Genomic DNA, 113568 nt, shown 5'->3' with positions numbered 1-113568 from the left:
TTTGGCCCCCTATGTCGGCGCAGATCTAAACGTGATGGACCGGGACGCGGCCAAAATGCGCAAGGCCCGACCGTTTGTTTTCGCCAACATGCGAGCCGGAGATGGTATAGAAAAGATCGTGGAGTTCATCGTCGAAAAGGGCGGTCTTTAGGTGTGACACCGGCAGAAACTGTTCAGCTTTGCGCAAGAAATAATGCGCTTTGGTGCGATGCCGTCCTGAGAGCCGCCGGCGCAAAAACAGATTTTCACCATGGCTACTGGCGGGCCTCAAACGAACAAGTGCCCCTGTTTCCAAACATCGTCACATTAACCGCAGAGCACAGTTCGGAACTTTCTGCAGCGCTGTCCGCACTGCCATCCAAGGCGGCGGTCAAGGACAGTTTCAATTGCCTCGATCTGGGGGCGTCCGGTTTTGAGAAACTTTTCACCGGCACCTGGCTCTTCCGGTCACCCGAAACCACCAGAAAACCCGCGTCCCCACCAGATTGGCAAAAGGCCCAGACATCGGAAGCGCTCCAAAAATGGCTCAAAGCCTGGAGCAAGAAGGAAAGCCTTCACACCTTGTTTCCGGCAAAGCTTCTCAAATCGCCAGACATAGATTTTGTGTCGATCCTTCGGGACGACGCGATCCAAGGCGGGGCTGTTCTGAACTCCGGTCCAGCTCATGCTGGCAAGGACGTTGTCGGCATTTCCAACATCTTCCATCGCAAAAGCTGGCTCTACGGGGCTCTCCATGCGCTCATGGAGCCTTTCCCGCACCGGCCGGTTTGCACCTATGAGACCGACACAGAACTCTTGCCCGTCTATCGTCAGATCGGTTTTGAGGATGTTGGAACCCTAACGGTCTGGCAAAAGCTTTGATTCTGGCTTCAGATGCCTCGCATTTTTGACAGGTACTTTTCTAGCCAGTGCGCTTGATCTCTGGCCTGATTGATTTCATTGTCCATTCGAAAAGAGCGCATCGCAATGCGTTAGGGAGAGTCCAAACATGATGTTCGACGGGATCAATTTGCTGGCCGCCGGAGGTGCAGCAATTGCCTCATTTATCGTCGGCGCGATCTGGTACGGCGTTCTTGGAAAAGCCTGGATGAAAGCCGCTGGTTTAACCGAAGAACAGACACGGCCGAACCCGGTCACGATGGTTATTGCCTTTTTGTGCCAAGTGGTTATGGCCATCGTTTTTGCCGGGATCATTTATCACACAGGCGAAGTGACGGTCCGTGCAGGCATCATCTCGGCCATCATGGTCTGGATCGGGATCGTGATGACAACCCAAATCATCAACCACCGCTTTCAGAGCCAGCCGTGGGCCCTGACTGCAATTGACGGCGGTCACTGGCTCTTGGTTCTGCTGGTTCAGGCGGTGGTCATCGGGCTGCTATCGCCCTTTGTCATTGCCTGACGCAAGCGTAAATCCTTACGTATTTGAACGCACTAGACCAATGTCGCGCCTACGAAAGTACGAAAGTTAAGTTATGGACGCTGGGGAAGGCCATACGCATAATGGCCACCGGCAAATAAGACTGGCGGGAGGAGAGCAAATGCGACCGCCGGTTCAAATCGGGGTTTCTGGGAGGTCCTAAATGTCCGCATCTGTTTTTCCCGTTCCAGCGGAAGTAGCCGCACGGGCGCATGTCGATAACGCGAAATATCTGGAAATGTATCAGCAGTCGGTGAGCGACCCGGATGGCTTCTGGGGCGAGCACGGCAAGCGTGTCGATTGGATCAAGCCTTTCACGAAGGTGAAAAACACCTCTTACGACTACCACAATGTCTCGATCAAATGGTTTGAAGACGGCACATTGAACGTCTCTGCCAATTGCATCGACCGCCATCTGGCAACGCGCGGCGATCAACCGGCCATCATCTGGGAAGGTGACGATCCTTCCGAAAGCAAGGTGATCACCTACAAGGAGCTGCACCACGAGGTGAACAAGTTCGCCAACGTTCTGCATGCCCAGGGCGTGAAGAAAGGCGATCGTGTCACGATCTACCTGCCGATGATCCCCGAAGCCGCTTACGCGATGCTGGCCTGTTCTCGGATCGGCGCGATCCACTCCATCGTTTTCGGCGGGTTTTCTCCGGACAGCCTCGCCCAGCGCATCGAAAGCTGCAAGAGCAACTGCGTGATCACGGCCGATGAAGGCCTGCGCGGCGGCCGCAAGGTTCCGCTGAAGCTGAATGTCGACAAGGCTGCGGAAAAGGCACCGGTCGACAGCGTCATCGTCGTCAAACGCACCGGCGGCGACATTTCCATGCAGGACGGCCGGGACGTCTGGTACCACGACGAAGCAGACCGCGTGTCCGACCATTGCGATCCGGTTGAAATGAATGCGGAAGATCCGCTCTTCATCCTCTACACGTCCGGATCCACGGGCCAGCCCAAGGGTGTGGTCCACACAACCGGCGGATATCTCGTTTACGCCTCGATGACCCACCAGTATGTCTTCGACTATCAGGATGGCGACATCTATTGGTGTACGGCAGATGTGGGCTGGGTCACCGGACACAGCTACATCGTCTATGGACCGCTCGCCAACGGCGCGACCACGCTGATGTTCGAAGGCGTGCCGACCTATCCGGATGCCGGCCGATTCTGGCAGGTGTGCGAGAAGCACAAGGTCAACATTTTTTACACAGCCCCCACCGCAATCCGCGCCCTGATGGGAGCTGGCGATGATTTCGTCAACAAGTCGGATCTGTCGTCACTGCGCCTGCTCGGCTCGGTAGGTGAGCCGATCAACCCGGAAGCCTGGAACTGGTATTACAACGTCGTCGGCAAGCAGAACTGCCCGATTGTAGATACCTGGTGGCAGACGGAGACCGGCGGCATCCTGATCACACCGCTCCCAGGTGCGACCGACCTGAAGCCAGGCTCTGCAACCCGTCCGTTCTTCGGCGTGCAGCCGGCCGTCGTCGATGCAGAAGGCAACTTCCTGGAAGGCGCGACCGAAGGCAATCTGGTCATCACCGACAGCTGGCCGGGCCAGATGCGCACGGTTTACGGCGACCATGACCGTTTCGTGCAGACGTATTTTGCCACATACAAGGGCCTCTACTTCACTGGTGACGGCTGCCGCCGAGACGAAGACGGCTACTACTGGATCACCGGCCGTGTCGATGACGTGATCAACGTTTCCGGCCACCGCATGGGCACTGCAGAAGTGGAGAGCGCACTTGTTGCCCACGAAAAGGTCTCAGAGGCCGCCGTGGTCGGTTATCCGCACGACATCAAGGGGCAGGGCATTTACGCCTATGTCACGCTGATGGAAGGTGAAGAACCAACGGATGAGCTGAAAAAAGAACTCGTCAAACATGTCCGGGCAGAAATCGGCCCCATCGCCTCACCGGACCTCATTCAGTTCTCACCAGGCCTGCCGAAGACCCGCTCGGGCAAGATCATGCGCCGCATCCTGCGCAAGATCGCCGAGGACAGCTTCGACAATCTCGGCGACACCTCGACACTGGCAGATCCGGCCGTGGTCGACGACCTGATCGACAACCGCCAGAACCGGGCGTAAACCCGTTCAACCCGGTGCCCAGAAAACACAAAAGGCCCGTTTAACTACGGGCCTTTTTTATCCGGAAGTCGGATTTTTACTGAGATAGATAGATCTGCTGGATCCGTTTGGCGATGTTGGAAAACGCTTGGATCAGTTCTGAAGCAGATGTCGCCTGATAATAGGTGGTATCTTCATCTGTCGCACAAGCTTTCATGTTTCGGGCGCCCGTCGATGTGCTGCTGGTCCCAAAATACACGCCATAGATCGTAATACCCTCAGCCTTCATGTTTGTGCAGATTTGGCGCGCTCTTGTAGAGGAATCCCCACTATAGCCGCTATCGCTATCGACATCCCAATACCACCAGCATGAGCCGTTTCTACAGCGCCGTTTGCGATCATAGTGCCGATTGTTGTTGCCGTCAGTCATGATAATGGCAAACTTCAAAACTTCCGTATCAGTATAAACAGCAGGCGCGCTTTCTGACGGCCAGAGGTTCGTCCAATTCGGCGAAATTGTATACCAGCCCCACGCGGTGCCAGTCTGACCCGCAGTAATGCCACTGGCTTGCAGAGCACGAATAGCGGGAACCAGTGTGTCTCTATCGTTCGTCAACGGGATGAGTTGGGACGCAGAAGAACAACTTGTTGACCCGCCACCAAAAAACGAACTGGCGGCTGCGCTCGGATCCCAGTCGTAAGGATCATCCGTATATTTTTGAGTGCCCATTCTCTCGGTCACACAACGCGATGACTCTCCGTTGGAGACAGTCGTTGCGTAAGAAGATCCGACATTAACACCAGCGCTATACGGAACGAGAGAAATTTTAACTTTGGTGTCTTCGGCAGGCGTATCCTCTGGCAGAAGAATGTCAACAATACCCTCAGAGGCGGTCCGCAAGGTCGCCATATCACCGGACATAGAACCGGTGACATCAACTACCAACGCTAGCTCGACATCAAAGCGAGAGTAGTTTACCTGTGCGTTGGTCCCGAAATTGAATACTTCAGGACCAAAGCCGTCTTTGCCAAATCCGGGTATATTCAAAAAATAGTTGTTTAGGCCGGCTGAAGACGACACCGTCACAATTCCTGCGTCGCTATCCACCACGAAGTCCAGGTTCTCAATCGCCTCATCCAGAAATTCCGCATCGACCAGATTTGCGCGAAACGAATTTTCGATTTTTTCGGTGATTTGCGCATTGGTGAGAACCGACGTTGATAGATCCGCAGCAACGGAGAGCGCAGCAGCATCAATGGCATACGCCAGTTTTTCCCGCGCATTCACTGCCCGGGAAACATCAATCGCTGCGCCGCCAATGACGACGAGCAGAAGCACCATCAGCCCGAAAATTGGCAGGATGGAGCCATTGTCATTCCTATGAAATTTTGAAATCAGGGCCTTAGTCATCTAGCCGCGCTGTCCCGTTACCCAAAATGCCCTTGGGGCATGATACGGAACAGTTACTAAAGAAAAGTACCTAAACAATTAAAGTGAAACTCAAATTTTCATAGTTTTTACGGTTCGTTTACGAATCAGACGGTCTTAACAAGCGATCCTGACTGAAGTCCGGCAAACACAATACATCTGTCTGCATCAACTCTGTCCGGTTTGAGCGGGAACAGAAAGCCTCCCGCCCCCACATGAAAATGACAGCAGTCTTAGGAGTATTGTCCGACGGACTCCGGAGACCCTTACGGCTCCAGCTCGGTATCCCAGTAGAGGAAATCCATCCAGCTTTCGTGCAGATAGTTTGGCGGGAAGCCGCGGCCGTTGTTGTGCAGGTCCTGAATGGTCGGCCGGAACGGCATGTGCATGGGCCACATGTTGAGCTGTTCGCAGGACTTGTTGGATTTGCGGAGGTTGCAGGGGGAGCAGGCAGTGATCACGTTCTCCCAGGTTGTCAGGCCCCCTTTGGAGCGCGGGATCAGGTGATCGAAGGTGAGTTCCTCTTTGCTGCCGCAATATTGGCACTGGAACTTGTCGCGAAGGAATACGTTGAAGCGTGTGAAGGCGGGGTGCCGGCTGGGTTTGACGAAGGTTTTTAAGGAGACGACGCTGGGCAGTTTGAATTCGAAGCTCGGACTTCGGACCGCTGCGTCATATTCCGCAACGATGTTCACCCGGTCCAGAAACACAGCCTTGATGGTGTCTTGCCAACTCCACAAGGACAAGGGGTAGTAGCTCAAAGGCCGGTAATCCGCATTGAGCACCAACGCCGGATGAGCTCCCGGCGATACCGCTATCGTCACCTTCCACTCCTTACGCTTCATCAGAACGTCTGGTGTCCAGTCAAGCGGACAGCAGATCATGTCCCTTTGCGATGGGAGTATTGTAGTGCCGAGGTGACAGTCTTGTGAAGACCAATGATTTCATTTCTTCACCCTGCCGGGTGGTGTCGAAAACTCGGCAGATAAATACGACAACTTTCTGAATCACTTAGCGAAATGCCGACGAATTCACTGAGCCGTGACAGTTTTTTCTTGCAAATAAAAAGGGGCGCTTTGACGCGCCCCCTAACGTTTTCTTAAACGGACAAGGACGAATCAGTTGGCCGTCCAGTCTCGAATGTCGACGAAATGACCGGCAATCGCGGCCGCTGCAGCCATCGCCGGCGACACAAGGTGTGTGCGGCCCTTGTGACCTTGGCGGCCCTCGAAGTTCCGGTTGGATGTCGACGCACAACGCTCACCCGGTGCGAGCTTGTCCGCATTCATTGCAAGACACATGGAGCAGCCCGGCTCACGCCATTCAAAGCCGGCTTCCTTGAAGATCACATCCAGGCCTTCTTCTTCCGCCTGTTCTTTGACGAGGCCGGACCCTGGAACAACCATTGCGCTGACGTGCGACGCGACCTTGTGGTTGCCGATCACAGCTGCGGCTGCGCGCAGGTCTTCGATGCGGCCATTCGTGCAAGAACCGATAAAGGCCCGGTCGATCTTGATATCCGTGATCTTCGTGCCTGGTTCAAGGCCCATGTAATCGAGCGCCCGGAACTTTGATTGACGGCGGTTCTCGTCTTCGATTTCCTTTGGATCCGGAACAACCCCTTCAACGGACACGACGTCTTCCGGAGACGAGCCCCAGGACACGATCGGCGGCAAATTGGCCGCGTCCAGCTCGATAACCTTGTCAAAGTATGCGTCCGCATCGGAATGCAAGGTCTTCCAATAGGCAAGCGCCTTGTCCCAATCGTCACCTTTCGGCGCTTTCGGCCGGCCCTTGATGTACTCAAAGGTCTTTTCGTCAGGCGCGATCAGGCCTGCGCGTGCGCCGCCCTCGATCGACATGTTGCAGACCGTCATACGGCCTTCGATCGACAAGGACTCAATGGCTTCACCGGCATACTCGATCACGTAGCCTGTGCCACCGGCCGTTCCGATCTTGCCGATAATCGCCAGAACGATGTCCTTGGCCGTAACACCGGCCGGGATCTGGCCGTTGACCTTCACCAGCATGTTCTTGGCTTTTTTCTGGATCAGGGTCTGGGTGGCCAGTACGTGCTCAACCTCGGATGTGCCGATACCGTGGGCAAGCGAACCGAAAGCGCCGTGAGTGGAGGTGTGGCTGTCGCCGCACACGATGGTCATGCCAGGCAGTGTGAAGCCTTGCTCAGGGCCAACGATATGGACAACGCCCTGACGCATATCAAGTTCCGAGTAATACTCGACGCCGAACTCAGCTGCATTTTTGGCCAAGGTCTCCACCTGGAGGGCGGACTCCGGATCATCAATTCCATGACGGCGGTCGGTGGTCGGCACATTGTGGTCAACCACGGCAAGGGTCTTGCCCGGCTGGCGCACCTTGCGGCCGGTCATGCGCAGACCTTCAAACGCCTGCGGGCTGGTCACTTCATGCACCAGGTGCCGGTCAATATAGAGCAGACCGGTTCCGTCCGGCTGCATGTCGACCGCGTGGTCGTCCCAAATCTTGTCGTAAAGCGTCCGTGCCTTGGCCATGGGTCTCTCCTCAGTCAGGCTGACCTTTCGCGTTTTCAAGCCGCGCCGCCAGCCTTCGTTCTCTCACAGTTGTCTCCCGGAATGGGGCTACTGCCAAATTCTGTCCAGTGAATGGCGCAGCTCCGCGCCAAGGTCAAGCATTCCGAGTTGAGCTGAATTCAACTGAGTTTGATTGCAGATGCGCACAACCCCGCCTGATCGAGCAACCAGACGGCTAACCAACCCGCAAAACAGCCGGTCCATGTGTAGCTTTGCATTCGCCATCCCGCGAAACGCTAATCCCGCTTGGACGTCTCGTAGTGCGCTGAGGCTTCGTAATAGTCATTGAAGCCAATGCGATCGCGGAGTTCAGAAAAGTTCATCAGATCGGGCGAGCGGTCTTTATCCGATTTCAGCTTGGCCAAGGTCCCCACCATCGCCTGCATGGCACTGGCCATCAAAGTGAGGGGGTACGCGGCAATGGAAAATCCGATGTCTTCCAATTCCTTGTGGGAGAGCTCCGGCGTTTCGCCCCCTTCCACGATATTGGCCATTTTCGGGCCTGGGAGTTCGCGGCAGATGGTTTGCATCTCCTCCACCGTCTTCGGCGCCTCGACAAAAAGGATGTCGGCTCCGAGCTCCTTGAACTTTGCAGCCCTGTCGATCGCTTCGGTGAGCCCGTGATCATGCCGGGCGTCCGTCCGCGCAAGGATCAGGATGTCGACGCCCGCATCCTTGGCATCTTGCGCTGCGCGGATCCGATCAAAGGCTTCATCGCGGGATACCACGGCTTTTCCGGGCGTGTGACCACACCGTTTTGGCGCGAGCTGATCTTCGATCATGACCGCGGCAGCGCCGGCCTTGGCAAATCCGGTGACAGTACGGCGCACATTCATGGCATTGCCGTAGCCTGTATCCCCGTCGGCAATTAACGGGATCTCAATCGCATCGGTGATGTTGCGGGCCTGGTCGAGAACTTCGGCATAGGACATCAAGCCCAGATCCGGCTGGCCAATGCGGGACGCGGACGTGGCAAAACCCGACATGAAGGTCAGCCCGAAACCCGCTTGTTCAATTAGCTTTGCCGACAACGCATCGAAACAACACGGCATCACATTGAGTCTGTCTTGCGCCAGGAGGGCGCGGAGTTTGTCAGCCTGAGACGGCATGGAATGTCCTTAGAGTTTGAACGGGATGTAGAGGGCCAAATCAGTCCAGAGGTACAGTATGACGACGCTCAACAGCATCAGTGCCAGGAAGGGGAGAACCCCACGTGAGACATCCGCCAAACTGGATCGCGCAACCGACTGAATGACATAGAGATTGAGCCCGACAGGCGGCGTGATCAGCGCGCATTCCACCATGACCACCATATAGACCCCGAACCAGATCGGATCAAAACCAAGCGCCATCGCGGCCGGCAGTAGAACCGGGGTCATGATCAACACCATGGAGAGCGCTTCGAACACGAGGCCCATGATCAGAAGAACCACCGACACCACCAAAATGAAGGCCAGCGGCGTATCGATGTTCTGACCGATGAACATCGAGATTTCCTGAGGGATCCGGTAAAGCGTGATCGCTTTTCCGAAGACCTTGGCACCGGCAACGATCAGGAGGATCGCAACGGTTGTCACCATGCTTTCAAAGGCTGCTTCCTTGAAACCTTGCCAGGTCAGAGTCCGGAGGTAGAAGCCAGTGATCAGGAGAGCAACAGCAAAACCAATGGCCGCGGCCTCTGTCGGCGTTGCAATGCCGGTATAGATGACGCCGATCACGACGCCGGCCAGAACCATGGAGGGCAGGGCACGGATCGTGCTCGAAATCCGTTCCTTGGCACTTGCCGGTGGCTCCGGCGTGTAACCGCCAAACCAGCGGGCGTAAATCATGGCAAAGGCAATGAAGAGCGCAACGAGCAACAGGCCCGGGCCAATTCCTGCCAGAAAGAGCGCAATCACGGACTGCTCCGTGACGAAGCCGTATACGATCATCGGGATTGACGGCGGAATCAGGATTCCAAGCGTGCCACCAGCGGCGAGAAGCCCATAGACGAATTTTTTCTCATAGCCTCGGCTGATCATCTCCGGGATCGCGACCGTGCCGATGGTAGCCGCCGTCGCCACGGACGAACCGGAAATCGCTGCAAAGATGCCGCAGGAAACGATGGTGGCGACTGCCAGGCCGCCCGGCCAATGTCCGACCCAGGCATGAACGGCGGAGAAGAGATCCTTGCCGACACCGCCCTTTAGCAAAATGTTGGACATCAACAGGAACAACGGCACGGCGAGAAGAATGAACCCGTCGAGTGTCGATAGGATCGCTTGCGGCGCCATCAGGGGCGAGAAGCCGCCGAACAAAAGCAGGGCCAACCCAAGTCCACCAAGCGTAAAGGCGACGGGAACACGGATGAGCAGCAGCGTGAAAAGGGCTGCGAGAATAAGGATCGTTGTCAATGTCCGGCTCCACTTAGAGAAACCGGCCCCTTAGCCGTTTTGCCAAATTCAATCAGTGCCTGCAGGAACAAAAGTCCGAAGCCGACAGGAATTGCGAGTTCCGTAACCCATGTGGGCAAATCCAGCATGGACCCGGTTGTCCGGCCGCGCTCAAAGGAATCGTAGAAAATTCCAAAGCCCTTCCAGGCCACTATGGCGCTGAAGCCTGCCACAAAGATCATTGCAAGGCCCTGACAGACCCGCTGCGCCGTTGGCCCCAGCTGGTTGGTCACCGCATCAACGGCAATATGCCGCCCCGCGCCAAGGATCCAGGGCATGGCGATCATGGAGCCCCAAATGAGGCTCAGCTGGGACAGCTCTGCAGCCCAAATGGTCGGCGCGACAAAGAGATACCGGGCCGTCACCTCAAAGGTCAGCATGCCGCCAGCAAGGACAAACAAAAGCGCCGATACCCAAGCCAGAGCGAGGGTCAGCTTCGAGAAAACAGTCATTTTGTTACCGATGCGCTTCGCGCAATCCTGAAAGAATGAGAGCAGCGCCCATTGCGCCGAAGGCAGCAGCAAATGCAGCCTCAAATCCCCGTTGGAATTTTTGATAGGCCAGGGTCATCCGGCCCGTCGAAAAGAGCAGAGCGTAAGCGCCATAGACAAGGAAGGCTGAAACGGCCCCAAGCGGCCCGAAAGCAAGGACAGTTGGTGCTTCTAAACCTTGACCGAACAGAAAGGATGCGACAGCAATCCACATCAAGCCGGCCTTGGGATTGCTCAGCACAACGAACAACCCGAACCGCCAGTTTCTGAAATCAGACGCTTTCTGACCCGCAGCCCGGATCGTCCCACCAGACGATGGCCATAAAACCGAACGCACCGCCTTGGCAGCCACATAAAGAAGATAACAGCCCCCGAGGATCTTCATGGCTGTCAACACAGCCGGAAAAAGATCCAATAAGACTGCCAGCCCGAACGCAACAGCCGTAACCCAGACAAGAACGCCGGAAGCCACACCGAGGGTGACGTAAACAGCCGCACGGCGACCTTGCCCCAAGGCGGCAGCTGCAACGGCAACCAAGTTTGGACCTGGCGCAGCTTGCGCGGCGACCGTGAGGATCAGGGCCGCCGCATAGGCTTCAACGATATACACGTCGAAACGACCTAAAGCTTCTGCGCCGCGTCCATGACTTGCTTGCCAAGGTCGCCGGCTTTTTCGCCATAAGCGTCGTAAACTGGTTGGCTGACCGCTCTCCAAGCAGAGATTTCCTCAGCTGTCGGCTTGTAAACGGACATTCCGTTTTCTTCCGCAGCAGCATACGCCTCCGCCTCGATCTGGGACATACGGTCGCGAACATCATTTTCGGCTGTCAAAGCGGCAGCTTGAATGATTTCCTTGTGAGCATCAGGCAGGCCGTTCCAGAAATCCGTGTTCACAACAACGATAAACTCGATGTCCGCGTGGTTGGTCACGGTAATGGTGTCCATGACTTCCCAAAGCTTCCGGGACTTGACCCCGGAAACACCGGTCATACCGATATCGACCGTGCCGCGCTGATAGGCGAGGTACTGTTCGGATCCGGAAATAAGCGTAGGAGCCCCCCCGGCTGCGGTGACGAAATCGCCAAGGGTCTTGCCGAAGACACGGACCTTTTTGCCCTTCATATCTTCAGGGGTTTTGATCGGTCCGTCCTGAGACAGCATGATTGCGCCACCATAGGCCTGCCACCACAGGACAGTTGATCCAGTGTCCTTGATGGCCTCATCGAGCGGTCCGCGGACAGGAGATCCCGGAGCAACAGCTGCGCGGACCTTGTCCTCGGTATCAAAAAGAAATGGCTGATAGAAAATATCGACAGCCGGAATGTCACCGACATACCGGGTCAGGGACGCTACACCCATCTCGATCGCGCCGGACCCAACGGCAGCCGGCACTTCCTTGTCTTTATAAAGCTGCGCGGAGTCATAGATTTCTACCGCGATATCACCGTTGGAGTTCTTCTCCACTTCTTCCTTGAACAAGGTAAGATTTTGACCAAGGTGGCTTGTCAGCGGCAGCTGCAAAGAAATACGCAGAGTTGTATCAGCTGCAAAAGATGAGCCGGCAGTCACGCCAAGCGCCATCGCGGCTCCAAGAGCCCACGTGAATGGTTTCATGATTTCCTCCCAATTATGAGAGGCAGTCTGGCAAACGAAAAATTTTTGGTCAACAAATCCTTGACCACTTGGCCAAAAGTACAGGGTTCGCCTTGCGAAACAGAAAGAGTTAAACCATTGTTTTTGATATTTTATCCTTGAACCTCAACATCTGCCAAAAAATAGGCCTGAACGAAGAGAACCATCGCCGGCGTGACCTCTCCCGGCGATGGTCCCTGCTGGGCGGACCGTGCACCTTCCGCGGTTCGAAAGCACCGATCCACCCAAGCCGGTTACGGCTGAACAGCCGAGAATTCTGCCGGATCGAGCAGGTTGTCCTGGTTGGCATCGGCTGCCTTGAAGGCATCCTCTGTTACATCCGGCATGACGGCAGTGACTTCATCAAAGCTGACAAATCCGTCCCGGTCGCTGTCGACAACATCAAAAGACATGCCCTGAGCAAATACCGCTGAAGAAGCGGTAACGGCACCGAAAAGCACGGCGGCTGCGAGAGACTTGGACATGATATGACCTCCAGTTTTGGTCTTTGTGCTCCGTCGCTCAACCAGACCCCTGCGGCCGGTGAACCGGAGCGAGAGAACACTGATTTGAGATCGGGACGGCCAAAAGGCCGCTCAAAGGAACTGTTGGGGCATTGTTGTGACCGCTGAACTGGAGCAGTCACGCCTTGGCCAAAATATTGTCAAAAGTAGCAATTTCGGACCGCAATATGGCGGACCGAGACTTAGGTGTATTCCCGGGATCCAAAGATCGCGGACCCGACACGCACATGGGTTGCCCCAAACCCAACGGCGGTCTCATAGTCAGACGACATGCCCATCGAGATCTGAGACAAGCCGTTGCGCGCAGCGATTTTCTGAAGAAGCGCAAAATGCTCCCCCGGGGCCTCATCCACCGGCGGAATGCACATCAATCCAACGATGTTCAAGCCGACCGCCTCCTTGCATTCTTTTACGAACTGATCGACGTCTTTCGGTGGGATCCCGGCTTTCTGCGGTTCCTCTCCGGTATTCACCTGGATGAAGCACGGCAGATCCCGGCCCTGTTTCTCCATTTCAGCTTTGAGAGCTTTTGCGATTTTCTGGCGGTCCACCGTGTGAACGACATCGAATGTCGCAACGGCTTCTTTTGCTTTGTTGGACTGCAACGGGCCAATCAGATGCAATTCGACCCCGTCATAGGACCCACGCAGTTCCGGCCATTTTCCCATGGCTTCCTGGACACGGTTTTCACCAAAAACGCGATGACCGGTCTCTAATGCCGGACGGATGGCATCCGCCTCGAACGTCTTGGACACGGCAATCAAGGTCACAGAGCCTTCGGGCCGGCCATACTCTGCTTCTGCTTTGCGAATGTCTGAAAGAACGCTGGAAAGCTGATCTGAAACGGATGCCATGAAGACTGCTCTGATTTAGGGGATTGCTCGTTTTCAGTGACATATACTCAGGTCATACCCACAGCAAGGGCGGACACGAAAAACTCAGCCAGCCAGCGCTACGGCCAGACTGCTGCAACATGCAAAGAGTGTTCAGCTCTGTCTTAAACCTGGTTTCGGACTCACTCAGGTCAATAGAACAATGATGGATCAGTGTTTTACCTTTTCTTTGCAGTCCAGATATTAAGTAAGGTGTGAATATATGCTGAGGTTTTCGGATGTTTTGGAGAAGGTTTTCTTCTTATACATTGGCAACATTGTCTATTATTATGACGCTTCCAGCTTTCTCGGAAGAGTTTTCGTTTGCTGTCGGTGAGTGGCCTCCCTTCGTCTCCAGCAATGCTCCAGGTTATGGGCTTCATAGTAAACTGATCGCAGAAGTCTTTGAATCTCAAGGCCATACGATCAAGCTGGAATTCTATCCTTGGCGCCGGTCTCTAGAATTGACAAAGGTCGGAACACTGCCGGCGACCTATTCCTGGTCCTATCTTGAGGAGCGGGAAGACGACTTCATCTATCCAAAGCATCCACTCGATCAATTGAATGATGTCTATTTCTACCGCAAAGACCGCTTTCCGAACGGTTTGCCGCCGCTTACATTCGATGAGCTTAAAGCCCGCTCCCTCACTGTCGTGGGCGTGGAGGGGTACTGGTATGAGACAGTTCTGAACAAGGCCGGTGTTGTGTTTCAAACAGTTGCCACCGAGGAACAGGCCTGGAAAATGCTGCTCCACAACAGGGCCGATATCTTTATCGAAAATGATGTTTCCGGCGACATTCAAGGCCGGCAGTTTCTTGGAAACGACATGGATGACATCGACCGCAGCGCCCCCTTCCGGACAATACCGGTTTACATCATGTTCAGCCGCCATAACCCCAATGTACCCCGGATCATGGAAATCTGGGAGAGAGGCATCACAAAACTCTCGGTTTCCGGCCAAGATTCCCAAACACAATAGCTTTACGGCCCCCGCTCTGCGCATTAAACAGCAGGGTAGAAACAGTTCACTTAAGGCATGTTGACCGCGGCAGCGAATTCTGGTGACTGTCCCGCAGTCAGACATTCAAGAAATCCGCCGGGTCCGGCGGCAAGCAAACGGCATAATTGATGGCAACGGAACGGTACAATGCGCGCGAAGTAGAAGCGCGCTGGCAAAAGACTTGGAACGACAAAGACGTCTTCGTCACCCACAATGACGATCCACGCGACAAATACTACGTCCTTGAGATGTTCCCGTACCCGTCCGGCCGGATCCATATGGGCCACGTCCGCAACTATGCCATGGGGGATGTGGTTGCCCGCTACAAACGCGCCAAGGGGTTCAATGTCCTTCATCCGATGGGTTGGGACGCCTTTGGCATGCCGGCTGAAAACGCTGCGATGCAGAACAAGGTGCATCCGAAAGACTGGACCTACGAAAACATCGCCACCATGCGCGACCAACTCAAGATCATGGGCCTGTCTCTGGACTGGAGCCGCGAATTTGCGACCTGTGATGTTGCCTATTACAAACAGCAGCAAGCACTCTTCCTGAAGTTTCTTGAAGCCGGGCTGGTCTATCGGAAAAACGCAAAGGTCAACTGGGACCCGGTCGACATGACCGTTCTTGCCAACGAGCAGGTGATCGACGGCCGCGGTTGGCGCTCCGGCGCACTCGTCGAGCAGCGTGAATTGACCCAATGGTTCTTCAAGATTTCCGATTACTCAGAAGACCTGTTGGAAGCTATCGAAACGCTGGATCGCTGGCCGGACAAAGTGCGCCTGATGCAGAAGAACTGGATCGGACGCTCTGAGGGCCTGCGGGTCCGCTTTGAGTTTATCGAAGCCGCCCCGACCGGCGACACGTCACTGGAAATCTTCACCACCCGCCCGGACACCTTGTTTGGCGCATCCTTCATGGGCCTGTCTCCGGATCATCCGATTTCGGTGAAGTTGGCGGAGACCAATCCGGAGCTTAAAGGCTTCATCGACGAGTGCCGACGCGTCGGCACATCAGAAGAAGCCATTGAAAAGGCTGAGAAGAAGGGCATCGACACCGGTCTCAAGGTCAAGCACCCGTTGGACGCTTCCATCGAGTTGCCGGTTTACGTCGCCAATTTCATTCTGATGGACTACGGCACAGGCGCCATCTTCGCCTGTCCGGCGCACGATCAGCGCGACCTGGATTTCGCCCGCAAATATGGCCTTTCCGTCAAACCGGTTGTCCTGCCGAAAGACGCCGATCCGGCAACTTTCGAAATTGGCGACGAGGCCTACACCGACGACGGCACAATCTTCAATTCCGACTTCATGAACGGAATGACGATTGCCGATGCGAAAAACGCCGTTGCAGACAAGCTGGAAGCCATCAAGGTGGAGGACGGACCCCAAGCCGAGCGCCAGGTAAATTACCGTCTGCGCGACTGGGGCATTTCCCGCCAGCGCTACTGGGGCTGTCCGATCCCGGTCATCCATTGCGATGACTGCGGCGTTGTTCCGGAAAAAGACGAAAATCTTCCGGTTCAGCTGCCGGACGACATCAATTTCGACAAGCCCGGCAATCCGCTCGACCGTCATCCGACATGGCGTGACACCACATGCCCGAACTGCGGCAAGCCGGCCAAACGTGAAACCGACACGATGGACACGTTTGTTGACTCCTCCTGGTATTTCGCGCGTTTCACCGCACCAGACTGTGATCAGCCGACCGACCCGAAAGCTGCAACCGACTGGCTGCCGGTCGATCAGTATATCGGTGGTATTGAGCACGCGATCCTGCACCTTTTGTATTCGCGCTTTTTCACACGGGCGATGCAGAAGGTCGGTGCACTGGATCTGAAAGAGCCGTTCAAGGGCCTCTTTACGCAAGGGATGGTCACGCACGAGACCTACCGGCGCGCTGGTGACGGATCTACCGGCGAGTGGGTCTCGCCAGCCGAGATCAAGATCGAGGAAAAGGACGGTCGGCGCGTTGCGTCCATGCTGGACAACGGTGAAGCCGTTTCCATTGGCTCCATCGAGAAGATGTCGAAATCGAAGAAGAACACGGTTGATCCGACGGACATCATCGATACTTACGGCGCGGATACTGCGCGTTGGTTCATGCTGTCAGACAGCCCGCCCGAGCGCGATGTCATCTGGACCGAAGATGGTGTCCAGGGCGCGTGGCGCTTTGTACAACGCGTGTGGCGTTTGATCGGTGAAATCGCCGAAAAGACGGAGCCGCGCAATTCCTCTGTTCCAGCCATGTCTCAAAAAGCGGAAGATCTGCGCCGCGCGGCCCACAAAACCCTGGCTGCTGTCTCAAATGATCTGGAAGGCCTCGGTTTCAACCGGGCCGTTGCGCGCCTTTATGAGCTGGTCAATACGTTGAGCAAGGCGTTCAACGAGGGCCTGGAAGATCAGGGCAAGGAATACGCGGTTCGGGAAACAGTTGATTATCTCGTCCAGATGATGGCACCAATGATGCCGCACCTCGCCGAAGAATGCTGGTCTACGTTGGGTCATGACAGCCTGATCTCCGAAGCGGCCTGGCCGGAAGCAGATCCGTCGCTGTTGGCCGAGGATACAGTAACATATCCGATCCAGATCAACAGCAAACGACGCGGCGAGCTGAGCATTTCAAAAGAGGCTTCCAAAGAGGAGGTCGAAGCAGCTACCTTGGCGCTGGACTATGTTCAAAAGGCGCTGGACGGGAAGTCACCGAAGAAGCTGATCGTTGTGCCACAAAGGATTGTCAATGTCGTTGTTTGACCAGGTTTTGACATCGAGTCGGATTACCAAAACCCTTGCTCTGGCGAGCCTTTTGGCCTTTGGTGCATTGGCAGGCGGATGTCAGATCCGCCCGCTCTATGGCACCACAGCAACAGGCTTCGGCGGGACACAAACCGTGTCGTCCGATCTTGCAGCGATCGATATTGATTCCATCGGGACCGATGTCTCTGCCCGCACGCTTTACAACGAACTGACTTTCAGTTTCGAGCGCGGCACAAATGCACCCGCCAAGAAATACCGCCTGAAGGTATTGGAGGACACCAGCACAGCCTCGGTTGCAGTTGAACAGTTCTCCGATGTTCCCTCTGCCTACACCTTGACCATGAACGCGTCTTTCGTCCTGAGTGACCTTGAAACCAACAAGACACTGATGACCGGCCGTTCGTTCCAATCCGCTTCTTACGACTTCTCCAGCCAGCGTTTTGCGAACCTGAGGGCAGAGCGTGATGCAGAAGAGCGTGTGGCAAAGGCTGTCGCGGAAGACATCACAGCCCGGATTGCCGGATACTTCGCAACGCATCAGGGCTCATAGAGAAAAGGCAAAACACACGTGTCCACGCTCAAGGCCGCGGAGATTGACCGGTTCGTCGCCAATCCCCCGGATGGCGGCGGCGTGGTCCTCGTGTTCGGCCCGGATACCGGTCTGGTATCCGAGCGCGCCAGCCGGCTTGTAGCCAAGGCCTCCGAAGGCGACAGCGACCCCTTCAACCTGATCAAAATAGACGCCTCTGAACTCAGTTCGGACAACAATCGGCTGATCGACGAAGTACTGACCGTTCCTCTGTTTGGCGGCCGCCGCATCGTGTGGGTAAAGGATGCCAGTGGTAAAAACCTAGTGCCATCAGTCGATCCCGTCTTGAAGCTGGATGATTGGCAAACGTTGGTTGTTCTGGAAGCCGGCGACATCAAAAAAGGTGTCGGCCTGCGCAAGTTGATCGAGCCACATAAACGGGCCGTCGCGCTACCGTGTTATGCCGACAACGACCGTGGCATTGACCACTTGATTGATGAGGAAACACGCGAAGCCGGCCTCACCATCTCCCGCGAGGCCCGCGCCGCCCTTCACAGCCTCCTGGGTGGTGACCGAATGGCCAGCCGGGGCGAACTCAAGAAGCTTTGCCTCTACGCCATGCAGAAAGAGCGAATTGACAGCGAAGACGTGGAAGCCATCATCGGCGATGCATCGGCGTTTGAGACATCGGAGTTGATCGATGCAGCCGCAGGCGGCGATCTATCGACGCTTGATCATGGCCTGGAGCGCCTGACGGATGCGGGATCCAAAGCATCGGTTATTGCCAACCAGGCACTCAAACACTTCCAGTCTTTGCATCGGATGCGAATCGAAATCGACGCTGGGAAAAGTGCCCAGCAAGTCGTCGACGGTCAGCGCCCGCCCATTTTCTTCAGCCGCAAGCCAAAATTCAGCCAGCAGCTGCGAATTTGGACCATTAGGGATTTGGAACGGGCCATGGGCATCTTGAGCGAGGCAACACGGGTGTCCCGCCTGAATGATAATTTGGGCGTTCCGGTCCTCTCAGAGGCCCTTCTGACGGTCGGCCGCGCCGCACGCGCCCGCAGTCAACGCCGCTGACAGAAAAGGCCGGGAAATCCCGGCCTTGATCAAGTCTGTCTCACGCCAATTCTCAGCGGTTTTCCACGCCCAGAAGCCGGCAAATCTGATCGAGCTGTTCCAAAGACGTGTATTTAATCTTCAGATCGCCAGACTCTTTTCCGGGCTTGTGACCGACGGTGACCTTCAGTCCCAAGGTGTCAGCCAGCCGCTTTTCCAGAGCTTTCGTATCAGCATCTTTCTGTGGCTTCTCAGTCGGGACTTTATCACCCTTCAACTTCGCCAACGCGTCCGGGTCCTGTGCAAGCTTCTCGGCGTCGCGCACCGTAAGGCCTTTTTCGACGATCAGTTCGGCCAAGGCCGCAGGATCATCAACCGTAATCAGCGCACGCGCATGACCAGCCGTCAAAAGCCCCTCAGCCAGATAGTCTTTGACCGAATTCGGCAGTTTCAACAACCGCATGGTGTTGGCAACATGGCTCCGGCTTTTACCGATGACCTTCGCCAACTCACCCTGGCTGTAACTGAATTCGGCAGTCAGCTGCTCATAGCCCATCGCTTCTTCGATCGGATTGAGGTCTGCCCGCTGCACATTCTCGATGATTGCGAGCTCTAATGCTTCCTGATCCGTGACGTCTCGGATGATGATCGGCGCTTCATGAAGCCCTGCCCGCTGAGCGGCCCTCCAGCGCCGCTCACCAGCAATGATCTCAAACCGGTTTGTTTTTCCAGCTGCCGGGCGAACGAGGATCGGCTGCACGATCCCCTTGGCTTTCAGAGATTCAGAGAGATCTGCCAAGTCCTTCTCTGTGAAAGTCTTGCGCGGGTTGCGCGGATTGGGTTCCAAATGCTCGATTGGGACCTTCCGACTGTCGCGAACCACTTTTTCAGGTGCTGGCGACGCCTCCGGCGCTGAATCGCCAATGAGAGCTGCAAGACCGCGGCCCAGCCGCTTGTTTTTGACGTCCTTGTCCGCCATTCCGCACCTTTTTCTTTTTATTTCAATAAGTTAAGAAGGATCAGTCGATATGTGGCCTGACCAATCCTACTAACATGTCAATTCGGACCCGATTCGAGCGGTTCTTAGGCCGCAACGCTGCGCAGCTGCCGTTCCCGCTGAATGATTTCAGAAGCAAGGCGGAGATACGCCTGGCTTCCGGCACATTTCAGATCATAGAGCAGTGCCGGTTTGCCGTAGGACGGCGCTTCGGAGATCCTTACGTTGCGCGGAATGATCGTGTCATACACGGCATCGCCCATCGTTTCGCGCACATCCGCAACGACCTGACTGGAGAGATTGTTCCGGCTGTCATACATGGTCAGAACGATGCCGTGAATGCTGAGCTCCGGGTTCAAAGCTGATTTCACCTGCTCGACCGTGCTCAGCAACTGGCTCAGACCTTCGAGCGCAAAGAACTCACACTGCAGCGGAACCAGGATCGAATGGCTTGCAGACAGTGCATTGATCGTCAGCAGGTTCAAGGACGGCGGGCAATCTACGAGGACATAGGTAAAGCCGATTTCCTTAAAGAGCCGGGAATGCGTCAGGTTTTCGATCGCATTGCGCAGACGGAAAGCACGGTCGCTGGTCGACGCAATTTCGAGCTCGAGGCCAAGAAGGTCCATGGTGGACGGGGCCACCCACAAGCGTTGAACCGCCGTTTCACGGATCGCTTCGTCCATCGAGCAGTCGCCGCTCAGGATTTCATAGGTCGACAGACCACGGTCCCGGTGCTCGATCCCAAGACCCGTCGAAGCGTTGCCCTGCGGATCAAGATCGATAACGAGGACTTTCTCCCCGATTGCGGCAAGCGCGGTACCAAGATTGATGGCCGTGGTGGTTTTCCCAACCCCGCCCTTCTGGTTTGCGAGCGCAAGCACACGCGGCATTTCGGGAAGCATGTTCATTACCACCACACCTTCCTGGTTACTCTGACCGGGCTGAAATGTTTGAAAAAAGGAGCATCCGGCTCAAAGGATCAACAACACTTTTCTTTTCTACCAGATCGAACTGCCAAGAGTCAGACACTTCATCAAGTTCGCGCCGAAAATCCTGACCTTTGTGGAAAACAGCCTTTGCACCTTGCGCGGTAAACGGCTCCGCAAGATCAAAAAGCAGGTTCAAAGAGGCTAAGGCACGCGCCGAAACGGCATCCACCGGGCCATGGGTCCATCCTTCCGCAACCGATTCGATCCGGCCCGCATGGACAGTCCCTTTCGATCCGGTCTCCCTCAAAGCCGTCCGAAGGAACGCGGCCTTGCGCTGATTGCTCTCGATCATGTGGACATGAGCATCCGGCACATCTGCCAGAAGGATCGCCGTCACAACGCCTAGGAACCCACCCCCACTTCCAATATCGACCCAGACCTTCGCCTCTGGATAACTCCACTGGGTCTGCAAGCTATCTGCTACATGGCGGGTCCAAATGTCCGGAATTGTAGAAGGCGCGATAAGGTTTTGTGCGGGTTGCCACTTCAAAACCAGGTCCACGTAAATCTGGAGACGATCCAACGTTTCACGTGAAACATCCCCAAACTTATGCACAACCTCTCCAGATCTGTTCAACACTACGGGGCGCCCCATCAGGCAGCCCCTCGCTGAGACTGGCGTTTCAAATGAGAAAGGATCAACGTCAGCGCAGCCGGGGTCATTCCGTCCATGCGCGACGCCTGCCCCAAGGTGGCGGGACGAATGTCCGCGAGCTTTTGTTTGACTTCATTGGACAACCCGACAATCGCTTCGTAATCGAAACTATCTGGGATTCCCAAAGCTTCATCGCGCTTCAGAGCTTCGATGTCAGCCGTCTGCCGTTCCAGGTAAACGGCATAAAGAGCATCTGTTGTCACCTGCTCAACAATTGCAGCATCAATTTGACCAAGCTCCGGCCACACCAGTTGAAGCCCTTCAAACGTGACATTCGGATACGACAGGAGATCGAAGGCAGAGCGGCGGACACCATCCTGATTGACAGGCAAACCCTTCTTTGTCGCTTCGTTCGGAGTTACGGTCAGGTTCTGCAACAAATCGCGCGCAGCCGAGATCTTCTCCATCTTCGCTTCATAGGCAGAACGGCGCTCATAGGACACACAACCGATCTCAATTCCAAGAGGCGTCAAACGTTGATCCGCATTGTCTGCTCTGAGCGACAGCCTGTACTCCGCCCGTGAGGTAAACATGCGATAGGGTTCTGTAATTCCCCGGGTGATGAGATCATCGATCATAACGCCGATATAGCCTTGGGATCGGTCCACGATAAACGGCGCCTTGTCCGCGACCTTCAACGCGGCATTTAAACCCGCCACAAGACCCTGGGCACCTGCCTCTTCATAGCCGGTCGTTCCGTTGATCTGACCTGCGAGGTAAAGCCCCGCACAACGCTTGGCTTCCAGGGTTGCCCGCAATTCCCGTGGGTCGACGTGATCGTACTCGATGGCATATCCCGGCTGAATGACTTCAACATTCTCCAATCCTGGGATTGTCCGCAAGAACGCGATCTGCGCATCTTCCGGCAGCGAGGTGGAAATCCCGTTTGGATAAACCGTGTGGTCATCAAGACCCTCGGGCTCCAGGAAAATCTGGTGCCCATCCCGGTCGCCAAAGCGAACAATCTTGTCCTCAATGGATGGGCAGTAACGTGGTCCGCGGCCCTTGATCTCACCGGAATACATTGCAGAGCGATCAAGATTGTCGCGGATTATCTGATGTGTTTCCGGCGTCGTCCGCGTGATATGACACGGGATCTGTGGGATCGAAATCTTGTCCGTCAGCGTTGAGAACGGGATCGGTTCTTCATCGCCCGGCTGCTCTTCCAGCCGGTCCCAATGGATGGTCCGTCCATCCAACCGCGCAGGCGTGCCCGTTTTCAAACGACCAAGGTCAAAACCAATCTGTTCCAGCGACTGAGACAACCCCATTGCAGGCGCCTCACCAGACCGCCCGGCCGGGATCTTTCTGTCCCCGATATGGATCAACCCGCGCAGGAAAGTTCCGCTTGTCAAAACCACTGCGCCGCAGTCAATCACCTGACCAGACCCAAGAACGATGCCTGTCACAGATCCCGCATCAGCGCCAGAGAACCGAAGCTGGTCTGCTTCTCCCTCGACAACGGTGAGGTTTTCGATAGCGGCGATCTCACGCTGCATGGCTTCCCGGTATAGCTTCCGGTCTGCCTGCGCCCTCGGCCCACGGACGGCGGGACCCTTCCGCCGGTTGAGCATTCGGAATTGGATACCGCCCTGATCGGCGACCCGACCCATAAGACCGTCAAGCGCATCGATCTCACGAACGAGATGCCCCTTCCCCAATCCGCCGATCGCCGGGTTACAGGACATCACGCCAATAGTCTCGAACTTGTGCGTCACGAGCGCAGTCCTAGCGCCCATGCGCGCAGATGCAGCTGCCGCTTCGCAGCCAGCATGGCCACCGCCAATTACCACAACATCAAACGATAGAACCTGATCGTTCATAGTCTCACCGCTTGCCCGGGTCGCTCTTCTTGCCGTGCGCCCGGCCATTCACATTCTGATTTCGGGATCATATCCGGATCTGAGCCGGAGCGTCAGACACGGCAAAAGCCGGTCTTGTTGCCGCCTTTATACGCCGGACCTGCCCCTTAGGTCAAAAGAGATTTCGAGACTGGGAGACAGCCATGCTGAAGCTAGGGTCGCTCCACGCTTCAAAAAAGCGGACATGATTCACGTGAAACACATTCCGGTTCTGAATCGATCCTGTCTTTCCCTGGATTGATTCACGTGAAACAACCTACTTCCCGATACAAAAATCCCGAAAGATCACATCGAGAAGATCCTCGACATCAATCCGGCCGGTGATCCGTCCGAGGCTGTCTGCTGCCCGGCGTAGATCTTCCGCCCGGAGCTCCGTCGGCAAATGATCTGACGAGACGGCTTGACCCAGGCCAGACAGACAATCGTTCAAATAGTGTCGATGCCTTGCCCGTGTCGCCAGGGGTGCCTCGCCGACAGAAATCGTTTCCTCCGCAAAACGTGTCAGCGCATCAAACAGGCCCTTCATCCCTTCATCAGACTTACTCGATGCAGGAATTTCCTTGGTTGTTCCGGAAGAGTCTTGTTCCGGAAGAGTCTCAAGATCTGACTTTGTCCGCACCGTCCAGACAGGAACCTGAGTGGTGACATCCTCTGGCAGACCTGCTTGGGAATGCCCCGCTTCTACGCCACCTGGCTCAACAGCCCAAAGAATGAGGTCCGCCTGCCTTCCACGCTCTTCCGCGCGGCGAATGCCTTCCCGCTCAACAATACCATCCGTTTCCCGAAGACCTGCAGTGTCGACAAGAGTGACCGGATAACCTCGGAGATCAAGATGCACCTCGATCACATCCCGAGTCGTTCCTGCTTCCTCAGTCACAATGGCAACGTCCCGGCCCGCGATTGCATTGAGCAAGCTCGACTTACCGGCATTGGGAGCCCCCATCAAAACCACTTGCAGACCCGACCGCAGACGCTCGCCGCTCCGGGATCTTTCCAGGTGATCGGCAACTTCTTTTCGAAGCGCAGCAGCCTCCTTCCAGACTTCATCAGCGACGCTGCCGGGAACATCTTCTTCATCGGCGAAATCGAAATCCGCTTCGATCATCGCCCGCATGTGTATGAGCCGCTTGCGCCAGTCTTCATAGAGCGATCCGAGGGCGCCACCCATTTGACGGACAGCCTGTTTGCGCTGGCTTTCGGTTTCAGCGGCAATCAGGTCCGCGAGACCCTCCACCTCGGTCAGGTCCATCCGGCCCCGGTCAAAGGCCCGGCGGGTAAATTCACCAGGTTCGGCAGGGCGGCAGTTTGGAAATTCGCTCAATATCCGAAGCATCGCTGCGACAACGGCCCGGCCACCGTGGCACTGAAACTCGACAACATCTTCACCGGTGAAACTTGCAGGCCCTTCAAAGAAAAGGACCAGAGCCTCATCAATAGTTTCTAGGGAAGCCGGATCACGAAGCTTAGAAAGCATGGTTTTTCGTGGCGCGGGTGTCTTGCCGCAAAGCGCCTCTGTAACCGTTCTGACTTCAGGACCAGAGACGCGGATAACAGCGACCCCAGAAGGCACTGCACCACTCGACAACGCGTAAATCGTGTCAGCCATGTAACTTTCCGTTTGAGATCTTTCCAGTTGCCTCTTTATCAAGAAGCACGGATGTTCGAAAGATGCTGGCGACACTGGTCCATGGTCGGAACACTGCCCAGATCAAATCTCCGGTTTTTAGACCAAGAGACGTTGCACAGCCGAATCAAATTGGGCGCCTTGAATAACGGATAGGTATATCTGTTTCACGTGAATCAAGCGGCATTGCCTGTCAGTAAGATCGGCAACTGAGTACGTAGATTATGAAGCTCTTACCGCCGTCCTCGCTATTGCGGAGCTTGGGCGGCAAAAACAATCCGTACCCGATTCAATTCGGATTCACGTGAAACAGTTTTCGGATCGCTAATCCCGGTATCCGGTGTCCAAAAACCGCCCCACATTAAGGATTGGTGTTTCACGTGAATCTCTAAACCCAGTTTTTAGCTGAGCTGCGTTGATCACATCTGACGACTAGCCCAAGTCTTGCGGTCCAGCCGATACAGAACATGTGGTGCAAGCGCATGAGTTTCTGGAAGCATGGGATGAAGAAAGTCATCCGCCGGATCCCGGCTCATACCAATCCGTGTCATGACCTTTTGAGACGGTGTGTTGGTGTCTGCTGTGAAGGAGACAATTTCCTCAAGACCGATAGTTTCAAAACCGAATCGTATCCAAGCTGTTGCAGCTTCACTCGCATAACCCTTCCCCCAGGCTGACCGCTTCAACCGCCAGCCAACTTCAACGCATGGACCAAACGGAAGCGGCTTGGCGTATGCAGGAATACTCAACCCAACGAACCCAAGAAACTCATATGTGTCCTTGGTTTCCACCGGCACAAAACAAAAACCATCCTGTTCTTGCTTTGCCTTGGCCCTATCAATCAAAGCGGCGGTTTGATCAAAGGTGAGCGGCTCAGGAAAATACCGCATGACCTCTGGGTCAGCGCACATCTGGGCAAACCGTTCAAGATCGGCATCTTGCCAGTTACGGCAGATCAGCCGCTCTGTTTCCAAGAGAAAGTTTTGGGTCATAAAACGGGTCCGAATCTAAACCTGGATTCACGTGAAACATGTCTTAACAAAAGGTAAAGGCGTGACCCTATTTGGATCACGCCTACACCGATAACAACGATCGTGAGATGAAACGATCAGGTGTTCATGCTGTCGAAGAAGTCGTCGTTCGACTTTGTTTGCTTGAGCTTGTCGAGCAGGAATTCGACCGCATCCACTGTCCCCATCGGATTGAGGATCCGGCGCAGAACGAATGTCTTTTTGAGACGCTCCGGCGGAACCAGCAATTCCTCCTTACGCGTACCGGACCGTTGAATGTCGATCGCCGGATAAACACGCTTGTCGGAGATTTTCCGATCCAGGATGATTTCGGAGTTACCCGTGCCCTTGAACTCTTCGAAGATAACTTCATCCATCCGGCTGCCGGTATCGATCAGCGCCGTTGCGATGATAGTGAGGGAGCCACCCTCTTCAATGTTACGAGCCGCACCAAAGAAGCGTTTCGGACGCTGAAGCGCATTCGCATCGACACCACCGGTAAGAACCTTACCGGAAGACGGCACGACCGTATTATAGGCGCGGCCAAGGCGGGTGATGGAATCCAGCAGGATAACAACGTCACGGCCATGCTCAGTGAGGCGCTTTGCCTTCTCGATCACCATCTCGGCGACCTGAACGTGGCGGGAGGCCGGTTCGTCGAATGTGGACGAGACCACTTCACCGTCGACCGTCCGTTGCATGTCCGTCACTTCTTCCGGGCGCTCATCGATCAAAAGAACGATCAAGTAGCATTCCGGATGATTGTTGGTGATGGACTTTGCAATGTTCTGAAGGAAGACGGTCTTACCGGTCCGCGGCGGCGCCGTGATCAAGGCACGCTGGCCTTTGCCAAGCGGAGCAACCAGATCGATGACCCTGGAGGACAGATCCTTAATCGTCGGATCTTCGATTTCCATCTTGAACTTTTCGTCCGGATAGAGCGGCGTCAGGTTGTCAAAGTGAACCTTGTGCCGGGCCTTGTCCGGGTCTTCAAAATTGATCGTGTTGACTTTCAAAAGCGCAAAATACCGTTCGCCCTCTTTCGGGCTCCGGATCTGGCCTTCGACAGTGTCCCCTGTCCGCAGTGAGAACCGCCGGATCTGAGACGGAGACACATAGATGTCGTCCGGACCTGGCAGGTAGTTGGCGTCTGGCGACCGCAGGAAGCCAAAACCATCCTGCAGGACTTCAACAACACCTTCGCCGATGATCTCTACGTCTTGAGCAGCAAGGTTCTTCAGGATTGCGAACATCAGCTCCTGCTTGCGCATGGTGCTGGCGTTTTCGACTTCAAGCTCTTCCGCTTTTTGCAGGAGCTCGGTCGGTGTTTTTTCTTTTAGGTCTTTGAGTTTCATTTCCCGCATCGAGTTTGGGGTCTTAACGTTGATATGGATATTGGTTTGGAAGGTCGTTCCGGACCCAGGAAGATGGGAGGGCCGGAAAAATCTGAAAGACGTCTAACTGTGTCCAGATTGCCGGTGAACGCGGGATGTTAAGCTACGCAGCGTCACCAAATCGAAGTGGATGGAAGATACGTTGTTTTGTCGGCGAGCGCAAGACGGGAATTCTGCCGGTTCTTTGGGCATTGTTGCGTTGCACCAAAAAAAGGCGGCCATCCTTTCGAACGCCGCCTATCTTAACGTCAGTTTTCAATTGGAAATCAGAACGGTTTCACAATCACCAAAATGACAACGATGATCATGATCACCGTCGGTATCTCATTGATCATCCGGAAATAGCGTGTGGACCGGGTATTCTGATCCGCGGCAAACGCCTTCACGCATTTGGACAGGTGCCCGTGAAACCCGGACATGATGAACACAAGGAGAAGCTTGGCGTGAAACCAGCCGTCACTCCAGGCATTCAATTCATAAGCTGTCCAAAGACCAAACACCCATGATGCAATCATGGCCGGTGTCATGATGGCTTTCAGCAGCCGCCTTTCCATCACCTTGAACGTTTCAGATTGGACGGAGCCAACCTCTGCGTCCACGTGGTAAACAAACAGCCGTGGCAGGTAGAGCAAACCCGCCATCCACGCGATGATGGAAATTACGTGAAGGGACTTCACCCAGAGATAAAGATCCATCGATTATCCCTGTTTCACCATCTCAACCATCCGCGCAACGTTGTCCGGATCCGCGTCCGGCGTCACACCGTGGCCGAGATTGAAGATAAACGGTCCTTTATCGAACGTCTTCAGGATGTGCTGAACACCGTCTTCCAATGCCTTGCCGCCGGCGACCAGGCGCATCGGATCCAGATTGCCCTGGATTGGAACCTGTTTCTGGATCTCCAATGCCAAATGGTCGGGCGCAGTCCAATCGAAGCCAACCGCATCCACACCCGTTCCTTTGATGTAGGCGTCCATACGAGCGGATGAGGCTTTCGGGAAACCGATAATCTTGGCATCCGGCCGGGCTGCTTTCACACCGTCGACAATCTTGCGCGTCGGTTCAATACTCCACCGCTGAAACCCGGCATCATCCAGAACACCAGCCCAGGTGTCAAAAATCTGAAGCGCATCAGCGCCTGCATCCAATTGGCGGATCAGATAGGCAATCGACGCAGTGATAAGCTCGTCGATAAATCGCTGCATCAAATCCGGATCTTTGTAAGCACCAACACGGGCAGCCACCTGATCCTGTGTCGTGTGACCGGCAACCGAATAACAGGCAACTGTCCAGGGAGCGCCACAGAAGCCGAGCAACGTCGTTTCTTCAGGCAGACCCGCTCTGAGGCGCGAAACCGTTTCTATGACCGGTTTGAGATGATCCTCGGCCTTGTCCTGTTCGAGACGGTCGATCAGTTCTGATGATAGAGGTTCCAGAACTGGTCCCCGTCCTTCTTCAAACCTCACTGGATATCCGATGGCGTCCGGCACGACGAAGATGTCCGAGAACAAAATACTCGCATCAAAGCCATAGCGGCGGATCGGTTGGAGAGTGACCTCGGTTGCGAGATCCGGGGAATAGCAGAAGTCGAGAAAGTTTTTCGCTTTGGCTCTGACTTCCCGATACTCAGGGAGATAACGGCCAGCTTGACGCATCATCCAAATGGGAGGTGGCCAGATCTTTTCTCCGGAGAGAACCCGCATTACGGCTCTGTCTTTGGACTTCATACGGTCGCGCCTTTCCCACATTTCAAATCTAATAAGATTCTATATTTGAATCTGTTTTTTATATTAGAGCGTGGATTACCGGGATCCTTTTTCATCCACAATCCGTCACTCCAATAACTGTTTAGGGAAAAATCCAGCAGCAAACACGCGTTAACTCCTCCCCAGGAGTCGATAACAAAATTTCGCGGGCAATTACAGCGATTTAGAAAAGTGTTTACCTTTCGTTAAGAATTTGGGCGTTGGTGGATAGCCTGTCGAAATGTCACAGGCCTCATGTTGATCCACAAAACCTCACAACCATTCCGGTTTCAGTTTCCCTGCGTTTAGACATTGTTAATAAAATCGGCGGAGCGGGCATAAATCCGTGCTAGGCAGAGAGCAATGACAGCAACTCCCAACTCATCAACACCCCTGGGGATGACACCGTGAATAATCCGAGACACTACTTTCATCTGCATCTTGTCTCGGACTCCACTGGCGAAACTCTTATGACGGTCGCGCGTGCCGCGACGGTTCAGTACGAAAATGTTCAGGAGATTGAGCATGTTTACCCGTTGGTGCGCTCCCACAAACAGCTCGACCGGGTGATTAGTGAAATTGAAAAAGCGCCTGGAATTGTCCTCTACACATTGGTGGACGAGGAAATTGCTCAGAGGCTGGAACAAAAATGCCGTGAATTGGGAACGCCCTTCGTCAATATTCTGGACCCGGTCTTCGCGGTCTTTCAGTCCTACTTGAATGTCACGCAAACCCACCGCATCGGTGGTCAGCATGAAATGGATGCCGAGTATTTCAGTCGGATGGAAGCGCTGAACTACACCATGATGCATGACGACGGGCAGATTTGGGACGATCTGGAGTCCGCTGATATCGTGTTGCTTGGGATTTCAAGAACCTCAAAAACACCGACATGCATTTATCTGGCGAACCGCGGCATCAAGGCGGCGAATGTGCCGCTGGTTCCGGACATTCCGCTCCCCGAAAGCGTCAAGTCCTTGAAGAACCCGATGGTGGTGGGATTGATCGCTTCCGCAGAACGGATCCAACAGATCCGCCGGAACAGAGTTTTATCATTAAATTCAGAGGGTTATAACGATCAGTATGTTGACCGGAAGGAGATTTCCCGGGAGATCAACATGACCCGGCGTCTGTGTTCGGAACACAATTGGCCGCTAATAGACGTGACGCGCCGGTCGATTGAAGAAACGGCTGCGGAAATTCTGACTTTGTTCAAAGATTACAAGACAGCACGTGAAAACGGAGTATCGGAGTAATCCGGACTTTTCATTTCAAGAGGATATCATGGCACTGGTTTTGGCAAGCGGCAGCAAGATCCGCGCTGAACTGATGAGAAATGCGGGTCTGACAATTGATGTCGATCCAGCAAGTGTGGACGAACGCGCCGTGGAGGCTCCGCTCCTGGAAGCCGGGTTCCCACCGGAAGATTTGGCCAGTGTTCTGGCGGAAGCAAAAGCAAACGACGTCAGTGCGCGCCGCTCGGGTGATCTTGTGATCGGTGCGGACCAGATCCTTGCGTTTGAAGGTGAGCGCCGGACCAAACCGGACGATATGGAAGCGGCCCGCCGGCAGTTGCTGTCATTTTCTGGAAAAACCCATGAACTCCTGTCGGCTGTCGTGATTTCCAAGGATGGTGAAGCGATTTGGCGCCATGTCTCAACGGCCCGCTTGACCATGCGGACCTTGTCGCCAGCATTTGTCGGCCACTATTTGGCTGAGGCGGGCGACGACGTTTTGTCGAGTGTCGGCGCCTATCAGCTGGAAGGGTTGGGTCTCCAACTCTTTGAAAAGATTGATGGTGACTATTTCACTATCCTCGGTTTGCCGATGCTGCCGCTATTGGCGCAGCTGCGGGAACTCGGAGTGATCGAGGCATGAGTGGAAGCATTAGAAAAGCCGCGATCACGGGTTATCCGGTCGATCAATCCCGGTCTCCGCTCGTGCATGGATATTGGCTCAGGAAACACGGTCTTGATGGAGAGTATGGCCGGCTGCCGGTCACACCGGAAACAGCAGATGCCTTTTACAAGGATTTTGCCGCCTCCGGATTGATCGGCGCGAACGTGACCGTACCGCACAAGGAGGTTGCCGCTGTAGCCTGCGCTCATCTGGATGATGCGGCCAAAGCCATGGGCGCTGCCAACACGCTTTGGTTGGATGAGAGCGGGGCTTTGTGTGGCGCAAACACCGACGGGCTTGGCTTTTTGGGAAATCTGGATCAATTGGCGCCCGGTTGGGATGCATCTGGCGGAACGGCTGTTGTTCTGGGTGCCGGCGGCGCGGCGCGGGCCATCATATGGGCTTTGCTCTCTCGTGGATTCACAGCGGTGCATATCGTTAATCGAACCTTCGAAAAAGCAAGGGCTCTTGAGGATCAATTTGGGTCTAAAACGAAGGCGCATGCTTGGGATAAGTTAGGGACACTTCTTGGAGAAGCGGATCTCCTGGTGAACACGACGGCGCTTGGCATGACGGGTAAAGCACCGTTGGAAATTGATCTTGATCCATTGCCTGTGTCCGCGCTTGTCACCGATATCGTCTACGCACCTCTGGAAACCGACCTCCTCAAACAAGCCAAAAAACGCGGCAACAAAACGGTTGATGGCCTGGGCATGCTGCTTCACCAGGCTGTGCCCGGATTTGAGCGCTGGTTTGGCGTCCGGCCCGAGGTCGATAAGGAATTGCGCGATCTGGTTTTGGCGGACCTCGGGGTGACACCGTGATCAAGCTTGGATTGACCGGTTCCATTGGCATGGGAAAATCGACCACCGCCAAGATGTTTGCCGAACTGGGCGTGCCCGTCCACGATTCAGACGCGACAGTGCACGCGCTCTATTCGGGCCGCGCGGCACCGCTCATCGAAGCGGCTTTTCCTGGAACCGTAGTTGACGGAACCGTCGATCGAACCCTGCTGTCCCCGCATGTGCTTGGAAAACCGGCAGCGATGAAGAGATTGGAAGCCATCGTACACCCCTTGGTGCGCGAAGAAGAACTGGCGTTTCTTGAAAAAGCTAAAGCCAACCGCCACCGGGTGGTGGTGCTGGACATTCCGCTGTTGTTTGAAACCGGTGGCGACAACCGGGTCGAGGGTGTCGTGGTCGTAACGGCGGATGCAGATGTTCAAAGAAAGCGTGTCCTAGCCCGGCCGGGGATGACCGAAGACCGATTCGAGGCGATCCTTTCAAAACAAATGCCTGATGCTGAAAAGCGCAAGCGCGCGCATTTTCTCATTGATACGGGGTTGGGAATGGACGCTGCACGCCGGTCGGTCGCCGCTGTGTTGAAAGCCTCGGCCGCAATAGGCTGACGGTATGCACTGCTTTTCCTGCTGAAGACCGGGGAAAACCTGACGCTGGTCTTGCGTCAGGGCCACCTGCTTGCGCAGATGGAACAGGCGGAAAACAGGCGGTACCATGCGGGAAATCTCATTCGATACGGAAACCACAGGTCTTAATCCGCGCGGCGGAGACCGTTTGGTCGAAATTGGCGGTGTGGAACTGATCAATCACGTTCCCACGGGAAACTCCTATCACGTCTATATCAATCCGCAGCGCGACATGCCGGAGGAAGCCTTTCGGGTTCACGGGCTGTCGGCAGAGTTTTTGTCCGACAAACCTCTCTTTGAGCAGGTCGCAGATGAATTTCTGGAATTTGTCGGCGATGCAACGCTTGTGATCCACAACGCGGCCTTTGACATGGGCTTCATCAATTTCGAGCTCGAGAAGGTTGGCCGGCGCACCATCCCGAACACGCAGGTGATCGATACGCTCGAAATCGCCCGCCGGAAGCACCCTACTGGCCCGAACTCGCTCGATGCGCTTTGCTCAAGGTACGGCATAGACAATTCCAAACGTGTCAAACACGGCGCGTTGCTCGATGCGGAGATCCTAGCCGAAGTCTATCTGGAGATGATCGGCGGCAAACAGCGCGCGCTGATCCTGGACCCGGATGAAGAAGATAGCCTTGGAGGGTCTGGAGACGCAGGATCAGAGCCTGGAGAACTCGGCTCCTTCAACGCTCGCCCCCGTTCGGTGCCTTTGTCGGCTCTTTTGAGAGACGACGAATTCACCGCTCACAAGGCCTTTGTGGACGGCATGGGCGATGGCGCGCTCTGGAAGAGATACGGCGGATGAGCCATTACTGTCGTGAATGGGAGCCGAAGTGGGGCAGCATCAAGAAGTTTGGTTGTATGGCGCGGGCGGGAACTCGATCTGCGCGCTGATTAATGGTTCCGTTGGTTGGCTCATGTACCTCCGATACAACGGCGATATCGGATTTTGTTCTAGAAACCCCGATTACACCGGAGATCTCGATACTGAGATCGGATACACATTGGCCAACGGTCAACAAGATTGGTATCCGGCGTCATGGGCCGTTTCGCGTCAGCAAGTACTGGATGCACTCGACTATTTCCGTGCAAATGAAAAACCATCTCCGAATATCACTTGGTACAATGATTCCGGGGACGGCACATGCATTTGACGTATCCTTGATTTTGTAATAAAAACCCCGGCGCTGGGCCGGGGTTTATCATAATATAATCAAAGACTTCAGAGCATCGACGGTAGAACGCGATCCGGCGGGCGGTGCCCATCCATGAACGTCTTGATGTTGATGATGACTTTCTCGCCCATTTCGATCCGGCCTTCGATCGTGGCCGAGCCCATGTGCGGCAAGAGGACTACGTTATCGAGCTTGATGAGCTTCGGATTGACCGCAGGTTCGTGTTCGAACACATCGAGGCCTGCACCCGCCAGCTCGCCTGCTTCCAGCATCCGGATCAGGGCGTTTTCATCGATCACCTCACCACGTGCCGTGTTCACCACATAAGCGTCTTTTTTCAAAAGCTTTAGGCGACGGGCGGAGAGCAAGTGGAACGTGCCGGGTGTGTGCGGGCAGTGAACCGAAACGACATCCATGCGCGCCAACATCTGATCGAGGCTCTCCCAGTAGGTTGCCTCAAGCTCTTCCTCAACAGCTGCCGGAACACGGCGGCGGTTGTGATAATGGATGGACATGCCGAAGGCCTTGGCGCGGCGGGCAACAGCCTGACCGATCCGGCCCATGCCGATGATTCCAAGGCGTTTGCCCCAGATCCGGTGGCCCAGCATCCAGGTTGGCGACCAACCGGCCCAGTCGCCGCTTTCCAGCGCGTGAATCCCGGCTGACAGACGGCGCGGCACGGCGAGCATCAACGCCATCGTCATGTCGGCCGTATCTTCGGTCAGAACACCCGGCGTGTTGGTGACATTGATGCCGCGGTTGTTGGCCGTGACCACGTCGATGTTGTCGACACCATTACCGAAGTTGGCGATCAGTTTGAGGTTTTCGCCGGCCTGGGACAGGACGGAGGAGTCGATCCGGTCGGTGACCGTCGGCACCAAAACATCGGCGGTCCGCACGGCTTCCACAAGTTCTGCCTGGCTAAAGGGCCTGTCACTTTCATTGAGGCGCGTTTCAAACAATTCGCGCATCCGGGTTTCGACCACATCCGGAAGTTTCCGGGTCACAACGACGACAGGCTTCTTTTTCGCCATACTAACTGCCTTTCGGGCTTCGTTGAGGAATCCTTAACCCCAACGGATTCACCTTGACGCTACGCGGAGCGCAAGCGGATGACACCACTCCCTTTTCCTTACCAGATGATCCGTCAGAAACAAGGGATTGGGTGCATTCCTCAGCCAAACAGATAAGCTGATTCCGGCCTACTGGTTTTCGCGTCCACTTTTCTGTAGTGGTGTGCCTTAAACAACCGTTCGATAACAATTGGACTTACCGACAATATGGCCCGTTCGATCGCGATTGCGTTTTTCCTGCTTACTCTCGGGGTGATGACCGGTGGCACGTCAGTGGCGCCGCCTGCCTTTGCTCAAGGCACAACCACAGGCGCAACCGGATTGCCCGTTCCCCGCTTTGTCAGTTTGAAGTCTGACCGGGTGAATGTCCGCCTCGGCCCGTCCCGGGAACATGACATCGCGTGGACTTTCGTTCAGTCCGGTCTGCCGGTGGAAATCATTCAGGAATTTGAAAACTGGCGGCGCATCCGCGACTGGGAAGGCAAACAGGGCTGGGTGTTCCACTCTTTGCTTTCCGGACGACGGACGGCTCTCGTGACACCATGGGAGAAGGACAACCGGACACCGCTGCGTGCCCGCTCACAGTCTGATGCAGACATCGTTGCCGAACTGGAACCGTTTGTTCTGGCCGCTGTCGGAGAATGTGCCGGAGGCTGGTGCCGCGTGAGCGGTGAAGAGTTCAACGGCTGGCTCGATCAAACCCGCCTGTTTGGTGTTTATCCGGATGAACTTATCGAGGATTAAGTCAGCGTCAATCTGGTAAGAAAAAAGGCGGCCAATCGGCCGCCTTTTGTTGTTTTGGATGGAGCGCGAATCAGTCAGCGCGGCTTTCCTGAACTTTCAGCTCGTCCAGACGCGGCATTGACATGATGTTGTAGCCGCTGTCGACGAAGTGGACTTCACCGGTTACACCCCCGGAAAGATCCGACAGAAGGTAGAGACCTGTGCCGCCGATTTCGTCGAGAGACACAGTCCGCTGCAGCGGAGAATTGCGCTTCTGGAAATTGAACATCAGGCGGGCATCGGACACACCAGAGCCTGCCAGGGTCCGGACAGGACCGGCAGAAATGGCATTGACGCGGATGTTCTGAGGTCCGTAGTCGGCCGCAAGGTAGCGAACGGAAGATTCCAAAGCAGCCTTGGCTACGCCCATAACGTTGTAGTTCGGCATCACCTTTGTAGCACCGCCATAGGTCAGGGTAACGATGGACCCGCCATCTGGCATCAAGTCTGCTGCGCGTTTCGTGATCTCGGTGAAGGAGAAGCAGGAGATCACCATGGTCCGGGAGAAATTGTCCCGGGTGGTGTCAGCGTATTTGCCCTTTAGTTCGTTCTTGTCGGAAAAGCCGATCGCGTGGACCAGGAAGTCTATGGAACCCCATTCTTCCTTAAGCTTGGCAAAGACGGCGTCCACGCTGTCGATGTCTTCCACATCGCACGGAAGCATCAATGTGGAGCCAACGCTTTCAGCAAGCGGTTTTGTGCGCCGGCCAAAAGCTTCACCCTGATAGGTGAACGCGAGCTCTGCGCCATGTTCAGCCAATGTCTTGGCTATACCCCAGGCAATGGAGTGATCGTTGGCAACGCCCATGATCAGGCCGCGTTTGCCCTTCATCAAATCAGACATGTACCGCTCCTCAGCCGTGGTAGCGCGACATCGCGAGCGATGCGTTGGTGCCGCCGAAGCCGAAGCTGTTGGACAGGACCGTATCGAGACCGGCATTGTCGACGCGGGTCGTCACGATTTCTTCCGGCTTCAGAGCCGGGTCGAGTTCGTTGACGTTGGCGGATGCCGTGATGAAATCGTTCTGCATCATGAGCAGGCAGTAAATCGCTTCCTGAACACCGGTCGCGCCAAGACTGTGGCCGGTCAGGGACTTGGTCGAAGAAACCGGCGGTTGATTTTCACCGAACACGCGGCGGATTGCCTCGATCTCACCGACATCACCGACCGGTGTCGAGGTGCCGTGAGAGTTGATATAGTCAACCTTGCGGTCGCCCAGCGTGCTCGTTGCGATCCGCATGCAGCGCTCACCGCCCTCACCAGACGGAGCCACCATGTCGTAACCGTCGGAGTTGGCTGCGTAACCAGTGACTTCTGCGTAGATTTTCGCGCCGCGGGCCTTGGCGTGTTCCAGTTCTTCCAGAACGACAACACCACCGCCGCCAGCGATGACAAAGCCGTCGCGGGTCGCGTCATAGGCGCGCGATGCCGTTTCCGGTGTGTCATTGTACTTGGAGGACATGGCACCCATGGCGTCGAAGAGGCAGGACAGGGTCCAGTCGAGTTCCTCGCCGCCACCTGCAAACATCACGTCCTGCTTGCCGAACTGGATCTGCTCCGTTGCAGCACCGATGCAGTGCGCGGACGTCGAACAGGCCGAGGTGATGGAATAGTTGATGCCCTTGATCTTGAATGGCGTCGCAAGGCAGGCGGAGTTGGTTGAGCTCATGCCTCGCGTCACCATGAACGGGCCCATGCGCTTCGGTGAACCTTTTTCGATGACAATCTTGTGCGCCTGGAAAAGGTTCTTCGTGGACGGACCGCCGGAGCCCATGATCAGGCCTGTGCGTTCGTTGGAAACATCACTGTCTTCCAACCCGCTGTCTGCAATTGCCTGCTGCATGGATATGTAATTGTAAGCCGCTCCATCGCCCATGAACCGCAGCTGGCGCTTGTCGATCAGCTCGGGAATGTCGACGTTCGGCATGCCGTGGACCTGGCTGCGAAAGCCATGCTCTGCATAGTCGGGGGCGAAGCTGATCCCGGATTTTCCTTCCCGGAGGCTTGCCAGAACTTCTTGTGCATTGGAACCGATGGATGACACGATTCCGATCCCGGTGACGACAACGCGTCTCATTGCGGTCTCCTAACGTTTCGATGGGCTTTATTTCGACTCTTCGGTCCGGCCCTTAGAATGGATGAACCGGCGCGTCCCTTTTAAGGAGCGCCGGCTTGAACTTTTCTGGCTCCGCAGAACCGGAGTTTAGGCGGTGGACAGGCCCACGCGCAGATCCTTTGCCTTGTAGATTTGCTCGCCGTCAGCTTTCAGCCAGCCGTCGGCAATGCCCAGGACCAACCGGCCTTTCATGACGCGTTTGAAATCAACGCCATATTCCACGAGCTTTGTTTCCGGTGTGACCATGCCCTTGAACTTGATTTCACCGGTGGAGAGCGCCATGCCTTTGCCCGGCAATCCCTGCCAACCCAGATGAAAACCAGTCAGCTGCCACAGGGCGTCGAGGCCCAGGCAACCCGGCATGATCGGATTGCCTTGGAAGTGGCACGGAAAGAACCACAGATCCGGCTTGATATCGAATTCCGCCCGGACGTAGCCCTTGTCATATTCGCCGCCGGTTTCGGAAATCTCCGTAATCCGGTCGAACATCAACATCGGGGGGAGAGGCAATTGTGCATTGCCGGGGTCAAACAGCTCGCCGCGGCCGCAGGCGAGAAGAGCTTCGTAGTCGTAGCTGGAGCGGCGCTCGGTCATTCACTTTCCGTCTTTTTGGCCAAGACTCTTTTAGGAGAGAGCCTTGTTATGGGTTTGTTTTCGTTTCGATTGTGGCGCCTTCCTAACACAGGGGAACCATGACCGAAAGATGTCGTACGCGTGAAGTTTGCCCCTTTTTCTGCGGTTTTTCGAACTTATTGAATGCTGCGCTGCACGAATTTTATAGGAGGCGGAGAAAGTAGCTCTGCGTTAAAAACTTGCATATAAGGGGCAAGAAATGGCAGATATAGGCCAGTGATTGGGTTTTTGGCCCACCTGGAACAGCTTGATGGCGCGGATTTGATGCGCTGTGAAACGGCAAGAAAGACTTGGACCGGATCTGAATGGCAATAGAGATGGTGACTGAAACAGCCGGGAAAGACGTGACCGATATGCTGCGGGACGCTGGCCTTCGGCCGACCCGCCAACGTGTCTCCCTGGCCGAGCTTCTATATTCCAAGGGCGACCGGCACCTGTCTGCTGAACTCCTGCACGAAGAAGCTGTTGCTGCCGACGTCCCGGTGTCCCTGGCAACGGTTTACAACACGCTGCACCAGTTCACCGAAGCTGGCCTTCTGCGAGAAGTCGCGATCGAAGGCAACAAAACCTACTTCGACACCAAGGTCTCCGATCACCATCACTTCTTCATCGAAGGCGAGAACAAGGTGATCGACATCCCAGGTGAAGGTGTCGGCATCGGCGAACTCCCTGCCATCCCTGAAGGGATGGAAGTTGTTCACGTGGATGTTGTCGTGCGCTTACGGAAAAAGTCCTAAACCATCCAGTGTTCAAAGTTCAGCGACGAAGTAGTCAGCAATCCCTTCGATCTTAGGCAGCGACTTTTCGCCGTTTGGCTGAAACCCGACTTTCATCAAAAGAGCGGAAGACCGCGCGTTTTCCGGATGCGTGATTGCGCAGAGCTGCGCCAAACCGAGCTCAGAGCGGGCAAACTCGACAACGGCCTCAGCGGCTTCAAGCGCATAGCCCTTGCCTCGATGGTCTTTGTGGAAGGCATAGCCAAGGTCGGGCATCTCCAGCCCATCCCGCACAACAAGGCCGCACAGACCAACCGGTGCATGGCTATCTTTCTCTTCGACGATCCAAAGCCCGACACCTTCGTTTTCATCAAAACCCGGTAGCACTTTCTCGTCGATGTAAGCGCGCGCGGCGTCCAAATCCGTGATGCCGCGGTCAGCGATGAAACGAATGTAGTCCGGGTCATTCATCAGCGATTGATAAAAGGCGGCGTCAGAAAGTTCCGGCAATCGAAAACGAAGTCGTCGGCTTTGCGGCATGTCATCTGGTTTCAGCATGAACTGGCCTTTTCGCGCTCGATGATGGCTTTGGTCCGCACCGCGATGTCCGGCACGGCGTCGAACTTTTCTTTTTCAGGGCTTTTGCAAAGATCATAGATCACGCAGCGCTTGCACCCTGGCTTGCGCGCCTTGCAGATATACCGTCCATGAAGGATCAGCCAGTGGTGGGCGTGGAGTGAGAACTCCTTCGGCACCGCCTTTTCCATCGACTTCTCGACATCAAGCGGGGTCTTGCCTGGGGCTATGCCGATCCGGTTCCCGAGCCGGAACAAATGCGTGTCGACCGCGATGGTCGGATGGCCGAAAAAGATATTGAGCACAACATTGGCCGTTTTCCGGCCAACACCCGGGAGTTTTTCCAAAGCTTCCCGATCTTCCGGAACGTCTCCGCCGTGATCGCGGATCAGCTGTTCCGACATCAAGATGACGTTTTTGGCCTTTGTCTTGAAAAGGCCGATGGTGCGGATTTCCTCGCGAACCTTGTCTTCGCCCAGCGCAACCATCTTTTCCGGCGTATCCGCGATCTGAAACAGATGTTTTGTCGCCCGGTTGACGCCGACATCCGTGGCCTGGGCCGACAAAAGAACCGCGACCAGCAACGTATAGGCGTTGATGTAGTCGAGTTCTCCTTCCGGCTCCGGATTGTCTGCGTGGAACCGCTGAAAAATCTCGTAGGTCTCCGCTTTTGTATATCGAGACCGCTTCAGGACTTTGCCTGGATTATCGACCGACGGAGCCTTCTTTCGGACCTGCGCCGATTTGACAGATCGTTTTGCCGGTTTGGCGGTGGCTGGGCTCTTTGCTTGCGTCATCTTCTCTCTATAATCCTCTCCCATGAGCGGGAACAATTCAGATCAGAGCCGTTTTGACAATACGGAAAGCGAAGACCGGCCGTTTTTTACAGCTGTTCTGACGCCGTACCGGTCGCTTGGTCCGAACGGGTTCCTGATCCTCATGCTCTGTTTGGGCCTTATCAGTTTTGTTGCCGGTGCTGTGTTCTGGAGCATTGGCGCCTGGCCGGTGTTTGGGTTTTTTGGCCTCGACATGGCTTTGATCTGGCTGGCGTTCCGGTTGAATTACGCCTCCGCGCGGCAGTTTGAAGAAGTCCGCCTATCCCGTCATGAAATCCTTGTCCGCAAGGTTGGCCCGGGCAAACGGAACCTTGAATACCGGTTTAATCCCATGTGGGTGCGGTTGTCCGTCGACAAGATTGAAGACGAGGGTGTGACAAAGATCTCGCTCACGAGCCGCGGGGAAACCGTGGACCTCGGTAATTTCCTGAACCCGGAAGATCGCACCAGTTTTGCCGGTGCCATGACAAATGCTCTTGCCACAGCAAAAGCAGGCGCTGTCTGAATAATGTTCACACCTGTTTGGCTTGTGAAGTCGGCTGAACCCGCGCTGTTGCCAGAAGAACAATCATGGAAACAAGCGACGCGGCGGCGGCAACGTATAAGACCATCTGGAAGCTGGTGGCACTTGCGATGAAACCCATGGAGACGCTGCCAATGAACCCGCCAAAAAACAGGCTGTTCATGTAGACGGCCGTCGCCCGGCCAGGACGGTCTGGTGCAAAGCTCTGGACAAAAGTGATCGCAAGACCTGCGAAGAGACCATAGTAAGTCCCCTCCAGAGCGGCAATGGCGAGCACCTGCCAGACACTGGTCGCATAGGAAAACAGGATCATGCTGAGTGCGGCCAGGAGCGCGGCCAGAAACAATACGGGTCTGGTGCCGATCCGTTGTGCCAGGCGGACAGAGCCGAAAATGACAAACACTTCTATCAAGCACTTCACCGAGAACGCCAATCCAGGAGTTGATCCGGGCAGACCAGTGTCCTGAATGAAATAAAGTGGCATCGCTGCCATGAACAGGGAATTGGTGATGACGAATCCGAGACAAATGGTCGAGGCGATTAAAAGCCCCCAGTTCATAGGCTCTTTGCGGGTGTTGTTCTCCGGCCTTGGCGGTGCCTTGAACTCAGCCGGAACAACAAAGTTCCAGAGAAGCAGGTAGCAGACGCCCAAAACAAAGGAGGCGGTGAAAGCTGTTGAAAATCCGAATATGGCAGACAGGCTGAAGGCGGCTGCCGGCCCAATCATCCAGGCAAGCGAGACCGCCATACGCAACCAAGAATTGATTTTGGCAATGTCCAGATTGTTTTGTTCCGCATGCAGGCGGCCGAAAGTAAAGATCGTCCCGGAGCCCATGTTGGCCAGGCTCATCAGCGGTGCGACAGCACCCAAAAGCACATAGAAGTCGGCGGTTTGTGTCAGGATCGCTGTCAGCAGCAAATAGGCGCTGACCGAGATCAACAGCAGCTTGCGCACGGCCATTCCGTGATCAAGACGTTCGCCGGACCACCGGTTGGCGAGCATAGTCAAGGGAAGCACCAGCCCGGTATAAAGGCCGATCTGCCAGGGCTCCTGGCCTAGGCCTTCCACAATGAACAGCCCCATCATCGGGATGAGCGAAGAGACACACATGCTGTTGGTCAGAAGCAACGCAAAAATCAGCGCGGTCTGACGCGGCAAAGGTTTGAAAGCAAACACAAGAGCGCCTTTTGAAAACAAGGCAGTTGGGAAAGGGACTTAGGTCAAGCCTTGGCACCCTAACCCAGGTACCTTTTGGTGTCATCTTCTTTAGATAAACCTATTCCGGAAAAACGCTCTCAGGTTGTAGAACGAAAGGGGGTCAGGACCCGGCAGATTTTGCCCAGTCGTCAGGTGCCCTGTGCATATCGGAAAACGAGGTCGGCCGGTCCGTTGCCGTTTTTTGAAGGGTTCCGCAAGGTTCTCATCTGTGCAGATGCGCTTGAGAGAGCAACATGGCCATGATGGACAACTTGGCGGGCCAGCAGCAACAGCTCGCGTTGGATGAAAAACCGGAGCGGACGCTTCCGCCCACCTATGCAAGTTACGACTGGATTAGCGAAGGTCTAGCGGAACGGTCGGGCGAAAACGCGGTCATCTACACCTATTGGGATCAGCCGTTTGGCTGCAAGGTCCAGCGCCAGAACCGCGAACCGGAGGATTTCCTGCCGAACTGGCCGTTTCTCGATGCCCCGGATTATGGCCGGAAAGCGAAGGAAAAAAGCGTCCTCTCCCATCATCCCAAGACCCTTGGAACCGGGATTGCGGCCGGACCGGGCGTGGACAAGGCGTTTCAGGACTACATAGCGACATTGCCGCTGAGCCTGACAAAGCTCGCCGCGCCGTTCGGGGCCCAGCAATGGCTGCTCTTGGATCTTTTCCGCCGTGCGCCGGGCCTGTGGCGCAAGGTCCATCAGCAAACCGGGCTGGGACGGCTTGGAACGTTATCCCTGACGCTCGAGCTCTTTTGCGCCGCAGGCCGCACGCGCCCGCAGCAGCGCCAGCAACTCGCAACAGCCCTTGATGAGACAACGCGTGAAGTCGTACTCACCCGCTATCTTGGCCAAACGCCGGAACCGTCTCTTCTTGCGCTTCTGGAACAAGTTCCGCCCGGTTCCGGCATTCTGGAACACCGTGCCCTTAAGGCGGCGTTCAACCAGAAAAGCGACACCCTGGACTTGAAAGATCTTGTTCGGATGAAGGACGAGATGACGGACAGGATCCTGAAACAAACCGATTGGCCGGACACGCTGCAGATCCGCGCGCTTCTGGACCAGGGTCTCTCATTCGCCCGCATTCTGCATATCGTCCAGTCGGGTTTAAGGAACCTGACCGAGGCTGAGTGTGCCGGTGCCTTGAAGGCGTTAAAACTGATTACCTCGCCCCAGAAACTGCAATGGTGGCTGGCGCACTGGACAATGCTGGCGGGCCGAAGCCGGGAGGTTCCTCCGCCGCCCATTCCGGCAACCTCCCTGTTGTCTCCACTACAGACATGTTCCGCGATCGAGGAGGAAAACCGCCGCATGCGCAACGGCATCGCGCGGTATGTTCCGGACGTTCTGGCGGGAGATCTTTATTTCTATCACTGGGACGGCCACCCGGCGGCCACCCTCTGCCTTGCCGTTTCTGGAAATGGCGACTGGACCTTACTTGAGGCGCTGGGCGAAGACGGTGTCCCGATCCACGAGGAGGCTTTGGCGGAGATTATGTCGGCGGTTCAGGCGGGATAGGACGCCTGTTGCATTTGATCGGTCTCTGATATTTCCGCCATGCCCATCGGATCAGCCACCGTCCGTGTCCGTTTTTTCAGTGGTCATCCCCGCCCCCGAGCGAGGATCCACTCGCTTTTCCACCTGCCGCAGATTTTGAGTGCAATTAAAGGGCGCTCTGCAAACGAGTGGATCCCCGGTCTTCGCTGCGCTGCGCCGGGGATGACATCCGCGTGTATTGCAACTATGTGCTCAATCTTACTTTTTGGAGGTTCCCAGAAAATCTTGAGCAACCCGGATCAACAAGTTCCTCAATCAACGACAACCGAACACCGCGTGAGCATCCAGTCTTTGGACAGCTTTCGGGCATCCAGAGCCTGTTTGAGCCGGTTGCTGATGAAGAAGTTTGTAATGATCTTCCATTCAAACCAGAGATCTGGACCCTGCAAGGCAGCTTCTGAAAATTTAAGTTCAAGGTTCTTTGGGAGACGCGGGACCTGCCATTCACCGTGACCAATGTCTTTCGCGCCTAGCGATTTTTCCGGCAAAAATGTATCTTTTTTACTCGCGACATTCAGATAGAAATAGTTCCCGGGCATGGGCGAGACTCGGTCCGAGCGCCAAAGACGGGTAGGATAGAGTGCGCCCTCTCCGAGGTCGAACTGGCCGACAACTTCCGCACTCTCTTCGGAGAGGAAAGTGAACCCGCTGGAGAAAATCTGTGGCACGGATTGTTTGTCTGCAGCCGGATAGTTATCCGGCCGGGGATAATTGTCCTTCGGAAACTGGTCTTTCGAGAGTTGCCAGCCAATTTTGCTTTGCCCGATGGCTTTGAGGATCTCTTCTACACGTCTTTTGTCACCCTCGAACAACTCTGCGGGCTGCCAGCCACGCGAGTTTGCATCGGCTGCATGCCCCTCAACCATCCAGATGCAGTTGTCGGCTTCGCTCTGTTTCGTCATGGTCCTGTCCGGTGCTTGTCTTGAAAACACATCGCAATCGCTTTGGTTGATTTCACTTTCTTAAATCTACCGGGGATATAAATGTAAAGGCTGGGCGTCGCCACCTCATCTGCCGTCATGCCCGGACTTGATTCATTCCTGATTGGTTTAGGATTCCGGTATTTACGCAGGTTGCTGCGTCTTTCCTTCTCCCCCCTTGAGGGGGAGATGTCCGCAACTGCGGATAGAGGGGGGTGACCGCTTCCGCCAAACAACAAACACTATGAAATTTGATGGGCTCATACCCCCTTTGTCTCCTGACGGAGACATCTCCCCCTCAAGGGGGGAGACGGGCGAAAGATGTAAGGTATTGCCAAAAAGGATTTTGTTCGGCTTTAACGAACATTAGTGGATCAAGTTCGGGTATCAGGAAAGTGGAGATGGGGGTTTCAAATCCCGAGTATTGAAGGTTGCTGCAGGCACTTTGATACTTACCCCTCTTTGCCCTGCATTCCCTTTAGCTTGTAGAGCGCTTCCAAAGCCTCCCGAGGCGTCATGTCGTCGGGATCAAAATCGCCGAGTGCTTCGTGGATTGGATCTGCCTCTTGCGTGGTGGCCGGGGCGCTGGGCGGTGGGGCGAGGGTTGCAAAGAGCGGCAATTCGTCGATCAGGTTCTGTGAAGGTGCGTTGCGGTCCTGTTCTTCCAGCTGCGAGAGAACCTGCTTGGAGCGCTCAACCACCGTTGCCGGAAGACCGGCGAGCTTGGCGACCTGAATGCCGTAGGATCGGTCGGCGGCACCTGGCACGATCTCGTGCAGGAAAATCACCTCGCCGTTCCATTCCTTCACCGATACTGTCGCGTTTGAGAGCCGCTCCAGTTTGGCCGAAAGCGCGGTGAGTTCGTGATAGTGGGTCGCGAACAACGCCCGGGATTTGTTGACCTCATGCAGGTGCTCGATGGTCGCCCAGGCGATGGAAAGCCCGTCGAAGGTCGCCGTGCCTCGGCCGATCTCATCCAGAATGACCAGCGAGCGGTCGCCCGCCTGATTAAGGATCGCGGCGGTCTCCACCATCTCGACCATGAAGGTCGACCGCCCGCGTGCCAGATCATCGGCCGCGCCGACGCGGGAAAACAGCCGGTCGACAATGCCGGTATGCGCAGAGGCTGCCGGAACGAAGGAGCCCATCTGGGCGAGGACGGCGATCAGCGCGTTCTGGCGCAGGAAGGTTGATTTACCGGCCATGTTCGGACCGGTGATCAGCCAGATATGGCCGATGTCGTCATCTGCTTCTGGGCCGAGATTGGCATCATTGGCAACGAAACTTTCCCCGCCGGCTTTTTTGAGCGCCAGTTCAACGACGGGATGTCGGGCGGCTTTTATGTCAAAGGCCCGGCTGTCATCGACAAGAGGACGGGCATAGTTTTCATCCTGGGCGAGTTTGGCCAGGGCAGCGGAGACATCCAGAATGCTGAGGCCCTGCGCGGCGGCCTTGATCGCATCGCCGGCATCGATGATAGCCTGGGATAGGCGGTCGAAGATCTCCAGTTCGATGGCAAGCGACCGTTCCCCGGCGCTGGCGATCTTGGATTCTAGATCCGCCAGCTCCGTTGTGGTGAAGCGCATGGCACCCGCCATGGTCTGCCGGTGAATGAAGCGGCCGGGATCTGCCGTCAGCTTCTCGGTTTGTGCTGTTGGCGCCTCGATGAACCAGCCGAGCACGTTGTTGTGTTTGATCTTTAAAGAGCGCAGGCCAAGCTCTTCCGCATAATCGGCCTGCAGTTTGGCGATCACCTTGCGGCTTTCATCGCGCAGCGCCCGCAACTCATCGAGGTCAGCGTTGTAGCCGGTCGCAACGAAGTTGCCGTCGCGTTTCAAAAGCGGTGGCTCTTCCTTGATGGCTGCCACCAGCTCAGCTCCCAGCTCGTGCGGCGCTTGATCGAGGCTCGAGCGCGCCGCTGCGATTTCTGCCGGGATCTCAGATGGTGTCGTGCCGGTCTGATCCAGTACAGCGCGGGCTGCGGCCAACCCTTGCGCGATTGACAGGATATCGCGCGGGCCTCCGCGATTCAGCGCAATCCGGGACAAGGCGCGGGCCATATCCGGCGCGCCTTTTAAGGTCTGGCGCAGGCCCTCGCGCATGATTTCGTTGTTGAGAAAGAATGCCACCGCATCATGGCGCCGCTGAATGGCATCCACATTGATCAGTGGTCCGGCCAAGCGGCTCGCCAAAAGGCGGGACCCACCGCCAGTGACGGTCCGATCGATGGTGGACAGCAGCGATCCCTGCTTTTCACCAGACAGTGTGCGGGAGAGTTCGAGGTTGGCACGGGTTGCCGGGTCGATGAGCATCCGTCCCGCACCGGCCTCGCGCACCGGTGGATCGAGCGGCGGCCGTTCACCGAGCTGTGTTTTTTCGATGTAGGAGAGAATGCCCGCAGCCGCTGAAAGTTCGGCCCGGCTGAAGGTGCCGAAGCCGTCGAGGGTTTTGACGCCAAAATAATGCGCCAGACGGTCGGCGGCCGTCGATCCGTCGAAAAAAGCCCGCGGCACAGGCGACAGCGCGCCGCCCGAGAGCTCGGCAAGCTGGCGAACGTCTTGTTCCTGCAGGAGGTTGTCCGCAAGGATTAACTCCCGCGGGGCAACTTGTGCAAGATCGGCGGCTAAGCGTTGGTGATCGGTTTCTGAGACCTGAAACGACCCGGTCGACATGTCGATCCAGGCAAGACCATAGACCGCATCGCCCGCGAGCGATCCGCCTTTCAAGCGTGTCATCGCCATCAGGTAATTGTTGGTCCCGGCATCGAGAAGCCGTTCTTCCGTCAGCGTGCCGGGTGTCACCAGACGCACCACATCGCGCCGGACGACGGATTTCGAGCCGCGTTTTTTGGCTTCCGCCGGATCTTCGGTCTGTTCGCATACGGAGACGCGATGGCCCAGCGCGATCAGCTTTTGCAAATAATCATCGGCGGCATGGACCGGAACGCCGCACATCGGGATATCTTCGCCCTGATGCTTGCCGCGTTTGGTCAGCGTGATGCCCAATGCCCGCGATGCGACTTCAGCATCTTCAAAAAAAAGCTCATAAAAATCGCCCATCCGATAGAATAAAAGACTATCCGGGTTGGCGGTTTTGATCTCGATGAACTGGGCCATCATCGGCGTGACTTTGGTGTCCGCCGGAGCCGGTTTTTGCGCGGTCGTCTGGGTCATCCCCGATACCTAAAACAACGCGCTTTGAAGGGAAAGCTCTGCAAGCGCGGAACCGCGTCATTGGCCGCCGGCAAGAGATGTTTGTTGTGAATAGGCGCTTGGGCGTACCGTTCACACGGCCGTCAGCCTTGATCCGCATAAGGGATTAGATCCTCTGGGTTGAGGCATCAATACTCCGGCGATAAGGTCATACCCCGCCTCTGATAAGCGCGCCGATAATTTAAGGAAACGCCTGCAAAATGTCCGCCGACAAGACTTCCTCCAAAACATCCGTCAGTTTCACAGATCAGGAAGCCCTGCAGTTTCACCAGCAAGGCCGACCCGGCAAACTCGAAATCACTCCGACCAAGCCGATGGCGACCCAGCGTGATTTGTCGCTCGCCTACTCGCCGGGCGTGGCGGTTCCCGTGCGGGCGATCGCGGAGGATCCGAGCCGAGCCTACGACTACACCACCAAGGGCAATCTGGTCGCGGTGATCTCCAACGGGTCCGCAATTCTGGGCCTTGGAAATCTTGGCGCGCTGGCGTCCAAGCCGGTGATGGAGGGCAAGTCGGTTCTGTTCAAGCGGTTCGCCGATGTTGACTCGATCGATCTGGAGCTGGACACGCAGGATGTCGATGAGTTCATCAATTCCGTGCGCTACATGGGTCCCTCTTTTGGCGGCATCAATCTGGAAGACATCAAGGCACCGGACTGTTTCATCATCGAGCAGCGCCTGCGTGAACTCATGGACATTCCGGTTTTCCATGACGACCAGCACGGCACGGCCATCATCGCCGCCGCCGGCCTAATCAACGCGCTTCACCTTACCGGCCGGGACATGAAGGACACGAAAGTCGTCTGTAATGGTGCAGGTGCGGCCGGTATCGCCTGTATCGAGTTGATCAAGGCGATGGGCATTCCGAATGAGAATGTGACGCTCTGCGATACAAAGGGTGTGATCTACAAGGGCCGGGAAGAGGGCATGAATCAATGGAAGTCGGCTCATGCGGTCGATACCAAGGCCCGTTCGCTGTACGACGCCCTCAAAGGCGCGGATGTGTTCTTCGGCGTGTCGGTGAAAGGCGCGCTGACGCCAGACATGTTGCGCGTGATGGCGCCGAACCCGATCATCTTTGCCATGGCCAATCCGGATCCGGAAATCACACCGGAGGAAGCGGCAGAAGTGCGCGATGATGCGATTGTTGCGACGGGCCGGTCCGATTATCCAAACCAGGTGAACAACGTCCTTGGCTTTCCGTACATCTTCCGGGGCGCGCTGGATGTTCAGGCGATCACGATCAACGACGACATGAAGGTCGCCTGCGCCAACGCGCTTGCCGAGCTTGCGCGCGAGGAAGTGCCGGATGAAGTCGCAGCCGCCTATCGCGGCAACCGACCGAAGTTCGGGCCGGAATACATCATTCCAGTTCCGTTTGATCCGCGCCTTATTCACGCAATTCCGCCAGCTGTCGCCCAGGCGGCAATGGATTCAGGTGTTGCCCGGCGGCCGATCGTCGATATGGAAGCCTACAAGCATCAGCTTTCGGCGCGCCGTGACCCGGTTGCCGGCACCCTGCAGCGGATTTTCTCCAAGGTGCGCCAGCAACCAAAACGGGTCGTGTTTGCCGAAGGTGAGGAGGAGCCGACCATCCGGGCGGCCACAAGTTTCGTCAGTCAGGGTCTCGGAGAAGCCATTCTCATTGGCCGGGAAGACGAAATCCAGTCCATGGCTGAGCGCGCCGGGATCGATATCAACCGTCCAGGCATCAGCATTCAAAATGCGCGGCTGTCTGATCGAAACGCTGATTATGCGCAATACCTTTATGGCCGGATGCAGCGGCGCGGATACTTGCTGCGTGACTGCCAGCGCATGGTCAACAACGACCGGAATTATTGGGGCGCGATCATGGTGGCACGGGGTGACGCCGACGCCATGGTGACCGGTCTGACGCGGAACTACTCCGTGGCGCTCGACACGGTCCGGGCAACCATTGATCCAAAGCCGGGTCACCGCGTCATCGGGGTGTCTTTGGCGCTTGCCCGAGGACGGACCGTTCTGGTGGCCGATACGGCTGTGATCGACATGCCGAATTCCGAAGAACTGGCGGATATCGCTGAAGAAGCAGCGCACGTTGCCCGCAAGCTCGGCTATGAGCCGCGTGTTGCCATGCTTGCCTATTCCACGTTTGGTCACCCGCGTGGTGAACGGTCCGAAAAGGTCATCGAGGCCGTCAAGATCCTCGACCGGCGCCGGGTCGACTTTGAATATGACGGCGAAATGGCCGCCGACGTTGCGCTCGATATGGACCGTATGGCCGCTTATCCGTTCTGCCGCTTGTCCGGACCGGCGAATGTTCTCGTGATGCCAGCTTTCCACTCTGCCTCCATCTCGACAAAGATGCTGCAGGAGCTTGGAGGCGCAACGGTGATCGGCCCGCTTCTGGTCGGGTTTGACAAGTCGATCCAGATTGTTCCGCTTGGCGCCAAGGACAGCGACATCGTCAACATGGCCGCCATCGCAGCATTCAATGTGACGTAGAACGGGTCATTACCCGAGCAACAAAAAACCCGCATTGGTTAGGCCGATGCGGGTTTTTGTCGTTTATGGCGGAAAGCTTAATTCGGCTTTTGCTCGCCAGCCTGCTGATCTGCGGCCTGGTTTGCCATGTTCTGGCGGTACAGCTGTGCAAAATCGATCGGGTCTAGCATCAGCGGCGGGAAACCACCGTTGCGGGTTGCTTCAGACAGAATGTTGCGCGCGAACGGGAACAGCATGCGCGGGCATTCGATCATCACGAACGGGTGCATGTGATCCGCCGGAACGCCAGAGATCTTGAACAGGCCTGCATAGACCAGTTCAACATTGAACATGACCATGTCCGGGCGTTCAGCCTTGGCGTTCAGGGTAAGGATCACCTCGAACTGGTCGTCGCCGACCTGTTGGGCGCCAACATTGACATTGATGTCGAGCTTCGGCTGCTCACCCTGGATTAGGGAGCGCGGTGCATTCGGGTTTTCGAAAGAAAGATCCTTGATGTACTGGCCAAGGATGTTCATGCCCGGTGCAGCATCGGCGCCTTCCGCCTGCGGGGCTGCGCCGCCGTCATTGGTGTCGGTCATCGTTGTATAATTCCGTTGCGCGGTGCTGTTTCAAGGTAAAGGGCGTTGCCGCCCCAACTGGCTGCAGGTCCGCGTCTGCCTACAACCACCATTCCCCGGCTGGCTACCATTTAGAGGGGCCAGATACAAGGCCCGGGTGGGGAATGGCGGCTTGTCAGTCCCGGAAAACCGTATCAAAAGGGACAGATGGCTGATGATCCAACTTCCACCGTCCTCCTGCAGCACAGGCATCTGAAACTCGATACACTCGTTCGCCTTCGCTGGCTGGCGATCGGCGGTCAAACCATCGCGCTGCTCGCAGTGCATGTGGGACTTGGGTATCCCTTGCCGGCAGTGCCTGCCTTTGCGCTCGTCGCCATGTCGGCTTGGCTCAATATCTTCCTGAAAATCAGAGCTCCTGCGGTGACGCGTCTGTCAGAGCGCGGCGGTGTGATCCAGCTCGGCTATGACATCCTGCAGATGAGCGGACTGCTTTTCTTAACTGGAGGGCTGGGCAATCCCTTTGCGTTCCTATTGATGGCGCCGGTCATGGTGTCGGCTGCCGGTTTGTCGGCGCGTCACACTGTCCTTTTGGGCGCGTTGGCAACGCTGTGTGCGAGCATTCTTGCAGTCTACCATTTCCCATTGCCCTGGCCGGTTGGCAATGAGTTCCGTTTGCCGGTGGTCTATTCCGTCGGCATCTGGGTCGCGCTCGTTTTGACGCTTGTGTTCATGGCGATCTATGCCTTTCGCGTTGCCGAGGAAGCCCGTCAGATGGCGGATGCTTTGGCGGCAACAGAACTTGTCTTGGCGCGCGAGCAGCATTTGAATGCACTGGACGGGTTGGCGACAGCCGCAGCCCACGAGCTCGGCACGCCTTTGGCAACGATCTATCTTGTCGCCAAGGAACTCTCCGATGAATTCGATACCGGTGACCCCCGCGGCGAAGATGTGGCTTTGATCCGATCACAGGCAGAACGCTGCCGTACGATCCTCAAACAGCTGACGAGCCTATCAAGCGAAGAGGACAAGACTTATCAGAGCATGCCGGTGTCGCAGCTGATTGAAGACGTGATCGATCCGTATCGTGGTACCGGCGTGCCGATCCACCCGGTTCTGGAGGGAGAAGGCCCGGAACCGATCGGTACGCGAAACGCTGCAATCCGCTATGGCCTTGGAAACCTGGTTGAGAATGCGATCGACTTTGCAAAATCCAGCGTCACCGTTTCGGCCGCATGGGACGACAAGACACTGAGCCTGACCATCGAAGACGATGGACCGGGCTTTGCCCAAGAGATCCTCAGCAAAATCGGTGATCCTTATGTGTCAATTCGCGGTGGAAAATCGCGGGGAAAGGGCACGGCCGGTGGCCTGGGGCTCGGGATATTTATTGCCAAAACGCTGCTGGAGCGCACAGGGGCCCGGGTTCAGCTCGGCAATCTCGGACCAGGGTCCAGAGGTGCCATGATCCGCGTCAGTTGGCCGCGAGAGGTCTTTGAACGGCATCAAGGAGTGGACGAAACGACCGATTAGCCCCATAACCAGAGAAAATGCAGTTCCGCCTTGGCAATAATTGCCCAAGTTTCATCCAGACAGGCGGTAACCGCGTAAAGCAATAAACGGTTGTGCGGTATGACAGATCCGATTGTTTCGATTGAAAGCCTTGAGGACAAGAGCCTCCTCATCGTTGATGACGACAAGCCCTTCCAGCAAAGACTGGCCCGGGCCATGGAAAAACGTGGTTTCAGCACGGAGACAGCTGACGGTTTGCAGGATGCCGTCGTCAAAATCAGCCAGAATGCTCCGGCGTTTGCTATTGTCGACATGCGCCTGGAAGACGGAAACGGTCTGGATGTCATCCAGCAAATCCGGGCCCGGCGCCCTGATGCCCGTGCAATCATTCTAACCGGATATGGAAACATCGCGACTGCGGTGACTGCGGTGAAGATGGGCGCAATCGACTATCTGGCAAAACCTGCGGACCCTGATGACATCATTGCAGCTTTGGCACGGAAACCGGAAGATAAGGCCGAGCCGCCTGAAAACCCAATGTCGGCAGACCGGGTGCGTTGGGAGCATATCCAGCGCGTCTATGAACTGTGTGATCGCAACGTTTCTGAAACGGCGCGGCGGCTCAACATGCACCGGCGCACGTTGCAGCGTATTTTGGCAAAGCGCGCTCCACGCTAGGGTCTGGTCAATCGATAGGTTTGTTAGAAACACGGGAGGCTTGCCCTTTCGGTGCCACTTTGCCTAAGTAATCGCAACTGATTATCCCATCGCGCTCTCATGGAGATCGCCAATGCGGCGCTCGGCTGCCAGGACTGATATGTCAATTTTGTTCCGCACAGGTCTCATGGCCTTTATTGGTCTCGGTGCGCTCGGCGCGATCGAAGACGTAAACGCACAATCTGCGCCGGAGACCTTGCGTATCAATGTGGAGCCAGCTGAGCCAGGGATCCGGTCCGTCACCCTCAACAAGCGCTACCGGCCGATTATCAATCGGGACGACAAGGGCGTTGTGATTGACACGATCGGCAGAAGCAATTCGTTGCCTCCCTGCGATATCAAGCTCGAAATTACGCTGGAAAACAGCCGGGTTCTTCACAGGGACGCCAACATCTGCAGCGGAAACACTTTGCTTGTCGATGTGACGAGCAACGAAAAGCCGGGTGCCGTTGCACGCGTTGTTGGCGCGGGATCCGGTGTGGCAGCCGGGCCGAGCACCAGTGCGCCTGAGCAGCAAATAACAGCGACGTCGGAAACACCTCAGTCGAACCAGAACACTGGATCCCCGGATCCGGTTGATCTGTCGGCGGTGGATACGGGTCCGTCCGGGTCCCTGGAACCGTTGGCTGGTGGTCTGAAGCCACTGGAACAGGTTGAAACACCAATCTCGGTGCCGGACGGCCAGACAGATACCGCGGCTTTGCCGGGCGGCTTGGAAACTCTGGTGCAAGACCGGCTCAACCAGACCGGCAATTCGGGACAAGCCAATACCCAGGCCGTGCTTGTGACCCCATCCGAAACACGGGAGTGGATTGCCGAGCCGGGCAGCCAACCCGGGGCACTTTCTGTTCTTCAGCACTCAGTGCCGCAAACCGATGACCGGGACTTCCGGGCGCAATGCAGCACGCAGTCCGGCTTTGCTGCGGTGACATTTCAGCAAGCCCCGGCCGGATTGATTGAAGGTATGCCGCAGACGGTCTCGCTGGTTGCCGGTGATTTTTCCGCAAGCTACAGCGCTTTCGGGTCCTCCAATGCCAATGAAGCAGGTGTATCGCTCCCGCAAGTGACACTGGAGATGACTGATCCCTTGTGGCAGGCGTTGATCCAGCAATCGGAACTGTCAATCTCGGTCGAAGGTCTGCCGCCTTACACAGTGTCCTTGAGAGGAAGCGCGAACCCTGTCCGCCTGTTTGTCGCAACATGCGCGATTCCGCAGCAGATCGTGTCCGACAACGGGCTTGCACCGGGTCAGGATCCGAGTTCGGATCTCGCATGTTCTGAACTCGGCCGTGTCCGCTCTGTGGAAGCTGAAAGGCCGGGCGAAATCATCTTCCGCAATTCAAGCGCAGAAGTGATTGAGGTGAACTGGGTCGACTATCGTGGCGGTGAGCGTCCCTATGCCCGCCTTGAGCCGGGGCAGATCCTGGAACAGCAAACCTACGTCTCCCACGCTTGGACCGTGCGCGGTGCAAACGGTCAATGCAGAGGTATCTATGTGAGCCGGACACCCTATCGCGAGGTGGTCGTTCAAGGAGCTCCTGGCTCCGTGCCTGGCGGCTTCGGAAACACGTTCGGTGGTCAACCAGGGCAACTGCCGGGTGGTCCGGTGCCCCCGGGAAGCGTGGGCGGTTTGAATTCTCCGCAGGCCTATCCGCAGCAGGCGGCGCGGGGCAACGTAGCGGACTATCTGTGCACGGCGGGCATTGATCTCAATGTCGTCTTCTCGCCGGATGGTCAGACGGCAACGGTTGCTGAGATGGGTTATGGCGCTGTCACTCTTCAACGTCAGGGCGGAGCAAATACATTTTACTTCGAGGCCCAGGGGCATGTGCTGAAAGGTCAGCTTCAGAACGCCAGCTGGTCGCGGCCAGGATTGCGGGATGTTTTTTGCGCCAGACGGTAAATCCAAAAACGAGTGATTTTACTTTAGGCAACTAAAGATAGATTATAGGCAATTATTGGATCCAATTTTGCCAGATAACGGCTAAATGCCTTTTTTGATTGCGAAACCGCATAACTTTTAAGCCTTTGGTCAGCAGTTCGATGTTTCTTTCCCTCAGGAGTTAAATGAGGGAATCACCGGAAATGTCATTCGCCCGCTGGCCAATCACCTGGAAGATCAGTCTACCGATCGCCACCATTCTTCTTTTCACAATTGCGATCTGTGTCATCAGCTTGAACAGCCTTTATTCGGCTATGTTCGATCAGAAGCTCGCGAAGATTGAAGACATTTCCAACAGCGCAGCAACGATCGCTGCCTACTACCAGGAGCAGGAAGCGTCCGGCGCGATGAGCCGGGAAGATGCTCAGGCCACCGCAAAGGCTGCTATCGGCGCCATGCGGTTTGAAGGCGACAACTACGTCTTCGTTTATGACTATGCGGGCAACAATCTCGTCCACCCAAAGACGTCATTGGTCGGTACCAATATGATGGGCTTTACCGACAAGACGGGGGTGAAGATTGTTGCTGAATTGATCAAGACCGCGAAAGCCGGCGGCGGTTCCCTGCTTTACTATTGGCCACGCGCAAACAGCGAAGTCGCGATTGCCAAATACGGCTGGGGTGCCGGGTTTGAGCCATGGGGCTGGATGCTTGGCACCGGCGTCTACATGGATGACTTGGATGCTGCCTATTGGAGCGCAGCAACTGTGATCATCGCACTTGCCGTTGTCGGTGCGCTGATCGCAATGGGCATTGCCGTCTTTGCCGTGCGTGCAACAGTCGTTCCGTTGACCAAACTGACTGGCAACATGAACCGTCTTGCCGATGGTGAAGTAGGCATCACGATTGACGGCGCTAACCGGGGCGATGAGATCGGACAAATGGCTGCAGCCATGGAGGTCTTCGTCAAGAATGAAGCCGAACGCCGTGAACTGGAAGAACAGCAGAACGTCAGCCAGGAAGATGCGGCGCGCAAAGGGGCGGAAATCCAGCAACTTAGCGCGGAATTTGATCGTCAGATCACTGAGATGATGAACATTATCGACACATCCGTTCAAAGGCTGCAGTCCGCGTCTGCGGATATGACCGGTGTAGCAGCTCAGACGACCGAGCAAAGCGGTTTTGTGTCGAACGCATCTTCCCAGGCCGCGCACAACGTGGAAACCGTTGCGGCAGCCGCCGAAGAACTGTCGGCGTCTGTCAACGAGATCCGCCGTCAGGTGCAATCCTCCAGCGAGATTGCGGCCAAGGCAGCCAATGAGGCGGAAGCAACCAATCAGCGGATGAACGGTTTGTCCGAAGCGGCGGGCCGCATCGGTGAAGTCGTCACCCTCATCCAGGCAATTGCCGAACAAACCAACTTGCTTGCATTGAACGCAACCATCGAGGCAGCGCGGGCCGGCGAAGCGGGCAAAGGCTTCGCCGTTGTTGCAGCCGAGGTGAAGGAGCTTGCGACCCAGACCTCGAAAGCGACAGAAGAAATCTCAAGCCAGATCACCGCAATTCAGGATGAGACTGGTCATGCGGCAACCGCCATCTCTTCTGTCACTGAGATCATCAACAACATGAACGAGATCGCCTCGTCCATCTCGTCGTCTGTCGAAGAACAGGGCGCTGCAACCCAGGAAATCGCGACCAATGCAACGGAAGCCTCCCGCAGTACTGTGGAAGTGACGACCAGCATTGAATCGGTCGCTTCTGCCGCTGAAAACACGCGGGATACGGCTGGAAATGTGGAATCGTCCGCACAGCAGCTGGAGCAGAACGCCAGCATGTTGCGCGATCAGGTTGCCACGTTCTTGAGTGAAGTCCGCAAGCGGTCAGCGGCCTAATAAAGCCAGGCGAACTAAAAAGTTAGAAACCCGCGGAGCACTGGCCTCGCGGGTTTTTCCTTTGGACTTCGGCTATTTGTCCAGATCGCTGATCAGATCTTGCGCAGCGCGACTTTTGAGATCCGATGGCTGGCGTTCTTGGTCAGGATCAAATCGGCCCTTGGACGTGTCGGCAGGATATTTTCCCGGAGGTTCACAAGGTTGATGTTCGACCAGATCGTGTTTGCAGTCTCCACGGCTTCATTGTCCGTGATGCGCGAAAACTTATGGAAATAGGATCCCGGATCGCGGAAGGCCGTTTCCCTCAGGCGCATGAAGCGATCGACGTACCATTGCCGCAACAGTTCTTCGTCCGCGTCCATATAGACGGAGAAATCAAAGAAATCCGAGACGAAAGGAACAGCCCGACCGTCTCGCGGCAACTCACGCGTCTGCAAGACGTTCAGACCCTCGACGATCAAAATGTCCGGTTTGTCGACGGTCACCGTGTGACCTGGCATCACATCGTAATAGAAGTGCGAATAAACAGGCGCGCGAACATGGCGCTTGCCGGCCTTGATGTCGGACAGGAATTTCAGAAGACGGGGCCGGTCGAAGCTCTCCGGGAATCCTTTTTTGGACATCAGGCCTTCGGATTCCAAAATAGCATTCGGAAACAGAAAGCCATCAGTCGTGATCAGGTCGACCTTGGGGCTGGCTGGCCAGCGGGCCAAAAGCTCCCGAAGGACACGGCTCGTGGTCGATTTTCCGACCGATACGGAGCCTGCGACGCCGATGATAAACGGGGTTTTGCCATCCCGTGTGCCGAGAAAGTCCTGGGTTGCCTGGTGCAGACCAACGGTTGATTCAGCGTAGAAGGCCAAAAGGCGCGAAAGCGGCAGATAGATCGCTTCCACTTGTTCCATGGAGACCGGCGCGTTGAGGCCCTGAAGCTGGGCGACTTCCTTTGCGGTCAGGGTCATTGGCGTATCGGCCCGCAGCCGCGACCACTGGCGTTCGGTAAACACCCGGTAGGGTGACAAATCCATGTCGAGCGCTGTCGCGACTTTCTGATCCATGGTGCCTTCGTCCCTGCTGCAGTGGCCAGCCGGCATCAGCCTATCAGGATTTATTCCTGTTGGCGGGATGCTTTTTCTTCAAGACCGGTTTGTCCTGTGCGCCCGGCAAGCTCTGCCATGACATCATCCAGCGGAACATTTAAGACATTCAGAACCACCAGCAGATGATAGAGAAGATCTGCGGCTTCCGATGTCAGTTCCTTCCGGTCTTCCTGGACGGCCGCAATCGCCGCCTCCACTGCTTCTTCCCCCAGTTTTTGAGCGCATTTGGCAACGCCCTTACCGATCAGCTTGCGCGTATAGGACATCTCATCCGAGCTCTGCGCACGCGCCGCAATAATGGCGTCGAGGTCTTCCAGTGTGAACTTCGTCATTGGTCTATGTCCTTGCGGCAGCTCAAATGCGGCATTCAGCCGTCCATCCGCATAGCTATTCCGGCATCCGTCATGTGCTGTTTGGCTTCGTGGATCGTGTATTCGCCGAAATGGAAAATGGATGCAGCAAGCACTGCAGTCGCGTGACCGTCCCGAATGCCCGCCACCATGTGATCCAGAGTACCGACACCGCCGGAAGCAATCACCGGCACCGGCACCGCATCGGCAATCGCTCGGGTCAGCGCCAGATTGTAACCGGACTTGGTACCGTCGCGGTCCATTGAGGTCACCAGCAGCTCACCTGCACCGAGCGCAACCACCTTCTTGGCAAACTCAATGGCATTGATCCCGGTCGGGGTGCGGCCTCCATGGGTGAAGATCTCGAATTTGTCCGGCTCACCCGGTTCGTTGACCTGCTTTGCGTCAATCGAAACAACGATGCACTGAGCGCCAAATTTCTCGGCGGCTTCTTTCACGAATTCCGGATTTTTGACCGCAGCTGTGTTGATCGAGACCTTGTCGGCCCCGGCAATCAGAAGCTTGCGGATGTCTTCTACGGTGCGCACACCGCCGCCGACTGTCACCGGCATGAAACACGCCTCGGCTGTCCGGCGGACAACATCGTAGATCGTGTCCCGGCCTTCATGGCTGGCGGTGATGTCCAGAAAACAGAGCTCGTCTGCTCCGGCTGCATCATAGGCCTTGGCCGCTTCCACCGGGTCTCCGGCATCAACCAGATCCACGAAATTGACGCCCTTGACGACACGGCCGTCTTTCACGTCCAGGCAGGGAATGACACGGGCTTTGAGGGTCATGATTTTTTGCTCCGGCTGGCGCGGATCAGATCCATCGCTTCCTTGGGATCGAGGCGTCCGTCATAGAGTGCACGGCCGGAGATCGCCCCTTCCAGAATGGCGCAATCCGGTTCCAAAAGACGGTGAATGTCGTCGATCGACGCAAGACCACCCGAGGCGATTACCGGGATGGAGACAGCTTTTGCAAGCTCCAGGGTCGACGGGATGTTGAGGCCTTTCAAGATGCCGTCCCGGTCGATGTCCGTGTAAATGATCGCAGAAACACCTGCATCTTCGAACTGCTTGGCGAGATCAACGGCGGTCAGTTCAGATGTTTCTGCCCAGCCCTCGACCGCGACATAGCCACCCTTGGCATCAATGCCGACCGCAACCTTGCCCGGATACTTCTTGCAGGCTTCTTTCACCAGGTCCGGGTCGCGCACGGCGACTGTGCCGAGAATGACCCGCGAGATACCCTTTTCCAGCCAGGCTTCGATGTGGTCCAGGGTCCGGATCCCGCCGCCCAGCTGAACCGGGTTTTTCGTTGATGCCAGAATGGCATCGACCGCAGCACCGTTGACGCTTTCACCGGCAAAGGCGCCGTTCAGATCGACAACATGCAGCCACTCGAACCCTTGGTCCTCAAAGGCCTTGGCCTGGGCGCCCGGGTCGTCATTGAACACGGTCGCCTGAGCCATGTCGCCGAGCTTGAGGCGCACGCACTGGCCGTCTTTCAGGTCGATGGCGGGAAACAGGATCATCTTGTCTTACATTCCTTCCACGATGACGATCTCGCCATCGGCTACTTTCTGGCGGATTTTGACCGCTTCCTGATATTCCGGCGAGTTATAGCAATCGACCGCGTGTTGGAAGCTCGGAAATTCAATAATGACGTTCCGGGCACGGCCCTGGCCTTCGATGGCGTCGGTTTTGCCGCCGCGGGCGAGGAAATTCGCGCCGAAGCGTTCAAACGCAGGTTTTGCCGTCTCCACATAAGCCGGATAGCCATCCAGATCCCGTACGTCGACCCGTGCAACCCAATATCCTTTGGCCATTGTTCTCTCCCCGTCTTGTTTAAGGTGTCCAGTCCAGAAAATTGGCGATCAGCTCAAGACCGAGCCGCTGACTTTTTTCCGGGTGGAACTGTGTTCCGATCATGTTGTCTCTGGCGACCATTGCCGTAAACGTCCCGGCATAATCGAAAGTTGCCAGCCGGTCCGCGTCGTTGGCGCAGGAAAAATGATAAGAGTGCACGAAATAGGCGTGCAGCCCGTTTGGTCCCGTCTCGATCCCCTTGAAAACCGGGTGACTTTCCGGTTTCACATTAATGGTGTTCCAGCCCATGTGCGGGATCTTGAGGGTTTGATCAGCTGGCTTCATCTCGGTGACATCGCCCGAGATCCAGTCGAAACCGTCGATTGTCTCAAATTCCAGGCCGCGGCTCGCCATCAACTGCATGCCGACGCAGATCCCGAAAAACGGCTTGCCCTGTTTGTGAACGGCCTCTTCAAGGGCGTCCGGCATGCCGTCAACCGCCCAAAGGCCGCGTTTACAGTCGGCGAACGCTCCGACACCGGGCAGCACGATCCGATCTGCCTTGCGCACCCTGTCAGGATCAGCGGTGACGATCACGTCGGGAACATGGGCATGAGCGCGGGCCGCGCGCTCGAACGCCTTTTCGGCCGAGCGCAAATTGCCCGAACCGTAATCGATGATCGCAATTGTCATTGACGGGTCTCCGGACCAAGGGTCAGACCGACAACCTGCTCGCTTCCGATCCTTGGGATGATCGGATTGGTCGCGGGCCGCGTGGTCTGCTGGTCTCTTGTAATTGGGGTCTGTTCTTTGTTCATGCGATTGGCGAAGAACCGGATTTCAGCTTCTTCCCGGCCGTTCCCTTCGGCAACACCGACCATTTGCCACCCCTTACGCTCCAAGGACCAGCAGCGCAGCGCCTGGGCCTCAAACCCGAAGAGGATAGCAATCGCAAAGGCTGCGATGCCCATGGCAGCGCCGCCCAATGACAGCGCGGCGATCTCAATGACCAGGGTGACCGCCAAATAGCCAAGCAACACCAGCCACATCCGATGATAAAGGATCCACGGAATGGAAAACAGGAAGGCAAGCGGCGAAAACTTGTCCGGCACGAATTGCATCCGGCCGGTGATTTCCCGGTCGCCATTCAGCGATTCAAATTCGGGCGGTGCCATCACGACGTAACTGGTCATGTGCCGATCCGTTCTTCGAAGTTGCTAGATCAGCGGGGGTTAAATCAGAATCGATTTTCGGCCCAAAGCTGATCGCTTTTAAGTGGTCGAGCATCTTTGGGCGTTTCAATCAAAACGCCCGATGCTCTAGCCTCAACCGCCGAGCTGACCTTTGGTGGTCGGCACGCGGTCGGCCTGACGCGGGTCGATCTCAATCGCCTTGCGCAGCGTCCGGGCCACGGCCTTGAAGCAGGTTTCTGCGATATGGTGGCAGTTTGATCCGTAAAGATTGGCGATATGAAGCGTCAGACCGCCGTTCATGGCAAATGCGCGGAAGAATTCTTCAAACAGCTCCGTGTCGAAATCGCCGATCTTGTCGCGATCAAAGGTTACGTCCCAGACAAGGAAAGGGCGTCCGGACACATCCAGCGCGCAGCGTGTCAGGGCCTCGTCCATGGCGAGATGCGTGTCCGCGTACCGCGTAATTCCGGCCATGTCTCCGATTGCCTTGGATAGGGCCTGACCGAGGGCAATGCCGGTGTCCTCGACCGTGTGGTGAAAGTCGATATGCGTGTCGCCGTCCGCGCGGACCTTAATGTCGATCAGCGAATGGCGCGCCAGTTGTTCCAGCATATGGTCGAAGAACCCGACACCGGTCTGGACGTCATAGGTGCCCGTTCCGTCCAGATTGATCTCGACCGAAATTTTGGTTTCCTTGGTGTCGCGCGATACGCTCGCTGTGCGCATGAAGGGCTATCTCCTTTTGAGCCGTCAAAGCTGACCGGCGGCGCAGTTGTAGCAGCCTGAACCATTTAAGAAAATAGTTGAAAACAAGACCATTTGCTTCATTTGTCCGCTGCCGGCAAGTGGGTCCGTATTGGTTGTTTGTAACATCGTTTGTGAGAAGAGCTCACAAGGGGCCTGCGATATTCGGTAGTGCGGCGATATCCTTGGTGTTAGGAACGGGCAAATTCGCCTCGAGGAGTTCCCAATGCCGACAAGCCGCTTTGCCCCGAAAACAGCGCTCGAGCGCTTGATGCTGCCGCTGGATGTTCCGACCGTCGCTGAGGCGGAGACGCTGGTCAAACAGACGGAAGGTACGGTCGGTGTCTACAAGATCGGCATGGAACTGCAGTTTGCCGGCGGTCTCGAGTTTGCCCGTGATCTTGCCGAGAGCGGCCATAAAATCTTTCTGGACGTGAAACTCCACGATATCGACAACACAATCACCAAAGCGGTGCGTAATGTCGCAAAGATGGGCATGACCTTCATGACGGTGCATGCCTATCCCAAAACCATGCGCGCCGCGCTGAAGGGTCTGGCGGAAGAGGGCAATCCGGATTTGTGCATTCTTGGAGTGACGGTGCTGACGTCGATGGATGAAGGCGATCTGGTTGCCGCCGGATATACAGGTCCGATTGCAAGTGTTGTCGAAGCGCGGGCAAGGGATGCCAAGCTTGCCGGAATGGGGGGGATTGTGTGCGCGCCGACAGAATCTGCAGAAATGCGCAAGGTTCTCGGCGATGAGCTGGTCATTGTCACACCCGGGATCCGGCCAGCGGGCAGCGCTGCAGGTGACCAGCGTCGCGTGATGACACCGGCCGACGCGATCAAGGCCGGCAGCGATTATCTCGTCATCGGCCGCCCGATTTCAAGGGCAGATGACCCGAGAGCCGCCGCCGAAGCCGTCGTTGATGAAATTTCTTCAGCGCTTTGAGGTGAGATGCAAAGGAGCCCGAAACCTTAGCAGGACAGCAGTGGGATTGGCCCAAGGCTTCCTAACGTTTCATCTCCTAGCAGCACGGCCATATTCGCGACTTTATCAGGCTGCCCTGTCGTCGCCATTGCTGGCATCTGAGCGCAGAACCATGCCGTAGAGATCGCGCGGGTCGTCCGGGTCTGCGAGAAGGTCTAGTTTTTCGAAGTGACCGGTGCTTGGCAGCATATCGTTGACATACCGCAGAGCGGAAAAGTCCTCGATGGCAAAGCCGACGCTGTCGAACAACGTGATCTGAGTGTCAGAGGTTCTGCCCTCCGCTTGGCCTGAATAGACCTTCCAGAGTTCTGTCACCGGATGATCGGCATCAAGTTGCTGGAGTTCGCCCTCTTCTCGGGTCTGTTCGGTCAGTTCCACGAAGATATCTGACCGGAGCAGGATGTCCTTGTGCAGTTCGGTCTTACCAGGGCAGTCGCCGCCAATCGCATTGATATGGACGCCAGACCCCACCATGTTGTCGGTCAGGATCGTGGCATAGCGTTTGTCGGCGGTTACCGTTGTGATGATTTCAGCGCCTTCAATAGCGTCTTCCGGCGTTTTGCAGATCGTCACATTCAGTCCGGAGTGCGCGAGGTTTCGCGCAAGCCGCAGGCTGGCCGCCGGTTCAATGTCATAGGCGCGGATATCGGTGATGCCGAGCATGTCCTTGAAAGCCAGACACTGGAAATCAGACTGTGCGCCATTTCCGATGATCGCCATGGTTTTTGAGTTCTTTGGCGCCAGATATTTCGCCGCGAGCGCAGAATTGGCAGCTGTTCGCAGCGCGGTCAGGATCGTCATTTCCGTGAACAGCACCGGATAGCCGGTCGACATGCGCGACAGCACCCCAAAGCCGGTTACGGTCTGCATGCCGGTGCGTGTATTGCCCGGGTGTCCGTTGACGTATTTGAATCCAAAATACTCATCATCGCTCGCGGGCATCAACTCGATCACGCCTTGCGGTGCATGTGCCGGAATCCGGGGTTTCTTGTCGAAACTCTCCCAACGGCGGAAATCCTTCTCGATGTAGTCGGCGATGCCGCGCATGAAAGTCTCGGCACCAATGGCCCGGACGTTGCGCATCATGTTGTCGACACTGACAAAAGGCACGTAAGCCAGATCGGACGGGTTCGGGTTGTGAAGGGTCTTTGTCATGGGGTCCTCAATAGCTGCGTGTCGGACGGTCGAAGACGCGGCGGCCGAACAAGCTGCCGGTCAGATCGACCATCAAACGGGCGGTCTTGCCGCGGTCATCCAAAAAGGGGTTGAGTTCAACGAGGTCGAGCGATGTCACGAGGCCGCTGTCGTGAAGCATTTCCATGACCAGGTGCGCTTCACGGAACGTCGCTCCACCCGGAACGGTGGTGCCGACGGCTGGAGCAATGTCCGGATCCAGGAAATCCACATCGAGGCTTACGTGCAGCAGGCCATTTTCGGCGCGTACGCGCTCCAAGAAAGGGTGAAGGAGTTTACCGATCCCCTCTTCGTCAATCCGGCGCATATCGGACACACCGGCGCCATGCCGGACAAGAAAGTCTCGCTCAGCCTCATCAATGGACCGCACGCCCATGATTTCCACCCGATCTGCCGAAACCGGGTGGGTCAAGGGCGCGCCAAGCACGGCATCAAATCCCGGCAAGCCACAAGCGAACGCAAGCGGTGTTCCATGCAGATTGCCGCTGTCCGTGCTTTCCAGCGTGTGAAAGTCAGAGTGGGCGTCGAGCCAGAGCACAAACAGGGGCCGGCCCTTTTCAGCAGCAGCCTTAGCCTGTCCGGCCACGGTTCCGGCGGCCAGGGAATGGTCACCGCCAAGATAGATCGGAAAACTGTCACCGGTTCCGAGGTCGGAGGCTTTCTTGAAAAGCGATCGTGTCCAGCCGGCATAAGCGCCAAAATTCTTCACGGTCCCGTTGGGAGGTCGGACATCATCCACCGTTTCCGGTTGCAGATTGCCGTCATCGCGGACGTGATGGCCAAGGGCTTCCAGGGTGTTGGCAAGTCCCGCCGTCCGGTAGGCATCAGGGCCCATGAGGCAGCCACGCCGCCCGGTACCTTCTTCGACCGGAGCTCCGACAAGAACGATATTCTGCTTCAAGGTTTCTGCCTCTGCACCCATGACAATTATTCGGGCAAAGAGTGCGGATGTGACGCGGCGGAGTAAATCCAGAGACTTGATCAAAATAGTGCTGAGATCTATCATTTTGAGAACTATAATTTATCAGAATGATAGTATGGACAATCTTGATACACGTTTGGTCTCGCTCCTGCGCCACGATGGCCGCAGGTCGGTTTCCGATTTGGCAATTGATTTGAAAGTCTCCCGAGCAACGGTCCGCTCCCGCATGGAAAGACTGATTGAAACCGGCGAAATTCTGGGTTTCACGGCAGTTCTCAGAGATGATTGGCGGGACTTGCCGGTCAGGGCCGTGACGCTTGTTCATGTTGACGGGCGGAATACCGATCCAGTCAGCAAGGCACTCGCGGCGATGACCGAAGTGCGCGCCATTCACTCAACGAACGGCAAGTGGGACCTTGTTCTGGAAATCGCCACCAGAGACCTGGAAGCTTTTGATGATGCCCTTCATCGCATCCGGCTGATTGAAGGGATTGCTGGAACGGAAACCAACATCCTTTTGAGCACGCGAAAGGGCCCTGCTGTCTCGGCCGATCACTTCAAGGATGCGCTTGGGTGAGAATGGCTCGCAAATCGGGTCGAAGTCCCTACTCGCGGGAGATATAGTCTGGTCGAATTACAGGAAACGATGGTTTTGACATGACCAAGGCACTCGACCTTTCCCAATTGGCGTCTGACCCCAAGCCGATCTCTGTCGGTGAGGAAGCAGCTGAAAACTATGCAGTTGTCCGCCAAACGCTGAAACGGATCACAGAAGACTGGCGGGATCAGCCGACCCTTGAATTGTTGGCGAAGGAAGCCGGACTGCAGCCGATCCAGTTGCAGCGGGTGTTTGCGCGCTGGGCCGGACTGACACCGAAACAGTTTCTTCAGGCGATTACACTGGATCACGCCAAAGCGTTGCTGCGCGATACGGCAAGCGTTTTGGATGCTTCCTATGAGGTTGGTCTGTCGGGCTCATCCCGGTTGCACGATCTCTTTGTCACCCATGAAGCGATGACCCCGGGGGATTACCGCAATCGCGGTGCCGGTTTGAACATCGCCTACGGATTTCATCCCTCGCCCTTCGGCCAGGTGCTGATCATGGCCACCGACAAAGGCCTGGCCGGTCTCGGCTTTGCGGATCCCGGGGAAGAGGACAGCGCGCTCAGCGATATGTGCGAGCGCTGGCCGGCGGCAAGCTTTCACAACGATCCGGAAGAAACGGCCAAATATGCAGGCCGGGTGTTTGACCCACAGAAGTGGCAGGAAGATCAACCGCTCAACATCGTCATGATTGGGACTGATTTTGAGATCCGTGTTTGGCAGACCCTTTTGAAAATCCCGATGGGGAAGGCAACCACCTATTCGGATATTGCGGCCTGCCTTGGCAAACCGAAAGCGTCCCGGGCCGTCGGGACCGCTGTGGGGCGCAATCCGATTTCCTTCGTCGTGCCCTGCCACCGGGTCTTGGCCAAAGGCGGAAAACTCGGCGGTTATCACTGGGGCCTCACCCGCAAACGCGCCATTTTGGGCTGGGAAACTGGCTTGTCAGGCCCGGTTCTGGAGTGCGTTTGACCCAAACGCTAATAAGTGCCCGACCGTTATTAACCCCTGTCATTCTTTCTTGAGGGAACTTGGTCTGTATTGCTGTCCCGGCCTTGCGCCGGGACCTCAATAGGTGACCCCGGCTCAAGGCCGGGGAGGCTCTGCCGAGGTAGCAGAGAACCGGGTGCGGTTTAGTGCACCGGGCCCTCTGGCATCGGATAATCTCCGGTGATTTCCCAACCAAAGGCGGTCATTCGCTCGGCCGCCAGCTGTGTCACAGTTCCTGTGATCAAAAAATCGACGCCTGTTGGCGGGAAAGGCAACCGGTTCAAGCCTTCCTGCAGATCCGAAAACGTTTTGGCAGCAGGTTCTGTCCAGGCGACGGTGTCATAGGGCATAACGATGGCGGCCATACCGTCGCGCCGCATGGCCACTGAGAGCCCCGCCACGTCCCGGATTTGACCCAAGCCGGAAATCTTGCGGTGATAGGTTTCCAAAAGCACGATCCGGCGCAGCTGGAAATAGGCAAGTCCCCTGTCTTTCACGCCAGCAGCATCTTCGGCAATCAGATCAAGCCCCTGCAAACTTGGCATCGCCGCCATCTGGTAGGCGATGACGGCTTTTTCCGAGGCCGTATAGTGAGGATTGCCATCGATGTTCATGATATTGCGTTCCGAAATACCTGCCTTTCGGAAGGTATCAAGGGTCCGCTCGCGCAGTTCGCTTTCGGTGCTGTCGACAATCACGTTCCGGAAATCTTCCGCGGCCCGAGTGGCATTGACGAAAACGCCGCCGGGAATGAGTGCCGTTATCGCAGTCACTGTCCAGCTTCCGGCAGATGTAACGCTCGCGGTCTCGTCGAGCTTTGCCGACAGCGCCTTGTCGAACGTGTAAGGATCGACACCGAGTTGAACGGCCAGCTCGCGCCGCGCCTGCGCCTGTCCGGTGATGGACTTGGCAATATCAGCGGCCGACCCGCCCTGTCCGGTGACCGCAGATTCCACGCCCTTGCCCAGCCGGCTGAAAACCCGGCCTACACCTGAAACGGTGCTCTTGGCGGTCCCGACTGGATCCTGAATGGTGCTTTCGACAAACTCGACGGGTTTTTGCGCAGATTGTTTCAAGCCGTCCAGGAAGCTTGCGTCATTCTTCAGGCTTTCCAGCGCGACAAATGCCTTGATTTCCGAGAATCGCATTTTCAAAAGGCCGTCGCCGACGACCTTTTCGATGCCCTGATCGGCTTGCAGCTCGTAATCATGCAGAAAACCCGTGCTCCTGACGGGCGGCAGCACGGCATATCCCGGACCAACCTCTTTCCCGTCAAGCAGTTGGGCTGGTGCCACTTCCGGTGCGGTTTCATATTGGTCAGACAGGCTCAGAGCTGGTCCGGTGAGCAATCCGGTAAAGAGTGCGCACGCTGCCAACCGCTTGAGTGCCAGATCTGAAACCATCATCAACAAACCTCCAGAGTACCTGTGTCAGGAGTGAGGTCAGTCTGGCGCCATGTTGTTTCGGGCCAGTGCCTCACCTGCCAAGTAAAGCGAACCGCAAATCAAAATGCGCGGTGGTTCTCCATCTTTTGCGGCACAAGCTGCCACATCGGCAAGGGCCGCGTCCAGTGATGGAAAGGGTGTCGCTTCAAGACCGGCACACCGGGCGAGATCTGCAAGGTCTTCCGGCGTGCGTGCCGTGTTGGTGGTCGCGATCGGTACCGTGCCGACATGACGGACAAGTCCGTCAAAGGGCCGGAAAAAGCCGACAGGATCTTTCGTTGTCAGCATCCCGGCGACCAGATAGAGCGGCCGCGGTCCACGCTCCTCCTGCTCTCCCATGAATTGAGCAACGGTGACCCCCGCGCCCGGATTATGACCGCCGTCGAGCCAGATTTCCGATCCGTCCGGGCACATGTCCACCAACGGACCATGGGTGAGCGGTTGGAGACGCCCTGGCCAGTTCACGGATTTCAATCCCGCATCGATGGAGGCGACATCGGGCAGAAGGTTAGCGGCTTTAAGAGCGGCCAGAGCAAGAGCGGAATTGGCAAACTGATGGCCGCCTCCGAGAATTGGCTGCGCGAGATCCAAAAGACCATCGTCGTCCTGAAAAGCCATGCGGCCCTGATCCGGGTGCGCGACAAAATCCTGACCACACACCTTAAGGGCTGCTCTGCATCGTGCAGCCTGGCGCTCGATAACCTTTTGGGCCGCAGGGTCTTGTTCAGCGGAAACTACCGGGCGTCCGGGTTTGATTATGCCGGCTTTTTCGGCGGCAATGACGCTGAGGTCATCGCCCAGGAACTTCTCATGATCCATCGATATCGGCGTAATGACGGAAACTAGCGGATCATCGATCACATTGGTAGCGTCCAGACGCCCGCCGAGGCCGACCTCCAGCAAGACGACATCTGCGGGATGTTCGGCAAACAACAGAAAAGCGGCCGCTGTCGTAATCTCGAAGAAGGTGATTTCCTCGCCGCCATTGGCCTCCTCGCAGCGTTGCAGCGCATCGAAGAGCTCCGGGTCGGAGACGAACTTGCCGTCACTTCCGAGCCGGATGCGTTCGTTGAAGGAGACGAGATGGGGCGATGTATAGACGTGGCATCGTTTTCCGGATGCCTCCAGAATTGCACGCAGGGTCGCGGTCACTGAACCTTTGCCATTTGTCCCGGCAATGTGAATGACCGGCGGCAAGCGCTTTTCGGGTGATCCAAGTGCTGCGAGCAAACGGTGCATGCGTCCGAGAGACAGATCAATCTCTTTCGGATGCAAGGCCAGAAGGCGGTCGAGAATTCTAGTGATTTGATCCAAGGCGCCCTCCGGAGGGTCCCATGTGTGTCCATTGGCGGCTCTGCCCGCCTGTTGGAGATAGCGGGTCAGGAGGGTGCATGACCGCCCGGAACTGACTGACCTTGGTCGATTTCCGACATAAGCCAGTCAACTCTGCTGGTTATTCAGCGACTTCAGGCTGTTTCTTCGGCTCCTGGGCGTCTGAAGTTGTCGCCTCTTCGGTCTCCGAAGCCTCTGCGGTCGAGGTCTCGTCGGCGATCATTGCCGGCAACTCGACTTCGCGTTTCATCAAGATGCCGCAGACCCGCGCAAGGGTGTCCTTCATTTCCTGACGCGGTACCACCATGTCGACCATGCCATGATCGAGAAGGTACTCCGCTGTCTGGAAATCGTCCGGCAGCTTCTCGCGAACGGTTTGCTCAATCACGCGGCGACCGGCAAAACCGATCATCGCGCCGGGCTCTGCAATGTGCACATCGCCAAGCATCGCATAGGACGCGGAAACGCCGCCCGTAGTCGGATTGGTCAGGACAACGATGTAGGGAAGCCCGGCTTCGCGAAGCATCTGGATGCCGACGGTGGTGCGCGGCATTTGCATCAAAGACAGGATGCCTTCCTGCATGCGTGCTCCGCCGGATGCGGTGAACATGACAAAGGGTGTTTTGGCTTCCACGGCCTTCATCATGCCAGAAAGGATCGCCTCACCAACGGCCATGCCCAAGGACCCGCCGACAAAGTCGAAGTCCTGGACTGCGGCGGTCATGTCCATGCCGTTGACCTTGCCCTGGGCAACATGGATCGCTTCTTCCTCGCCGGTCTTTGCCCGGGCGTCCTTCAGGCGGTCCGTGTAGCGTTTGCTATCGCGGAACTTCAGAGGATCGATGGTGACATCCGGGGCTTCGAGGCGAATGTAGTTGCCCTCGTCAAAAAGGGACTCGAGCCGCTTTCGTGCCGGCATCCGCATATGGTGGCCGGAGCTAGGGATGACCCAAAGGTTTGCTTCCAGATCGCGGTGAAAAACCATTTCACCGGTCTCAGGGCATTTGATCCAGAGATTTTCCGGAACCTCGCGCTTCTTCCAAAGACCGCTGATCTTTGGGCGCACAATAGAGTTGATCCAGTTCACGTCAAACGCGTCCGTCTACTCGAGTTACACAACAGCGGAGCGATATGTCCGCCGGAAAACGTACATTTTTAAGGCCTTGCCTTTAAGCGGCCCGGGCCCGCGCGCAACCTGATGCAAGATCTGCGACCACGTCGGCAACGGCTTGCACGGTCTTGTCTGTGGCCTTGCCGTCAGCATCCAGGCTGTCCTTGACCGCGTTCACCAGCACCGAGCCGACGACGACACCGTCAGCGTCCTTGCCGATGACGGCAGCCTGATCGGCCGTTTTCACGCCAAAACCGACAGCAACCGGCAGATCAGTATGACCCTTGATGCGGTTGACAGCCGCTGTCACACGGCCGGTATCGGCAATCTGCGCGCCGGTAATACCAGTCACGGAAACGTAATAGACGAAACCGGAGGTATTGGCCAGAACTGCCGGAAGGCGTTTGTCATCAGTGGTGGGCGTGGCCAGGCGAATGAAGTTCAAACCGGCCTCCAGGGCCGGAATGCAGAATTCATCGTCGGCTTCTGCCGGTACATCTACAATGATAAAGCCGTCTACGCCTGCTTCCTTGGCGACGTGAACGAATTTCTTCGGATCGCGTACGTAGATCGGGTTGAAGTAGCCCATCAGAATGATCGGCGTATCCTGATCCTGTTTGCGGAACGTCCGCACCATGTCCAATGTGTTGTCCATGGTGTGACCGGCGGCAAGTGCGCGCTGGTTGGCAAGCTGGATCGGAATGCCTTCTGCCATCGGATCGGAAAACGGCATGCCGAGTTCGATCACATCGGCTCCGGCTGCCGGAAGGGCATTGAGAATGGCTTGTGACGTTTCGAGATCGGGATCGCCCGCGGTTATGAACGTGACCAGAGCCGGTCGGCCTGCGTCGGCACATGCCTTGAACCGTCGATCGATACGCGTTTCCGTCATTCAGCTGTCCTCTTGCCACAGACGCAGGCTGTCACCGCCTGCCAATCATCAGAGCGATGTAGGGGAGCGGGCAAGGGGATGTCAATCAAAGAACGGATCTTTGCGGCCTCCTAAGGGCCTCGACGGTCTTTGAGGCGTCAAATGAGGACCATTTGGCGCGTTTAACGGCTGCCGAAGTACTTGTTGTAGAGGTGGTTGGCGATGTCGTTGCGCTCAACCCCCATCCGGGACAGGCTTTCAGGTGACATTTGACGCAAGCGATTGTAGTCGGCGCTCATGCGTTGAGCCTGACCGATTTGGTCCAGAAAATTGGAAACCGATCGAAAAGCCATCGGAACATCCTTTTTGGTCTTTGAGAAGCTGAATTTGTTTCCTTCAAAGTAAACAATTGCATGGGTGTGAGTAGCGCCGGTTTTGCATTGCAGCATTTCCGATTTGGGGGACCTTGGTTGCCGGCTTTGTGTGGCCGAGGCCGTCATGCATTCGATGCAAGCCAGCCCATCGTTAAATTTTCGAACTGGAAATGTGCACTTGGTGCGCTTATATTTCCGTCATAGCCAAGAACAAAAGGAGCCAAAAATGGCCCACTCCCTCTTCGAACCGGCTCCAATGCCGTTTCATGAGAAACTCATGCGGCGTGTGCGCGACCTCAGCGGCCATGTGCCAGCGCGGATACCAAGGATCGCGGCCCGACTTCCGGCCGATCCCGGTTTGGTACGCCAGGCCAAGCGTCTGGACGCGCGTGGACAACAATTGCTGCTGGAAGCGGTTTTCGACGCAGAAACGCCCGCAAAATAAAAGCCGCGCATCGTCGGGTGCGCGGCTTCTTTTTAGCTGTGGTGTTGCAGATTAAAGGTCGAAGCCAAGCATCTCACCGACTGCGAAAACATCCTTGTCGCCGCGGCCGCACAGGTTCATGACGATGATCTGATCCTTGTCCATCTGCGGAGCCATCTTTGCAACCTGTGCTAGGGCGTGAGCCGGTTCCAGCGCCGGGATGATGCCCTCAACCCGTGTCAGCATCTGGAAAGCGGCCAAGGCTTCGTCATCCATGATCGGGATGTATTCGGCACGGCCGATTTCTTTCAGCCAAGAGTGCTCGGGACCGATCCCGGGGTAATCGAGACCAGCAGAAATCGAGTGACCTTCGAGGATCTGGCCGTCATCATCTTGCATCAGATACGTGCGGTTTCCGTGAAGGACGCCGGGCTTGCCCGCATTCAAGGAAGCGCAGTGTTCTTCACCGGTCAGGCCACGGCCTCCAGCTTCAACGCCAACGATTTTCACGTCTTTGTCGTCCAGGAAAGGATGGAACAGGCCGATGGCATTGGAACCGCCGCCAACGGCAGCCACGAGGACGTCCGGAAGACGGCCTTCGGCTTCGAGCATCTGTTCGCGCAGTTCCTTTCCGATCACGGACTGGAAGTCGCGCACCAATTCCGGATACGGGTGCGGACCAGCGGCCGTCCCGATCAGGTAATAGGTATCGTCAACGTTGGTGACCCAGTCTCGGAGCGCCTCATTCATGGCGTCCTTGAGCGTGCCGGCACCGGCCGTGACCGGAACGATCTCCGCACCCAAAAGCTTCATCCGGAACACGTTCGGTTTTTGCCGTTCAACGTCGGTTGCACCCATGTATACGACACAGGGCAGGCCGAAACGGGCACAAACGGTGGCTGTGGCAACGCCATGCTGCCCGGCACCGGTTTCTGCGATGATCCGGGTCTTGCCCATGCGCTTGGCAAGCAGGATCTGGCCGAGGCAGTTGTTGATCTTGTGGGAGCCGGTGTGATTCAGCTCATCCCGCTTGAAATAGATCTTCGCACCGCCCAGCTCCTCGGTCAGCCGCTCTGCGAAATACAGCGGAGAGGGCCGGCCGGTGTAATGGGTGTTGAGACTTTTGACTTCGGCCAGAAAGTCCGGATCGTTCTTGGCAGCCTTGTAGTGCTCTTCCAGATCCAGGATCAGCGGCATCAGGGTCTCGGCGACATACCGGCCACCAAAAATGCCGAAATGCCCGCGATCGTCCGGACCGGTCCGGATGCTGTTCGCCATATCGTTCACGCGTTTACTCCTTAACCGCTTCCGCCTGAATGTCCTTTACCTTCGCCAGGAAGGATCGGATCAATGCCGGGTCCTTGACGCCGCGTTCGCGTTCTACTCCGGACGACAGGTCGATTTCCTTGGCTCCGCTCAGGCGGATTGCCTCGGCAACGTTGTCCATGTTCAATCCACCCGAAAGCATGAACGGCTTCTTCAGGTCAAGATCTTTCAAAAGTGTCCAGTCAAACGAAACACCATTGCCACCCGGGATGTCTGACCCCGCAGGCGGTTTGGCGTCAAAAAGGATCCGGTCAGCTACAATAGAGTAGTAAAGCGCCTGTTCCAGATCCGATTTATCGGAAACGGAGATCGCTTTCATGATCTTCTTGCCATGCATCACCTTGGCGGCTGCCAGGGATTCCGGGGCTTCACTGCCGTGAAACTGGAAATAGTCCGGCGCGACCAGCTCGTTGATCCGCGACAATCCGTCCAGATCCATATTGACTGTCAGCGCGACGATGTCGGCTTTGCCGCGCGCCATATCCGCCAGTTTGCAGGCATCAGACAGGTTTACGTGCCGTGGGCTCTTGGGAAAAAACACCAGCCCGACCATATCTGCGCCCGCATCAAGGGCCGCTTGCATGGTGTCTCCGGTCGACAGACCGCAGATTTTAACTTTGATATCCGACATGGCTTCGAGGTATCGCCGCTGCGGGAGGGTTTGTCAAAAGGAGGATCGCTCCGCCCTTCATTCTTCGGGTTGTTTTACCAGTTTCGCGACAATTTTGCGCACGATCGGCGCTAGTACGAGGACAGCGGGAAATGCGACTGCCCAGGCAAACAACCAGGACTCAATCCAGAAACTAAAAAATTCTGGATGCGGTCCGACCGCTCGGAACGTCGCGATGCCGGACACAAGGAACGACATGGACCCGGACAGCATGGCGCCGAAAAGGTATGGAGCAAATTTTGGGTGCATGGGTGAGCCCGGATCCTTGGATTGAATGCCTACTACGTGACAAAGGGCCTGATCGGCGCTGATCAAGTGGATGGCAGGTGGAATTATCCCTCTTCCAGCAACTCGGCCCAGGTTTTCGGGTTGTCACCATTGAGCGGGTTTTTGGGCGAGCATTTGTAGCGGATGGTTTCCATCCGGAAGGCCTTCGCGTCAAACATCATCAGCCGGCCAGTGAGCCCCTCGCCTGTGCCGGTGAGTTCTTTCAACACTTCCATGGCCTGCATGGTGCCGAGAATTCCGGTTAGTGCGCCAAGAACGCCCGCCTGTTCGCAAGTCGGCAACAATCCGGCCCGGGGCTTTTGCGGGAAGAGGCAGCGATAAGTCGGATTGGGAGTGCCGTCTTCTCCACTCTCGAAGGGCCGCAAGGTGGTAATAGAGCCATCAAATTGACCGACAGCCGCCGTTACCAGCGGTTTCTTGGCAAAAAAACAGGCGTCCGACACAAGATAGCGCGTGTCGAAGTTGTCTGACCCATCGACCACCACATCAAAGGCGGAAATCAGCTGCAAAGCATTTTGACCGGTGATCCGGAACGGAAACGGCTTAACCTCGACATTCGGATTTAGCCTTGCAATTGCTTCGGCAGCGCTCGCGACCTTCGGCTCGCCCAGCTGGTTGGTGTCGTGGATCACCTGCCGCTGCAGGTTGGAAAGCGAGACGGCGTCATCATCCACGATGCCAAGCGTCCCGATCCCGGCGGCGGCCAGGTACTGCAAGACTGGCGCGCCCAAACCTCCGGCGCCAATCACCAGAACCTTCGCGGCCTTCAGTTTCTGTTGCCCGGCTCCGCCGATGTCCTGAAGGACAATATGGCGGGCGTAGCGTTCCAGTTCAGCGGGCGACAATGACTGCATAATGAGGAGGCCTGTCCTGAGATTTCATTGCTTAGATGGGGGCACATAATGGTTTCGATCAAGCGTCAGCCCAAGATCCGGCTGACCAGCCGCGCTGTATAGTCGACCATCGGAATGACCCTTGAATAATTCAGCCGGGTCGGCCCGATAACACCAAGCGCGCCGACGATCCGCTGATTGCTGTCCCGGTAGGGCGAAACCACTAGAGAGGATCCAGACAAGGAAAAGAGATTGTTCTCCGAGCCAATGAATATCCGGACACCCTCGCCTTTTTCGGCCAGGCCCAGGAGCTGAATGAGATCCTTCTTGTTCTCCAGATCGTCGAACAAAAGCTTGATCCGCTCCAGATCCTCCGCTGCATCCAGGTCGGATAACAGATTGGACCGGCCGCGAACGATCAGCGTACCGGGATCTGCGACACCGTCTTCCCCGGTCCAAACGGCGAGGCCGGCATCAATGACTTTTTGACTGAGTTGATCCAGCTCGGCCTGATCCGCCGCGCGCACTTTTTCAAGCTCAGCCCGGATTTCGCTGATTGTGCGCCCCTGGATCATGGAATTGAGATAATTCGAGGCCTCGACAAGAGCGGAGGATGGCAGATTTGGCGGCAGTTCAACGACCCGGTTTTCGACCGATCCATCTTCTCCAACTAAGATGGCCAGGGCCTTCAGCGGTTCAATGCGGACAAACTCAATGTGCTTCAGCCGCATGTCGGACTTATGGGTCAGCACAACACCTGCGCCCATCGACAGGCCTGACAGCAATTGGCTCGCCTCTGTCAGAACCTGTTCTGCGGAATTGGCCTGTTGCGAGGCCTTGACCTGAACATCGATCTGGCGGCGCTCGTCCTGGGTCAAATCGCCGACCTCAAGAAGCGCATCAACAAAAAACCTGAGGCCCATTTCTGTTGGCAGGCGTCCGGCGCTGGTATGCGGCGAATGCAGGAGGCCCATGTGCTCCAGATCCGACATCACATTGCGGATCGAGGCCGGCGATAGCGATATGTTGGGATTGCGCGAGATGTTGCGCGAGCCGACCGGCTCTCCGGTATCAAGATAGGATTCCACGATCGAGCGGAAGATTTCCCGGGATCTTCTGTCGAGGTCGCTGAGGCTCAAGGTGTTTGTCTCCGTCACGGTCACCAAAAACGCGTTGATCCAACGCTCATTCTTCAAGATATAGGCGCAAAACGGTCCAATGGTGAAGCTTGGCCTTTACGGCGCCGGGAAATGGGGTCTAAAAGGCCGTGAACAAACGGGGCGAACCTTTGGGTTTTGCCTTGATAACGGGCTGAAAGGGAGAGCCATGCGTCCGTCAAAACGCGCTGCCGATGAACTTCGTGCCGTCACGCTGGAGCGTGGCGTATCCAAACATGCCGAGGGCTCGTGCCTGGTGAAGTTCGGCGATACGCATGTCCTGTGTACCGCAAGCCTGGAAGAGCGTGTCCCACCGTGGCTGCGCGGCCAGAACAAGGGCTGGGTCACCGCCGAATATGGCATGCTACCACGTGCCACCGGCAGCCGGATGCGCCGTGAGGCGAGCGCTGGCAAACAGTCCGGCCGCACACAGGAAATCCAGCGCCTGATTGGCCGCTCCCTGCGTGCCGTTGTGGATCTGCAGGCGCTGGGCGAAGTCCAGATTTCCGTCGATTGCGACGTTATCCAGGCTGATGGCGGCACGCGAACCGCTGCTATCACCGGGGCCTGGGTGGCTTTGCGGGACTGTGTCGAATGGATGAAAGCCCGGGACATGGTGTCCGGGGACGTTTTGACCGACCACATTGCGGCGATTTCCTGCGGGATTTACGAAAATACACCGGTTCTTGATCTGGACTATGATGAAGACAGCACGGCCGAGACTGACGCCAATTTCGTCATGACCGGATCTGGTGGCATCGTGGAGATCCAAGGCACAGCAGAAGGTAAGCCGTTCTCCGAGGACGAGTTCGGTCAGCTGATGAACCTTGCAAAGGCAGGGATCACACGCTTGGTCGACCTTCAGAAAATGGCAATCCTGTAAGGACGTGACCACCATGAGCCACCGCAAACTGGAACCGGGAAAGCTGGTTGTTGCCAGCCACAACAAGGGCAAGCTGCGCGAGATCAATGAGCTCCTGCAGCCCTACGGGTTTGAGGTGGTCTCTGCGGGGGATCTGGGTCTTCCCGAACCGGAAGAGACCGGAACAACGTTTGAAGCGAATGCCGAAATCAAGGCTGTGGCGTCCGCAACGGCGGCCAATCTGCCGGCCTTAGCCGATGACAGCGGCTTTTGTGTTGCCGAACTGAACGGAGATCCCGGTATTTATTCCGCGCGCTGGGCGGGGCCCGACAAGGACTTCGCCATGGCCATGCGCACCGTGGAAGAAAAACTCCAATCGGCCGGGGCAACGACACCGGAGCGCCGCCGCGGCTCGTTTGTCGCGGTGTTGTGCCTGGCTTGGCCGGATGGGCACAAGGAGTTCTTCCGTGGTGAGGTGGACGGCCAAATTGTTTGGCCGCCGCGCGGCACTCAAGGTTTTGGCTACGATCCGGTGTTTCAGCCGGACGGACATGAGCGCACCTTCGGCGAGATGACGTCGGAGGAAAAACACGGCTGGGGTTCGGATACACCTGCCTTGTCGCACCGCTCGCGCGCCTTCGAGCTCTTCGCTAAGGCCTGTTTGAAGGGATAATCGACGTGGCACCGATCCAGGCGTCCGATGCGGGATTTGGCATTTATGTGCATTGGCCGTTTTGTGCGGCCAAGTGCCCATATTGTGATTTCAATTCGCACGTGCGCCACCAGCCTGTCGATCAAGCCCGCTTTGCGGCCGCATTCGAGCGCGAATTGAGCCATTTTGCCGAGATGACCCAAGGCAAAGTGGTCCAGTCGGTGTTTTTGGGCGGTGGGACCCCGTCCCTTATGGATCCGGCGACCGTCGAACGTGTTCTGACTGCTATTTCAGACCGTTGGTCACTGGACCCGAATGTAGAGATTTCCTTGGAAGCCAATCCAACTTCGGTGGAGGCGGAGCGGTTTAGGGGATATCGGGCAGCTGGCGTGAACCGCGTCTCTTTGGGCGTTCAGTCGCTTCATGATGAAGACCTGAAACTGCTTGGCCGCTTGCACGACGCCGCGACGGCCCGCCGGGCGATTGAAACGGCCCGGGCGACCTTCCCGCGGTTGTCCTTTGATCTGATTTATGCCCGGCCCAATCAGACCTTGGCGCAGTGGAAGGCCGAGCTGAAGGATGCGATTGCGCTCGCGGCTGATCACCTGTCGCTCTACCAGCTGACGATCGAGGAAGGCACACCCTTCTACACGCTCTATCACGCTGGCAAGCTGACCATGCCGGATCAGGATCTGGGCGCAGAGTTTTATGACTTGACGCAGAAGGTTACGGAAGCAGAAGGCTTGCCGGCCTATGAGGTTTCCAACCATGCGAAGCCTGGCGCGGAGTGCCGTCACAATCTGGTTTACTGGCGTTACGGCGACTATGTCGGCGTCGGGCCCGGAGCCCATGGGCGCTTATCGGTCGGGGTCAACCGGATGGCCACCTCTACCGAACGGCATCCGGAGACCTGGCTGGAAGCTGTCGAACAAAACGGTCACGGCATGATCGAATTCTCCGGTCTCAACGAAGAAGAGCAGGGCGATGAGTTTCTGTTGATGGGACTACGGCTGACTGAAGGCATAGATCTGAGGCGCTATGAGGCGTTTGCGCACCGATCCGTCGATCCCAAGCGTTTAAACGACCTTCTGGAACACGGAATGGTGGAACAACTCGGGGAAAACCGGGTTCGCGCAACGCGGGAAGGTTTTTTTGTTTTGGACGCTGTGGTCGCAGATTTGGCCGCTTGATGCCTTTTTCTTGTCCAAGTCATTACATTTATCACATTGATTTAAATAGCTAACTTTATCGAACCGCAGATATATCATTTGGCGGCAAAATAATTTGTTCACCAAAAAAAGCACTGTAACGGCCGGGACCCTACGAATTACCAGTATTGCCGGGACCAAGTCGCATGGCTATTCTGCTGCGATGCAACAGGTGGTGCAGGAACAACCGTCATGTATTCCGAGTTCATAAAAACGGCGGGTGGCAACTACCTGAACAAAGGAGATGCCCCTTTGCCTTTTTATCATCTTTACGAGTTGAACCATGCGGCTATGGCGCCCTTGCGCGCAGTGGCTGACATGACTCGGCTTTATTTCCAAAATCCTCTGAATCCAATGACCCATACCAGCATAGGCCGGCAGATTGCTGCGAGCTGTGAGGTTTTGGAGCGGACGACACGGCGCTATGGCAAGCCGGAATTCGGCATTGACGACACGGTTGTCGGCGGTGTTCGGGTTCCTGTGCGGGAAACTGCCGTATGGAGCCGGCCGTTCTGTGATCTGATCCGCTTTGAGCGCGGCGTCACCACACAGCGCAATGACCCGAAAGTTCTGATTGTCGCGCCGATGTCCGGCCACTACGCAACACTGCTCCGGGGAACCGTCGAGGCTTTGCTGCCGAATGCCGACGTCTACATCACCGATTGGATCGATGCACGGATGGTGCCGATCCAGGAGGGCAAGTTCGATCTGGACGACTACATCGACTACATCATCTCGATGTTGCACTTCCTTGGCCCGGACGCTCACGTGCTCGGTGTTTGTCAACCCTCGGTTCCGGTGCTTGCGGCCGTTGCCGTGATGGAAGACCGGGACGATCCGTATGTGCCGTCCACGATGACCTTGATGGGCGGACCGATCGATACCCGGGTCGCCCCGACTGCTGTGAATGACCTTGCCGTTTCCAAGGGAATCGACTGGTTCAAGAACAACGTCATCATGAAGGTGCCCTTCCCGCATCCGGGCTGCATGCGGGATGTCTATCCAGGTTTTCTGCAGTTGTCCGGTTTCATGAGCATGAACCTCGACCGGCATGTGACCGCGCATAAGGACTTCTTCCAGCACCTTGTGGAAGGTGACGGGGACAGCGCGGAAAAACACCGGGAGTTCTATGACGAATATCTCGCGGTCATGGATCTGACGGCGGAGTTCTACCTTCAGACGGTCGAAACGGTTTTTATAGACCACTCGCTGCCGCAAGGCACGATGATGCACAATGGGCGTTTGGTGGATTGCACCAAGATCACCCGCACGGCTCTTCTCACAGTCGAAGGTGAGAAGGACGACATCACAGGCCGGGGTCAGACGAAAGCCGCGCATGCGCTCTGCACTAACCTTGCAGACGATATGAAGGCACATTACGAGCAACCGAATGTCGGCCACTACGGCGTCTTCAACGGCTCGCGCTGGCGGGCGGAGATCGCACCGCGTGTGATGGATTTCATCCGTTCGAATCGGGCCGACATGCGCGGCAAGAAATCGACACCTGCAGCGTCAAAACCGGCTGCTGCACCTGCCAAAGCCGCGTCTGCGGCCGCGCCGTCTAAGGCGCCGCTGGAAAAAATCCTGTTGGCCAAGCCGAAAGGTGTCGCTGACGATTTGACCGCGATCAGCGGTGTCGGTCCCAAACTGCAAGCAGCGCTCAACGAGGCAGGCATCTTCCATTACTGGCAGATCGCGTCGCTGACTGATGAGCAGATTGAAGCACTTGATTCCAAACTGGATTTCCGTGGTCGAATGGCGCGTGACAATTGGATCGAGCAGGCGCGTCAACTGTCTGAAACGGTAAGCTGACGCAATAATCCGGGCTCGCATTTTCGAGATTAAAATCCCCGCTGGAAACGGCGGGGATTTTATTGTTTGGGGTGCGGGAACGCCTGAATCCGGATCACAAATCCTTGAAGCGCGCTGCGTCAATCCCCACCTCAAGGTCGTGGATGTCTTTAATGGATAGGACAATGACGACGACCAAAAGCTGCATGATTAAACCTGCCTGGACGCCGATGACCATTGGTCTGATGGTGCTTGGGTTCGTGGTGTTCTGGCCGCTGGGCCTCGCCATGTTGGCCTACATTTTGTGGGGCGACAGATTTGAGGGAATGGCGCGCGACGCGCGGGATCAATGGCGTGGAAGTCCGCTGAAAGGAGCATTTGAAAACATGAACAAGCCTTCTTACAGCCGAACCGGCAATGTTGCGTTCGATGAGTATCGCGAGCGTGAACTGAAACGTCTTGAGGAAGAACGGGCGAAGATCGATGCCATGCGCAACGAATTCGATGAGTTCCTGACTGAATTGCGCCGTGCGCGCGATCAGGAAGAGTTCGATCGCTTTATGGCCAATCGTGGCCGTCCCAACACCGGGCCGGAAGCAAACCCGGCCTAAGTCTGATACCTCCTCCCAGAGCCGTCTATCCCCGGGCGGTCAGACCGAGAGCGGCGCCCTGAAAAGCGCCGCTTTCGTCCGTTTAAACGACCGGCTTTCTCGCCTAATATTTACCCACAATGATTCGACTGAAGCCCTTAGGGGCGAAACTGCGCGCCCGAAAACCGGCACTGCCGGACCACATCGAAATAGACACTGGTGACGCGCCGGTGCGCATTCGCTTGCGCGCCAATTCAAGAGCGCAGCGCTATCTCCTGCGCTTGCCGGCGGACCATTCCGGACCAGTTCTGACGGTGCCGAAAGGTGGTGATTTACAAAGGGCCGAGCGGTTTGCCCGCCAGCACATCGATTGGCTCCTTGAGCGGCTTGAAGGTCGGCCGGACCACGTTGCGCTGCGTCCTGGCGATCTCGTGCCGGTGCGGGGCGAAGAGCATTTGATCGTCCCGACTGGTCAACTTCGCGGCTTGGTCTCTACCGGACAGGCTGTGTGCGGCACCCCGGCACTGCTCGTGCCCGGTGCTGAAGAGCACGCGCCGAGGAAGGTGACCACCTGGTTGAAGGGGCAGGCGAAGGCTGACTTAACGGAACGCGCCGAAGATCATGCGGCAAAGATCGGCAAGAAGATTGCCGCGATCAGTGTTCGCGACACAAAAAGCCGCTGGGGCTCATGCGCGTCAAACGGCCGATTGTCCTTTTGCTGGCGCCTTATCCTGGCACCACCGGATATTCTGGATTATGTCGCGGCCCACGAGGTGGCGCATTTGAAGGAAATGAACCACTCGGACCGGTTTTGGCGCTTGTGCGAAGAGCTTGCCCCGCAAACACCTGAAGCCCGAGTCTGGCTCAAAGAACACGGGATCCGGCTGCACGGCTACGGATGAGGCACTGAACCATCGTGCGTTCAGGAATATGCGCGCTGATCTAACCTCCGCCGCCAAAGAGGTTGCGCAACAGGTTGAGCGGTCCTTTCCGTTCACCCGTATCACCAACACTAGCCGGAGGCACAGGGCCGCTGTCAGGTCCGGCGCTGGACGGTGGAGCCACCGGCCGTTTGGGCGCAGAAACGGTCGCAGGCAGGCTTGGAACGCCTGGCAGATCTGCCACAGGACGGCTCTTGTGCGCGGAATCCATCACCGATTTCCAGACTTCGGCGGCAATCTTGCCCCCTGATGCCTTCTTGGTCGGGGAATTGTCGTCATTGCCGAACCAGACAGCCGTTGTCATGTTGCCGGTGTAGCCAATAAACCACGCATCGCGGAACGCCTGACTGGTGCCGGTTTTGCCGCCGGCCGGGCGGCCATCTTCCAGCCGGGCCTTCCGGCCGGTTCCGGTCAGAAGCGTTTCCGACATCATCAAGTTCATGTTGCCGACATCGCGCCGGTCAACCACGCGGCCCCGGCCATCGCCGGTTCGAGAGTAGATCGTCTTGCCGTCCACGGTTTTGATCCGCCGGATGATGTGCGGCAGAACCCCGTAACCGCCGTTGGAAAACGGGACATAAGCGGCGGCTATTTCAAGGGGCGTGACTTCCGACGTGCCGAGCGACAGAGACAGGTTTGTTTTCAGATCCGATGTGATTCCAAGACGCCGTGCCGTTGAGGCGACATTGCCCGCACCGACCTCATAAGCAAGCCGGGCGGCCACAGTGTTGAGGGACAGGCTCAAGGCGCGTGTCAGTGTAACGGGACCATAATATTGTTTCGTATAGTTTTTCGGCGACCAGCCACCGATGGTGATCGGCTGATCCTGGCGGACGGTTTGCGGCGTCATGCCGTTTTCAAGAGCAGCCAGATAAACAAACGGCTTGAACGCAGATCCCGGTTGACGTTTGGCATAGACGGCCCGGTTGAACTGGCTCTTGGAGTAATCGGCACCGCCAACCATCGCCTTGACCGCGCCGGCCGTATCCATCGTCACAATCGCGCCTTGCGACACGCCCAAAGCTTGCCGGTTTTCCGAGATGGCAGCGCGAAGTGCGGCTTCGGCAGCTTGCTGGATGTCAGGGTCGATCGTCGTGTCAACGATGATGTCGCTGTCTATGGAACCGACGAAATGGGGCAGGACGTCCATTACCCAATCGGCGGCATAATTCTCGCTGGCGGTTGTGTAACGGCGGACAACCTTCGCCGGGGCGGCCAAGGCATTTTTGGCTTCATCTGAGGTGATGTATCCCTCTTCGTGCATCGCAGCGAGCACAAGCTGAGCCCGGTCTTCTGCAAGATCCGGGTTTACCGCTGGAGAGAAACGGGACGGCGCTTTCAAGAGCCCGGCGATCGTGGCCGCTTCTGCAATTGTCATGAGCCGGGCGGATTTGCCGAAATAGCGGCGCGCGGCGGCATCAACGCCGTAAGCGCCCGAACCAAGATAGACCCGGTTCAGATACATCTCCAGGATTTCATCCTTGGAGTATTCGGCCTCAAGCCAGAACGCGAGGACCAGCTCCTGGATTTTCCGTTTGATCGTCCGGTCCGGTTCCAGAAACAGGTTTTTGGCAAGCTGCTGTGTCAGCGTCGAACCGCCCTGCACCAGCCGGCCTGTTGTTATGTTTGTGACAAACGCCCGGCCAAGGCCAATGGGGTCAATGCCGAAATGGGACCGGTAGCGGCGATCCTCAATCGCGATCACCGCATTGGGCAAATAAGGTGGCAATTGTTCGAGACGCACAGCTTCGCCGCCTGTATCGCCTCTGTTTGCGATCAGCTGGCCGTTGGCAGCAACGATTTTTACGTTCGGCGGCCTTGCGGGAACCTGCCATTCGGATGTCGGTGGGAGGTAAGCTGCATAGTAGCCAACAATACAAACGACAGCGATGCCTGCCCAAATTCCAAAGACCGCGCTCCAGTATAGTCCGCGTTTCAAGAGCCTGCCCAGAGCGGGCATGAACGATGACCGGGCTTTTCTTTTCTGGCCGCGGCGCTTGGCGCCGGACCGGCCGCCTCTGCCCTTCGAGTTTCCGGACCTCGATTTTGCACTGCCGCGCTGGGAGGTGGACTTGGCAGACGAGGGTTTCTTTGACTTCGGGGTGCTGCCAGCTTTGGATTTGGGCTTCGATTTGGATGTGGTCTTGGCCTTCGTGCGCTTCTTACCCGACGGGCCGCTCGGACGGTCATCCGGGCGCAGCCGCAGATCCAGCAGACTGCTGCTGGATGCGCCGAAAGTCGGCTCGACCCGTGCCTGGCGTTTCGCCCGTGGCGCCATCAATTTCCGTCCCATACCAAGTTGCCGGAAACCCCGGCTTTCCCCGGTCATGATTCTAGAATGCGGCGATTTAAGGGGGCGTTAAGCCTTTCAGAAATTGGGCTTCAGAATGGAGATTCGATCCACAACGGACGATTAGCTGGCGTAGCGGCTCGCGTCGGCGCCATAGTAGTTTACATACCGCGTGTTCAGTTCCGAAACCGGCATCACGATCAACACGTCGGTCGTCCCGAACTGATGGTCAATCACCGCACCGTCGCCGACAAAGGCTCCCAGACGGAGATACCCTTTGATGAGCGGTGGCAGCGCCCGGAGGGCTTCTTTCTGGTTAATGTCGGCAGCGGGCCTGCGATTCATGTCCACAAAGCGGTTCTCGACTGCACGAACCCGCCACTCTTCCGGCGCAAGTGAATTGTGGTGCAAAAAACCCAACTGATCGGCCATGGCGTCGGGGTTGGTCCCTTCAATGGATGCACAGCCCAGCATGACGTCGATCTTGTGCCGCAAAATGTAAGACCAAAGACCGTGCCAGAGCAGCTCAATGGTCTTCTTGTTCCGGTAAGGTTTCAGAACGCAGGACCGGCCAAGCTCCATGAACCGTTTGCCGGGATTGGCATCGATCAATGACTGTATGTCGTATTCTGCGGATGTGTAGAACCCGCCATGCCGGTCCGCAACATCCTGGCGCAAAACGCGGTAGGTGCCGACGATTTCGGGCTTCAAACGGCCGAGCTTGTTTCGCTTGAGAGAGGCGTGATCCACGACCAGAAGATGGTCGCAATAGGCATCGAAAGGATCGGCGTCGCGCCGTGTCGCCAAAGTCTGTGCGTCGGCAACCGCGGACATTTCTTCATAAAACACTTCATAGCGAAGGCGCTGGGCTTTTTTGACTTCCTTGAAATTGCGCGCCATGCGCACTTCGAGGGATCCGATACGTCCAAGAGTTTCGCCGGTTTTGACCGGCATCTGAACCGCCCCGTGCGGGACAGCTGGCAGCGGGCGCATCGCAGGCGTAAATTTCCGCACCAGTTTTCTTGGAGAAAATAGGTTCTGGCGCATCATGGACGGTCCACCCTTCGTCTGTTTCTTGTCGAAAACCGGGCCGGATCATTGCATTGACCGCTTGGATCTCCGCCAGTCTTCCTATGCCGGCTCAGATTGCGAATCTAGGCTGGCTCTGGATTGACAAAGCCGTAGACCATACTTTTCCGACATCCGCATGACATTGGGTTGAGCCCGGCGTCTTTCAAGGCCAGCTTATATTACAAGATGGTTATTGGGAAATCTGCCGGCCGCAAACCGCTGGCGGGAGTCCGCCTGTTAGCCGGCAGCTTTCATCCGTCCAATTTCCGCAAGAGCGTCTGAGATATCGTCTACCGACAGTGGTTTCGTGAGATAGCCCGCGGCTCCAACGTCGGCCGCCTGATCCCGGGCTTCCTGCATCACATCAGCCGTGACAATAAGGACCGGCACTTCAGGGCGTCCACTATCACGCTCGTCGCGGCGGATTTGCTTGACGGCGCTGATCCCATCAAGGCCCGGCATGTGAAGGTCCATGAGGATCGCATCAAATGTACCGCTTGCTGCTTCTACGACAGCCTTTTCGCCGTCCACGACCATCACCGGGACGTGGCCGAGCTTGCGCAGCATGGCCTCGCTGAGCAGGCGGTTGATGTCATTGTCTTCTGCGACGAGCAATTTCAGAGGCCGGCCGGGTACCGCGGCGCGGTTGGAGAGGAAACTGTTTTGGACGGGTTCTGCACTGACGTCCCAGGCATGGTCGGTGGTCTCGGCGTCCAAAAGGCCTGAAAACACTTGAACAAGTGTGTCAATGCGCACAGGGCGGATCAGATAAGCCGCGTAGCCGGCTTCTCTCAGATGCTCCAGGCGGTCACGCTCCGGCGGTGAGATCAAGACGACAGCCGGCGCCTTGCACCCGCTCAGGTGCGCCGATGCCAGCCATCCGGCGCTGTCTGAAAGCGCCGAATTGTCAACGACAAGCAGGTCAGCTGCCATGAGCGCCGCATCCAGGCCATCGGTGCCGGGTTCCAGAACCGAGACCTGTGCGTCATGCTGTTCCAGCCGCTTGGCAATTAGGGGGCATTCGATCCGGCTGGAGGTGACGAAAACGATCTTCCTGCCGGAAAACTTCTCCAGGCGCGGGTCTGTGGTTTCGGTCAGGTCTTCCGGGATTGGCAGGGAAACTTCAAAAAGTGCACCACCTTCTGAAGCGGGGCGCGCGCTGATGCCGCCGCCCATCAAGCGGGCCAGGCGTTGCGCGATGGCCAAGCCAAGTCCGGTGCCGCCAAACTTTCTGGCAGGTCCATGATCGACCTGTTCAAACTCCTGGAACAGGCGTTCCGCCTCGTCGGCAGCAAAACCGATGCCGGTATCCCGCACAACCAAATCGAGGAAACTGCCACCTTCAAGGTTCGGACGGCCGTGGAGCTCAACAGCAACACCGCCTTCATCGGTGAACTTGACGCCGTTCCCGATCAGATTGAAGAGGATTTGCCGCACCCGGGTCGCGTCGAGCGTGACATGTTCCGGCAGGCGGGAATCGATCAGCGTCCCAATTTCGAGGTGCTTCGCATGGGCTTTAGGCGCCAGCAGTTCGACCACGCTTTCAGCCAATGCACCGACCTTGACTGGGGCGGCGTGAATATCCAGCTTTCCTGCCTCAACCTTTGAAAAATCGAGCACTTCGTCGATTAGAAGCAATAGGGTCTCGCCAGAGGTCTCCAGTGCCTCGATGTAGGCGCTCTGTTCCTTGGTCAGGCGTGTGTCGCGCAGCAAGGCTGCCATGCCGAGAACGCCGTTCAGCGGCGTGCGGATTTCGTGGCTTACCGTCGCAAGGAACCGGGATTTGGCTTCGTTGGAGGTTTCAGCAGAGTGACGGGCCGCGAGCAGCTCTTCTTCGATCAAGCGGCGCTCGGTGACATCGCGCAAGACGGTCTGGACCAACTGCCGGTCGGTGGCAGTGTCCCGGACCGGAATATCGATCCGGGAAAACCAGCGCTCGCCTTGGGCGGTGCGCAGCCGAAGGTCGCCAAAACCAATGCCGCCGTTGTTTTCCGCCGGTGCATCCAGATCGAATATCTCACCTGCAGCCTTGTTCGCGATCGGCAACTGCATCAGCCGCCCGGGCTGCAGCTCATGGTCTTTTCCAAAAACATCATCCGCAGCGGAATTGGCGTAGGTGATCGTGCCAGCTTGGTCGCGCCGGATGACCACGTCGCCGAGCGTTCCAAGAATACTGGCGTGCCGTTCGTCGGACTCACCGAGTTCCCAAGCCCGGTCTTCCAATTCCTCACAACGCGCCATCAAGCGGCGGATCTTTTCGTCCTTGTGCTGCAGGGACTGGATAGAGCGCTGCATGTCATCGGCAAACAACCGCCATACCGCTAGTCCGCCTGCGAAAAACGCCAGTCCAACCCCGAAAAAGCGGTTGATGCCTTCTCCGGCGACGACATAAAGCGCGGCCGCCAACGCGATGACCAGCCCAACCGTTGCAAGGTTCTGAAGCGCTTTGGCAGGCGCATCCACCGGAATGTCTGTGGCTCGGCGTCCGGGGCCAACTTCCGGGATGTCGTCGAAATCGAACGTGGTCCGGCTGGGCCGCTTCGCGCGGGTGTCGACCACAGCACCGTCGAGGTCGATGTCGCAGGTATTCGCGGCGATGGTGACCTGCTCTTCAGCAGACGGATCGATGGCGCGCTGCTCTTTGTCCAGAGCGGCGTCCATCTCGGTAGACGACGCTGTTTTGCTGGTGTAACTGCCCAAGAAACCTACTCACTACAAGACCCAGTTTAGGTCACAGTGCACGGGAATCTTTGAAAAATCGTTTCATTGGCAGTTTTTCCGAGGATGTAAGTCTCCTCGGGAGTTTTCAGCACACACCGATATCTTGTCGCTCAGTGATTGTCGCGGGGCAGACCTTTGTGCGCGACATCCTGATATTTGACCGCGGGCTCCAAAACCATGCCCTTGTCGAACTGGGCCACCATACCGCGCTGGATTTCCTGCCAGGGCGTTTGGTTCTCGGCAACTTGGAACCCTCCGCTTTCTTCAAGCTTTGCGCGGCGCTGGGCCAACTCTTCGTCCGAAATCAGAATGTTGGCTGATCCTGCTTTCAGATCGATTCGCACACGATCCCCGGTCTGCAACACCGCCAATCCGCCCATTGCTGCGGCCTCGGGAGCTGCATTCAGGATTGAGGGAGAACCTGATGTGCCGGATTGCCGGCCGTCGCCGATGCATGGCAGGGCCGTGATCCCTTGTTTGATAAGTGCCGCCGGGGGCTGCATGTTCACCACCTCAGCCCCGCCCGGGTAACCGATCGGACCTGTTCCGCGAACGAACAGTATACAGTTTTCATCGATCTTCAGTTCCGGATCGTCAATCCGGTGATGGTAATCCTCCGGTCCTTCGAAAACGATTGCGCGGCCTTCAAAAGCATCCGGGTCGTTCGGATTAGAGAGGTAGCGGTTACGGAACTCTTCAGAGATAACGCTGGTTTTCATGATCGCGCTGTCGAAGAGGTTGCCCTTCAGGTTCAAGAACCCGGCCTTTTCCAGCATCGGCGCGTCAAATGGTTTGATGACATCGGGCAGATCGGTGACAACGCTGGCGCAGTTTGCCTCAATCGTTTTCCCGTTTGCTGTCAGTGCGTCTGGGTGCGGAATTTGTCGATGGCGGAGTAGCTCGGCAACAACGGCCGGGACACCGCCCGCGTGAAAGTAGTCTTCACCCAAATAGGCGCCGGCAGGCTGAAGATTGACCAGAAGCGGCACGTCATGACCAATCTTCTGCCAATCGTCATTCGTGAGCTCAATCCCAAGATGCCGGGCGATGCCGTTCAAATGAATTGGAGCGTTTGTGGACCCGCCAATTGCCGAATTCACGACGATGGCGTTTTCGAAGGCTTGCCGGGTCATGATGTCGGACGGTTTCAGGTCCTCATAAGCCATTTCCACGACCCGGCGGCCGGTTTCATAGGAGATGGCGCCGCGTTCCCGGTAAGGCGCTGGAATGGCGGCCGCGCCCGGAAGCTGCATACCAAGAGCTTCGGCGAGAGAATTCATGGTCGTTGCCGTGCCCATCGTGTTGCAATAGCCAACAGAGGGGGCGGATGAGGCGACAAGGTCCATGAAGCCGTCATAGTCGATGTCGCCCGCGGCCAGCATTTGCCGGGCTTTCCAGACAATGGTGCCCGAACCTGTACGCTCACCCTTGTGCCAGCCGTTGAGCATCGGGCCGACTGACAAGGCGATTGCCGGGATGTTGACCGTCGCGGCGGCCATGAGGCACGCCGGTGTGGTCTTGTCACAGCCGATGGTCAGGACAACCCCATCAAGCGGGTATCCATGCAGCAATTCGACAAGGCCGAGATAGGCAAGGTTCCGGTCGAGCGTTGCGGTTGGCCGCCGTCCGGTTTCCTGAATCGGATGGACGGGGAATTCAAATGCGATCCCGCCAGCGTCCCGAATGCCTTCGCGCACACGCTTGGCAAGCTCAAGGTGGTGGCGGTTGCACGGTGAGAGATCCGACCCTGTCTGGGCGATGCCGATGATCGGTTTTCCGGACTGCAGTTCTTCCCGGGTAATCCCGAAATTCAGATAGCGTTCGATGTAAAGCGCCGTCATCCCCGGGTTGTCTGGATTGTTGAACCAAGCGGCAGAACGGAAATTCGGTGTCTTGGTATGTGTCATCAGCGCCTTACCCTCTGTTCCCCTCACGGCAGAGGGTGTGAGCCGATAAATACCCGCTCGAACAGGCTTGTAAAGCGCATTAGATCAACTCGCTGCGATCAGTCTCCCTGCGTTTGTTTCCTGTTTGCGATCCGCAACAGAATAACGCGCGAAAGCCCAGAGGACGGTGAGACTGACAAGGAATAGAACAGGGGCCGCCGACATGGGGAGCAGCAACGAACCACCGCAAACCCCGCACAAAATCGACAGGCCCGACAAAAACCGTTGCGCGTGGGCGGCGAGCGCCGTGCGTCGCATGGCAAGGTCCTTAAGTGCAGGAAAAGCGCCGATGTCTTCGGTGTTGCTCACAGCCAGGATCACCGTTTGCGGCGTGCTGTGATCCTCCATGGTCTTATGGACGGATCTCAACTCCAAAGAGGTGCGATCCTGCGACAGTGTCAGCACCAGAGGTTGCTGATCGCCCAAACAGCGGTGTGCTGCTTCCGCTGCGCTTTCGCCGGGACGCGGGTCTGCAATCGGTTCCAGGCCGAGCATGTTGGCAAGGGCTTCGCGCGTCTTTTCACTGTCTCCGCTATAAAGCCAGGGCACGAGACCTTCCCCGCGCAGCGCATAGGCAGCAACACCTGCATCCTGACGCAAAGTGCCTTCAAGGCCGAGGACACCAACAACCCGGCCGCCAACTGCAACCCGGAGAACCGTTTTGCCGTCCGCTTCAAGTGAGCGGGCGATGGCGTCGGCGGTGAAGCTATCGATCTTGTGCTTCTGCATCAGGTTGGCCGTGCCGATCACGACACTTTGCCCGCCGAGTAAGGCGACTGCGCCTAGCCCAGGCGCTTGCTCAAAGCGATCGGGCCGCTTGATGTCGACACGCCATTGCGCCGCCAGTTGGCGCAAAGCTTCTGCGACGGGATGATCGCTCCCGCTTTCAGCCGATGCGGCAACGGCAAGCAGTGTTTTGGGTTCATTATTGAAAGCCATGACATTGGTCACCACCAGGTTTGGTCCCGACATGACGGCGGCCTTGTCGATAACGATATCGCGGGCTGACGCGACCTTGGCGAATCCCGCAGTCCCAAGGCTCCGAACACCGGCGGCCTTGGCCGCTTCCAAATAGACCTTGTCAGCAAAGGCGTTGATGCCATCAACGAGATAGGGCCAGGAGAGCACCAGGCAGACAACAGCCGCAATCGGTGCCTGATCGGGATTTATGCCAAGCCAAAGGGCGCCGCATAGAAGGCTGAGTTGGCTGGACGCAAAAGCTTCTTTGAGCCCGGTCCGTTCGCCACGTGGTGGCAGGATCCAAACAGCGAGTGCGCGAAGGATCATCATGATGCCGGCGGAAAACGCAGGGGCATGGGGGGTGATGCCTCCGGCTGAGATGAATGGGAGGAAGGGATCTACAATCAGCAGTCCCCCGCAAACGAGCGCCGTTGCATAGTTCAAGCTCCGTCCAGCCGCGGCTTCCGGACAGAAAGCCAGACTGGTGGCTGAGAACAGAACCGACATCGCGCAGAGGCTGATAACGGACACAGTGTTTGGTTCTGTGCCTGAATGCGCTGATGCTACGGCGAGAAGAGTTGATGCGATTGCGATCAGTGTCGCCCTGCTGATGACTTCTAGTGAGAGAGCCGGCTTTTTTGCGGCCTGTTGCATGATGATCCCCGTTCCCTGTGCTTTCCCGGTCGCGTGACGCCGGGTGTTGCTCCGGATTGAAAATGCAGTACAGGCGGTCTGTGCTTCAATCTGGCGGTCACATAGCTCCAACGGGGAACGGCTGCGCCTCTTGGCAGGAATATCGATGATTTGGTCGATTGGATCGAAACACAATGCCGGAGGGAAAAATAAAATAGAGTTTATATGTATCAATATGGAAAATAAGAATAGATAAATTCTAATGCCATAAAATAAAAATTCATTGTGACGAATTTTGGCGGAGAAAAAGAGATTGTTTTATTTACTGATAATCAGCGGAAATACACCGAGGATATTTCTCACGAATCGGAATTACGATTGATTGGGAATTGAATATCGGCGAAAACACTAAATGGAAGAGACTTGAAAACAGGGGCGGCAACAATTGCCGGGTCCGGAGTCCACTGTGACTATCGCTGCGCGGCAAATCGGGAATCAGGGGTGTCTTCAGAGTCAAGTGGACGACTCAGGCGAATCTCAAAAAAGACTCATAAACAGTCACTTAGCTGGTTTGGGACACTGTCCCGCGGAAGGCGGGACAGTGCAAAGCTTTGAGGTATCAGGCTGTTTCCAGATTGGCTCGGGACAGCAGTTCCATTGACGGCATCAGATTGAGAAGCTGCTGCGTATATTCGTGCTGCGGGTTCTCAAACAGCTGATCGCAGTCTGCGACTTCGCAGAGCTCACCGTTGCGCATGACACCGATCCGGTTACACATCTGACGTATCACCGCGAGGTCGTGACTGATGAACATCATAGTCAGCCCGAGCTCTTCCTGCAGATCTTTCAGAAGATTGAGGATCTGTGCCTGGATCGATACGTCCAACGCGGACGTCGGTTCATCACAGATCAAGAAACGCGGACGGGTCGCAAGGGCCCGCGCAATTGAGATCCGCTGGCGCTGACCACCGGAAAACTCATGCGGGAACTTCTGGCCCGCGGCCGCGCCCAAACCGACGTGATCCAGCAGATCATCCACGATCTGGCGGACTTCAGAATTGCTGGAGGCCAGTTTGTGGAACTTGATCGGCTCGGCAATGATGTCTTTAACCCGCATCCGCGCATTGAGCGACGAATAGGGATCCTGGAAGATCATCTGCATCTGCCGGCGCATCGCCAGAATTTCTTTCTGGTTCTTCAGTGATGTCAGTTCCGTCTTGCCGAAGAGAATTGACCCGCCGCTCGGGTGATAAAGCCCGGTAATCACACGTGCGATGGTGGATTTACCTGAGCCACTCTCACCGACGACACCGAAGGTCTCGCCTTCGTGAATATCGAAACTGACCTTTTTGACCGCATGGAAGTATTCCCGCTTCGAGGGGAAAATCGATCCCTTGGTCTCAAAGCGCATCTCGAGATCCCGGATCTGGACCAGAGGCCCTGTCACTTTGTCATAGTCCCGGGACTTGCCGAGCCAGTGGGTGGAGATGTCGATATGTTTTTGCGGCGTGCCGGCCTTTTCGATGTAGTTGACCACCGGGAACCGCTCAACCTTGATATCCGGCCGGGGAACGGCAGAAATCAGGCTCTGCGTATAGGGATGTTTCGGAGCACCGAGGACCTGGTTGGTTTCCCCATACTCCACCAACTCACCGTGATACATCACCGCAACATGGTCGGTAATGTCCGCGATCACGCCCATGTCGTGGGTGATCACGAGCATCGCAACGTTTCGTTCTTCACAGAGCTTTTTCATCAGCTCCAGGATTTGCGCCTGAATGGACACATCAAGCGCTGTGGTCGGCTCATCAGCAATCACAAGCTCCGGCTCGGCGCACAGTGCGAGCGCGATTACAACGCGCTGGCGCATGCCACCTGAGAACTGGTGCGGATACTGTTTGATCCGCTCAGCAGGATTGGGAATGCCGACCGCGTCGATCAATTCAATCGCCCGCTGCTGTGCTTCCTTGGCAGAAAGGGGCAGGTGCGTGCGGATTGTCTCCACCAGCTGAGATTCGACCGTCTGCAACGGATCCAGCGAGGTCAGGGGATCCTGGAAGATCATGCCGATCTTCCGGCCCCTGAGCTGCCGCATTTTCTTGTAGGGCAGTTCATCGATCCGCTGGCCATGCAGATAGACTTCACCGCCTGCAATGTGACCGGGCTCCTGCAGAAGTCCGATCACGGCGTTGCCGACGGTGGACTTGCCAGCACCCGATTCCCCGACCACGCCGAGGATCTTGCCGGCATCCACTTTCAAGCTCACCCCTTCAACCGCAACGAAAACCGATTTGCGGCCCGGGAACTCGACCCGAAGGTCTTTGATATCTAGGACGTTCACGGAAGGCACCTCAGCGCAGTTTCGGGTTGAGGGCGTCACGCAGCCAGTCGCCCAACAAGTTGACGTTCAAAACCAGCAGAGCCAGCGCAATGCCCGGGAAAATCGCGATCCACCATTCCCCGGAATAGAGGAAGTCGTTGCCGATGGCGATCAAGGTGCCGAGAGACGGCTGGGTGGGCGGCATACCGACACCGAGGAATGACAGGCTGGATTCTGTGACGATCGCCAGTGCCAGGTTGATGGTCGCAATAACGAGAACCGGGCCCATGACATTCGGCAGGATGTGGCGCACCATGATGATGACCGAAGGAATGCCGATCACGCGGGCTGCCTGAACATATTCCTTGTTCTTTTCCACCATCGTGGACCCGCGAACGGTCCGGGCGTACTGCACCCAGAACGATAGGGCGAGCGCCACGATCAGAATGTAGAAGGCGAAGACTTCTCGGTCGATCCCGCCGAAGATGCCGGCGGCGACACCGTCAATCAGAAGCGCGATCAAAATGGCCGGGAATGTGAGCTGAACATCGGCGATCCGCATAATGATCGCATCGACGCGGCCGCCCATGTAGCCGGCGACCAAGCCGGCGGTGATACCGATGATCGCGGCAGCGATGACCGAACAGAAACCGACAATGAGCGAAATCCGCATGCCGTAGAAGATGCCGGACAACAGATCCCGGCCCTGATCATCTGTGCCGAGCAGGAAGCGGGGGTCGGCAAACTCCATCCAGACTGGTGGAACGCGAGCGTCCAGAATGGAAATCGTCGCCAGATCAAACGGATTGTGTGGCGCGACCCAGGGCGCAAGGAATGCGACCAGAAACAGGATCAGTGTCATCACTGCGGCAACTACGGTGACCTTGGAGCGCAGGAAGGAGTGGAACAGGTCGCTGTCGATGATGCGTGCGAGGCGGCCTTTCGGCTCGCTTTTCGGTGTGGAGACATCAGCCATGGTCAAGTCTCCTTATGGCCGTCCGACCCGCAGACGCGGATCGATGAAGAAATAGAGGATATCGACGATGAAATTGATCGCGACAAACAGGAAAGCAGTCAGCAGCAGATAGGCCGACATGATCGGTATATCGACGTTCTGAACAGCTTGCAGGAACATCAGACCCATGCCCGGCCACTGGAAGACGGTCTCCGTGATGGTGGCAAAGGCGATGATCGACCCGAGCTGAAGACCGGTGATCGTGATTACAGGAACCATGGTGTTCTTCAGCGCGTGCCTGAAGTGGACCAACCGGTCAGGCAAGCCGCGTGCGCGGGCAAACTTGATGTAGTCGGTTCGGATGACTTCCAGCATTTCCGCCCGGATCAGGCGCATAATCAGCGTCATCTGGTACATGCCGAGCGTGACTGCTGGTAGGATCAGCGCTTTCAGGCCGGAGGCTGTCAGGAAGCCTGTTGTCCACCAGGAGCCGACCTGGACGACATCGCCGCGGCCAAAGCTTGGCAGCCATTGCAGCGTGACCGAGAACAGGAAGATCAGCAAAATCCCGATGAAGAAGGTGGGCAAGGATATGCCCACAAGGGACACAGAGAGAAACAGTTTTGATATGGCCGATTCCCGGTTAAGCCCGGCATAGATGCCCATCGGTATGCCGACAATCAGGGCAAACATAAAGGAGGCGAAACTGAGCTCCAGCGTCGCCGGGATGCGTTTGGCGAACAGCTCGGAAACGGGTTGTTTGAACTGATAGGATGTGCCGAAGTCGAACTGCACCGCATTGCCGATGAAACGGGCAAACTGGACCGGGATGGGATCGTTCAACCCCAAACGTTCGCGCAGCGCTTCACGTTCTTCAATAGATGTCTCGATGCCGACCATCTGGTTGATCGGATCTCCGACGAAACGGAACATGGTGAAGGCAAGAAGCGCCACCACCAACATGACAATCATCGCTTGAATCAAACGACGTGTTGCAAAACCTATCATTTCGGCTCTTTACGTTTTCAAGAAAAGGCGCCCCCGGCGGAACCGGGGGCGCTTAAATTTTTATCAGGACCGCTTAGTTCTTGGTGACGAAGCGGAAGTGGAACTGGTTGTCCGCACGCTGGACGAGCTCAACGTCGTCAGCAACGCCCCATGCCAGACCCTGCTGGTGCAGCGGGATGTAGTAGGCGTTGTCGTGGGAGATCTTGTAGGCTTCCGCGATCATCTCGTCGCGTTTTGCCGGATCATTTTCAACCAGGATCTGCTGAGTCAGTTCGTCGACTTTCGCATCACACCAGCCACCGTTGTTGAACGGAGAGCCTTTGCCAGCTTCATCGCGGCAGTTCATCAGGTTGGACAGAACGTTGAAGCTGTCGAAAGAACCCGGTGTCCAGCCAAGAAGGTAGAACGACGTGTCATAGCCACCGGAAGCCAGGATCTTGGCGAAGTATTTCGCTTTCGGCTGGGCGTTCAGATCGACCTTGACACCAACGCGGGCGAGCATCGCAGCAACGGCCTGACAGATCGCTTCGTCGTTGACGTAGCGGTCATTCGGGCAATCCATGCCGACAGAGAACCCGTCCGGGTAACCAGCTTCTGCCAAAAGGTCCATCGCAGCCTGAGGGTCATACGGATACCGCTCAAACTCGTCAGACTTGGAGAACAGGAACGGGGAGATCATGATCGCGGACGGCGTTGCGAGGTTCCGCATTACCTTCTGTTTGATCGCCTCAATGTTGATGGCCTGGTAGAACGCTTTGCGGACTTTTTCGTCCTTGAACGGGTTCTTGCCCTTGACGTCCGAATAGAGCAGCTCATCGCGCATCTGGTCCATACCAAGGAAGATGGTACGCAGTTCCGGACCGGTCAGTGCGACAGTGCCGTTATTGTCGTTGATGCGTTTGATGTCCTGGATCGGGATCGGGTAAACCATATCCATCTCGCCGGACAGAAGCGCTGCAACACGGGTCGCATCGGATCCGATCGGCGTAAATTCAACCGTGGTCAGGTTGTGAGACGCGGTGTCCCACCAGCCATCGTTTTTCTCATAGACGGTTTTTACGCCCGGCTCGTGGCTGACCAATTTGAACGGGCCGGTGCCGTTCGCGTTCAGTGCGGCGTAGTTCGGGGTGGTGTCGGAAGCAGAGGTGACTTTGACGGCGTCGTTGGCCTCGGTCCACTCCTTGTCCATGATGTAGAACGTATCCCACTCATAATGCAGGATCGGGTTCGGGCCGGTGAGTACGAAGTCGACGGTGTAGTCGTCAACGATCTCAACCTTGGCATCACCCGGAACGCGGGTGGTGAGGTCGGAACCTTCAGAGCGGACGCGGTCGACAGAAAAGGCAACGTCTTCAGCGGTAAAGTCGTTGCCGTTGTGGAACTTGACGCCCTGGCGCAGGTAGAACCGCCAGCGGTTCGGCTCGACAACTTCCCAGCGCTCGGCAAGGCTCGGCTCGATCTGCAGATCTGCACCGCGGCGGGTCAGACCTTCATATGTGTTGCCAAGTGCGGACAGCGTGAAGGTTTCGTTGAGGCTGTACGGGTCAAGGGCGTTCAACGTCCCCTGAAACGCAAACTTCAATGTCTCCGCCTGCGCAGCGGATGCCACGCCAAACGTTGCCACAGCAGCAGCAATCAATTTGGTTTTGGTATTCATAGTCCCCTCTTTAGTGCTATTCAGCGCTTACATGAACTCGTTGTTGTTCGATTTTTCTTTACGACCGGAAAATCGTAAATTATGCCAATTATGACAGCGTTGGCGGAATGCATCAAATCGGATTTCTCCGATCAGCGCAAAACTTTTTCGCACAAGTCATCAAGAAAATTGGCACATTTATCAAGCTCGGTCAGTTCGATGAATTCGTCCGCCTGGTGTGCCTGGTCAATCGAACCAGGTCCACAGACGACTGTCGACAGACCGTGTTCCTGGAACTGACCGCCTTCAGTCGCGTAAACCACCACATGGCGGCCGTTGTCCCCGGTCAGACGGCGGACCAATTGTTCTGCGGTCCCATCGGTTTCCTCCGCAAGGCCAGGAACCATCGCAAGGACATCAATATCGATCCGGCAGTCTTTCGAGATCGCCTGCATGTCCGGGAGCACGTGTTCAGCAGCATAAGTCCGGTAGGCAGTAATCCAGTTCTGGAGCTCTTCGCCGGGCAGCAACCGGATATCGGTCATGAATTCGCAGCTTTGCGCCGTGATGTTGTGTGCCTTTCCGCCCTGGATTGTTCCGCAATGCAAGGTGGTATAGGGCGGTTCGAACGGACACTCCGGATCTGCTTTGGCTTTGTTCTCTTCGGTCTGCCCGTCTAGCCATGAAATCAGTTTCACTGCGGCGGAAATTGCAGACACCCCGCGGTGCAGCTGGCTGGAATGTACTGGGTGTCCGTGGATCTTCGTTTTCAGGACGGCGATTCCCTTGTGCCCGGTCACCACTTTCATGTTGGTCGGTTCACCAACAATCACCGCAGACGGGTGCGGCCCCTTGGCCAACATTGCCTTGATCATCGGCGGCGCGCCGAAGCAGCCCACTTCTTCATCGTAAGACAGTGCGATGTGGATCGGTTTGGAAAGGCTTGCGCCTAGAAAATCAGGCACTTTTGATAGAACCGTTGCGGCAAACCCTTTCATGTCAGCGGTACCGCGCCCATAAAGGCGGCCGCCATCCTCCCATGCCGAAAACGGATCCGACGTCCAGTCTTGCCCGTCGACGGGCACCACGTCGGTGTGTGCCGACAAAACGATACCACCATCGATATTTGGCCCGACGGTGGCAAACAAAGCGGCCTTTTCACCCGTTGCGTCCGGGACACGCACGGCGGATACGCCGTGACTGGACAGATACTCTTCAACAAATGAAATAAGCTCGAGATTGCTGCGATCCGACACCGTGTTGAAGGACACGAGTTTCGTCAGCATTTCCTGCGGTGTATAGGTGTTTGGCACGTGCGCCCCGGCTATTTACACGGGGTCTTTTACCCCCGTTTCCCCGGGGAGCAATAAACCATTCATCTGCTTAAGTGCAAAGGCTTGTAACGGTTTTTCCTTGCCGCGCACGCTGACGTCGTACAGTGTTTCATCGGGTGCCGTTGCGCGAGCCGCGTCAATTACGTCTTTGGAAACAACGAGGAAGCTGTTCCGCGATTTATTTTCAGTTTCTAACCGGCTGGCGGTGTTGACGACGTCGCCAAGCGCGGTGAGTCCACCTTCAGTTTTGCCGGATCCAGCAGCGCCAATACGTCCCAGGATGGCTTGGCCGAGATGGAGGCCGACACCGAGACGGATCGTGTCGCGGAACTGAGGGCCCTTTTCGACGTTCAGCGCTTCCATGACCTGCTCAATGCCCCGGCAGGCCTTCAAAGCTTGGCGCGCACCGGTCTCAGCGCCTGTTTCCATCCCGAAGATGGCCATGATGCCATCACCAATGAACTTGTCGACATAACCGCCTTCGGCCCGGATCACGGCTGAAACCCGGTCAAGGTATTGGTTCAGGAGGAAGACGACATCGTAGGCGAGTTGGGCCTCGGTCATGCTGGTGAAATTCCGGAGGTCGACGAACATGACCACAACATCCTGCTCGACACCCCAGTAATAGGCATCCTGAACATGGTCCTGCCGCACCATGTTGGCCTTCACCGGCACCAGCGGTTGGACTTCAACGTTTGCAGACGGCCGGATCTGGCATGCCAGGCGGACATCCTCCGGAACACCAATCCGCTTCAACACAATAGTCTCGGCCGGGCTCGGTTGTGACAGACTGTCCAGTCCGTTCAAAACTTTGACACGGCAAGTCGAACAGCGTGCACGGCCACCGCAAACCGAAGCGACAGGTATTCCGTTCATGCGGCTGATTTCAAGAAGAGACGCACCCGGCTGCGCCCGAACGGTCAAACCGCCGGGATAGGAAATCGAGATGCCACTGGACATCCGGCTCGCGAGATACCGGATGACTATTACAAACAAGCTCAAGATTATCAGGCCGAACACGATGGCTCTGATGTTGTCGGTTTGAGCGTAGAGCCATGCCAACTGATCGTCCGAAACCTTGACCGTCACGTCCGTTGCCAGAGCCAGGCGCCGGGCTCCTTCAATGAAGCCCCAAAGCGCCATGACAGGCCATGCTATGGCGGCCGCCAAAGCGATGTATTTGACGCGGTGGTAAAACGGGTAGAGCCGCAGCCAGAAATGCAGCCCGATCATCGCATGGGTCCAGACCACCAGCAAAAGGATCGACTGCATGACCGCATTTTGTGGCCAAAGGATCGTCAGCATCTGATGGTAGTTCGGAATGAAACCGAACTCTTTCGCCAGTCCCATCGTTGTGATGACATGCGGAATGAGCGTCCACGGGATGTAAAGCCCCAGCACAAGCTGAGCGAACTCCCAGGGCGGCATGCGCAATGTGCGTCTCTTGGACGTTCGCCAGAGCGTCAGCGCGACATGGGTGAGAGCTGCCGTGATCAACACGGTTTCGCCGATCGGCCCGCGCCAGATCCAGTAGTGCCAAAGGGACATTTTCTCCATCGCATTGACGGAAATGATTCCCATCGCGTGGTTGGAAAAGTGACTGAGGCAAAACAGGAAAAGAACCAGTCCGCTCAACAGGCGCAGCCGTTGGCGCCAGTTTCCGTGCCCGGGATTGGGCCATGCCGCATCTGTAGTGGTTGCGGGCACTTTTGATGGAATGGCGGGGTCGGTCACAGTGTTTGAACGCCTGGCGAAAAAGTGGACTGATCGTATTTGTCGACAGTGCAGCTTGAAGCGCCCGCGTCAAGACGGAACCGGGCTGATCGTGGATTGTTGGACGATGGTCTTGAAACACTCAGGACAAAAAGCAATTGTGCCGCCAAATGAAGTGCAAACCGGTAAGAGGCATCATGAAGGTCTACGGCATCAAGAATTGCGATACGGTCAAGAAAGCGCGGAAGTTTCTGGATGAAGCCGGGGTGGAGTACAGTTTTCACGACTACAAGAAAGATGGCGTTGATGCCGACAAGCTCGCCAAGTTTGTAGGTGAATTTGGCTGGGAAGCGGTTTTGAACAAACGTGGTACGACCTGGCGCCGGCTGGATGAAGCCACTCAGGACGGCGTAACCGATGCAAAAAGCGCGCTGGACGTCATGATCGACAATCCATCCGTTATTAAGCGTCCGATCGTGGAAGGTGCGGAGAAGAATTTCATCGGGTTTGACGCTGTTGCCTGGGAAATGGCGCTGGAGTTGGGTGAACTGAAGTAGCGCACTCACTTGATCTTCGAAAGAACCAAGGCTCCGGCGTCAATCCCCGGAGCCTTTTGTTTGTTACCAGGTGCGGCGCGGCCCGGTGTCAATGTGGTAAAACCCTGACGAATAGTACTTGTAGCCACCCACCGCAGACTGGGACTTCAGGAAAGCCAAGACGGAAGACGGGTTGCCACCGACGGAAAAGTCAACGGCCTGGCAATTCAGGTGATAGGAACTGCGGGCGCCGCCTTTGCGCCAATTTTCGAACCACCAGCGTTTGGTGGAATGGACCTTCACCGGTCCGTACCGTTTCGCGACCTTGTTCAGGACTTTTTTGAGTTTTCTCGGCACGCACCAGGACGAGTCGTTGTAGTCAATTGCGCTGTGCGATGCCGTTGCCCAACCCATGCCGGTGACACCAGCAACCGATCCACATCCAACCAGAACAACGGACAATCCCAAAAACATTATCCAGGCTAAAAAACGCTGACGCATAACAAACAGCCTTGCAAATTCTAAGTGTTTGCCCCCGCCCCAGAACTGCCAGCAATTTGATTAAAATTTTAATGAAGGAGATGGTTAACGCGACAAAGAAACACTTGTTTCACATGTGGCAAATTCATGATACAAATGTCTCAAGCGCACATTCCGGCGCGATACACCCTTGGTGAGGTTCGTGTTCATGTCTCACGTTTTTCCGCGTCATACCAAAGCATCCACCCCTGTTGCTGTTGGTGGAGATGGATGTTATATCATTGATAGTAAAGGCAAAAAATACTTTGATGGATCCGGCGGCGCGGCCGTGTCGTGCCTTGGGCACAGCGACCCCGACGTGACTGCGGCGATCAAGGGCCAGGTCGACCAGATTGCCTTCGCACATACCGGGTTTTTTACCTCAGAGCCTGCAGAGCAGCTGGCCGATCTTCTGATTGATCATGCACCGGGCAATCTGGACCGGGTGTACTTCGTCTCCGGCGGTTCGGAGGCAATGGAAGCCGCACTGAAACTGGCGCGTCAGTATTTTTTGGAAAAAGGCGAAACATCCCGACACCGGGTCATTGCCCGCCGGCAAAGCTATCACGGCAACACGCTCGGGGCGCTGGCGACAGGTGGCAATCAGTGGCGCCGTGAACCCTTCGCGCCGTTGATGATCGAAACCTCCCACATTTCACCGTGTTACGAGTATCGCGGGCGGGCGGACGATGAAACGGCCGTCGAATACGGGCGACGCGTTGCCAATGAACTCGAAACCGAAATCCAGCGCCTTGGCGCGGAAAACGTGATGGCATTTGTGGCCGAGCCGGTCGTCGGAGCAACGGCAGGTGCGGTCCCGCCTGTCGAAGGATACTTCAAGCGGATCCGGGAAATCTGTGATCACTACGGGATCTTGCTCATCTTGGATGAAGTGATGTGCGGCATGGGACGCACAGGCAGCCTGTTTGCTTGTGAGCAGGATGGTATAGCGCCGGATATCCTTGCGATCGCAAAGGGCCTTGGCGCAGGTTATCAGCCGATTGGGGCTATGCTGTGTACGCCGGAGATCTATCAGGCCATCGAAAACGGGTCCGGTTTCTTCCAGCACGGCCACACATATATCGGACATCCGACGGCGTGCGCGGCCTCTCTTGCCGTCCTGAAAAAGCTCACTTGCGGCCTGGTCGATCAGGTTCATCCTCTGGGCGACAAACTGGATGCAACCCTGAGAGAGGCATTCGGACAGCATCCCCATGTTGGCGATATCCGTGGACGCGGCCTGTTCCGCGGCATTGAAATTGTTCAGGACCGGGAAAGCAAGACACCCTTTGATACCAAACGCGGGGTGAACAAGGCCTTGAAAAAGGCGGCGTTCGAAGCCGGGCTCATCTGTTATCCGATGGGTGGCACGATTGACGGGGTAAAAGGCGATCACATCCTGCTGGCACCGCCCTTCATCATGGAAGATCAGCACATCTCCGAGATTGCCGACAAGCTTCAAACTGCATTCAAGGCCGTTTTCTGATCATGGCACCTGACACCAAACCTCAGGCGCTGCCACTTATTATGGTTGCGCCGAACGGCGCACGGCGCACCAAGGTGGATCATCCGGCCCTTCCGGTGACGATCGCTGAAACGGTGGAGGCAGCTGTTGCTTGTTTCGAAGCAGGCGCGGGCGCAATCCATGCACATGTCCGCGATGAAACAGGCGCGCATGTTCTGGACAAGGACCTCTACCAGGCGCTCTTGTCGGAATTGAATGTTGCATTGCCGCAAATGCAGGTTCAAATCACCACCGAAGCTGTTGGAAAATACACACCGGACGACCAGCGTAAACTGGTTCAGGATCTAGTGCCGTCACTGGTTTCGATCGCGGTGCGCGAGATGGTGCCGGACGGCGATACAGCAGCGGCGGCGGAGTTTTATTCCTGGGCCCTTAAGGAAGGAATATCTGTTCAACACATCCTCTACAGTGCAGAGGACCTCGACCGGTTCTTCGACCTCGTCGAAAACGGCACTATTCCTGGCGTTTCGCATCATATGCTTCTGGTGCTGGGCCGCTATGCCGACAATCAGGAAAGTGCGCCGGAAGATCTCCAGCCCTTTCTGGACCGGTTGAAAGCGCGCCGGGGCGACTACGAGATCGACTGGGGTGTGTGTGCCTTTGGGCACCGGGAAACAGAATGCCTGGTGCATGCCATCGAGAACGGTGGCAAGGCCCGGATCGGATTTGAGAACGGCCTTTGGAACCGCGATGGTGCAGTTGCGAAGGATAATGCTGACCGGGTCCGGGATCTGGTGTCGGCCCTGGAAGAAAAAAACATCTCCGCTCTGTAAGGTTTGACCGCCTTCAGGGCGGTTCACATCCGGGCGACGCCCGACAGAGTGGAGAGACTGAGATTATGGCGGAACACCAATACGTCCTGACGCTTTCATGCGCGGACAAGCCGGGAATTGTCGCTGCCGTTACAACGGAGTTGGCCGATTTCGGCGCGAATATCGCGGAGAGCGATCAATTCTGGGACCGGGCCACCAGTCAGTTCTTCCTCCGGATTGCCATGTTGGCGCCGGAAGGTGTGACGCTGGATAGCGTTCAAAAAGCACTTGATCCGGTGATTACCCGCTTTGACATGAAAGCCAAGCTGGTCGATACCGCCAAGCGGCCGAAAGTGATCATCATGGTCTCCAAGTTTGACCATGCGATGCTGCATCTTCTCTACCAGATCCGGGTCGGCTGGCTGGATGCCGAGGTGGTTGCCATCGTCTCTAATCATCCGGACAGCGCCCGCACCGCGGATCATGAAGGCATTCCCTACCATAACTGGCCGGTGACCAAGGAAAACAAGGCGGAACAGGAAGAAAAACTCCTGAAGCTGGTCAAGGAAACCGGCGCGGATCTGGTGGTGCTGGCGCGCTACATGCAGGTTCTGTCCGACAATCTGTCCAAGCGGCTCTTCGGCAAGGTGATCAACATTCACCACTCGTTCCTGCCGAGTTTCAAGGGCGCAAAGCCCTATCATCAGGCCCATGCGCGGGGCGTGAAGATGATTGGCGCGACCGGGCACTATGTGACGCCGGACCTCGACGAAGGCCCGATCATTGAGCAGGACGCAGAGCGCGTCAGTCACGCTTTGTCGGCAGATGATTTTGTGGCGCGCGGTCGGGACATTGAATCCCGTGTGCTTGCTCGCGCTGTAAAATACCACCTTGAAAATCGGGTGATGATTGTCGGCAACAAGACGATCGTCTTTACACCGTAACCTTGAAGATCAGACGGTTTCCGCCTCCCGCCCGAATGGCAGCGTGCGGCCGTCTTTTTCGAGCTCAGAGAAAAGCCAATCCCGAAACAGCCGGATTTTCCGGCTGTTTTTGCTTTGCACCGGATAGCTCAGGTTCCAGGATTCGCTTTCGATCCGTGAAACCATGTCAAAGGGCTGAATCAGCTGGCCATTTGCAAGAGCATCCCGCACGAAATACGGGGTGAGAATGGCAACACCCTGCCCGGCGATGGCCCGGTTGGCTTCCAGCGCCTGTGAGCCCATCCGGCTAGACGGGTTCCGGCTAAGATCAACCTCCGGCAATCCGGCATCGGCAAACCACGTCTGCCACCAATGGTCTTCCGGATCGATGATCGGCAGTTTCAAAAGATCCGCGGGTTTTTGGATCCCCCCTATTTTTTCTGCCAGTTGCGGGGAAACCATTGGGGTGAACTCGGCCTGGATGAGCCGGTGAAAACAGCACCCTTTCGGCGGTTGATAACAAGCGGTGATGGTTAGATCACCATCGGCAAATGCTGGTTTCTCCCATGGTCCGAACGGAACAAGCCGGACGGCGATGGTGGGGTTTTGGATCTGAAATTCGAACAGGCGGGACGACAGCCAGGTGACGGCAAACGTCGTGTTGCTGCTGATGACCAGTTCGGAAGACTCTGCTTCCCGGACTTCGTGAAATGTGTCGCGAAGCCGGTCAAAGGCGTCAGTCACACCATCTGCAAGCTGCTGGCCGCGCGGCGTCAGCTCAATTTTCCGGGGCTTTCGCTCAAACAGTGAAAATCCGAGTTTTTCTTCTAAAAGTTTGATCTGGTAGCTGACCGCGGCCTGCGTCATGCCAAGCTCGTCACCGGCTTTCGTGAAGCTGAGGTGCCTTGAAACGGCATCGAACGCCCGGACAGCGGACAGCGGGGGTAAAGAGGCGGACATGCATAAATACTCCTTATGCATGTCTATTGTCTTTTCATTGGTCAATCAACAGTCGACACGCGATACATCCTAAAGTCATCAGTGAATTCGGGCGATTTTCATGTCTTCTGTCGATTGTAAATGTACCAAATCGAGTGTGCGCTCTAAATTGGGATTAGTTGAATTTATCCATGGCTTGCTTTCTGGATGGTATGGCCATCGGCGTAAACGCGCTGTTCTCTCTGATTTGCCAGCGGCATTGAAACGGGACATCGGCCTTGACGACATACAGCCAAGCCCACAAAGCCTTGAAGAAAACTGGCGCAGTGAGTTCGACAGGTTGCAACGCCGCTAAGCGTAGAGAGCATTACCTGTACCGGGCGTGGATACCTTCGTAGGTTCCGTCAGCTCGTATTTCCGCCAAGCCTTCATTGAATGCCTGTCTCAACTCTTCAGAGGCAGGGTGCTTTCGTGAAAAACACAAGAAGTAGTCCCAGACAACGAAGGACCGGAAACCAAATTCATTGCGATAGCCAAGTTTCTTTTTGAGATGCTGACCGGCCGCCTGTCCGGTGTGAAAATAGTCGACACGCCCCAGTTCAAGCATCTTGAAGCCGGCCGTATCCGTGGCGATGTTGACCAACTCCGCGCCTTGCCTCTCCATTTCCGCGTTTGGGGCGTATTCAAGAACAGAGGCGACCCGCTGGCCCCTAAGGTCTGCAATACTCCGTATGTTTTCGACCGGATGCCCCGTTCGGTAGAAAACGCCATAGGCTTCCTGGCTGATAGGCGCGCTGAAGAGAAAGTGCTCAGCACGTTCAACGGTATGGGCGCAGGTCAGAAGGCCGGGATAGTTGCCAGCTTCGGTCTCGCTGACCGCTCGGGACCACGGGACATAGACAACCTCTGCCGTGATGCCTTTGCGCTTGAAGGCTTCAACGGCAACTTCGTGGTCAAATCCGAGGCGGTCATCTTCGGGTTCTGCGATATCAAAAGGCGGGTAATCGGTCGCCAATATGATCACAGACCCTGCCGGATGCCCAAGCGTCGGCAGTCCGATCGGGAATATAGCTACCACCAACAGCGCAACCCAGAGCCAGGACCGTATCGCCACCGGAAACGACCTCCGTGAAACATCGGAACGAGGCCGTATGGGACCACACAAAAATATAATTTTTTATTGGCAGTTTTCTTTAATCTGCACCCTTCTCAAGCCAATAGCCCGCGAAGCGCGAAGACCGTTGCCCGGTGGGCATTTACAGCATCAGAGCCCAGACAGTTGCGGCGAGCATGGTGAGCGCCATCACAACTGTGATGGAACGCATCAACCGGCCTTCGCCGATAAGAGCCAGAATAGATACGCCGACCAGCGCCCAAAGCGAATGAAAGACCATTCCGCCCAAGAGGAAACCTGTTGCTAGGATGGCGGCGTTGGCATGCAGATCCAGACCGTTCCCCGCGAAGAAGGTCGAGAACGCGACGAGGCTCATGGCCCATGTCTTGGGGCTCAGCGGGTGGATCAACAGCCCCTCCCAAAAAGTCAGAAGGGTTGCTTCACCCTTAGGCCGGATGGTGAGGGAAATGATCCGCCAGGCCAGAAAGGCCATATAAGTCAGGCTCAAAGCCTTGAATACCGATACGATGATCCCACCCTGCGCCATGATGTGACCAAGCCCGTAGGCGACTGCCAGGTTCAAAGGCAGCGAGCCGATCTGTGAGGCAATAATGACTGGGAATGCCGTCCGGTACCCGGAACTTGCTCCGATCGCGAGGAAAGCCAGGTTTCCGGGGCCTGGGGTGCCGGTCATGATGATCACAAAGACCGCGAAGGCCATCAGTGTGGCGGTGTCCATTTCGGGTGCCTCGTATAATTTCGATACAATCGATACAAAAGCGTATGAACAATCTCTGTATTGAAATATTGTATCGGTCAATGATAACATTGTTCTCATGACAATGTGGGTTCCGAACATCGAGGCGGCTTCCGGGCCGATTTATCTTGCGATCGCAGATGCGCTGGAGGCTGATATTCTTGCCGGCAGTCTCGCCCAGGGCGACCGGTTGCCGCCGCAACGCGAGCTTGCCTACCAGCTCGGCATAACGCTCGGAACGGTGACGCGAGCCTATGCGGAGGCGGAGCGCCGTCGTCTGGTTAAAGGGGAAACCGGGCGGGGAACTTATGTTGCACCCGAAAGCCAGAAGGTTTCTCCCCTGATCCCGAAGGAAGGGGAGCCAGAGACGTGTGATCTGGCACGAAACTTTGCCTATCCGTTTCTCAATCCCAGTCTCTCCGATGGGCTGGTTCGCATGGCCAAAACGGCTGGAATTGAGCGCCTCAACGGATTTGTGCCCTCCGAAGGATTGAAGGCCCATAGGGAAACAGGCGTTCTGGTGTTCAAGGACTACGGACTGGATGCGGATCCGGACCGGGTCGCGGTGACTTGCGGTGCACAGCACGGCATCCAGGTCACCTGCCAGGCCCTTTTTCTACCCGGCGATGCTGTGGCGGTGGATCAGTTTACGTACCCCTCGATCTTCAGTTCGCTTGCCGCGCAAGGGCTGAAGGCTGTGCCGGTTCCGGCGCTCATCGGCGATGATGCAGGGCTGGGCGCAATGGATCCGGATGCACTGGCCCAAGCGGTTCGCATGCATCACGTGAAGGGCGTTTTTCTGATGCCCAACATGCAGAACCCGACCACCCACACCATGTCGATGATTGAGCGCACACGGCTTGTTGAGGTTGCCCGTCAGTTTGACCTCAAGATCATTGAAGACGATCCCTATACGCCGTTTCTCACCGACCCTTTGCCGGCCTTTGGCGCACTTGCGCCAGAGCGGACGGCCTCGATCGCCAGTATCTCAAAGGTGTGTTCGCCCGGCAGCCGGATCGGCTTTGTTCATGTTCCGGCACCTTTCGAAGACTCAATCCGCAACAAAATTGGCGAAAGCACATGGATGGCATCGCCCATCACGGCGGAGCTGATTTCCGGGTGGGTGCGCGAGGGACATCTCAGTAAGGCACTGCGGGTCAAGCGGCGCGCCAACAGCTTGAGATTTGATCGCGCCCGGAAAATCCTGGAGCCTTATTTTTTGCAAAGTGGCAGCCACAAGGTGTTTGGATGGCTGGCCTTACCGGAAGACGTGGATCCAGATGCGTTGCAGGCGGCCTTGTCTCATCAGGGGATATCGGTGCTGTCCTCAAGGTACTTTCAGGCAAAAGGCCTGAAGCCGGCACCGTATATACGGCTCACCTTTGGATCCGAAGAAAACGAAGACCGCTTCGATTGGGCGCTCGAGCGCATCAAGACCACGATCTCAACCTTTGCTGAGCCGCCGGATTTGACACGGCCGGTTGGATAGGCCGCTGCGATTTCATGTGGGCATCATTGACTGTTTTTTGACAAGCAGTCCGTTCCAAATCATAAGCGGGGCAAACGCTGCGTCAGAAAAACACTGCCGCAGCACCTCTGCGATAGGACGTCATGGTGCTTTGGCCCCGCAAAAAAGAAGACAAAGAACAGATCGGTGGCTGCAATCCGGACATCAGGCCGTATGCACGGCTTGAAAACGCCGGTCTCACCCTTGGCAGCCGAAAGGTCCTGTCAGGCCTCAGCCTGGATTTGGAAGAGCGCCGGATCGGCGTGATCGGACTGAACGGATCTGGGAAAAGCAGCTTCGCACGCCTCTTGAACGGCCTTCATCTCGCTGACGAAGGCCGCGTCACTCTCTTTGGCGCAGATGCGGCTTCCGTCCAAGCGGAATTGCCGCGTTATGTCGGTTTTGTTTTCCAGAACCCGGATCACCAGGCGATTTTTCCGACGGTGGAGGAAGAAATCGCCTTTGGCTTGACACAGTTGGGCGCCTCGAAAGACGAAAGCCGTTCCAAAGCCTTGGAGTTTCTGGACCTCCATTGTTGCGGCGACCTGGCCGCTAAACCTTTTGCTGAATTGTCGGGAGGGCAGAAGCAACTAGTCTGCATTCTGGCAGTTCTGGTGATGAGTCCGGCTGTGTTGGTTTTGGATGAGCCGATGACGAGCCTGGATGCGCTGGCGTCCCGGCTGATATTCGACAAGCTCATGTCGCTGCCGCAACGGATCGTCATGGTCAGTCACGATTTGAATCTGCTGACCGGGTTCGACCGGGTGCTGTGGTTGGAGGAAGGGCAGTTGCGTATGGACGGACCGGCAGCAAAGGTGATTGCAGCCTATCGGGACGACATTGAGCGCCGGTCTGGAACCGTCATGGAAGCAGCTGCGATATGATATCGGTCTACCTCTCAGGCGACAGCTGGGCGCATCGCCTGCCAGCCGGGGCCAAGCTGCTCGCAGTTGCGATCGGCAGCCTTTTGCTTTTCAGGACCGAAACGCTCTGGGTCTTTGTTGTTTGCTTGGCCCTGGTGCTTGCAGCCTATGTTTCTCTTGGCCGGGGAGCCGTTCAGCGCTTGCGGCTCCTTAAGGGACTTTCGATTTTTCTGGCAGCAATCCTGGCACTGCATTGGTTATCGGGAACCGTCATGGACGGTGTTATCGCAATCCTGCGCCTTTGTGTAATGGTCCTTGCCGCCAGCTTTGTCTCGATGACAACGCGAATGGATGATATGCTAGCAGCCGTGATGCCGTTGTTCCGACCGCTGGAATGGGCTGGCTTTTCAGCGCGCAAGCCCGCGCTGGGTGTCACACTCGTGTTGCGGTTTGCACCGCATTTGATGGAGATCTTCGCCGTCCTTCGGGAGGCATACCAGGCGCGCACGGGCAAAAAGTCGTCCTGGAGGCTGATTGCGCCCTTTGCGCTCCAGGCGCTTAAAATGTCGGACAATGTTGCCGAAGCTCTGGCGGCGCGCGGTGGCTCGCAAGGACTGACCCTGAAGTAATGGGCGCCTTTGACAACATACGGCAAGGCCGGCTGGCGGGTGACGCCGCAGCCATAAAGACAAACAATAGACTCGGGTCGGAAAACGTCCCAGAAAAAACGACGATAAAGAAGGATAGACTCCCATGACAGATCGTTCCCTTGTGCACGTTGCATTTTATGCAGCTCTCATCGCCGTCCTAGGTTTGCTGCCGCCAGTCGCAATTCCGGCGCTGGGCGGGGTTCCAATAACAGCACAGACACTTGGTGTGATGCTGGCGGGCATTATGCTCGGACCGGTCCGCGGCAGCCTCGCCGTGCTCTTGTTCCTGTTCCTTGTCGCGCTCGGCGCACCGTTCCTTTCCGGCGGCCGAGGCGGTCTCGGCGTATTCACCGGTCCATCTGTCGGTTTCCTGATTGGCTGGCCGGTTGGCGCCTTTGTCGCTGGTCTGATCATGCGCGCGACAACCAACGCCAGCGTCCTTGTTTCGGCGGCGGTTGCTGGCGCAGTTGGCGGAATTCTTGTCGTCTACGCCTTCGGGATTCCCGGTATTTCCTTCATGACAGGCCTTTCTCTGCCGAAAGCGGCGATGGGCAGCGCAGTTTACATTCCAGGCGACCTCATCAAGGTCGCAATCGCAGCGTTGATTGCCCAGACGATAGCGCGCGGCCTGCCGGGCGCTGTTTTGTCCCGGTCCTGATCCGGTCGAAGCAGGATCTCACGCCGCATGGGCTACATCGGCGAAAACCTGGAAAAAAAAGCGCGGGCCAGCAAGGCCGGACCCGCGCTGCAAACTGGCGGGTGCGTCCTCTCATGGGAAGAGTTCCTGTCATCTGTTCAGGAAAGAGAGCAGCTGCTTCGGGATAACTCTCCCGAAGGTGCCCAGATTGCGCTCTTGTTGGCCGACCCCACTGACATCCTCGTCAGCTTCTTTGCTTGCGCACGCTCAGGCCGCACTGCCCTCGTCATGGACCCTTCCTGGCCGCGGCATCAGATAGAAACCGTGCTCAAGGCCGTGCAGCCGGCTTTTTGTCTCGACGGCGACCAACTCGCTCAATTTGTGGCGTCTCGAAACGATGAACTCGACTTGCGCCCAAGCGACCCGCCTTTGGAAACCGCTGAGTTTTATGCCGGGTTCACATCTGGCTCGACGGGGATGCCAAAAGGCTTTGTGCGGTCTCATTGGTCCTGGTTGGAAAGTTTTCGTCTAAGTGAACCGGATTTTGAAGACCTCGAGCCAACCCAGATCATTATCTTCGGGGGGCTGAGCCATTCGCTGCACCTATATGGGGCGGTTCATGGTCTTCATCGCGGGACGCCTGTCACCGTCTTGCCTCGGTTCGAGCCGCGCGCGGTGTTGGAAGTTCTTCAGGCGGAGGCGGGAAATGCTTCGCTCTATGCAACCCCAACCCAATTGCAACTGATCGCGGAGGCGGCCCGGCGCAGCGGTTCTTCCAAGGCCTTGCGCCTCGTTTTCTCCAGTGGCGCCAAATGGCCGGAGGGGGCGAAATCCGCCTTCGCCGAAGTCTTCCCGAAGGCCCGCCTTGTGGAATTCTATGGCGCGTCAGAAACAAGTTTCATCAGTTTTGCCCGATCGGGTGACGGGACCCCGGCCGGGTCTGTTGGCCGGCCGCCTACAGGCGTTTCAGTTGCCATCGGCAATCCGGATCAACAGCTGCCCTCAGGTACGCCGGGTCCGATCTGGGTGAAAAGCCCACTTCTCTTCAATCGGTATATATGTGGCCAAGCACCGGATACGGTCTGGCAGGGAGACTGGCTGACCTTTGGGGATCATGGATATATCGATGATGCGGGATATCTGTTTGTAACCGGCCGCCAGAACCGGATGGTGATCACGTCGGGCTTGAATGTTTATCCTGAGGAAATCGAAACCGTTCTCATGAGCCATCCTGCGGTCAAGGCCGCCGCGGTTTTTGGGTTTCCAGACGCTCTGCGCGGCGAGCGCCTGGAAGCGGTGGTCGAGCTTCGCCGTGAGCTTGAGGACCCGGCGCAGACCCTTACAGATCACTGCTGGAGATTTGCCGGACGGGCAAAATGTCCGAAACGATTTCATATGAAAGAGGAACTCCCCCTGACCGTGGGCGGCAAACCGGATTTGCAGGCGTTGAAACGGGAGTTCGGCCGGGAAACGCAATCGGTTGCGGCGCTGGAAGGTAAGAAGGGATGACGCGCCGGGCCGTCATTGCCGCCGCCCGGCGGACGCCGGTGGCCCCACGCGGCGGCGGGCTGAAAGACCTCCAGGCCGACGAACTGGCGGCACCTGTCTTCTCCAAACTACTGGACGATGAGGGTATCGAGGGCGGCATGGTCGACCATGTGCTTTTGGGAAACGCGCTTTATGCAGGGGGGAACCCGGCGCGGATGGC

108 protein-coding genes (2 of these 108 running past the window's edge) are annotated in these 113568 nt (G+C 56.6%); 44 read left to right on the top strand and 64 right to left on the bottom strand.

Annotated features, from left to right (window positions below; all coding sequences use genetic code 11):
* The 4 genes from ureG to acs all read left to right on the top strand — a co-directional run.
* A protein-coding gene (gene ureG, locus ACQY4Z_RS12210; protein ID WP_428521631.1) for an urease accessory protein UreG crosses the window boundary here: on the top strand, positions 1–151 show its 3' end. Its footprint begins 461 nt before the window's first position; 151 of the gene's 612 nt are visible here — the last part of the coding sequence; its start codon lies off the left edge, out of view; its stop codon occupies positions 149–151.
* A 2-nt stretch (positions 152–153) separates the two neighbouring features.
* Positions 154–861: a hypothetical protein gene (locus ACQY4Z_RS12205; protein WP_428521629.1), complete on the top strand. Its 708-nt coding sequence runs from the start codon at positions 154–156 to the stop codon at positions 859–861.
* 127 nt (positions 862–988) lie between these two features.
* Positions 989–1402 carry a DUF1761 domain-containing protein gene (locus ACQY4Z_RS12200; RefSeq protein WP_428521627.1) on the top strand — a complete coding sequence of 138 codons (414 nt, stop codon included), beginning with the start codon at positions 989–991 and terminating at the stop codon, positions 1400–1402.
* Between the two features lie 181 nt (positions 1403–1583).
* Entirely contained in the window at positions 1584–3521 is a 1938-nt protein-coding gene (gene acs / locus ACQY4Z_RS12195) for an acetate--CoA ligase (RefSeq protein WP_420339319.1), read from the top strand.
* Between the two features lie 76 nt (positions 3522–3597).
* Here the strand turns inward: acs and ACQY4Z_RS12190 are convergent, their stop codons facing one another.
* The 10 genes from ACQY4Z_RS12190 to ACQY4Z_RS12145 form a co-directional block, all read right to left on the bottom strand.
* Positions 3598–4911: a pilus assembly protein TadG-related protein gene (locus ACQY4Z_RS12190; RefSeq protein WP_428521625.1), complete on the bottom strand. Its 1314-nt coding sequence runs from the start codon at positions 4909–4911 to the stop codon at positions 3598–3600.
* A gap of 284 nt (positions 4912–5195) precedes the next feature.
* The gene (locus tag ACQY4Z_RS12185) at positions 5196–5753 is read right to left on the bottom strand and encodes an HNH endonuclease (RefSeq protein ID WP_428521623.1); all 558 of its coding nucleotides are present in this window, start codon (positions 5751–5753) and stop codon (positions 5196–5198) included.
* 294 nt (positions 5754–6047) lie between these two features.
* Complete coding sequence (gene leuC / locus ACQY4Z_RS12180) at positions 6048–7460, bottom strand: 3-isopropylmalate dehydratase large subunit (RefSeq protein WP_133952745.1); 1413 nt, start codon at positions 7458–7460, stop codon at positions 6048–6050.
* 275 nt (positions 7461–7735) lie between these two features.
* The gene (locus tag ACQY4Z_RS12175) at positions 7736–8608 is read right to left on the bottom strand and encodes an isocitrate lyase/PEP mutase family protein (RefSeq protein WP_428521620.1); all 873 of its coding nucleotides are present in this window, start codon (positions 8606–8608) and stop codon (positions 7736–7738) included.
* A 9-nt stretch (positions 8609–8617) separates the two neighbouring features.
* A complete protein-coding gene (locus tag ACQY4Z_RS12170) occupies positions 8618–9892 on the bottom strand; it encodes a TRAP transporter large permease (RefSeq protein WP_133952743.1) in 1275 nt (424 codons plus the stop codon).
* Positions 9889–10383, bottom strand: a complete 495-nt coding sequence (locus tag ACQY4Z_RS12165; RefSeq protein ID WP_428521618.1) for a TRAP transporter small permease — start codon at positions 10381–10383, stop codon at positions 9889–9891. The genes ACQY4Z_RS12170 and ACQY4Z_RS12165 overlap by 4 nt, the downstream gene beginning before the upstream one ends.
* A gap of 4 nt (positions 10384–10387) precedes the next feature.
* Complete coding sequence (locus ACQY4Z_RS12160; protein ID WP_133952741.1) at positions 10388–11032, bottom strand: LysE family translocator; 645 nt, start codon at positions 11030–11032, stop codon at positions 10388–10390.
* Between the two features lie 11 nt (positions 11033–11043).
* The gene (gene dctP, locus ACQY4Z_RS12155) at positions 11044–12036 is read right to left on the bottom strand and encodes a TRAP transporter substrate-binding protein DctP (protein ID WP_428521615.1); all 993 of its coding nucleotides are present in this window, start codon (positions 12034–12036) and stop codon (positions 11044–11046) included.
* Positions 12037–12308: 272 nt separating this feature from the next.
* Complete coding sequence (locus ACQY4Z_RS12150; RefSeq protein WP_008191794.1) at positions 12309–12539, bottom strand: hypothetical protein; 231 nt, start codon at positions 12537–12539, stop codon at positions 12309–12311.
* 221 nt (positions 12540–12760) lie between these two features.
* Positions 12761–13432 carry a YggS family pyridoxal phosphate-dependent enzyme gene (locus ACQY4Z_RS12145; protein ID WP_428521613.1) on the bottom strand — a complete coding sequence of 224 codons (672 nt, stop codon included), beginning with the start codon at positions 13430–13432 and terminating at the stop codon, positions 12761–12763.
* Positions 13433–13740: 308 nt separating this feature from the next.
* On the opposite strand from ACQY4Z_RS12145, the gene ACQY4Z_RS12140 reads away from it, so the two are divergent.
* The 4 genes from ACQY4Z_RS12140 to holA all read left to right on the top strand — a co-directional run bounded on the left by ACQY4Z_RS12140 (position 13741) and on the right by holA (position 18816).
* Complete coding sequence (locus ACQY4Z_RS12140; RefSeq protein WP_428521611.1) at positions 13741–14430, top strand: substrate-binding periplasmic protein; 690 nt, start codon at positions 13741–13743, stop codon at positions 14428–14430.
* A 149-nt stretch (positions 14431–14579) separates the two neighbouring features.
* Complete coding sequence (gene leuS / locus ACQY4Z_RS12135; RefSeq protein ID WP_428521609.1) at positions 14580–17204, top strand: leucine--tRNA ligase; 2625 nt, start codon at positions 14580–14582, stop codon at positions 17202–17204.
* Positions 17191–17757 carry an LPS assembly lipoprotein LptE gene (lptE, locus tag ACQY4Z_RS12130; RefSeq protein WP_428521607.1) on the top strand — a complete coding sequence of 189 codons (567 nt, stop codon included), beginning with the start codon at positions 17191–17193 and terminating at the stop codon, positions 17755–17757. The genes leuS and lptE overlap by 14 nt, the downstream gene beginning before the upstream one ends.
* A gap of 18 nt (positions 17758–17775) precedes the next feature.
* Positions 17776–18816, top strand: a complete 1041-nt coding sequence (gene holA / locus ACQY4Z_RS12125; RefSeq protein WP_428521605.1) for a DNA polymerase III subunit delta — start codon at positions 17776–17778, stop codon at positions 18814–18816.
* Between the two features lie 52 nt (positions 18817–18868).
* Here holA and ACQY4Z_RS12120 read toward each other — a convergent pair whose 3' ends face one another.
* From ACQY4Z_RS12120 to hemE, 9 genes are all read right to left on the bottom strand, one after another.
* Positions 18869–19774 (bottom strand): ParB/RepB/Spo0J family partition protein, encoded by a 906-nt coding sequence (locus tag ACQY4Z_RS12120; protein ID WP_428521603.1) that lies wholly within the window; start codon positions 19772–19774, stop codon positions 18869–18871.
* 104 nt (positions 19775–19878) lie between these two features.
* Positions 19879–20703 (bottom strand): ParA family protein, encoded by an 825-nt coding sequence (locus ACQY4Z_RS12115; RefSeq protein ID WP_133952734.1) that lies wholly within the window; start codon positions 20701–20703, stop codon positions 19879–19881.
* 19 nt (positions 20704–20722) lie between these two features.
* Positions 20723–21307, bottom strand: a complete 585-nt coding sequence (gene rsmG / locus ACQY4Z_RS12110) for a 16S rRNA (guanine(527)-N(7))-methyltransferase RsmG (RefSeq protein ID WP_428529545.1) — start codon at positions 21305–21307, stop codon at positions 20723–20725.
* A 71-nt stretch (positions 21308–21378) separates the two neighbouring features.
* Positions 21379–23262 carry a tRNA uridine-5-carboxymethylaminomethyl(34) synthesis enzyme MnmG gene (gene mnmG / locus ACQY4Z_RS12105; protein WP_428521600.1) on the bottom strand — a complete coding sequence of 628 codons (1884 nt, stop codon included), beginning with the start codon at positions 23260–23262 and terminating at the stop codon, positions 21379–21381.
* Between the two features lie 295 nt (positions 23263–23557).
* Complete coding sequence (gene mnmE, locus ACQY4Z_RS12100) at positions 23558–24907, bottom strand: tRNA uridine-5-carboxymethylaminomethyl(34) synthesis GTPase MnmE (protein ID WP_428521598.1); 1350 nt, start codon at positions 24905–24907, stop codon at positions 23558–23560.
* Between the two features lie 437 nt (positions 24908–25344).
* Complete coding sequence (locus ACQY4Z_RS12095) at positions 25345–25917, bottom strand: GNAT family N-acetyltransferase (protein ID WP_428521596.1); 573 nt, start codon at positions 25915–25917, stop codon at positions 25345–25347.
* Positions 25918–26033: 116 nt separating this feature from the next.
* Positions 26034–27299: a transcription termination factor Rho gene (gene rho / locus ACQY4Z_RS12090; RefSeq protein WP_133952729.1), complete on the bottom strand. Its 1266-nt coding sequence runs from the start codon at positions 27297–27299 to the stop codon at positions 26034–26036.
* A 296-nt stretch (positions 27300–27595) separates the two neighbouring features.
* Positions 27596–28024, bottom strand: coding sequence for a protoporphyrinogen oxidase HemJ (gene hemJ, locus ACQY4Z_RS12085; RefSeq protein WP_008195943.1), 429 nt, complete (start codon positions 28022–28024; stop codon positions 27596–27598).
* 3 nt (positions 28025–28027) lie between these two features.
* Positions 28028–29056, bottom strand: coding sequence for a uroporphyrinogen decarboxylase (hemE, locus tag ACQY4Z_RS12080; protein WP_422020203.1), 1029 nt, complete (start codon positions 29054–29056; stop codon positions 28028–28030).
* A gap of 488 nt (positions 29057–29544) precedes the next feature.
* Here hemE and ACQY4Z_RS12075 point away from each other — a divergent pair, with 488 nt between their 5' ends.
* The 6 genes from ACQY4Z_RS12075 (at position 29545) to ACQY4Z_RS12050 (ending at position 33556) form a co-directional block, all read left to right on the top strand.
* A complete protein-coding gene (locus ACQY4Z_RS12075; protein WP_428529543.1) occupies positions 29545–30330 on the top strand; it encodes a pyruvate, water dikinase regulatory protein in 786 nt (261 codons plus the stop codon).
* Between the two features lie 28 nt (positions 30331–30358).
* Positions 30359–30952: a Maf-like protein gene (locus ACQY4Z_RS12070; protein ID WP_428521593.1), complete on the top strand. Its 594-nt coding sequence runs from the start codon at positions 30359–30361 to the stop codon at positions 30950–30952.
* Positions 30949–31797, top strand: coding sequence for a shikimate dehydrogenase (locus tag ACQY4Z_RS12065; protein WP_428521591.1), 849 nt, complete (start codon positions 30949–30951; stop codon positions 31795–31797). Before ACQY4Z_RS12070 ends, ACQY4Z_RS12065 begins: the two co-directional genes overlap by 4 nt.
* On the top strand, positions 31794–32381 hold the full coding sequence (gene coaE, locus ACQY4Z_RS12060; protein ID WP_428521589.1) for a dephospho-CoA kinase: 588 nt from the start codon (positions 31794–31796) through the stop codon (positions 32379–32381). Before ACQY4Z_RS12065 ends, coaE begins: the two co-directional genes overlap by 4 nt.
* A gap of 106 nt (positions 32382–32487) precedes the next feature.
* Positions 32488–33207 (top strand): DNA polymerase III subunit epsilon, encoded by a 720-nt coding sequence (gene dnaQ, locus ACQY4Z_RS12055; protein ID WP_428521587.1) that lies wholly within the window; start codon positions 32488–32490, stop codon positions 33205–33207.
* Between the two features lie 28 nt (positions 33208–33235).
* Complete coding sequence (locus tag ACQY4Z_RS12050) at positions 33236–33556, top strand: hypothetical protein (RefSeq protein WP_428521585.1); 321 nt, start codon at positions 33236–33238, stop codon at positions 33554–33556.
* A gap of 68 nt (positions 33557–33624) precedes the next feature.
* On the opposite strand, the gene ACQY4Z_RS12045 is transcribed toward ACQY4Z_RS12050, so the two are convergent.
* Positions 33625–34611, bottom strand: a complete 987-nt coding sequence (locus ACQY4Z_RS12045; RefSeq protein WP_209180624.1) for a 2-hydroxyacid dehydrogenase — start codon at positions 34609–34611, stop codon at positions 33625–33627.
* Between the two features lie 294 nt (positions 34612–34905).
* Between ACQY4Z_RS12045 and ACQY4Z_RS12040 the strand changes: the two genes are divergently transcribed.
* Positions 34906–35394 carry an SH3 domain-containing protein gene (locus tag ACQY4Z_RS12040; protein ID WP_133952853.1) on the top strand — a complete coding sequence of 163 codons (489 nt, stop codon included), beginning with the start codon at positions 34906–34908 and terminating at the stop codon, positions 35392–35394.
* Positions 35395–35464: 70 nt separating this feature from the next.
* Here ACQY4Z_RS12040 and fabI read toward each other — a convergent pair whose 3' ends face one another.
* The 3 genes from fabI to fabA form a co-directional block, all read right to left on the bottom strand.
* The gene (gene fabI / locus ACQY4Z_RS12035) at positions 35465–36277 is read right to left on the bottom strand and encodes an enoyl-ACP reductase FabI (RefSeq protein ID WP_428521583.1); all 813 of its coding nucleotides are present in this window, start codon (positions 36275–36277) and stop codon (positions 35465–35467) included.
* A 10-nt stretch (positions 36278–36287) separates the two neighbouring features.
* A complete protein-coding gene (fabB, locus tag ACQY4Z_RS12030; RefSeq protein WP_209180630.1) occupies positions 36288–37511 on the bottom strand; it encodes a beta-ketoacyl-ACP synthase I in 1224 nt (407 codons plus the stop codon).
* A gap of 126 nt (positions 37512–37637) precedes the next feature.
* Positions 37638–38144, bottom strand: a complete 507-nt coding sequence (gene fabA, locus ACQY4Z_RS12025) for a 3-hydroxyacyl-[acyl-carrier-protein] dehydratase FabA (RefSeq protein WP_428521581.1) — start codon at positions 38142–38144, stop codon at positions 37638–37640.
* A gap of 344 nt (positions 38145–38488) precedes the next feature.
* Between fabA and irrA the strand changes: the two genes are divergently transcribed.
* Positions 38489–38920 (top strand): iron response transcriptional regulator IrrA, encoded by a 432-nt coding sequence (gene irrA, locus ACQY4Z_RS12020; protein WP_428521579.1) that lies wholly within the window; start codon positions 38489–38491, stop codon positions 38918–38920.
* Positions 38921–38932: 12 nt separating this feature from the next.
* Here irrA and ACQY4Z_RS12015 read toward each other — a convergent pair whose 3' ends face one another.
* Both ACQY4Z_RS12015 and nth read right to left on the bottom strand, forming a co-directional pair.
* A complete protein-coding gene (locus tag ACQY4Z_RS12015) occupies positions 38933–39457 on the bottom strand; it encodes a GNAT family N-acetyltransferase (protein ID WP_428521577.1) in 525 nt (174 codons plus the stop codon).
* Positions 39451–40272: an endonuclease III gene (gene nth, locus ACQY4Z_RS12010; RefSeq protein ID WP_428521575.1), complete on the bottom strand. Its 822-nt coding sequence runs from the start codon at positions 40270–40272 to the stop codon at positions 39451–39453. The genes ACQY4Z_RS12015 and nth overlap by 7 nt, the downstream gene beginning before the upstream one ends.
* Positions 40273–40294: 22 nt before the next feature.
* On the opposite strand from nth, the gene ACQY4Z_RS12005 reads away from it, so the two are divergent.
* A complete protein-coding gene (locus tag ACQY4Z_RS12005) occupies positions 40295–40816 on the top strand; it encodes a DUF2244 domain-containing protein (RefSeq protein WP_428521574.1) in 522 nt (173 codons plus the stop codon).
* 7 nt (positions 40817–40823) lie between these two features.
* Here ACQY4Z_RS12005 and ACQY4Z_RS12000 read toward each other — a convergent pair whose 3' ends face one another.
* Positions 40824–42011 carry an MFS transporter gene (locus ACQY4Z_RS12000; RefSeq protein ID WP_428521572.1) on the bottom strand — a complete coding sequence of 396 codons (1188 nt, stop codon included), beginning with the start codon at positions 42009–42011 and terminating at the stop codon, positions 40824–40826.
* Between the two features lie 275 nt (positions 42012–42286).
* Here ACQY4Z_RS12000 and ACQY4Z_RS11995 point away from each other — a divergent pair, with 275 nt between their 5' ends.
* On the top strand, positions 42287–43561 hold the full coding sequence (locus ACQY4Z_RS11995; RefSeq protein ID WP_428521570.1) for a hypothetical protein: 1275 nt from the start codon (positions 42287–42289) through the stop codon (positions 43559–43561).
* Between the two features lie 290 nt (positions 43562–43851).
* Here the strand turns inward: ACQY4Z_RS11995 and ACQY4Z_RS11990 are convergent, their stop codons facing one another.
* A complete protein-coding gene (locus ACQY4Z_RS11990; RefSeq protein WP_428521568.1) occupies positions 43852–44502 on the bottom strand; it encodes a hypothetical protein in 651 nt (216 codons plus the stop codon).
* 470 nt (positions 44503–44972) lie between these two features.
* The gene (gene mutS / locus ACQY4Z_RS11985) at positions 44973–47636 is read right to left on the bottom strand and encodes a DNA mismatch repair protein MutS (protein ID WP_428529541.1); all 2664 of its coding nucleotides are present in this window, start codon (positions 47634–47636) and stop codon (positions 44973–44975) included.
* 296 nt (positions 47637–47932) lie between these two features.
* Here mutS and ACQY4Z_RS11980 point away from each other — a divergent pair, with 296 nt between their 5' ends.
* A complete protein-coding gene (locus ACQY4Z_RS11980; RefSeq protein WP_428521566.1) occupies positions 47933–50215 on the top strand; it encodes an NADP-dependent malic enzyme in 2283 nt (760 codons plus the stop codon).
* A gap of 77 nt (positions 50216–50292) precedes the next feature.
* Here ACQY4Z_RS11980 and secB read toward each other — a convergent pair whose 3' ends face one another.
* On the bottom strand, positions 50293–50796 hold the full coding sequence (secB, locus tag ACQY4Z_RS11975) for a protein-export chaperone SecB (protein ID WP_133952712.1): 504 nt from the start codon (positions 50794–50796) through the stop codon (positions 50293–50295).
* A 186-nt stretch (positions 50797–50982) separates the two neighbouring features.
* Between secB and ACQY4Z_RS11970 the strand changes: the two genes are divergently transcribed.
* The 4 genes from ACQY4Z_RS11970 (at position 50983) to ACQY4Z_RS11955 (ending at position 56778) form a co-directional block, all read left to right on the top strand.
* On the top strand, positions 50983–52308 hold the full coding sequence (locus tag ACQY4Z_RS11970) for an ActS/PrrB/RegB family redox-sensitive histidine kinase (protein WP_306149151.1): 1326 nt from the start codon (positions 50983–50985) through the stop codon (positions 52306–52308).
* 99 nt (positions 52309–52407) lie between these two features.
* Positions 52408–52965 (top strand): ActR/PrrA/RegA family redox response regulator transcription factor, encoded by a 558-nt coding sequence (locus ACQY4Z_RS11965; protein WP_428521563.1) that lies wholly within the window; start codon positions 52408–52410, stop codon positions 52963–52965.
* Between the two features lie 139 nt (positions 52966–53104).
* Positions 53105–54907, top strand: a complete 1803-nt coding sequence (locus ACQY4Z_RS11960) for a hypothetical protein (RefSeq protein ID WP_428521561.1) — start codon at positions 53105–53107, stop codon at positions 54905–54907.
* Positions 54908–55071: 164 nt separating this feature from the next.
* A complete protein-coding gene (locus tag ACQY4Z_RS11955; protein WP_428521559.1) occupies positions 55072–56778 on the top strand; it encodes a methyl-accepting chemotaxis protein in 1707 nt (568 codons plus the stop codon).
* Between the two features lie 92 nt (positions 56779–56870).
* Here the strand turns inward: ACQY4Z_RS11955 and coaA are convergent, their stop codons facing one another.
* From coaA to hisB, 8 genes are all read right to left on the bottom strand, one after another.
* Positions 56871–57836, bottom strand: coding sequence for a type I pantothenate kinase (coaA, locus tag ACQY4Z_RS11950; RefSeq protein ID WP_428521557.1), 966 nt, complete (start codon positions 57834–57836; stop codon positions 56871–56873).
* A 50-nt stretch (positions 57837–57886) separates the two neighbouring features.
* Complete coding sequence (locus tag ACQY4Z_RS11945) at positions 57887–58210, bottom strand: phosphoribosyl-ATP diphosphatase (protein WP_306149148.1); 324 nt, start codon at positions 58208–58210, stop codon at positions 57887–57889.
* A gap of 35 nt (positions 58211–58245) precedes the next feature.
* Positions 58246–59025 (bottom strand): imidazole glycerol phosphate synthase subunit HisF, encoded by a 780-nt coding sequence (gene hisF, locus ACQY4Z_RS11940; protein ID WP_428521555.1) that lies wholly within the window; start codon positions 59023–59025, stop codon positions 58246–58248.
* Positions 59022–59765: a 1-(5-phosphoribosyl)-5-[(5-phosphoribosylamino)methylideneamino]imidazole-4-carboxamide isomerase gene (gene hisA / locus ACQY4Z_RS11935; protein ID WP_428521553.1), complete on the bottom strand. Its 744-nt coding sequence runs from the start codon at positions 59763–59765 to the stop codon at positions 59022–59024. The genes hisF and hisA overlap by 4 nt, the downstream gene beginning before the upstream one ends.
* Positions 59766–59771: 6 nt before the next feature.
* Entirely contained in the window at positions 59772–60059 is a 288-nt protein-coding gene (locus ACQY4Z_RS11930; RefSeq protein WP_428521551.1) for a DUF1330 domain-containing protein, read from the bottom strand.
* 19 nt (positions 60060–60078) lie between these two features.
* Complete coding sequence (gene hisH, locus ACQY4Z_RS11925) at positions 60079–60732, bottom strand: imidazole glycerol phosphate synthase subunit HisH (protein ID WP_428521549.1); 654 nt, start codon at positions 60730–60732, stop codon at positions 60079–60081.
* On the bottom strand, positions 60729–61232 hold the full coding sequence (locus ACQY4Z_RS11920; protein WP_428521547.1) for a DUF2628 domain-containing protein: 504 nt from the start codon (positions 61230–61232) through the stop codon (positions 60729–60731). Before ACQY4Z_RS11920 ends, hisH begins: the two co-directional genes overlap by 4 nt.
* A 132-nt stretch (positions 61233–61364) precedes the next feature.
* Entirely contained in the window at positions 61365–61958 is a 594-nt protein-coding gene (gene hisB, locus ACQY4Z_RS11915; protein ID WP_428521545.1) for an imidazoleglycerol-phosphate dehydratase HisB, read from the bottom strand.
* Between the two features lie 244 nt (positions 61959–62202).
* On the opposite strand from hisB, the gene pyrF reads away from it, so the two are divergent.
* Positions 62203–62928, top strand: coding sequence for an orotidine-5'-phosphate decarboxylase (pyrF, locus tag ACQY4Z_RS11910; RefSeq protein ID WP_428529480.1), 726 nt, complete (start codon positions 62203–62205; stop codon positions 62926–62928).
* 105 nt (positions 62929–63033) lie between these two features.
* On the opposite strand, the gene ACQY4Z_RS11905 is transcribed toward pyrF, so the two are convergent.
* Both ACQY4Z_RS11905 and rocF read right to left on the bottom strand, forming a co-directional pair.
* Complete coding sequence (locus ACQY4Z_RS11905) at positions 63034–64122, bottom strand: ornithine cyclodeaminase (protein WP_428529478.1); 1089 nt, start codon at positions 64120–64122, stop codon at positions 63034–63036.
* A 7-nt stretch (positions 64123–64129) separates the two neighbouring features.
* Positions 64130–65083, bottom strand: a complete 954-nt coding sequence (rocF, locus tag ACQY4Z_RS11900; protein ID WP_428529539.1) for an arginase — start codon at positions 65081–65083, stop codon at positions 64130–64132.
* Between the two features lie 115 nt (positions 65084–65198).
* On the opposite strand from rocF, the gene ACQY4Z_RS11895 reads away from it, so the two are divergent.
* Together ACQY4Z_RS11895 and ACQY4Z_RS11890 are read left to right on the top strand one after the other, a co-directional pair.
* Complete coding sequence (locus tag ACQY4Z_RS11895; protein ID WP_428529476.1) at positions 65199–65660, top strand: Lrp/AsnC family transcriptional regulator; 462 nt, start codon at positions 65199–65201, stop codon at positions 65658–65660.
* An 80-nt stretch (positions 65661–65740) separates the two neighbouring features.
* Positions 65741–66658 (top strand): methylated-DNA--[protein]-cysteine S-methyltransferase, encoded by a 918-nt coding sequence (locus ACQY4Z_RS11890; RefSeq protein WP_428529474.1) that lies wholly within the window; start codon positions 65741–65743, stop codon positions 66656–66658.
* A 161-nt stretch (positions 66659–66819) separates the two neighbouring features.
* Here ACQY4Z_RS11890 and ACQY4Z_RS11885 read toward each other — a convergent pair whose 3' ends face one another.
* The 5 genes from ACQY4Z_RS11885 to ACQY4Z_RS11865 all read right to left on the bottom strand — a co-directional run bounded on the left by ACQY4Z_RS11885 (position 66820) and on the right by ACQY4Z_RS11865 (position 71788).
* On the bottom strand, positions 66820–68082 hold the full coding sequence (locus ACQY4Z_RS11885) for a hypothetical protein (RefSeq protein ID WP_428529472.1): 1263 nt from the start codon (positions 68080–68082) through the stop codon (positions 66820–66822).
* Between the two features lie 36 nt (positions 68083–68118).
* Positions 68119–69435, bottom strand: a complete 1317-nt coding sequence (locus ACQY4Z_RS11880) for a bifunctional folylpolyglutamate synthase/dihydrofolate synthase (RefSeq protein WP_428529470.1) — start codon at positions 69433–69435, stop codon at positions 68119–68121.
* A gap of 139 nt (positions 69436–69574) precedes the next feature.
* Positions 69575–70540: an acetyl-CoA carboxylase, carboxyltransferase subunit beta gene (accD, locus tag ACQY4Z_RS11875; RefSeq protein WP_428529468.1), complete on the bottom strand. Its 966-nt coding sequence runs from the start codon at positions 70538–70540 to the stop codon at positions 69575–69577.
* An 82-nt stretch (positions 70541–70622) separates the two neighbouring features.
* The gene (gene trpA, locus ACQY4Z_RS11870) at positions 70623–71456 is read right to left on the bottom strand and encodes a tryptophan synthase subunit alpha (RefSeq protein ID WP_055673125.1); all 834 of its coding nucleotides are present in this window, start codon (positions 71454–71456) and stop codon (positions 70623–70625) included.
* Between the two features lie 161 nt (positions 71457–71617).
* Positions 71618–71788 carry a hypothetical protein gene (locus ACQY4Z_RS11865; RefSeq protein ID WP_428529466.1) on the bottom strand — a complete coding sequence of 57 codons (171 nt, stop codon included), beginning with the start codon at positions 71786–71788 and terminating at the stop codon, positions 71618–71620.
* A 247-nt stretch (positions 71789–72035) separates the two neighbouring features.
* On the opposite strand from ACQY4Z_RS11865, the gene ACQY4Z_RS11860 reads away from it, so the two are divergent.
* A complete protein-coding gene (locus ACQY4Z_RS11860; RefSeq protein WP_428529464.1) occupies positions 72036–72254 on the top strand; it encodes a hypothetical protein in 219 nt (72 codons plus the stop codon).
* A 51-nt stretch (positions 72255–72305) separates the two neighbouring features.
* Here the strand turns inward: ACQY4Z_RS11860 and trpB are convergent, their stop codons facing one another.
* From trpB to hrcA, 5 genes are all read right to left on the bottom strand, one after another.
* Positions 72306–73511, bottom strand: a complete 1206-nt coding sequence (gene trpB / locus ACQY4Z_RS11855; protein ID WP_133952850.1) for a tryptophan synthase subunit beta — start codon at positions 73509–73511, stop codon at positions 72306–72308.
* A 13-nt stretch (positions 73512–73524) separates the two neighbouring features.
* Positions 73525–74190, bottom strand: coding sequence for a phosphoribosylanthranilate isomerase (locus tag ACQY4Z_RS11850; RefSeq protein ID WP_428529462.1), 666 nt, complete (start codon positions 74188–74190; stop codon positions 73525–73527).
* 57 nt (positions 74191–74247) lie between these two features.
* Positions 74248–74427 (bottom strand): DUF2798 domain-containing protein, encoded by a 180-nt coding sequence (locus tag ACQY4Z_RS11845; RefSeq protein WP_428529536.1) that lies wholly within the window; start codon positions 74425–74427, stop codon positions 74248–74250.
* A gap of 134 nt (positions 74428–74561) precedes the next feature.
* Positions 74562–75371, bottom strand: a complete 810-nt coding sequence (locus ACQY4Z_RS11840; RefSeq protein ID WP_428529460.1) for a HesA/MoeB/ThiF family protein — start codon at positions 75369–75371, stop codon at positions 74562–74564.
* Positions 75372–75436: 65 nt separating this feature from the next.
* Entirely contained in the window at positions 75437–76528 is a 1092-nt protein-coding gene (gene hrcA / locus ACQY4Z_RS11835; protein WP_422024565.1) for a heat-inducible transcriptional repressor HrcA, read from the bottom strand.
* A 148-nt stretch (positions 76529–76676) separates the two neighbouring features.
* On the opposite strand from hrcA, the gene rph reads away from it, so the two are divergent.
* The 6 genes from rph (at position 76677) to ACQY4Z_RS11805 (ending at position 82512) form a co-directional block, all read left to right on the top strand.
* Positions 76677–77390: a ribonuclease PH gene (gene rph, locus ACQY4Z_RS11830; RefSeq protein ID WP_428529458.1), complete on the top strand. Its 714-nt coding sequence runs from the start codon at positions 76677–76679 to the stop codon at positions 77388–77390.
* A 13-nt stretch (positions 77391–77403) separates the two neighbouring features.
* A complete protein-coding gene (rdgB, locus tag ACQY4Z_RS11825) occupies positions 77404–78042 on the top strand; it encodes an RdgB/HAM1 family non-canonical purine NTP pyrophosphatase (RefSeq protein WP_428529456.1) in 639 nt (212 codons plus the stop codon).
* A gap of 5 nt (positions 78043–78047) precedes the next feature.
* The gene (gene hemW / locus ACQY4Z_RS11820) at positions 78048–79211 is read left to right on the top strand and encodes a radical SAM family heme chaperone HemW (RefSeq protein ID WP_428529454.1); all 1164 of its coding nucleotides are present in this window, start codon (positions 78048–78050) and stop codon (positions 79209–79211) included.
* Between the two features lie 270 nt (positions 79212–79481).
* Positions 79482–81041, top strand: coding sequence for a polyhydroxyalkanoate depolymerase (gene phaZ / locus ACQY4Z_RS11815; RefSeq protein ID WP_428529452.1), 1560 nt, complete (start codon positions 79482–79484; stop codon positions 81039–81041).
* Between the two features lie 164 nt (positions 81042–81205).
* Positions 81206–81631, top strand: a complete 426-nt coding sequence (locus ACQY4Z_RS11810) for a DUF2852 domain-containing protein (protein ID WP_166672846.1) — start codon at positions 81206–81208, stop codon at positions 81629–81631.
* A 119-nt stretch (positions 81632–81750) separates the two neighbouring features.
* Complete coding sequence (locus tag ACQY4Z_RS11805) at positions 81751–82512, top strand: M48 family metallopeptidase (protein ID WP_428529450.1); 762 nt, start codon at positions 81751–81753, stop codon at positions 82510–82512.
* A gap of 40 nt (positions 82513–82552) precedes the next feature.
* Here ACQY4Z_RS11805 and ACQY4Z_RS11800 read toward each other — a convergent pair whose 3' ends face one another.
* The 11 genes from ACQY4Z_RS11800 to ACQY4Z_RS11750 all read right to left on the bottom strand — a co-directional run bounded on the left by ACQY4Z_RS11800 (position 82553) and on the right by ACQY4Z_RS11750 (position 101159).
* Positions 82553–84829, bottom strand: a complete 2277-nt coding sequence (locus tag ACQY4Z_RS11800; protein ID WP_428529448.1) for a transglycosylase domain-containing protein — start codon at positions 84827–84829, stop codon at positions 82553–82555.
* Positions 84830–84964: 135 nt separating this feature from the next.
* Complete coding sequence (locus ACQY4Z_RS11795; RefSeq protein WP_306149360.1) at positions 84965–85834, bottom strand: GNAT family N-acetyltransferase; 870 nt, start codon at positions 85832–85834, stop codon at positions 84965–84967.
* Positions 85835–86149: 315 nt separating this feature from the next.
* Positions 86150–88612 (bottom strand): response regulator, encoded by a 2463-nt coding sequence (locus tag ACQY4Z_RS11790; protein WP_428529446.1) that lies wholly within the window; start codon positions 88610–88612, stop codon positions 86150–86152.
* A 131-nt stretch (positions 88613–88743) separates the two neighbouring features.
* Entirely contained in the window at positions 88744–90540 is a 1797-nt protein-coding gene (locus tag ACQY4Z_RS11785; protein ID WP_428529444.1) for an IlvD/Edd family dehydratase, read from the bottom strand.
* An 84-nt stretch (positions 90541–90624) separates the two neighbouring features.
* Positions 90625–92193 carry an HAD family hydrolase gene (locus ACQY4Z_RS11780; protein WP_428529442.1) on the bottom strand — a complete coding sequence of 523 codons (1569 nt, stop codon included), beginning with the start codon at positions 92191–92193 and terminating at the stop codon, positions 90625–90627.
* Between the two features lie 598 nt (positions 92194–92791).
* Positions 92792–94513: an ABC transporter ATP-binding protein gene (locus tag ACQY4Z_RS11775; protein ID WP_306149123.1), complete on the bottom strand. Its 1722-nt coding sequence runs from the start codon at positions 94511–94513 to the stop codon at positions 92792–92794.
* 10 nt (positions 94514–94523) lie between these two features.
* On the bottom strand, positions 94524–95468 hold the full coding sequence (locus tag ACQY4Z_RS11770) for an ABC transporter permease (protein ID WP_428529440.1): 945 nt from the start codon (positions 95466–95468) through the stop codon (positions 94524–94526).
* A 12-nt stretch (positions 95469–95480) separates the two neighbouring features.
* The gene (locus ACQY4Z_RS11765) at positions 95481–96455 is read right to left on the bottom strand and encodes an ABC transporter permease (RefSeq protein WP_428529438.1); all 975 of its coding nucleotides are present in this window, start codon (positions 96453–96455) and stop codon (positions 95481–95483) included.
* A gap of 73 nt (positions 96456–96528) precedes the next feature.
* Positions 96529–98112 carry an ABC transporter substrate-binding protein gene (locus ACQY4Z_RS11760; RefSeq protein ID WP_428529436.1) on the bottom strand — a complete coding sequence of 528 codons (1584 nt, stop codon included), beginning with the start codon at positions 98110–98112 and terminating at the stop codon, positions 96529–96531.
* Positions 98113–98243: 131 nt separating this feature from the next.
* Positions 98244–99404 (bottom strand): acetylornithine deacetylase, encoded by a 1161-nt coding sequence (argE, locus tag ACQY4Z_RS11755; protein WP_428529434.1) that lies wholly within the window; start codon positions 99402–99404, stop codon positions 98244–98246.
* 15 nt (positions 99405–99419) lie between these two features.
* Complete coding sequence (locus ACQY4Z_RS11750; RefSeq protein WP_428529432.1) at positions 99420–101159, bottom strand: adenylate/guanylate cyclase domain-containing protein; 1740 nt, start codon at positions 101157–101159, stop codon at positions 99420–99422.
* Between the two features lie 176 nt (positions 101160–101335).
* On the opposite strand from ACQY4Z_RS11750, the gene ACQY4Z_RS11745 reads away from it, so the two are divergent.
* A complete protein-coding gene (locus tag ACQY4Z_RS11745) occupies positions 101336–101695 on the top strand; it encodes an ArsC family reductase (protein ID WP_428529430.1) in 360 nt (119 codons plus the stop codon).
* A gap of 63 nt (positions 101696–101758) precedes the next feature.
* Here ACQY4Z_RS11745 and ACQY4Z_RS11740 read toward each other — a convergent pair whose 3' ends face one another.
* The gene (locus ACQY4Z_RS11740; RefSeq protein WP_428529534.1) at positions 101759–102148 is read right to left on the bottom strand and encodes a YcbK family protein; all 390 of its coding nucleotides are present in this window, start codon (positions 102146–102148) and stop codon (positions 101759–101761) included.
* Between the two features lie 214 nt (positions 102149–102362).
* On the opposite strand from ACQY4Z_RS11740, the gene ACQY4Z_RS11735 reads away from it, so the two are divergent.
* The 3 genes from ACQY4Z_RS11735 (at position 102363) to purU (ending at position 105414) form a co-directional block, all read left to right on the top strand.
* Complete coding sequence (locus tag ACQY4Z_RS11735) at positions 102363–103679, top strand: aspartate aminotransferase family protein (RefSeq protein WP_428529428.1); 1317 nt, start codon at positions 102363–102365, stop codon at positions 103677–103679.
* 2 nt (positions 103680–103681) lie between these two features.
* Positions 103682–104491, top strand: coding sequence for a 3-keto-5-aminohexanoate cleavage protein (locus ACQY4Z_RS11730; RefSeq protein ID WP_428529426.1), 810 nt, complete (start codon positions 103682–103684; stop codon positions 104489–104491).
* Positions 104492–104556: 65 nt separating this feature from the next.
* Positions 104557–105414 carry a formyltetrahydrofolate deformylase gene (gene purU, locus ACQY4Z_RS11725; protein ID WP_428529424.1) on the top strand — a complete coding sequence of 286 codons (858 nt, stop codon included), beginning with the start codon at positions 104557–104559 and terminating at the stop codon, positions 105412–105414.
* Between the two features lie 9 nt (positions 105415–105423).
* Here purU and ACQY4Z_RS11720 read toward each other — a convergent pair whose 3' ends face one another.
* Positions 105424–106353, bottom strand: coding sequence for a LysR family transcriptional regulator (locus tag ACQY4Z_RS11720; RefSeq protein WP_428529422.1), 930 nt, complete (start codon positions 106351–106353; stop codon positions 105424–105426).
* 100 nt (positions 106354–106453) lie between these two features.
* Here ACQY4Z_RS11720 and ACQY4Z_RS11715 point away from each other — a divergent pair, with 100 nt between their 5' ends.
* Positions 106454–106687, top strand: coding sequence for a hypothetical protein (locus tag ACQY4Z_RS11715; RefSeq protein WP_428529420.1), 234 nt, complete (start codon positions 106454–106456; stop codon positions 106685–106687).
* Between the two features lie 12 nt (positions 106688–106699).
* Here the strand turns inward: ACQY4Z_RS11715 and ACQY4Z_RS11710 are convergent, their stop codons facing one another.
* Positions 106700–107446 carry a substrate-binding periplasmic protein gene (locus tag ACQY4Z_RS11710; RefSeq protein WP_428529418.1) on the bottom strand — a complete coding sequence of 249 codons (747 nt, stop codon included), beginning with the start codon at positions 107444–107446 and terminating at the stop codon, positions 106700–106702.
* A gap of 142 nt (positions 107447–107588) precedes the next feature.
* Positions 107589–108185, bottom strand: a complete 597-nt coding sequence (locus ACQY4Z_RS11705; protein ID WP_422020098.1) for a LysE family translocator — start codon at positions 108183–108185, stop codon at positions 107589–107591.
* 97 nt (positions 108186–108282) lie between these two features.
* On the opposite strand from ACQY4Z_RS11705, the gene ACQY4Z_RS11700 reads away from it, so the two are divergent.
* From ACQY4Z_RS11700 to ACQY4Z_RS11675, 6 genes are all read left to right on the top strand, one after another.
* Complete coding sequence (locus tag ACQY4Z_RS11700; protein WP_428529415.1) at positions 108283–109692, top strand: PLP-dependent aminotransferase family protein; 1410 nt, start codon at positions 108283–108285, stop codon at positions 109690–109692.
* 122 nt (positions 109693–109814) lie between these two features.
* Positions 109815–110594 carry an energy-coupling factor ABC transporter ATP-binding protein gene (locus ACQY4Z_RS11695; RefSeq protein ID WP_428529413.1) on the top strand — a complete coding sequence of 260 codons (780 nt, stop codon included), beginning with the start codon at positions 109815–109817 and terminating at the stop codon, positions 110592–110594.
* A complete protein-coding gene (locus tag ACQY4Z_RS11690) occupies positions 110591–111202 on the top strand; it encodes an energy-coupling factor transporter transmembrane component T family protein (RefSeq protein ID WP_428529411.1) in 612 nt (203 codons plus the stop codon). The genes ACQY4Z_RS11695 and ACQY4Z_RS11690 overlap by 4 nt, the downstream gene beginning before the upstream one ends.
* Positions 111203–111326: 124 nt before the next feature.
* Positions 111327–111881, top strand: a complete 555-nt coding sequence (locus ACQY4Z_RS11685; RefSeq protein WP_428529409.1) for a biotin transporter BioY — start codon at positions 111327–111329, stop codon at positions 111879–111881.
* 27 nt (positions 111882–111908) lie between these two features.
* Positions 111909–113369, top strand: coding sequence for an AMP-binding protein (locus ACQY4Z_RS11680; protein ID WP_428529407.1), 1461 nt, complete (start codon positions 111909–111911; stop codon positions 113367–113369).
* On the top strand, positions 113366–113568 hold the 5' portion of the coding sequence (locus ACQY4Z_RS11675) for a thiolase family protein (RefSeq protein ID WP_428529405.1). The gene runs 943 nt beyond the window's last position; the window shows 203 of its 1146 coding nt (coding positions 1–203); it begins with the start codon at positions 113366–113368; its stop codon lies beyond the right edge, outside the window. Before ACQY4Z_RS11680 ends, ACQY4Z_RS11675 begins: the two co-directional genes overlap by 4 nt.

The sequence above is a fragment of the Roseibium sp. genome, from assembly GCF_965276855.1.
In the GTDB taxonomy this organism is placed as follows: Bacteria; Pseudomonadota; Alphaproteobacteria; order Rhizobiales; family Stappiaceae; genus Roseibium.
The sequence above is the reverse complement of the archived record's forward strand: the minus strand, read 5'-3'. Positions and strand labels throughout refer to the sequence as shown.

What these genes read in the sequence shown, in the direction of transcription:
- ACQY4Z_RS12200 (WP_428521627.1), top strand. Translation starts at nt 989, where the DNA reads ATGATGTTCGACGGGATCAATTTGCTGGCCGCCGGAGGTGCAGCAATT.
- acs (WP_420339319.1), top strand. Translation starts at nt 1,584, where the DNA reads ATGTCCGCATCTGTTTTTCCCGTTCCAGCGGAAGTAGCCGCACGGGCG.
- ACQY4Z_RS12190 (WP_428521625.1), bottom strand. Translation starts at nt 4,911, where the DNA reads ATGACTAAGGCCCTGATTTCAAAATTTCATAGGAATGACAATGGCTCC.
- leuC (WP_133952745.1), bottom strand. Translation starts at nt 7,460, where the DNA reads ATGGCCAAGGCACGGACGCTTTACGACAAGATTTGGGACGACCACGCG.
- ACQY4Z_RS12175 (WP_428521620.1), bottom strand. Translation starts at nt 8,608, where the DNA reads ATGCCGTCTCAGGCTGACAAACTCCGCGCCCTCCTGGCGCAAGACAGA.
- ACQY4Z_RS12165 (WP_428521618.1), bottom strand. Translation starts at nt 10,383, where the DNA reads ATGACTGTTTTCTCGAAGCTGACCCTCGCTCTGGCTTGGGTATCGGCG.
- dctP (WP_428521615.1), bottom strand. Translation starts at nt 12,036, where the DNA reads ATGAAACCATTCACGTGGGCTCTTGGAGCCGCGATGGCGCTTGGCGTG.
- ACQY4Z_RS12150 (WP_008191794.1), bottom strand. Translation starts at nt 12,539, where the DNA reads ATGTCCAAGTCTCTCGCAGCCGCCGTGCTTTTCGGTGCCGTTACCGCT.
- ACQY4Z_RS12145 (WP_428521613.1), bottom strand. Translation starts at nt 13,432, where the DNA reads ATGGCATCCGTTTCAGATCAGCTTTCCAGCGTTCTTTCAGACATTCGC.
- ACQY4Z_RS12140 (WP_428521611.1), top strand. Translation starts at nt 13,741, where the DNA reads ATGACGCTTCCAGCTTTCTCGGAAGAGTTTTCGTTTGCTGTCGGTGAG.
- leuS (WP_428521609.1), top strand. Translation starts at nt 14,580, where the DNA reads ATGGCAACGGAACGGTACAATGCGCGCGAAGTAGAAGCGCGCTGGCAA.
- lptE (WP_428521607.1), top strand. Translation starts at nt 17,191, where the DNA reads ATGTCGTTGTTTGACCAGGTTTTGACATCGAGTCGGATTACCAAAACC.
- ACQY4Z_RS12120 (WP_428521603.1), bottom strand. Translation starts at nt 19,774, where the DNA reads ATGGCGGACAAGGACGTCAAAAACAAGCGGCTGGGCCGCGGTCTTGCA.
- ACQY4Z_RS12115 (WP_133952734.1), bottom strand. Translation starts at nt 20,703, where the DNA reads ATGAACATGCTTCCCGAAATGCCGCGTGTGCTTGCGCTCGCAAACCAG.
- mnmG (WP_428521600.1), bottom strand. Translation starts at nt 23,262, where the DNA reads ATGAACGATCAGGTTCTATCGTTTGATGTTGTGGTAATTGGCGGTGGC.
- mnmE (WP_428521598.1), bottom strand. Translation starts at nt 24,907, where the DNA reads ATGGCTGACACGATTTACGCGTTGTCGAGTGGTGCAGTGCCTTCTGGG.
- ACQY4Z_RS12095 (WP_428521596.1), bottom strand. Translation starts at nt 25,917, where the DNA reads ATGACCCAAAACTTTCTCTTGGAAACAGAGCGGCTGATCTGCCGTAAC.
- rho (WP_133952729.1), bottom strand. Translation starts at nt 27,299, where the DNA reads ATGCGGGAAATGAAACTCAAAGACCTAAAAGAAAAAACACCGACCGAG.
- hemJ (WP_008195943.1), bottom strand. Translation starts at nt 28,024, where the DNA reads ATGGATCTTTATCTCTGGGTGAAGTCCCTTCACGTAATTTCCATCATC.
- hemE (WP_422020203.1), bottom strand. Translation starts at nt 29,056, where the DNA reads ATGAAGTCCAAAGACAGAGCCGTAATGCGGGTTCTCTCCGGAGAAAAG.
- ACQY4Z_RS12075 (WP_428529543.1), top strand. Translation starts at nt 29,545, where the DNA reads ATGACGGTCGCGCGTGCCGCGACGGTTCAGTACGAAAATGTTCAGGAG.
- ACQY4Z_RS12070 (WP_428521593.1), top strand. Translation starts at nt 30,359, where the DNA reads ATGGCACTGGTTTTGGCAAGCGGCAGCAAGATCCGCGCTGAACTGATG.
- ACQY4Z_RS12065 (WP_428521591.1), top strand. Translation starts at nt 30,949, where the DNA reads ATGAGTGGAAGCATTAGAAAAGCCGCGATCACGGGTTATCCGGTCGAT.
- dnaQ (WP_428521587.1), top strand. Translation starts at nt 32,488, where the DNA reads ATGCGGGAAATCTCATTCGATACGGAAACCACAGGTCTTAATCCGCGC.
- ACQY4Z_RS12045 (WP_209180624.1), bottom strand. Translation starts at nt 34,611, where the DNA reads ATGGCGAAAAAGAAGCCTGTCGTCGTTGTGACCCGGAAACTTCCGGAT.
- ACQY4Z_RS12040 (WP_133952853.1), top strand. Translation starts at nt 34,906, where the DNA reads ATGACCGGTGGCACGTCAGTGGCGCCGCCTGCCTTTGCTCAAGGCACA.
- fabI (WP_428521583.1), bottom strand. Translation starts at nt 36,277, where the DNA reads ATGTCTGATTTGATGAAGGGCAAACGCGGCCTGATCATGGGCGTTGCC.
- fabB (WP_209180630.1), bottom strand. Translation starts at nt 37,511, where the DNA reads ATGAGACGCGTTGTCGTCACCGGGATCGGAATCGTGTCATCCATCGGT.
- fabA (WP_428521581.1), bottom strand. Translation starts at nt 38,144, where the DNA reads ATGACCGAGCGCCGCTCCAGCTACGACTACGAAGCTCTTCTCGCCTGC.
- irrA (WP_428521579.1), top strand. Translation starts at nt 38,489, where the DNA reads ATGGCAATAGAGATGGTGACTGAAACAGCCGGGAAAGACGTGACCGAT.
- ACQY4Z_RS12015 (WP_428521577.1), bottom strand. Translation starts at nt 39,457, where the DNA reads ATGCTGAAACCAGATGACATGCCGCAAAGCCGACGACTTCGTTTTCGA.
- nth (WP_428521575.1), bottom strand. Translation starts at nt 40,272, where the DNA reads ATGACGCAAGCAAAGAGCCCAGCCACCGCCAAACCGGCAAAACGATCT.
- ACQY4Z_RS12005 (WP_428521574.1), top strand. Translation starts at nt 40,295, where the DNA reads ATGAGCGGGAACAATTCAGATCAGAGCCGTTTTGACAATACGGAAAGC.
- ACQY4Z_RS11995 (WP_428521570.1), top strand. Translation starts at nt 42,287, where the DNA reads ATGGCCATGATGGACAACTTGGCGGGCCAGCAGCAACAGCTCGCGTTG.
- ACQY4Z_RS11990 (WP_428521568.1), bottom strand. Translation starts at nt 44,502, where the DNA reads ATGACGAAACAGAGCGAAGCCGACAACTGCATCTGGATGGTTGAGGGG.
- mutS (WP_428529541.1), bottom strand. Translation starts at nt 47,636, where the DNA reads ATGGCCCAGTTCATCGAGATCAAAACCGCCAACCCGGATAGTCTTTTA.
- ACQY4Z_RS11980 (WP_428521566.1), top strand. Translation starts at nt 47,933, where the DNA reads ATGTCCGCCGACAAGACTTCCTCCAAAACATCCGTCAGTTTCACAGAT.
- secB (WP_133952712.1), bottom strand. Translation starts at nt 50,796, where the DNA reads ATGACCGACACCAATGACGGCGGCGCAGCCCCGCAGGCGGAAGGCGCC.
- ACQY4Z_RS11970 (WP_306149151.1), top strand. Translation starts at nt 50,983, where the DNA reads ATGGCTGATGATCCAACTTCCACCGTCCTCCTGCAGCACAGGCATCTG.
- ACQY4Z_RS11965 (WP_428521563.1), top strand. Translation starts at nt 52,408, where the DNA reads ATGACAGATCCGATTGTTTCGATTGAAAGCCTTGAGGACAAGAGCCTC.
- ACQY4Z_RS11960 (WP_428521561.1), top strand. Translation starts at nt 53,105, where the DNA reads ATGTCAATTTTGTTCCGCACAGGTCTCATGGCCTTTATTGGTCTCGGT.
- ACQY4Z_RS11955 (WP_428521559.1), top strand. Translation starts at nt 55,072, where the DNA reads ATGAGGGAATCACCGGAAATGTCATTCGCCCGCTGGCCAATCACCTGG.
- coaA (WP_428521557.1), bottom strand. Translation starts at nt 57,836, where the DNA reads ATGGATCAGAAAGTCGCGACAGCGCTCGACATGGATTTGTCACCCTAC.
- ACQY4Z_RS11945 (WP_306149148.1), bottom strand. Translation starts at nt 58,210, where the DNA reads ATGACGAAGTTCACACTGGAAGACCTCGACGCCATTATTGCGGCGCGT.
- hisF (WP_428521555.1), bottom strand. Translation starts at nt 59,025, where the DNA reads ATGACCCTCAAAGCCCGTGTCATTCCCTGCCTGGACGTGAAAGACGGC.
- hisA (WP_428521553.1), bottom strand. Translation starts at nt 59,765, where the DNA reads ATGATCCTGTTTCCCGCCATCGACCTGAAAGACGGCCAGTGCGTGCGC.
- ACQY4Z_RS11930 (WP_428521551.1), bottom strand. Translation starts at nt 60,059, where the DNA reads ATGGCCAAAGGATATTGGGTTGCACGGGTCGACGTACGGGATCTGGAT.
- hisH (WP_428521549.1), bottom strand. Translation starts at nt 60,732, where the DNA reads ATGACAATTGCGATCATCGATTACGGTTCGGGCAATTTGCGCTCGGCC.
- ACQY4Z_RS11920 (WP_428521547.1), bottom strand. Translation starts at nt 61,232, where the DNA reads ATGACCAGTTACGTCGTGATGGCACCGCCCGAATTTGAATCGCTGAAT.
- hisB (WP_428521545.1), bottom strand. Translation starts at nt 61,958, where the DNA reads ATGCGCACAGCGAGCGTATCGCGCGACACCAAGGAAACCAAAATTTCG.
- pyrF (WP_428529480.1), top strand. Translation starts at nt 62,203, where the DNA reads ATGCCGACAAGCCGCTTTGCCCCGAAAACAGCGCTCGAGCGCTTGATG.
- ACQY4Z_RS11905 (WP_428529478.1), bottom strand. Translation starts at nt 64,122, where the DNA reads ATGACAAAGACCCTTCACAACCCGAACCCGTCCGATCTGGCTTACGTG.
- rocF (WP_428529539.1), bottom strand. Translation starts at nt 65,083, where the DNA reads ATGGGTGCAGAGGCAGAAACCTTGAAGCAGAATATCGTTCTTGTCGGA.
- ACQY4Z_RS11895 (WP_428529476.1), top strand. Translation starts at nt 65,199, where the DNA reads ATGGACAATCTTGATACACGTTTGGTCTCGCTCCTGCGCCACGATGGC.
- ACQY4Z_RS11890 (WP_428529474.1), top strand. Translation starts at nt 65,741, where the DNA reads ATGACCAAGGCACTCGACCTTTCCCAATTGGCGTCTGACCCCAAGCCG.
- ACQY4Z_RS11885 (WP_428529472.1), bottom strand. Translation starts at nt 68,082, where the DNA reads ATGATGGTTTCAGATCTGGCACTCAAGCGGTTGGCAGCGTGCGCACTC.
- trpA (WP_055673125.1), bottom strand. Translation starts at nt 71,456, where the DNA reads ATGACGGAAACGCGTATCGATCGACGGTTCAAGGCATGTGCCGACGCA.
- ACQY4Z_RS11865 (WP_428529466.1), bottom strand. Translation starts at nt 71,788, where the DNA reads ATGGCTTTTCGATCGGTTTCCAATTTTCTGGACCAAATCGGTCAGGCT.
- ACQY4Z_RS11860 (WP_428529464.1), top strand. Translation starts at nt 72,036, where the DNA reads ATGGCCCACTCCCTCTTCGAACCGGCTCCAATGCCGTTTCATGAGAAA.
- trpB (WP_133952850.1), bottom strand. Translation starts at nt 73,511, where the DNA reads ATGGCGAACAGCATCCGGACCGGTCCGGACGATCGCGGGCATTTCGGC.
- ACQY4Z_RS11850 (WP_428529462.1), bottom strand. Translation starts at nt 74,190, where the DNA reads ATGTCGGATATCAAAGTTAAAATCTGCGGTCTGTCGACCGGAGACACC.
- ACQY4Z_RS11845 (WP_428529536.1), bottom strand. Translation starts at nt 74,427, where the DNA reads ATGTCGTTCCTTGTGTCCGGCATCGCGACGTTCCGAGCGGTCGGACCG.
- ACQY4Z_RS11840 (WP_428529460.1), bottom strand. Translation starts at nt 75,371, where the DNA reads ATGCAGTCATTGTCGCCCGCTGAACTGGAACGCTACGCCCGCCATATT.
- rph (WP_428529458.1), top strand. Translation starts at nt 76,677, where the DNA reads ATGCGTCCGTCAAAACGCGCTGCCGATGAACTTCGTGCCGTCACGCTG.
- rdgB (WP_428529456.1), top strand. Translation starts at nt 77,404, where the DNA reads ATGAGCCACCGCAAACTGGAACCGGGAAAGCTGGTTGTTGCCAGCCAC.
- ACQY4Z_RS11810 (WP_166672846.1), top strand. Translation starts at nt 81,206, where the DNA reads ATGACGACGACCAAAAGCTGCATGATTAAACCTGCCTGGACGCCGATG.
- ACQY4Z_RS11805 (WP_428529450.1), top strand. Translation starts at nt 81,751, where the DNA reads ATGATTCGACTGAAGCCCTTAGGGGCGAAACTGCGCGCCCGAAAACCG.
- ACQY4Z_RS11800 (WP_428529448.1), bottom strand. Translation starts at nt 84,829, where the DNA reads ATGGCGCCACGGGCGAAACGCCAGGCACGGGTCGAGCCGACTTTCGGC.
- ACQY4Z_RS11795 (WP_306149360.1), bottom strand. Translation starts at nt 85,834, where the DNA reads ATGCGCCCGCTGCCAGCTGTCCCGCACGGGGCGGTTCAGATGCCGGTC.
- ACQY4Z_RS11785 (WP_428529444.1), bottom strand. Translation starts at nt 90,540, where the DNA reads ATGACACATACCAAGACACCGAATTTCCGTTCTGCCGCTTGGTTCAAC.
- ACQY4Z_RS11780 (WP_428529442.1), bottom strand. Translation starts at nt 92,193, where the DNA reads ATGCAACAGGCCGCAAAAAAGCCGGCTCTCTCACTAGAAGTCATCAGC.
- ACQY4Z_RS11770 (WP_428529440.1), bottom strand. Translation starts at nt 95,468, where the DNA reads ATGGCTGATGTCTCCACACCGAAAAGCGAGCCGAAAGGCCGCCTCGCA.
- ACQY4Z_RS11765 (WP_428529438.1), bottom strand. Translation starts at nt 96,455, where the DNA reads ATGATAGGTTTTGCAACACGTCGTTTGATTCAAGCGATGATTGTCATG.
- ACQY4Z_RS11760 (WP_428529436.1), bottom strand. Translation starts at nt 98,112, where the DNA reads ATGAATACCAAAACCAAATTGATTGCTGCTGCTGTGGCAACGTTTGGC.
- ACQY4Z_RS11745 (WP_428529430.1), top strand. Translation starts at nt 101,336, where the DNA reads ATGAAGGTCTACGGCATCAAGAATTGCGATACGGTCAAGAAAGCGCGG.
- ACQY4Z_RS11740 (WP_428529534.1), bottom strand. Translation starts at nt 102,148, where the DNA reads ATGTTTTTGGGATTGTCCGTTGTTCTGGTTGGATGTGGATCGGTTGCT.
- ACQY4Z_RS11735 (WP_428529428.1), top strand. Translation starts at nt 102,363, where the DNA reads ATGTCTCACGTTTTTCCGCGTCATACCAAAGCATCCACCCCTGTTGCT.
- ACQY4Z_RS11730 (WP_428529426.1), top strand. Translation starts at nt 103,682, where the DNA reads ATGGCACCTGACACCAAACCTCAGGCGCTGCCACTTATTATGGTTGCG.
- purU (WP_428529424.1), top strand. Translation starts at nt 104,557, where the DNA reads ATGGCGGAACACCAATACGTCCTGACGCTTTCATGCGCGGACAAGCCG.
- ACQY4Z_RS11720 (WP_428529422.1), bottom strand. Translation starts at nt 106,353, where the DNA reads ATGTCCGCCTCTTTACCCCCGCTGTCCGCTGTCCGGGCGTTCGATGCC.
- ACQY4Z_RS11715 (WP_428529420.1), top strand. Translation starts at nt 106,454, where the DNA reads ATGTCTTCTGTCGATTGTAAATGTACCAAATCGAGTGTGCGCTCTAAA.
- ACQY4Z_RS11705 (WP_422020098.1), bottom strand. Translation starts at nt 108,185, where the DNA reads ATGGACACCGCCACACTGATGGCCTTCGCGGTCTTTGTGATCATCATG.
- ACQY4Z_RS11700 (WP_428529415.1), top strand. Translation starts at nt 108,283, where the DNA reads ATGACAATGTGGGTTCCGAACATCGAGGCGGCTTCCGGGCCGATTTAT.
- ACQY4Z_RS11695 (WP_428529413.1), top strand. Translation starts at nt 109,815, where the DNA reads ATGGTGCTTTGGCCCCGCAAAAAAGAAGACAAAGAACAGATCGGTGGC.
- ACQY4Z_RS11690 (WP_428529411.1), top strand. Translation starts at nt 110,591, where the DNA reads ATGATATCGGTCTACCTCTCAGGCGACAGCTGGGCGCATCGCCTGCCA.
- ACQY4Z_RS11685 (WP_428529409.1), top strand. Translation starts at nt 111,327, where the DNA reads ATGACAGATCGTTCCCTTGTGCACGTTGCATTTTATGCAGCTCTCATC.
- ACQY4Z_RS11680 (WP_428529407.1), top strand. Translation starts at nt 111,909, where the DNA reads ATGGGCTACATCGGCGAAAACCTGGAAAAAAAAGCGCGGGCCAGCAAG.